This is a genomic window from Lutimonas halocynthiae (genome assembly GCF_030409835.1).
GTDB lineage: Bacteria > Bacteroidota > Bacteroidia > Flavobacteriales > Flavobacteriaceae > Lutimonas > Lutimonas halocynthiae.
Map to the genome: position 1 here is coordinate 115343 of NZ_JAUFQO010000002.1, position 115343 is coordinate 230685.

General features: G+C 35.7%; 101 protein-coding genes and 2 pseudogenes (2 of these 103 running past the window's edge). 55 read left to right on the top strand and 48 right to left on the bottom strand.

The annotated features are described in order from the left end of the window. On the bottom strand, positions 1-279 hold the 5' portion of the coding sequence (locus QWY87_RS03460) for a BrxA/BrxB family bacilliredoxin (protein WP_290288244.1). The gene continues 132 nt to the left of window position 1, outside the view; 279 of the gene's 411 nt are visible here — the first part of the coding sequence; the start codon lies at positions 277-279; the stop codon falls past the left edge of the window. A 294-nt stretch (positions 280-573) separates the two neighbouring features. Between QWY87_RS03460 and QWY87_RS03465 the strand changes: the two genes are divergently transcribed. Next, on the top strand, positions 574-1314 hold the full coding sequence (locus QWY87_RS03465; protein WP_290288246.1) for a TerB family tellurite resistance protein: 741 nt from the start codon (positions 574-576) through the stop codon (positions 1312-1314). 8 nt (positions 1315-1322) lie between these two features. Here the strand turns inward: QWY87_RS03465 and QWY87_RS03470 are convergent, their stop codons facing one another. Together QWY87_RS03470 and QWY87_RS03475 are read right to left on the bottom strand one after the other, a co-directional pair. Then, on the bottom strand, positions 1323-2216 hold the full coding sequence (locus tag QWY87_RS03470) for a hypothetical protein (RefSeq protein ID WP_290288248.1): 894 nt from the start codon (positions 2214-2216) through the stop codon (positions 1323-1325). Between the two features lie 10 nt (positions 2217-2226). Then, the gene (locus QWY87_RS03475) at positions 2227-4461 is read right to left on the bottom strand and encodes a cation:dicarboxylate symporter family transporter (RefSeq protein WP_290288250.1); all 2235 of its coding nucleotides are present in this window, start codon (positions 4459-4461) and stop codon (positions 2227-2229) included. 193 nt (positions 4462-4654) lie between these two features. Here QWY87_RS03475 and thiL point away from each other — a divergent pair, with 193 nt between their 5' ends. After that, a complete protein-coding gene (thiL, locus tag QWY87_RS03480; RefSeq protein WP_290288252.1) occupies positions 4655-5698 on the top strand; it encodes a thiamine-phosphate kinase in 1044 nt (347 codons plus the stop codon). Position 5699: 1 nt separating this feature from the next. Here the strand turns inward: thiL and QWY87_RS03485 are convergent, their stop codons facing one another. The 3 genes from QWY87_RS03485 to QWY87_RS03495 are packed head-to-tail and all read right to left on the bottom strand — an operon-like array spanning position 5700 to position 7702. Continuing rightward, entirely contained in the window at positions 5700-6218 is a 519-nt protein-coding gene (locus QWY87_RS03485; protein WP_290288255.1) for a DUF4251 domain-containing protein, read from the bottom strand. Between the two features lie 40 nt (positions 6219-6258). After that, positions 6259-6894, bottom strand: coding sequence for a class I SAM-dependent methyltransferase (locus tag QWY87_RS03490; RefSeq protein WP_290288257.1), 636 nt, complete (start codon positions 6892-6894; stop codon positions 6259-6261). Between the two features lie 10 nt (positions 6895-6904). Then, entirely contained in the window at positions 6905-7702 is a 798-nt protein-coding gene (locus tag QWY87_RS03495; protein ID WP_290288260.1) for an alpha/beta fold hydrolase, read from the bottom strand. Positions 7703-7752: 50 nt separating this feature from the next. Between QWY87_RS03495 and brnQ the strand changes: the two genes are divergently transcribed. Further along, the gene (gene brnQ / locus QWY87_RS03500) at positions 7753-9036 is read left to right on the top strand and encodes a branched-chain amino acid transport system II carrier protein (protein WP_290288262.1); all 1284 of its coding nucleotides are present in this window, start codon (positions 7753-7755) and stop codon (positions 9034-9036) included. 23 nt (positions 9037-9059) lie between these two features. Here brnQ and QWY87_RS03505 read toward each other — a convergent pair whose 3' ends face one another. Then, positions 9060-10352 (bottom strand): aminopeptidase P family protein, encoded by a 1293-nt coding sequence (locus QWY87_RS03505; RefSeq protein ID WP_290288265.1) that lies wholly within the window; start codon positions 10350-10352, stop codon positions 9060-9062. A gap of 104 nt (positions 10353-10456) precedes the next feature. Between QWY87_RS03505 and QWY87_RS03510 the strand changes: the two genes are divergently transcribed. Beyond that, positions 10457-11077, top strand: a complete 621-nt coding sequence (locus tag QWY87_RS03510; RefSeq protein ID WP_290288268.1) for a DUF6973 domain-containing protein — start codon at positions 10457-10459, stop codon at positions 11075-11077. 11 nt (positions 11078-11088) lie between these two features. On the opposite strand, the gene QWY87_RS03515 is transcribed toward QWY87_RS03510, so the two are convergent. Further along, positions 11089-14277, bottom strand: a complete 3189-nt coding sequence (locus tag QWY87_RS03515; protein WP_290288270.1) for a WD40/YVTN/BNR-like repeat-containing protein — start codon at positions 14275-14277, stop codon at positions 11089-11091. An 85-nt stretch (positions 14278-14362) separates the two neighbouring features. Between QWY87_RS03515 and QWY87_RS03520 the strand changes: the two genes are divergently transcribed. Further along, on the top strand, positions 14363-15175 hold the full coding sequence (locus QWY87_RS03520) for a TPM domain-containing protein (RefSeq protein WP_290288272.1): 813 nt from the start codon (positions 14363-14365) through the stop codon (positions 15173-15175). Positions 15176-15180: 5 nt separating this feature from the next. Here QWY87_RS03520 and QWY87_RS03525 read toward each other — a convergent pair whose 3' ends face one another. From QWY87_RS03525 to der, 3 genes are all read right to left on the bottom strand, one after another. Continuing rightward, positions 15181-15732 (bottom strand): GNAT family N-acetyltransferase, encoded by a 552-nt coding sequence (locus QWY87_RS03525; RefSeq protein ID WP_290288273.1) that lies wholly within the window; start codon positions 15730-15732, stop codon positions 15181-15183. A gap of 6 nt (positions 15733-15738) precedes the next feature. Further along, positions 15739-16257 (bottom strand): YciI family protein, encoded by a 519-nt coding sequence (locus QWY87_RS03530; RefSeq protein WP_290288277.1) that lies wholly within the window; start codon positions 16255-16257, stop codon positions 15739-15741. 144 nt (positions 16258-16401) lie between these two features. Further along, entirely contained in the window at positions 16402-17706 is a 1305-nt protein-coding gene (der, locus tag QWY87_RS03535; protein ID WP_290288280.1) for a ribosome biogenesis GTPase Der, read from the bottom strand. A 134-nt stretch (positions 17707-17840) separates the two neighbouring features. Between der and QWY87_RS03540 the strand changes: the two genes are divergently transcribed. Next, positions 17841-18371 (top strand): GTP-binding protein, encoded by a 531-nt coding sequence (locus QWY87_RS03540; protein WP_290288283.1) that lies wholly within the window; start codon positions 17841-17843, stop codon positions 18369-18371. Here the strand turns inward: QWY87_RS03540 and pyrF are convergent. After that, on the bottom strand, positions 18368-19195 hold the full coding sequence (gene pyrF, locus QWY87_RS03545; protein ID WP_290288285.1) for an orotidine-5'-phosphate decarboxylase: 828 nt from the start codon (positions 19193-19195) through the stop codon (positions 18368-18370). The two genes, QWY87_RS03540 and pyrF, sit on opposite strands and share 4 nt — an antisense overlap. Before the next feature lie 93 nt (positions 19196-19288). Here pyrF and tpiA point away from each other — a divergent pair, with 93 nt between their 5' ends. From tpiA to QWY87_RS03560, 3 genes are all read left to right on the top strand, one after another. Continuing rightward, the gene (gene tpiA, locus QWY87_RS03550) at positions 19289-20047 is read left to right on the top strand and encodes a triose-phosphate isomerase (RefSeq protein ID WP_290288289.1); all 759 of its coding nucleotides are present in this window, start codon (positions 19289-19291) and stop codon (positions 20045-20047) included. 86 nt (positions 20048-20133) lie between these two features. After that, positions 20134-20973, top strand: coding sequence for a 50S ribosomal protein L11 methyltransferase (gene prmA / locus QWY87_RS03555; protein ID WP_290288290.1), 840 nt, complete (start codon positions 20134-20136; stop codon positions 20971-20973). Positions 20974-20997: 24 nt separating this feature from the next. Next, positions 20998-21279, top strand: coding sequence for an ATP-dependent Clp protease adaptor ClpS (locus QWY87_RS03560; RefSeq protein WP_290288292.1), 282 nt, complete (start codon positions 20998-21000; stop codon positions 21277-21279). Between the two features lie 16 nt (positions 21280-21295). Here the strand turns inward: QWY87_RS03560 and QWY87_RS03565 are convergent, their stop codons facing one another. The 3 genes from QWY87_RS03565 to QWY87_RS03575 all read right to left on the bottom strand — a co-directional run bounded on the left by QWY87_RS03565 (position 21296) and on the right by QWY87_RS03575 (position 24853). Continuing rightward, positions 21296-22837, bottom strand: a complete 1542-nt coding sequence (locus tag QWY87_RS03565; protein ID WP_290288295.1) for an acyl-CoA carboxylase subunit beta — start codon at positions 22835-22837, stop codon at positions 21296-21298. 70 nt (positions 22838-22907) lie between these two features. Beyond that, positions 22908-24347: an acetyl-CoA carboxylase biotin carboxylase subunit gene (locus QWY87_RS03570; RefSeq protein WP_290288297.1), complete on the bottom strand. Its 1440-nt coding sequence runs from the start codon at positions 24345-24347 to the stop codon at positions 22908-22910. 20 nt (positions 24348-24367) lie between these two features. Beyond that, positions 24368-24853: an acyl-CoA carboxylase biotin carboxyl carrier protein subunit gene (locus QWY87_RS03575; RefSeq protein WP_290288299.1), complete on the bottom strand. Its 486-nt coding sequence runs from the start codon at positions 24851-24853 to the stop codon at positions 24368-24370. 250 nt (positions 24854-25103) lie between these two features. On the opposite strand from QWY87_RS03575, the gene QWY87_RS03580 reads away from it, so the two are divergent. Next, positions 25104-25415 (top strand): isoamylase early set domain-containing protein, encoded by a 312-nt coding sequence (locus tag QWY87_RS03580; protein ID WP_290288300.1) that lies wholly within the window; start codon positions 25104-25106, stop codon positions 25413-25415. A gap of 325 nt (positions 25416-25740) precedes the next feature. Here QWY87_RS03580 and QWY87_RS03585 read toward each other — a convergent pair whose 3' ends face one another. Further along, positions 25741-26028 carry a hypothetical protein gene (locus tag QWY87_RS03585; protein ID WP_290288303.1) on the bottom strand — a complete coding sequence of 96 codons (288 nt, stop codon included), beginning with the start codon at positions 26026-26028 and terminating at the stop codon, positions 25741-25743. Positions 26029-26096: 68 nt separating this feature from the next. Here QWY87_RS03585 and QWY87_RS03590 point away from each other — a divergent pair, with 68 nt between their 5' ends. After that, positions 26097-26975 carry a helix-turn-helix domain-containing protein gene (locus QWY87_RS03590; protein ID WP_290288304.1) on the top strand — a complete coding sequence of 293 codons (879 nt, stop codon included), beginning with the start codon at positions 26097-26099 and terminating at the stop codon, positions 26973-26975. A 446-nt stretch (positions 26976-27421) separates the two neighbouring features. Then, a complete protein-coding gene (locus QWY87_RS03595; RefSeq protein ID WP_290288305.1) occupies positions 27422-28570 on the top strand; it encodes an AGE family epimerase/isomerase in 1149 nt (382 codons plus the stop codon). On the opposite strand, the gene QWY87_RS03600 is transcribed toward QWY87_RS03595, so the two are convergent. The 9 genes from QWY87_RS03600 to QWY87_RS03640 all read right to left on the bottom strand — a co-directional run bounded on the left by QWY87_RS03600 (position 28567) and on the right by QWY87_RS03640 (position 39359). After that, a complete protein-coding gene (locus QWY87_RS03600) occupies positions 28567-29106 on the bottom strand; it encodes an SRPBCC family protein (RefSeq protein WP_290288308.1) in 540 nt (179 codons plus the stop codon). The genes QWY87_RS03595 and QWY87_RS03600 overlap by 4 nt on opposite strands. A 1080-nt stretch (positions 29107-30186) precedes the next feature. Next, positions 30187-32127, bottom strand: a complete 1941-nt coding sequence (locus tag QWY87_RS03605) for an outer membrane protein assembly factor BamB family protein (protein ID WP_290288309.1) — start codon at positions 32125-32127, stop codon at positions 30187-30189. Positions 32128-32197: 70 nt separating this feature from the next. Next, the gene (locus QWY87_RS03610; RefSeq protein WP_290288310.1) at positions 32198-33166 is read right to left on the bottom strand and encodes a zinc-binding alcohol dehydrogenase family protein; all 969 of its coding nucleotides are present in this window, start codon (positions 33164-33166) and stop codon (positions 32198-32200) included. Positions 33167-33347: 181 nt separating this feature from the next. After that, entirely contained in the window at positions 33348-34085 is a 738-nt protein-coding gene (locus QWY87_RS03615; protein ID WP_290288311.1) for a hypothetical protein, read from the bottom strand. Between the two features lie 166 nt (positions 34086-34251). Continuing rightward, positions 34252-34830 carry a YceI family protein gene (locus tag QWY87_RS03620; RefSeq protein WP_290288313.1) on the bottom strand — a complete coding sequence of 193 codons (579 nt, stop codon included), beginning with the start codon at positions 34828-34830 and terminating at the stop codon, positions 34252-34254. A 340-nt stretch (positions 34831-35170) separates the two neighbouring features. After that, a complete protein-coding gene (locus QWY87_RS03625) occupies positions 35171-35530 on the bottom strand; it encodes a hypothetical protein (RefSeq protein WP_290288315.1) in 360 nt (119 codons plus the stop codon). Between the two features lie 93 nt (positions 35531-35623). Then, positions 35624-36211 carry a Crp/Fnr family transcriptional regulator gene (locus tag QWY87_RS03630; RefSeq protein WP_290288317.1) on the bottom strand — a complete coding sequence of 196 codons (588 nt, stop codon included), beginning with the start codon at positions 36209-36211 and terminating at the stop codon, positions 35624-35626. A gap of 52 nt (positions 36212-36263) precedes the next feature. Next, positions 36264-37961, bottom strand: coding sequence for a glycoside hydrolase family 9 protein (locus QWY87_RS03635; protein ID WP_290288320.1), 1698 nt, complete (start codon positions 37959-37961; stop codon positions 36264-36266). A 153-nt stretch (positions 37962-38114) separates the two neighbouring features. Next, positions 38115-39359 carry a DUF418 domain-containing protein gene (locus QWY87_RS03640; RefSeq protein WP_290288321.1) on the bottom strand — a complete coding sequence of 415 codons (1245 nt, stop codon included), beginning with the start codon at positions 39357-39359 and terminating at the stop codon, positions 38115-38117. Positions 39360-39566: 207 nt separating this feature from the next. On the opposite strand from QWY87_RS03640, the gene QWY87_RS03645 reads away from it, so the two are divergent. From QWY87_RS03645 to QWY87_RS03720, 16 genes are all read left to right on the top strand, one after another. Further along, positions 39567-41912 carry a polysaccharide lyase 6 family protein gene (locus QWY87_RS03645; RefSeq protein WP_290288322.1) on the top strand — a complete coding sequence of 782 codons (2346 nt, stop codon included), beginning with the start codon at positions 39567-39569 and terminating at the stop codon, positions 41910-41912. Positions 41913-41920: 8 nt separating this feature from the next. Beyond that, the gene (locus tag QWY87_RS03650) at positions 41921-44188 is read left to right on the top strand and encodes an alginate lyase family protein (protein ID WP_290288323.1); all 2268 of its coding nucleotides are present in this window, start codon (positions 41921-41923) and stop codon (positions 44186-44188) included. Positions 44189-44198: 10 nt separating this feature from the next. Then, positions 44199-44576, top strand: a complete 378-nt coding sequence (locus QWY87_RS03655; protein WP_290288325.1) for a cupin domain-containing protein — start codon at positions 44199-44201, stop codon at positions 44574-44576. Between the two features lie 430 nt (positions 44577-45006). Next, positions 45007-48138: a SusC/RagA family TonB-linked outer membrane protein gene (locus tag QWY87_RS03660; protein WP_290288328.1), complete on the top strand. Its 3132-nt coding sequence runs from the start codon at positions 45007-45009 to the stop codon at positions 48136-48138. Between the two features lie 23 nt (positions 48139-48161). Further along, positions 48162-49577: a RagB/SusD family nutrient uptake outer membrane protein gene (locus QWY87_RS03665; protein ID WP_290288331.1), complete on the top strand. Its 1416-nt coding sequence runs from the start codon at positions 48162-48164 to the stop codon at positions 49575-49577. A gap of 37 nt (positions 49578-49614) precedes the next feature. Then, positions 49615-50466, top strand: coding sequence for a PKD domain-containing protein (locus QWY87_RS03670; RefSeq protein WP_290288333.1), 852 nt, complete (start codon positions 49615-49617; stop codon positions 50464-50466). A gap of 21 nt (positions 50467-50487) precedes the next feature. Then, a complete protein-coding gene (locus tag QWY87_RS03675; RefSeq protein ID WP_290288335.1) occupies positions 50488-51372 on the top strand; it encodes a polysaccharide lyase family 7 protein in 885 nt (294 codons plus the stop codon). 21 nt (positions 51373-51393) lie between these two features. Beyond that, positions 51394-52314, top strand: coding sequence for a polysaccharide lyase family 7 protein (locus tag QWY87_RS03680; protein WP_290288336.1), 921 nt, complete (start codon positions 51394-51396; stop codon positions 52312-52314). Positions 52315-52538: 224 nt separating this feature from the next. Beyond that, a complete protein-coding gene (locus tag QWY87_RS03685) occupies positions 52539-53252 on the top strand; it encodes a FadR/GntR family transcriptional regulator (RefSeq protein WP_290288337.1) in 714 nt (237 codons plus the stop codon). 238 nt (positions 53253-53490) lie between these two features. Beyond that, complete coding sequence (locus QWY87_RS03690) at positions 53491-54792, top strand: MFS transporter (RefSeq protein WP_290288338.1); 1302 nt, start codon at positions 53491-53493, stop codon at positions 54790-54792. Positions 54793-54853: 61 nt separating this feature from the next. Continuing rightward, positions 54854-55615, top strand: a complete 762-nt coding sequence (locus QWY87_RS03695) for an SDR family NAD(P)-dependent oxidoreductase (protein WP_290288339.1) — start codon at positions 54854-54856, stop codon at positions 55613-55615. Between the two features lie 182 nt (positions 55616-55797). Further along, positions 55798-56838 (top strand): sugar kinase, encoded by a 1041-nt coding sequence (locus QWY87_RS03700; RefSeq protein WP_290288343.1) that lies wholly within the window; start codon positions 55798-55800, stop codon positions 56836-56838. A 44-nt stretch (positions 56839-56882) separates the two neighbouring features. After that, the gene (locus QWY87_RS03705; protein ID WP_290288346.1) at positions 56883-58100 is read left to right on the top strand and encodes a 6-phosphofructokinase; all 1218 of its coding nucleotides are present in this window, start codon (positions 56883-56885) and stop codon (positions 58098-58100) included. 18 nt (positions 58101-58118) lie between these two features. After that, positions 58119-58796: a bifunctional 4-hydroxy-2-oxoglutarate aldolase/2-dehydro-3-deoxy-phosphogluconate aldolase gene (locus QWY87_RS03710; RefSeq protein ID WP_290288348.1), complete on the top strand. Its 678-nt coding sequence runs from the start codon at positions 58119-58121 to the stop codon at positions 58794-58796. 4 nt (positions 58797-58800) lie between these two features. Continuing rightward, complete coding sequence (locus tag QWY87_RS03715) at positions 58801-60084, top strand: Nramp family divalent metal transporter (RefSeq protein ID WP_290288351.1); 1284 nt, start codon at positions 58801-58803, stop codon at positions 60082-60084. A 27-nt stretch (positions 60085-60111) separates the two neighbouring features. Beyond that, on the top strand, positions 60112-62433 hold the full coding sequence (locus tag QWY87_RS03720; protein ID WP_290288353.1) for a chondroitinase-B domain-containing protein: 2322 nt from the start codon (positions 60112-60114) through the stop codon (positions 62431-62433). Here the strand turns inward: QWY87_RS03720 and QWY87_RS03725 are convergent. The 3 genes from QWY87_RS03725 to QWY87_RS03735 form a co-directional block, all read right to left on the bottom strand. After that, positions 62416-62835, bottom strand: a complete 420-nt coding sequence (locus QWY87_RS03725) for a type II toxin-antitoxin system VapC family toxin (RefSeq protein WP_290288356.1) — start codon at positions 62833-62835, stop codon at positions 62416-62418. The two genes, QWY87_RS03720 and QWY87_RS03725, sit on opposite strands and share 18 nt — an antisense overlap. Beyond that, on the bottom strand, positions 62835-63077 hold the full coding sequence (locus QWY87_RS03730; RefSeq protein ID WP_290288359.1) for a DUF6364 family protein: 243 nt from the start codon (positions 63075-63077) through the stop codon (positions 62835-62837). The genes QWY87_RS03725 and QWY87_RS03730 overlap by 1 nt, the downstream gene beginning before the upstream one ends. Before the next feature lie 191 nt (positions 63078-63268). Next, positions 63269-63817: an HD domain-containing protein gene (locus tag QWY87_RS03735; RefSeq protein WP_290288362.1), complete on the bottom strand. Its 549-nt coding sequence runs from the start codon at positions 63815-63817 to the stop codon at positions 63269-63271. 117 nt (positions 63818-63934) lie between these two features. Between QWY87_RS03735 and mscL the strand changes: the two genes are divergently transcribed. Continuing rightward, positions 63935-64378, top strand: coding sequence for a large conductance mechanosensitive channel protein MscL (gene mscL, locus QWY87_RS03740; protein WP_290288365.1), 444 nt, complete (start codon positions 63935-63937; stop codon positions 64376-64378). Between the two features lie 143 nt (positions 64379-64521). Here the strand turns inward: mscL and QWY87_RS03745 are convergent, their stop codons facing one another. The 3 genes from QWY87_RS03745 to QWY87_RS03755 form a co-directional block, all read right to left on the bottom strand. Next, positions 64522-65196: a hypothetical protein gene (locus QWY87_RS03745; protein WP_290288368.1), complete on the bottom strand. Its 675-nt coding sequence runs from the start codon at positions 65194-65196 to the stop codon at positions 64522-64524. A gap of 180 nt (positions 65197-65376) precedes the next feature. Beyond that, positions 65377-65826: a Na(+)-translocating NADH-quinone reductase subunit F gene (locus QWY87_RS03750; RefSeq protein ID WP_290288371.1), complete on the bottom strand. Its 450-nt coding sequence runs from the start codon at positions 65824-65826 to the stop codon at positions 65377-65379. A gap of 75 nt (positions 65827-65901) precedes the next feature. Next, the gene (locus QWY87_RS03755; RefSeq protein ID WP_290288375.1) at positions 65902-67257 is read right to left on the bottom strand and encodes a hypothetical protein; all 1356 of its coding nucleotides are present in this window, start codon (positions 67255-67257) and stop codon (positions 65902-65904) included. A 69-nt stretch (positions 67258-67326) separates the two neighbouring features. Here QWY87_RS03755 and QWY87_RS03760 point away from each other — a divergent pair, with 69 nt between their 5' ends. The 19 genes and pseudogenes from QWY87_RS03760 to QWY87_RS03845 all read left to right on the top strand — a co-directional run bounded on the left by QWY87_RS03760 (position 67327) and on the right by QWY87_RS03845 (position 88755). Continuing rightward, complete coding sequence (locus tag QWY87_RS03760; protein ID WP_290288378.1) at positions 67327-68109, top strand: LuxR C-terminal-related transcriptional regulator; 783 nt, start codon at positions 67327-67329, stop codon at positions 68107-68109. 1103 nt (positions 68110-69212) lie between these two features. Further along, positions 69213-69860 carry a hypothetical protein gene (locus tag QWY87_RS03765; RefSeq protein WP_290288380.1) on the top strand — a complete coding sequence of 216 codons (648 nt, stop codon included), beginning with the start codon at positions 69213-69215 and terminating at the stop codon, positions 69858-69860. Positions 69861-70128: 268 nt separating this feature from the next. Next, positions 70129-71256 carry a GDP-mannose 4,6-dehydratase gene (gmd, locus tag QWY87_RS03770; RefSeq protein ID WP_290288383.1) on the top strand — a complete coding sequence of 376 codons (1128 nt, stop codon included), beginning with the start codon at positions 70129-70131 and terminating at the stop codon, positions 71254-71256. Positions 71257-71275: 19 nt separating this feature from the next. Beyond that, positions 71276-71665, top strand: coding sequence for a GxxExxY protein (locus QWY87_RS03775; protein WP_290288388.1), 390 nt, complete (start codon positions 71276-71278; stop codon positions 71663-71665). Between the two features lie 51 nt (positions 71666-71716). Further along, on the top strand, positions 71717-72652 hold the full coding sequence (locus QWY87_RS03780) for a GDP-L-fucose synthase family protein (RefSeq protein WP_290288390.1): 936 nt from the start codon (positions 71717-71719) through the stop codon (positions 72650-72652). A 56-nt stretch (positions 72653-72708) separates the two neighbouring features. After that, positions 72709-74064: a lipopolysaccharide biosynthesis protein gene (locus QWY87_RS03785; RefSeq protein WP_290288392.1), complete on the top strand. Its 1356-nt coding sequence runs from the start codon at positions 72709-72711 to the stop codon at positions 74062-74064. Next, positions 74045-75340: a glycosyltransferase family 4 protein gene (locus QWY87_RS03790; RefSeq protein ID WP_290288395.1), complete on the top strand. Its 1296-nt coding sequence runs from the start codon at positions 74045-74047 to the stop codon at positions 75338-75340. The genes QWY87_RS03785 and QWY87_RS03790 overlap by 20 nt, the downstream gene beginning before the upstream one ends. Before the next feature lies 1 nt (position 75341). After that, positions 75342-76856: a hypothetical protein gene (locus QWY87_RS03795; RefSeq protein WP_290288396.1), complete on the top strand. Its 1515-nt coding sequence runs from the start codon at positions 75342-75344 to the stop codon at positions 76854-76856. After that, positions 76846-77436: an acyltransferase gene (locus QWY87_RS03800; RefSeq protein WP_290288399.1), complete on the top strand. Its 591-nt coding sequence runs from the start codon at positions 76846-76848 to the stop codon at positions 77434-77436. Before QWY87_RS03795 ends, QWY87_RS03800 begins: the two co-directional genes overlap by 11 nt. Then, positions 77433-78563 (top strand): glycosyltransferase family 4 protein, encoded by a 1131-nt coding sequence (locus QWY87_RS03805; protein ID WP_290288402.1) that lies wholly within the window; start codon positions 77433-77435, stop codon positions 78561-78563. The genes QWY87_RS03800 and QWY87_RS03805 overlap by 4 nt, the downstream gene beginning before the upstream one ends. A 494-nt stretch (positions 78564-79057) precedes the next feature. After that, positions 79058-80101, top strand: a complete 1044-nt coding sequence (locus QWY87_RS03810) for a glycosyltransferase (protein WP_290288404.1) — start codon at positions 79058-79060, stop codon at positions 80099-80101. Further along, a complete protein-coding gene (locus tag QWY87_RS03815) occupies positions 80088-81260 on the top strand; it encodes a prenyltransferase/squalene oxidase repeat-containing protein (protein ID WP_290288408.1) in 1173 nt (390 codons plus the stop codon). The genes QWY87_RS03810 and QWY87_RS03815 overlap by 14 nt, the downstream gene beginning before the upstream one ends. 157 nt (positions 81261-81417) lie before the next feature. Continuing rightward, positions 81418-81510 (top strand): annotated as a pseudogene (locus tag QWY87_RS17890) (acyltransferase); the annotation flags it as partial. An 87-nt stretch (positions 81511-81597) separates the two neighbouring features. After that, positions 81598-81753 (top strand): annotated as a pseudogene (locus tag QWY87_RS17895) (DapH/DapD/GlmU-related protein); the annotation flags it as partial. A gap of 4 nt (positions 81754-81757) precedes the next feature. Then, positions 81758-82297: an acyltransferase gene (locus tag QWY87_RS03825; protein WP_290288413.1), complete on the top strand. Its 540-nt coding sequence runs from the start codon at positions 81758-81760 to the stop codon at positions 82295-82297. Positions 82298-82327: 30 nt separating this feature from the next. Beyond that, positions 82328-83695 (top strand): nucleotide sugar dehydrogenase, encoded by a 1368-nt coding sequence (locus QWY87_RS03830; RefSeq protein WP_290288415.1) that lies wholly within the window; start codon positions 82328-82330, stop codon positions 83693-83695. Positions 83696-83705: 10 nt separating this feature from the next. Further along, positions 83706-84887: a glycosyltransferase family 4 protein gene (locus QWY87_RS03835; protein WP_290288417.1), complete on the top strand. Its 1182-nt coding sequence runs from the start codon at positions 83706-83708 to the stop codon at positions 84885-84887. A 78-nt stretch (positions 84888-84965) separates the two neighbouring features. Further along, on the top strand, positions 84966-86357 hold the full coding sequence (locus tag QWY87_RS03840; protein ID WP_290288420.1) for an undecaprenyl-phosphate glucose phosphotransferase: 1392 nt from the start codon (positions 84966-84968) through the stop codon (positions 86355-86357). A gap of 40 nt (positions 86358-86397) precedes the next feature. Then, positions 86398-88755 (top strand): GumC family protein, encoded by a 2358-nt coding sequence (locus QWY87_RS03845; RefSeq protein WP_290288424.1) that lies wholly within the window; start codon positions 86398-86400, stop codon positions 88753-88755. A 408-nt stretch (positions 88756-89163) separates the two neighbouring features. On the opposite strand, the gene QWY87_RS03850 is transcribed toward QWY87_RS03845, so the two are convergent. Then, positions 89164-89523, bottom strand: coding sequence for a hypothetical protein (locus tag QWY87_RS03850; RefSeq protein ID WP_290288425.1), 360 nt, complete (start codon positions 89521-89523; stop codon positions 89164-89166). Between the two features lie 259 nt (positions 89524-89782). Here QWY87_RS03850 and QWY87_RS03855 point away from each other — a divergent pair, with 259 nt between their 5' ends. The 4 genes from QWY87_RS03855 to QWY87_RS03870 all read left to right on the top strand — a co-directional run bounded on the left by QWY87_RS03855 (position 89783) and on the right by QWY87_RS03870 (position 95268). Then, complete coding sequence (locus QWY87_RS03855) at positions 89783-90289, top strand: hypothetical protein (RefSeq protein ID WP_290288427.1); 507 nt, start codon at positions 89783-89785, stop codon at positions 90287-90289. Positions 90290-90429: 140 nt separating this feature from the next. Continuing rightward, on the top strand, positions 90430-92583 hold the full coding sequence (locus QWY87_RS03860; protein WP_290288429.1) for a DUF5916 domain-containing protein: 2154 nt from the start codon (positions 90430-90432) through the stop codon (positions 92581-92583). A gap of 391 nt (positions 92584-92974) precedes the next feature. Continuing rightward, complete coding sequence (locus tag QWY87_RS03865) at positions 92975-94267, top strand: S28 family serine protease (RefSeq protein ID WP_290288431.1); 1293 nt, start codon at positions 92975-92977, stop codon at positions 94265-94267. Positions 94268-94320: 53 nt separating this feature from the next. Next, positions 94321-95268, top strand: a complete 948-nt coding sequence (locus tag QWY87_RS03870) for an alpha/beta fold hydrolase (RefSeq protein ID WP_290288432.1) — start codon at positions 94321-94323, stop codon at positions 95266-95268. A 55-nt stretch (positions 95269-95323) separates the two neighbouring features. Here QWY87_RS03870 and QWY87_RS03875 read toward each other — a convergent pair whose 3' ends face one another. From QWY87_RS03875 to QWY87_RS03915, 9 genes are all read right to left on the bottom strand, one after another. Beyond that, a complete protein-coding gene (locus QWY87_RS03875; RefSeq protein WP_290288435.1) occupies positions 95324-96508 on the bottom strand; it encodes a Gfo/Idh/MocA family protein in 1185 nt (394 codons plus the stop codon). A gap of 10 nt (positions 96509-96518) precedes the next feature. Next, entirely contained in the window at positions 96519-97862 is a 1344-nt protein-coding gene (locus QWY87_RS03880) for a Gfo/Idh/MocA family protein (protein WP_290288440.1), read from the bottom strand. Between the two features lie 7 nt (positions 97863-97869). Continuing rightward, the gene (locus tag QWY87_RS03885; RefSeq protein WP_290288444.1) at positions 97870-99252 is read right to left on the bottom strand and encodes a 3-keto-disaccharide hydrolase; all 1383 of its coding nucleotides are present in this window, start codon (positions 99250-99252) and stop codon (positions 97870-97872) included. 62 nt (positions 99253-99314) lie between these two features. Then, on the bottom strand, positions 99315-100619 hold the full coding sequence (locus tag QWY87_RS03890) for a TRAP transporter large permease (RefSeq protein WP_290288762.1): 1305 nt from the start codon (positions 100617-100619) through the stop codon (positions 99315-99317). Next, positions 100619-101113, bottom strand: a complete 495-nt coding sequence (locus tag QWY87_RS03895; protein ID WP_290288449.1) for a TRAP transporter small permease — start codon at positions 101111-101113, stop codon at positions 100619-100621. Before QWY87_RS03895 ends, QWY87_RS03890 begins: the two co-directional genes overlap by 1 nt. Positions 101114-101115: 2 nt before the next feature. Next, positions 101116-102090 carry a TRAP transporter substrate-binding protein gene (locus QWY87_RS03900; RefSeq protein WP_290288451.1) on the bottom strand — a complete coding sequence of 325 codons (975 nt, stop codon included), beginning with the start codon at positions 102088-102090 and terminating at the stop codon, positions 101116-101118. Beyond that, the gene (uxaC, locus tag QWY87_RS03905; RefSeq protein ID WP_290288454.1) at positions 102087-103502 is read right to left on the bottom strand and encodes a glucuronate isomerase; all 1416 of its coding nucleotides are present in this window, start codon (positions 103500-103502) and stop codon (positions 102087-102089) included. The genes QWY87_RS03900 and uxaC overlap by 4 nt, the downstream gene beginning before the upstream one ends. Then, complete coding sequence (uxuA, locus tag QWY87_RS03910; protein ID WP_290288459.1) at positions 103502-104692, bottom strand: mannonate dehydratase; 1191 nt, start codon at positions 104690-104692, stop codon at positions 103502-103504. Before uxuA ends, uxaC begins: the two co-directional genes overlap by 1 nt. A gap of 15 nt (positions 104693-104707) precedes the next feature. Further along, positions 104708-105535, bottom strand: coding sequence for an SDR family oxidoreductase (locus tag QWY87_RS03915; RefSeq protein WP_290288461.1), 828 nt, complete (start codon positions 105533-105535; stop codon positions 104708-104710). A gap of 233 nt (positions 105536-105768) precedes the next feature. On the opposite strand from QWY87_RS03915, the gene QWY87_RS03920 reads away from it, so the two are divergent. After that, positions 105769-106845, top strand: coding sequence for a LacI family DNA-binding transcriptional regulator (locus QWY87_RS03920; RefSeq protein WP_290288463.1), 1077 nt, complete (start codon positions 105769-105771; stop codon positions 106843-106845). Positions 106846-107074: 229 nt separating this feature from the next. Here the strand turns inward: QWY87_RS03920 and QWY87_RS03925 are convergent, their stop codons facing one another. The 3 genes from QWY87_RS03925 to QWY87_RS03935 all read right to left on the bottom strand — a co-directional run bounded on the left by QWY87_RS03925 (position 107075) and on the right by QWY87_RS03935 (position 109064). Then, positions 107075-107806 carry an oxygen-binding di-iron domain-containing protein gene (locus tag QWY87_RS03925; RefSeq protein WP_290288465.1) on the bottom strand — a complete coding sequence of 244 codons (732 nt, stop codon included), beginning with the start codon at positions 107804-107806 and terminating at the stop codon, positions 107075-107077. A gap of 313 nt (positions 107807-108119) precedes the next feature. Next, entirely contained in the window at positions 108120-108548 is a 429-nt protein-coding gene (locus QWY87_RS03930) for a hypothetical protein (RefSeq protein WP_290288468.1), read from the bottom strand. A 174-nt stretch (positions 108549-108722) separates the two neighbouring features. Next, on the bottom strand, positions 108723-109064 hold the full coding sequence (locus tag QWY87_RS03935; RefSeq protein WP_290288471.1) for a hypothetical protein: 342 nt from the start codon (positions 109062-109064) through the stop codon (positions 108723-108725). A 217-nt stretch (positions 109065-109281) separates the two neighbouring features. Between QWY87_RS03935 and QWY87_RS03940 the strand changes: the two genes are divergently transcribed. Then, positions 109282-109704: a hypothetical protein gene (locus QWY87_RS03940; RefSeq protein WP_290288474.1), complete on the top strand. Its 423-nt coding sequence runs from the start codon at positions 109282-109284 to the stop codon at positions 109702-109704. A gap of 760 nt (positions 109705-110464) precedes the next feature. Here QWY87_RS03940 and QWY87_RS03945 read toward each other — a convergent pair. Further along, a complete protein-coding gene (locus QWY87_RS03945) occupies positions 110465-111451 on the bottom strand; it encodes a DUF6090 family protein (RefSeq protein ID WP_290288475.1) in 987 nt (328 codons plus the stop codon). Positions 111452-111530: 79 nt separating this feature from the next. Between QWY87_RS03945 and QWY87_RS03950 the strand changes: the two genes are divergently transcribed. Then, a complete protein-coding gene (locus tag QWY87_RS03950) occupies positions 111531-111692 on the top strand; it encodes a hypothetical protein (RefSeq protein WP_290288478.1) in 162 nt (53 codons plus the stop codon). Between the two features lie 24 nt (positions 111693-111716). Here QWY87_RS03950 and QWY87_RS03955 read toward each other — a convergent pair whose 3' ends face one another. From QWY87_RS03955 to QWY87_RS03965, 3 genes are all read right to left on the bottom strand, one after another. After that, positions 111717-111857, bottom strand: coding sequence for a hypothetical protein (locus QWY87_RS03955; protein ID WP_290288482.1), 141 nt, complete (start codon positions 111855-111857; stop codon positions 111717-111719). A 182-nt stretch (positions 111858-112039) separates the two neighbouring features. Further along, positions 112040-112414, bottom strand: a complete 375-nt coding sequence (locus QWY87_RS03960) for a hypothetical protein (protein ID WP_290288485.1) — start codon at positions 112412-112414, stop codon at positions 112040-112042. Between the two features lie 106 nt (positions 112415-112520). Next, positions 112521-115343, bottom strand: partial view of a thrombospondin type 3 repeat-containing protein gene (locus QWY87_RS03965; protein WP_290288489.1) — the 3' portion only. The gene runs 624 nt beyond the window's last position; only the last 2823 of its 3447 coding nucleotides appear in the window; its start codon lies off the right edge, out of view; it ends in the stop codon at positions 112521-112523.

A 115343-nucleotide genomic window follows, 5' to 3' on the forward strand; every position in this document is an offset into this window, starting at 1 on the left:
AGGAAAAGGGATCATCATTTCTCTTGCCTTATTAGTTGAATCAACATCAACACCTGCAAATACAGTAGTTAAATGATCAGGGCTTTTGTCTAGTTGCAAGGAAGCGATGGCGCCTGGTCTTGCTGTTCCTGCTGCACAACCACAAACAGAATTCACCATAACCAAGGTTGTTCCTTTTTGATCCAATGCATCTTGAACATCTTTTGCCGTATATAATTCTTCGAAACCTGCGCTAACTAATTCCTGACGCATAGGTTTTACCAATTCTTCTGGATACATAATTTATTTTTTTTAGTTAAATAATTGAGTCTGCAAAGATAAGCAATGAAAAGATATTAATCAATGCAGTGTTGACAATAGTAAAATCCTGGCAATAGAATCATACTTAGAAAGATTGATTATATGCAGACACCAATGAAAATCAAATATTTAATTCAAACTAAACGTATTAACATTGAGGATAATTAAAATAGTCAGATCAGATGTGCTTGTGCCCATTTTCACAAAATATTAAGGCTTCAATGAAGTTAAAATCTACCTATAACTGTATATTTGTGCTTCTAAAATTGAAATATGGCAAATTTTTCGAAATGGCTTGGAGCCGGACTGGGTTGGACCTTTGCAGGACCGATTGGTGGTATTCTGGGTTTTGTTGTTGGTAGTTTTGTTGATGGCTTTTCTGAGACAGAACTCATGGATTTTAACAATAAAACGAATGATAAGAAATCAACTCAATCTGGAGATTTCGAGATTAGTTTGTTGGTATTGGCTGCGATAGTGATCAAATCTGATGGCAATGTTGATAAACGTGAGCTGGATTTTGTAAGATCTTCCTTTGTAAGCATGTATGGCCAGGAACGAGCCAATCACGCATTTAAATTATTCAAGGGAATCATTCAAAACAACAAAATTTCTACAAGACAGGTCTGTTTACAGATCAACAGGCATATGAATCATGCATCCAGATTACAATTACTTCATTTTTTATTCGGTGTGGCTAAATCTGATGGAATAGTAACTGAGAAAGAGCTTCATAAGATCAATACTATTGCAGGCTATATGAACATTAATCCGAATGATTTTAGTTCGATTAAGGCTATGTTCTATAACCAAGTAGACAGTTCCTATAAAATTTTAGAGATTGACAAGTCTGCTTCAGATACAGAATTGAAAAATGCCTATAGAAAAATGGTAAAAAAATACCACCCTGATAAATTAAGAAATTTAGGGCCTGAGCATGTAGCAGGTGCAGAAGATAAATTTAGGCAAGTGCAAAGCGCCTATGAGCATATTCAGAAAGAAAGAGGGCTTTAAATACTCCATTACCATTTATAGTAGGTAGTTTCAATCGTTCGATTTAAAAACAATGCAAGTAAGGATATTTTTGTCCAATAAGTAGATTCCCAAATTGAATTTTCAGGGTTTAAAAGGAGGTGGTAGTTTTTCCCAAAGCTATTACGAGTAATTGACGTCTGCACAATTGCCTTTGTGGTTTGGTCTTGAAATACCCAATATTTCTGTTTTCTCATATTTGTAACGACCTTGAAATCTACACCGTATAACTTACCAATAATTGCAAAATCATTACTTGTCGGATGGCCTATGTTTTGAGATGCTGTGCCTTCATCGAGATTTTTCTTTTTGAGTTCATCCAAAAATTCGATAGGACCTTTAGAGGATCCTTCAGTTTTTTTGGGATATTTTATTAGTACAAATTCTCCAATCTGTGCCTTATCCTTCAAAATTTTTCCAGTGGCACCTTGATCCCAATCAACATAAGCAAAATGATCAACGGATAAAGAAACACCGCCTTCGTCAGTTCTGTAACGGTCGATCTCTTTTCCAATGTCACCTTTACAATATAAATCAAGTTCCCAGCCTGATTTACTTTCTTTAGATTCGATCTTGGCATCGAATCTTAAGTCTTCATTGTCTTTCGTATTCTCCAGGCCAAATCCTGATATCAAGGTGAGCATTCCCTGGCCTACGTCTCCTAAAATATGTTTGGTTTTTATTTTTGATTTCTTTGGATGAGAAAGTGGGAAGCTCACTTCTTTCAATAGAGAATCATTCAATTTAAACTTTAATATTTTATGATCGAAGCTTTCAACTGATATACTGTCAAATAAAACCTCATTGTTTTGTGCAGCTATGTTGCCTGCAAATAGAGAAACGAAGAGGAAGGAAAAAACGCTATATCTCGAACTTCTCCACATATTAAAATTGCTAGTTTTTAAGTTTTAAAGTATCGGTTTTATTAGTTTTTGATTTTGCCAACCTGGGTTTTATTACATTCTCCAGAACACTCCATTTTTTTTCTTTTTCCAAATGAGGATTCCCTAAAATCCATTGCTCATAAAGTTTGTCAAATGTTCCGTCCTGCTTTCTAAAATCTATCCATTTGTCAACATAGGCTCTCCATACATTGTCACGCGCTACAGGAAAGACAAGAGAATTGTTAACGTGATATGGCAGTGGGTTAACCACCTTGTAACCTGATTTGAGAACCGTTAAAGAAGCAGCTCTTTCGGCGCTGGTGAGATGCGCGTCAATTACAATTGAATCGGTGAAAGAACTATCCTTTTCTTTTAGAATATTTTCGTTATAATCAAAGTAATCTCCGATTTCTCTGACAGGATATGAACCGCCTTCTGGGAAAAAAGACAAAAAATCTTTAGCAATTTCTTTACGATCTATATAAGAAATTGTGAAGGTGTCTAGTTTGGCTGTAATGTCAAAATTGTCAAACATTTTATTATCCTTTCTTGTCAGTAGCGCTAAGGATACATCCAAATAGGGTTTTGATAATTCTAATTCTTCAGCGTAGCGGCCTGATAAAAAGATATCTGACATAATAATATCATAGTGATCTTTGTTCATTTCTACTATTAAGTTACCCGGTACTATGGGCACAAATTCGAGGCTTACTTCAAGATCAGTGGCCAGTTGATGCGCTAGGTCAATACCGTAGCCTACTAGCATACTGTCTTTATTGCGAAATGAAAAAGGAGCTGCATGTTCGAAATACCCCACTCTAAGTTTACTTCTTCTTTTAATGCGACTCAATGTGTTTTCTCCTCTCCACTTAGGATTAGGGTTTCTTTTTGAGTTTTCTAAAACTATAAAATCTTGCTGAGGACTTATCAGCTTAAAATTATTTACAATTTCAAGGTTTGTAGGGATATTCTTCATACTGGATTCTAACAACGATCGAAGGCCAATAATCGATATTACAGATGTAATGGTAATAACTATCAAAGCCTGAATAAATTTACCTTTTTTGAAATTTAAATAACCGCCACATGCGGTAATTGTTAGAAGTGTTAATGCGATTAAATGAAAAGCACCCAACACAACTCGAATACGATCAGTAATCACAGTTGACACCACAAATAATTGAAACGTTTCTTTAGGAATTTTCAATAGATCAAGACTAAAAGGAAGTCCTGTTATAGGAGCCACAAAGCTACTGAGGAAGGTGGAGCTTAAAAATATAGGGTAATCCATAAATTCCATTGCTTCTCCTGTAAACCAGGCGGCAAAAGGAACAAAAATAAATATCATAAAAGTCCCAAGATTTGGAAATGGGTAGGCCAGTGGCATGATAATGTCTACTCTGTCTTGACTTTCCTCTGTGCTATTTTCTTCTGATTTAATAATCTCTTTTATATTCTCAATTAATTGAGGATAGACCACAATTATTTTACCTGTAGCGAATATGGTGATCAAGGTTGACCTGGTAATCTTAAAAATAGTTTTAGATGAATAAGGCGTAAAAATTGAAATCAGATATGGCAGTACCAAAAAAGTAATGAGGATTACAGCTAATAGATATACCAGAAGATAGCCTTGCAATCTACTTAGATCAGACCAGCTTAAGGTACTCACCACTCCTGCTGCAATGCTAAAAACACCAATAGGTGTTATTTTTACAATCATTTTGTTGACCTGATTTAAGCCATCTGTAAGCACATCCAAAGGTTTTAGCAGCGCTTCTTTGTTGGGTAATTTCATAACGCCAAGTCCTATGAAAATACTGAACAATACCACTGCGGGAACAACATTGTCACTCATTGATTCAAAAGGATTTGCAGGAATATAAAGCTTGACAAAATCGAAGGGCACATTAGGTTGTACAAAATCAGTACTATAAAAATTACCACTGGTCCAGGCAGGAAAACTTAAGGGGAGCACAATAAGGTATATCAAACCGATATTTAGCAGCAAGAAAAGAAAAATCAAGCCATAACGAATTATTTTCTTTCCATTATCCATAGAAAGTCTGCCGATGTTAACGATTAGAGAAAACATGATATATGGCAAAACCGTCATTTGTAATAATCCAATAAATACATCACCTATTATGCCCATCCAGGCCACCTCTTCACCAAAAAATAGTCCTGTGAGGATACCTAAAAGAACACCGAGAAGGACTTGAGATGAAAGAGATAAGTTTTTCATGAAAACAGCAATTGATTAATTTGGATCCTTATTGAGAAATTGATTCTAAATGTAGGGAATTTAAAATAATCAAAAAACAGGAATGAGGCCCTATTTTTTTACACTGCACTATATGTCTTTCTAACGAAGAATGAATAGCTAATAATGTCAAAACTTATGTAAATACTTTTTTATTATCAATTATCTTTGCAGCATGATAGAAGATAAGAACCAATCGAGAACATCCCTTTCATCCCTAGGGGAGTTTAAATTAATAGAACACCTTACTGGAGGAACAGTGATCCATCATGAAGATACTTTTAAGGGAATTGGAGATGATTGTGCGGTGCTGGGAACAGGAGATATTCAAACCCTCGTAACTACTGATCTCTTAGTTGAAGGGGTTCATTTTGATCTTAGTTATATGCCCTTGAAGCATTTAGGGTATAAGGCGGTAATGGTAAATTTATCTGATATCTATGCGATGAATGGAATTGCCAAACAAATTACAGTGTCATTGGCCGTTTCTAACAGATTTCCGCTTGAAGCGCTTGAAGAATTATATGCAGGGATTCATCTGGCCTGTAAGGCATATAACGTTGATCTTGTAGGAGGAGATACAACTTCTTCAACAAAAGGATTGTTGCTTAGTATTACCGCAATTGGTGAAGCAAATAAGAATGATGTGGTTTTTAGAAACGGAGCCAAATCTAATGACCTTTTGGTAGTGACCGGAGATCTGGGAGCAGCTTATTTAGGCCTTCAGGTATTAGAAAGAGAAAAACAAGTATTTCAGGTAGATCCTAACACAGAGCATGAGCTTGATAAATACACCTATTTGGTAGAACGTCAATTAAAACCTGAAGCCAGAAAGGATGTGGTCAAATTATTGTCTGATCTTGAAGTGAAGCCAACTTCAATGATCGATATTTCTGACGGTCTTTCATCAGAGATTCTACATTTGTGTAAACAATCAAAAACTGGTTGTCAGGTTTATGAAGAGAAGATTCCTCTGGATCAGGAAGTCATTTCGACTTGCGAAGAATTCAATATGGATAGTACAACTATAGCATTGAGCGGAGGAGAAGATTACGAACTTCTATTTACAGTTAAACAGGAAGACTTCCCTAAAATTAAGGCCAATCCTAATTTTAGTATCATAGGCCACATGACCGAAGATGCTGGTATTGTGCAATTGGTAACAAGAGGAGGTCAAATGGTTGATATTGAAGCCCAAGGTTGGAATGCGCTTGAATAGTTTATTTTTTTGTTTTAATCTCTCTGGTGATACCATCGTATTTTATGGCTGATCTAAAATTGCTATTGAGATTGGTTAAAGTATTTCCACCTCTGAAAATTGTCAAATAGAAATTGAACGTGTCGTTTTTTGTTGTAGCATTAAATTTTACAGATATTTTCTGCTTTTTATCATCAACCGTCATTTCATAGTTTTCAATAAGGCCAGAGAATTCTACACCTCCGTCATTAGTCATGGCGGCTACTCCAGAAGTCAAGGTTCCAAAATAAGGCAGATAAATCTGGGCACTATCATTCTTTATTCTAAGGAAATTGGAGTTAGAGATTAAATTGACCCTTCTACCACTTTGACTCGTGGCCCAGTCAGCTTCAAATTCAAAGTTTTGACTTTCTATCAACGCCGCTATTTTCTGATATTCTTTTTGCTCTTGTTCTTTTTTTAATTCTTTCTTTGATTGGGCGAAAACAATAGTATTGATCAACATACAAACAAAAACAATTAGGGTCGTTTTTTTCATCATAAAACTCTTAAATTAAGATTCATTATTCCTTTAAAGTTACTCAATATTTGGAAAAAGTAATGGTTCGATCGTTGATTTTAACATTCTTGAATCCGAAGAAATCCTGAATCCATTCAAATGTTTTTCTTTGATAAATGAAAACGTGTGAAGGGTCATTTTTGTAATACCAGGATGCAAAATCTATTTCTTTTTCAAAAGGATGGGTCTTGCAGATAAGCCTCCCTTCAGGCTTTAGAAGGTCATATAATCTTTTGAATTCGTCGAAGGGATTGTAAAAATGTTCCACAACCTCACAAGTCACTATAAAATTATACTTAGCCTTTAAAGCAGGCTTGTCATCAAAAAATATTGGATCATATTCAACCATATTGAAGCCTTCATTGCTTAAATGTCTGGATAAAACTGGCGTATGTCCACATCCGAAATCAAGACCCAGACTACCAATGGGGAATAAGCTAGTTACTTCATTTATAATCGGGCTGACGAATTGATAATAGCCAGTATCTTCCATGCTGCTTATATGATGGAGATACCTTTTTTTTTCTTCTGTTTTAGATAGAAACTGATCCCTGTCTCTGAATATTCCTTCACATTGATCACACACAAAAAAATGATGTAATGGGTCCTGAAAAAATGTGTTTGATTCTTGGCCACAAAGAGGGCAATTCTTATTCATATAATTGATTTCAAGGCGACACGTTTTTTAGAATAGGATACCAGTTAGACAGGGTCATTTTCAGTGCTGATATATTCTCAATATGACTCATGTGTCCATCATCAAATATAACATGATTAAGGGCATATTTATTGACCTGATCGATCAAGCTATCATAATCTAGTGCAGGGTCTTTTCTTCCGATGATCATCAATATTGGAAACTCTTTTTTACCTAATAAATGACTTTGGTCTTTTCTTACTTTCATTCCTTCAAGAGCAGCAATAATACCTTGCTGGCTCATTTTTAGAGCGGATTGAGTGATACTTTTTATTTCACTCGTAAATACACTGCGATTCTCTTCTGAAAATAAATTAGGGATGGCCAGCCGAATAAAAATTTTATGGTTCTGTTTAACAGCATTAATACCGCGGTCTCTGTTGTGTTTTTTCTCTTCCGTATCGGCAAGAGCCGTAGAATTCATAAGGCAAATACCTTGAACCATTTCTGGGAATAACTCGGTGAAAGCTAAAGCGATATAGCCTCCCATGCTATGACCAACAATGCTGCATTGTGATATGTCGAGATGATCTAATAAAAAATGTATCAGTTGGGCTTGAGCTTCCATGGTATGGATGTAACCTAGATTCTCAGTTTTTCCATGACCGAGAAGATCAAGGCAAATGACACGATGGGTTTGTTTAAAAGAATTGACAATATCGTCCCACATGCTAAGGTCCTCAAGAAATCCATGTAAAAGCAATAAAACGGGTCCGTTTCCTTGATCAGAATAATGAAAGGAGGCGTTTTTATAAAGTAGATTTGGCATAAAGAAGGATTTGCTTTGCTAATTTACTATATTTATCACATTCTGAATCTATGAATAGAACCAAACAAATCTTCGTATTAGGCTTTGCCATTTTTGCCTCATTTTTTGGTGCAGGCAATTTGATTCTTCCTCCACTTTTAGGTTTTAATGCTGGATCCGATTGGTGGTTAGTGGCCATTGGTTTTCTTGTCTCAGCAACGGTTATCCCTTTACTTGCGCTTCTTGGTCATGCAAAATTACAAGGTACCATGATTGATTTTGGCAAAAAAGTATCCAGAAATTTTGCTGTAGTATTTAGCATTTTGGTTTATATAATTGCCATTGTATTAGCCTGTCCAAGAACGGCAGCAGTGACTCATGAAATGGCAATTCAACCCTATTTTGAAATTAATTCTTTGATAACCAGTACTGTTTATTTTTCAGCAGTATTTGTTTTTGCCATTAACCGTGGAAAAGTAATGGACTTTCTCGGTAAATATTTAACACCCATTATAGTGCTTATTTTATTAGTCATTATTGGGATTGGTATTTTTGATTCTTCAGAAACTATGCTAGTCAGTCAGTATAAAACCCCTTTAATAAGTGGCTTTTTAGAAGGATACCAAACCTATGACGCAATTGCGGGTCTGTTAGTTGGCGGTATCATTGTGGTTAACGTTAATAATTTAAATTGGGATATTGGGGTTGCTGACAAAAAAAGTATCATTATTCGTTCGAGCCTGATTGCCCTTACAGGCTTATTTATAATCTATGTCGGGTTGATTTTTCTTGGTGCAAAATACAATATGGAGTTTCCTTCAGATATTAGCAGACCGCAGCTTCTTGCTGCTTTGGCTACGATGACTTTAGGAAAATTCGGATCTGCATTCCTTGCGGTATTAGTCTCTGCTGCTTGTTTTACCACAGCGGTAAGTATCGTGGTAGGCACAGCTGATTTTTTTAAGGGCCTGTTTAATAATTCTAAATCAAGCTACGTCATCACCGTAGGAGTTTCCTGTCTTTTTGGGATTTTAATGGGGCAGTTTGAAGTGAAATTCATTATTGATTTAGCTGTATATGCCTTGATGTTTATTTATCCGATGGGTATATCGTTAATAATGTTGAATTTACTTTCAGAAAAATATGCCAGCCCAGTTGTTTTCAAAACCGTAGTGAGCCTTGCAATTTTATTTAGTATTCCAGATTTTTTGAAGTTTTTGATCCCAGTCGAAAACCTGGAATTTTTATACCAAATAGTTCCCTTCTCAAGAGATGGCTTAGGTTGGATAATACCTTCTTTACTTGGGTTTGTTCTGGCAAATGTGTACTGCACAATTAAAAATAACAAAGCCTAGTATATTTTAATCAAAAAAGCCGCTTATTTGGCCATCCATTTTTCAATATCCTCTATTTCAATAGGAATATTTTTCATCAAATTGATTGGCTCACCAGTTTCTTGAATCACATAATCATCTTCGAGTCGGATACCCAGGTTTTCATCCGGGATATAGATACCTGGTTCAACTGTAAAAACCATCCCGGCCACCATTGGTTCCGTCAGGATTCCATAATCATGCGTATCAAGACCCATATGATGAGACGTACCGTGCATAAAATACTTTTTATAAGCTGGCCAGTTTGGATCTTCTTTGTCCACATCTTCTTTGGTGATAAGCCCAAGCCCAATTAGCTCCTCGGTCATTAGTTTGCCAACTTCTACATGATAGTCAGCCCATATAGTACCAGGAACAAGTAGCTTAGCTGCAGCCTTTTTTACGCTGAGGACTGCATTATAAACCTGTTTTTGTCTCTCGGAAAATTTTCCGGATACAGGCACACAACGCGTCATGTCACTGGCATAATTAGCATACTCAGCCCCTACATCCATTAAGACAACCTCACCTGCGTTACAAGCCTGGTTATTTTCTATATAATGCAGCACACAGGCGTTATAGCCGGAACCAATAATTGGTGTATACGCAAACCCGGCAGATCGGTTTCTTATAAATTCATGGATAAACTCGGCTTCAACTTCATATTCCATTACACCAGGTTTCATAAACCCTAAGACTCTTTTAAATCCTTTTTCTGTTATGTCACATGCTTTTTGGATCATTTCAATTTCCTGAGGCTCTTTGATAGATCTCAATCTTTGTATAATGGGTTGGCATCTTTTATAAGTATGAGCCGGATATTTTTCTTGCAGCCATTTAATAAATCGCGCGTCTCTGGTTTCAGTCTCTATACTGGCTCTATAGTGTTCATTTGTATTGATATAAACTACCTCGGCCTGAGTCATCAGTTCGAACAATACTTTCTGCATATCCTGAAGCCAATAGACCGTAGCAATACCAGATGTTTCAAGCGCCTTAGGTTTGTCTAGTTTTTCACCTTCCCAAACGGCAATATGTTCATTGGTTTCTTTTAGAAATAAAATTTCTCGATTTTCCTTTTTTGGACAATCAGGAAAAATGACCAAGACACTTTCTTCCTGGTCTACACCAGAGAGGTAAAATATATCTCTTTGTTGAGCAAATGGCAAAGTGGAGTCAGCGCTTATAGGATAGATATCATTCGAATTAAAAACAGCCATTGAATTGGGCACCATTTTTTCTGCGAACTTAGCTCTGTTTTGAATGAATAATTGTTTGCCTATTGGAAGATATTTCATGAGAAAGTGTATTTATTCTTAGTTTAACAAAACTATGAATTTTAAGCAGAATTCAAGGGTAAAAGAGAAAAATTACGAGCAGAATGTTTTAGTATATTTAAGCCATGAAAAAAATTGTTCTATTGAGTATAATAATGATTGCTGTGCAATTTCAAGGCAAATGCCAACAGATCGATTCAGGGTTTTCGGCGCTGAGTAGTCCTGAAAAATGGTGGGTTGTATGGCATCCATTTAAAGCTAAAAAGGCATTAGATGTGTCAATAAAGACATTGGCGATCACCGATTCTATAAAAAAAGAAGGCTTGATAGGTACTGATTTAAATGGAGGACGATTAGATGCTTTTAAGCATACTTATTGGATGGTGGTTTTGAGTAAACATATTGGTCCTAAAGCCGCAAATAGCCTGGGGAATGCTCATGAAAAAGGTAATTATAAGACATTCAAGAACGGGGGTAAAGAAGATGGATTTTTGCCAGATAAAGCTGCTTCTGATATGGATTTACATAATAATAAAGCAGGCATAGACATTTATAATCAAAACGCTCAAGAATCTGAGTATGCCATGATCGATCTGGTTATAAACGCGCTCTATAAAGGCAGGTTAAGAATGATCAAAAAAGAAGGGTCTAATTTTTTAAACTGTGAAGGATATGTCATTGAGCCTTCAGATTTGATCGGAACATGGGAAAACGAAAAATGCCTTATACCTACCAGTGATTTATAAATGGAACCTACTTATTTCAATGTTTCATAATCTTTGAATACGCTGAGATTTGATTTCTCTACTTCTTTTCTATAGTCCAGCCAGTCGGTTGAATAAAAATCGTTAATGGATTTTATAACCGGATCAAGTTTTGAATTTGCATTTTCAATGAGTTGATTTTCTGTTTTTCCAGGCAGCGTTTGCAATTGACTTGTGTAATTATTGGCATTATTCAAATAGGAGATAACGGTTGGCTCTTTATTTGAGGTGATACCTTGTCTTTTATCTTCTGGACCCAATAACTGGTCAATAAGCAAATCGATAGATTTCTGAATACTGTCGCTTGATGCGATCAGATCTTTATGAAGGACTTCATCTATACTTTTGGCCTGATTCTTAATTTTAGTAATGGTGGTTTTTGATGTTTTAAGTCGTTCAACAGATCTAAATGCCAGGTCTTTCTTTCCTTCAAGGCTCTTTAGCATGTCATGTTTCGTTTTTAAAACTTCCTGTGAAATATCAAATCTTGGATCATAAACCACTTTAACACGGGTTGAATCTTTTAGACCTTGATAGTGTAAAACAAGTTTGTATTCTCCTGGAATTACCTTAAGGCCTGAGGGTTCTTTTTTGGTGCTTACTGCTTTTCTGGAAGGAGAAAAGACGCCTTTTTCATCTAGTTGCCAATACATACGATGCAGTCCTTTTTCCTTAGGAGCTTTCAATTGTAAAGTTCTAATCAGCGTATCTTTTTGGTTGTATATGTTTAGAATAAGAGAATCACTTTTACTTTTTGTTATGGAGTCAATCTTAGTTTCCTGAACTGGCTTTTTATTGTTTAAGACATACGTAATCATGGCTCCATATTTTCTGTTCTCGCCATTGAAAATTGCGTTGCCTCCAAACCTGGTGCCAGTTGGTTGTTGATATTGGGCCAGATAGGCTGTAGGAGGTTGAAAAATACCGAGTTCTTTGTCAATTTCGGATATTCCGGATGCTGCTATTTCGCGCAATGGCCTGATGTCATCCAATACATAAAATGAACGCCCAAATGTAGCAATCGCAAGGTCATGTTCTTTTGGATGAATAATCATATCCATGGTAGGAACACTTGGATAATTCTTAGTCCATTTTGTCCAGGTATTTGCTTCATCCAAACTGATATATAAGCCATTTTCTGTACCTAGAAAAAGTAATTTTTTTTCGATCGGGTCTTGAACCATAGAAAGGCTATATCCAAAAGTTTCATTCTGATCAGTTAAAAGAGATTCCCATGTCTTTCCATAATCTCTGGTTCTGAACAAGTAGGGTTTAAAATCAAAATTTCTATAATTATTAACCACAGCATAGGCTTCTCCTTTTGTAAAAGATGAGGTTTTAATTTGAGCCACCCAGCCATCTTTGGGGTATCCCTTTAAACTGGGTGTTATATTTGACCAATTCTGCCCTCCATCTTTGCTGAGTTGGATCCTACCATCATCAGTGCCGACCCATAAAACATCTTTTTCAAGCGTACCTGGGCTAATAACCAGTATGGTGCAATAATTTTCAGCCCCTGTTGCGTCCATGGTAAGGCCACCACTGTCATATTGTTTTTGTTTTTCTGGATCGTTGGTTGTTAAGTCAGGAGAGATAATCTCCCATTCGTGTCCTTGATTAATGGATTTATGGACAAATTGACTGCCAAAATAAATACGCTCTTCATCAAATGGATCCATTGCAATCGCGGCGTTCCAATTGAATCGAAGTTTGGTATCAGGGTCAGGATGGGTTGGTCTGATCAATTTTGAAGCACCCGTTTTTCGATCATAGCGACTCACATAGCCTTGTTGTGACATGCCATAACCAAATCGATAATCTTTAGGGTCGGGAATAACATCAAAGCCATCTCCAAACATAATTTCCTGCCAATAGGCATTTCTGATGCCCTGGGTCTTGAATGTATAGGCAGGACCCACCCAGGATCCATTATCTTGCATCCCACCATAAAGATTATAAGGAAATTCATTGTCAACATTAATATGGTAAAATTGTCCAACCGGAAGGTTTTCAACAAACCTCCATGATTTGCCTTTATCTTGAGTGATGTTTAGACCTCCGTCATTACCATCTATCATAAAATCGGGGTTCTCAGGATGAATCCACCAGGCGTGATGATCAGGGTGTATCCCGGCATCAGAATTATAGGCAGGCATTAATTGCTTAAAACTTTTTCCTCCGTCAATGCTATAATTTACATAAGTAAATACCGTATACAATCTATGTTCGTTAAGAGGATCAACAAATATATCTGAATAGTAAAATGGTCGGTTACCAATTCCTGTACTTCCTCTTCCTGAAGAATTACTATTGATCAATTTCCATTTAAAACCACCATCATCAGATCTGTATAATCCGTTTTTTTTGGCTTCAATCAGCGCATAAACAACTTTTGGATTGCTCCTGGATATGGCTAGTCCAATTCTACCCAAGTCGCCTTCAGGAAGTCCGTCATCTTTGGTTTTTCTTGTCCAGTTTTCCCCTCCATCATACGTGATATATAAGCCAGACCCTTCACCTCCTGATCGGAAAGTATATGGCTTACGTCTGTGTTGCCACATGGCAGCGATTAATTTATTTGGATTGTTTTCATCAACAACTAAATCTGCAGCGCCTGTTTTGTTATTGACAAACAAAATATTTTTCCAGGTTTTACCTCCGTCTATAGTTTTGAAAACACCTCTTTCGGGATGTTCTCCCCATGGCGAACCTATAGCTGCAACATATACGATATCAGGATTATCTCTATCGATAATTATTCTGTGAATGTTTCTGGTTTTTTCTAATCCCATCAAAGTCCAGTTTTCACCTCCATCAAGACTTTTGTATATACCATAACCACCGTTCAAACTATTTCTAGGGTTTCCTTCACCTGTTCCTACCCAAATAACATCCGGATTACTCTGTTGAATTTTGATCGCACCAATTCCCTGTATATTTTCTTTATCAAAAATGGGTTTCCATGAAATACCTTGGCTTTCTGATTTCCAAACTCCTCCAGAGGCGGCTCCAACATAGATTACATTAGGTTTATCATTCACAACGTCTACAGCAGTTATTCTTCCGCTCATTCCGGCTGGCCCAACTGCTCTGACTTTCATTCCCGTTAACTTTTCAATATCAAATTGCTGGGCATGGGTCAAAACGCTTGTCATGACCAATAGAAGTAGTATTTTTTTCATTTTAGAATTGTTGTGGTGATAATTAGGTATTGCTGGTTTTTTGGTATATTGCATATCAATAATACAAAGAAATTTTGTGATACTAATGCACAGTAAATTTAGTAAGATTTCCGGTTTTTTACTTTTGTTTCTTTTGACGGTAACATTGCCGTTAAATGCCCAAGATTACTTGCCTGCGAAGCCTAAAAAACAGACTAGCGTTTATGATCAGGCTGGAATGATGCGTGGTGATGAAGCGAAACAACTTGAACAGAAACTGGTCAGTTATAGCGATACAACTTCTACCCAGATTGTGGTGGTAACAATTAATTCGCTTCAGGGAAATGATATTGCATTATATGGTACTGAACTTGCCCATAAATGGGGCATAGGTCAAAAAGATAAGGATAATGGTATTCTCCTTCTGGTTTCAAAGGAAGATAGACGCATGACCATTAGAACAGGCTATGGCATGGAACACCTCTTGACTGATGCTTTGTCAAGAAGAATCATTGAAAACATTATAACTCCAGCTTTTAAACAAGGTAATTATTATCAGGGCCTTGATCAGGGAACCTCGGCGATTATGCAGGTTATGAGTGGTGAATATCAAGGTGAAAGAGCTTATGAAGGCCCGGAAGGTAAGATTCCGGCATTATTCATAGTCATTGTTTTTATTGTGATTATAATGATACTTTCGAGGAGGAAAAAAGGCGGAGGTAAAAATGGAGGTAGAAAATCAGGAGGATTCTCCTTACTTGACGCCATAATCCTGAGTAATGCAGGCAGAGGTGGTTTTGGCGGCAGCAGAGGCGGCTTTGGTAGTAGTTCAGGCGGCGGTTTTGGCAGCGGTGGCGGCTTTGGCGGTGGTTTCGGTGGCGGCGGTTTTGGCGGCGGCGGAGCTAGTGGCGGGTGGTAGCCAAGCTAAGATACTTTGTCAACTGAAAGAATTACATTGTTTTCATTTCCAGGATCTTTTATTTCCTTTTGTAATTTGAACCCGTTTTTTTCTAGTAATTTCAAAGAATTTTGATTGGCATAATGGGTATAAGCAACAATATGCTCAAAGTTTAAAGTACTGAATCCGAATTCAATTACTTTACTTAAGGCCTCATTCATAATGCCTTGATTTTGATAATCAGGGTGCAAAGAATAGCCTGCCTCTGCAGTCTTCAGATCTTCTGAGAAACTCCAAAGGCAAACAGATCCTATCATTTTTTCATCTTCTTTTCTGCATATTGCCCAATTGATATTGTCTCCGTCTTCGAAGCCTTTTTGAATCATATTCATGAAATCAATGGCATCTTCTATTTTTTTGGCGCCTTCCCTTTTTATAAAGGCATTGACAGTTTTGTCAGACCTAAGGAAAAACATCATTTCCTGATCATTGCTATTCAAATTTCTCAATAACAGACGAGAAGTTGTCAGTTCTGGGAACGATTGAAACGGAAAATCCAGTGTGTGCATAGTACTCATATAATTTTATTCAGATTCAATTACATCATTTTTAGATACCGAATAATGTATATCGTTTAAAGCCATTAAGGCAGCAGACCCATACCATTCTTTTAATTCCATACTTAGAACTCCTGCCTGAATAGAAGGGTCAGAATTTGTCAAGGCCTCAGCCTCTTCTATATTATCTACATCGAAAATGTAAATACCTCTAAGCTCTCCGTCACCGAAGAATGGCCCGGCTAACACTAACTTGCCTTCATTGGCTAAACGGCCTATGTTTTGCATATGGGCTCTTTGTAATTCACCTTTTTTGATGGAATCAACACTTTTGTTTGGGCCTCTTTTTAAAAATGCCATGACATATTTCTTCATCCCGTAATCATCGGCTCCATATGAGGCTGCTTTTACAGAATCAAATTTACGGGGGTCTATTTCGTTTATAACCAGATCAGTATTCTCTGTGATTTTGCTTTTCTCTTCGCACGCTGTAATGAGCATTAAGCTAAATAGTATTGTAATTAAACTCGAGATTGTTGTTTTCATGCCAAGGGATTTGAGTTGATAATACGGTTCAATATGCAGGAATAAACCTTCCTGCAAAGGCCTAACTATTCCAAGCAAATGATTTAGCTGATTTAAAAGCTCGTTGCTAAATCAGTTAATCAATAAAGATACAATATAGGAAACTTATTTTTTTCTAAAATAGATTACAATAGGCACTCCTTTGAAGTCGTATATTTCTCTCATCTTATTCTCAATATAGCGCTTGTAAGGATCCTTCACATATTGGGGAAGATTTGCAAAAAACACAAACTGTGGTGTTGGTGATGGCAGTTGCATACAGTATTTGATCTTAATATATTTGCCCTTGTAAGCAGGTGGTGGATTTTGTTTCATAATATCCAACATCGTCTCATTTAGTTTACTCGTGGCAATCTTCTGTTTTCTATTTTCAAAAACTTCTACGGCAGTTTCAATGGCCTTAAAGATTCTTTGTTTTGTTAATGCAGAAATGAATACGATTGGTACGTCAGTGAAAGGCGCAGTTTCCCTTCTGATCATGGCCTCAAACTCCTTTGTGGTGTGGGTGTCTTTTTCAACCAAATCCCATTTATTTACCAATATGACAATACCTTTTTTATTCTTTTCAGCCAGCCAAAATATATTTTGATCTTGTCCTTCAAACCCTCTGGTAGCGTCAATGACTAAAATACAAACATCACTGTATTCTATTGCACGAACTGATCTCATCACCGAATAAAATTCAAGGTCATCTCTAACCTTTGATTTTTTTCTTATTCCAGCAGTATCAACTAGGTTGAAATCAAAACCAAACCTGTTGTATTTTGTATGATTAGAATCTCTTGTTGTTCCGGCTATATCAGTAACGATGTAGCGGTCTTCACCAATCAATGCATTTATAAACGAAGATTTACCGGCATTAGGTCTTCCAACAACAGCAAACCTGGGTAACTCATCTGCAACAACTTCCTCTTTTAAGGGAAGGGCTTCAACAATGGCATCTAATAATTCGCCTGTTCCACTTCCATTTGTACTGGCAATAGTATAATAATCACCCATCCCTAAGGCGTAGAACTCAACGGCATCAGCTGCTCTTTTGGAATTATCCACTTTGTTGACCGCTAAAAAAACTGGTTTTTTTGCTTGTCTCAGCAATTGAGCAACTTCTTCATCCATCCCGGTAATACCACTTTCAACATCAACCATAAAAATGATGGCGTCTGATTCTTCAATGGCTAATTCGACCTGTTTGTCAATTTCAGCCTCAAATATATCATCACTACCAACTACATAACCTCCGGTGTCGATTAAAGAAAACTCTCTCCCGTTCCAATCTGTCTTTCCGTAATGTCTATCTCTTGTTACGCCACTAACAGCATCAACAATGGCTTCTCTTCTCTGAACCAAACGATTGAAAAGCGTTGATTTCCCTACATTTGGCCGACCTACGATAGCTACAATATTTCCCATGTTTTTTTTCTAAAATCGGTGCAAAGATACGCTTATAAAGTTGAACTTGAAAACAGCTATATAGGATTAAAAAAAAACCTATATTTAACCCTTATAACTTGAAAAATAAAGCCTTAAGTCATATACTATAAGCCATGAATGATCCTATACATGACGATGAATTAAATCGCATTCTGTTAAAACCCAGATTCAAATTAAAGTTTGAAGCTTCGAAGGAGGAAATTCTGCAGCAATTCAAAGAAAGTTTGGAGCGTAAGGATTGTATTTATAATAGTCAAATTATTGATCATCATATCGTGATTGACGTACCGGAATTAGAGGAACATTTTTGGTCTCCTCAGTTACACGTCGAAATTGAAAAAGAGGATGGTATAACAGTGGTAAAGGGGATTCTTGGTCCGAGGCCTAAAATCTGGACTTTCTTTATGTTTCTTCATTTCATTGTGGCTATTGCTTTTTTTGTTTTTTTCGTGATCTTTTATTCCAGGTGGAGCTTAGACCAGGAATACAAACTAGCAATGATGATGTGTTTTCTTATGCCCTTTGTCTGGATAGCACTTTATTTTATCGGACAATTAGGTAAGAAATTTGGTTATAAACAAATGTTGGGATTACACGATCTCCTGACTAAAGCATTGAAGAATTTTAAAACGGTTAAAGGTTAAAAGCCTTTTTTTTCTAATATGCCTAACATTTCCTGTTGTAATTCAACGGCTTTAAGCCTTGCTTTTTGAGCGAAATCTTGTTCAGATGAAGCATATATAATTCCTCTGGACGAATTCACGAGAAGACCAATATCACTATTTAAGCCATACTGACAAACCCCTTGCAGATCTCCGCCTTGAGCTCCGACTCCCGGAACTAGTAAAAAATGATCAGGAACAATATTTCTGATTTTTTGAAAATACTCAGGCCGTGTTGCGCCAACAACATACATCAGGTTCTCGTTGTTTTTCCATTCTAAGGATGTTTTTAAGACATTTTCATAAAGTGTTACGCCGTCTTGATCCTTGAGGAGTTGAAAATCAAGGCCTCCTTTGTTGGAGGTCAAGGCAAGCATAATCGTAAATTTATTTTCAAAAGCTAAAAAAGGTTCTACCGAATCACTTCCCATATAAGGAGCAACGGTCACAGAGTCAAATTTAATATCATTAAAAAAAGCCGCTGCATATCGCGTCGATGTGTTGCCAATATCTCCTCTTTTGGCATCCGCTATAGTAAAGATTTCAGGGTAATTTTCATTGAGATAGTCAATAGTTCTTACAAGGCTTTTCCATCCTTTTAAACCATAGGCTTCATAAAAAGCAGTATTAGGCTTATAGGCTACTGTTACATCATGGGTGGCATCTATGATTGCCTTGTTAAACTCGAAAATAGGATCTTCAGTTTCTAAGAGATGAGCCGGTATTTTATCCAGGTCAACATCTAAGCCAACGCATAAAAATGATTTTTTAGCTTTGATCTGACTAATTAGCTGTTCTTTCGTCATTTTTTTTGAAAATTGATTGCAGCAAAAGTAATCAATTTATCAGTTTAGGTTATCTTTGTATTTCATTTTAATTTCAACCAAAAAACCAATTTAATGAGAACTAAAATTGTAGCAGGAAACTGGAAAATGAACAAGACTTATAAAGAAACTAAGGCCTTGGTCAAAGAATTAAAAAATGCTGTAAAAGACCTTTCTTTAGACAATACGCGTGTAATTATCTCACCGACTTTTGTCAATTTACATAAAGCGTCAAAAATGACTAAAAGTTCAGCTATTGAAGTTGCAGCTCAAAATATGCATCAGGAAGCAAGTGGAGCTTATACAGGTGAAATTTCAGCTCAAATGCTAAAGGGAATATATGTTGATACTGTTATTTTAGGACACTCAGAAAGGAGAGAGTATTTTGGTGAAGGAGATGCCTTACTTGCGAAAAAAGTCGATGCTGCTTTAGAGAATGATCTTGAAGTAATCTTCTGTTTTGGTGAGGTTCTTGAAGATAGAAAAAGTGGAAATCATTTTAAAGTTGTGGAGGGTCAAATAAAGAACGCGCTTTTCCATTTAGATTCAGATGCATGGTCAAAAATAGTTTTGGCATATGAACCAGTCTGGGCCATTGGAACAGGAGAAACAGCTTCCGCGGATCAAGCACAAGAAATGCATGCCTTTATTAGAGAATTGGTAGCTGAAAGATATCTAAGTGATGTTTCTGAAGAAGTGTCTATACTTTACGGAGGTAGTGTTAAGCCAGGTAATGCAGGAGAGATTTTTTCAAAAAATGATGTAGACGGTGGATTGATTGGTGGCGCAGCCTTAAACGTGGCTGATTTCAAAGCCATTATAGAAGCTATATAACAAATTTAAAGAAATTTGATAATCTATAAATCTGTGATGTCTTTTAGCTAACAAAAGATATCACAGATTTTTAATTTTAGGACAATATGAATTACGTTGGATGTTTTTTTAAGATAAGCTCAGGATCATTAGAAATACAAACTGCTATCGATATACTTGTAGCAGAATTAGGAGAGGCTGGATTCGAAAGTTTCACTGAGAATCCGGATGGCGTTATCGCTTATATTCAAAAAGCGGATTGGAATGCTTCCTTGCTCGATGATATCCAAATCCTGCAATCTGAGGAAGTCAGTTTTTCTTATGACGTAAAGGAAATCGAACAAGTCAATTGGAACCTTGAGTGGGAAAAGAATTTTGAACCCATAGTGGTTGATAATGAAGTAAGTATTAGAGCTCCGTTTCATAAGAACCCAGGTTTGGCTTACGATATTGTAATCGAGCCAAAAATGAGTTTTGGGACAGGCCATCATGAGACGACACATTTGATGGTTCAGCATTTAAGAGGATTGGATCTCCAAGGAAAGCATGTATTAGATATGGGCTGTGGAACCGGAATATTGGCAATTTTTGCTGAAATGAAAGGAGCCAGTTCTATAGATGCAATTGACATAGATAGTTGGTGTTATGAAAATTCAATCGAGAATGTTGCGCGTAATCAATGTAAATCAATCTCAGTATTTGAAGGGGATTCAAGTTTATTAAAGCCTAAAACCTATGACTTGATTATTGCGAATATTAACCGCAATATATTGTTAGCTGATATGAAAATTTACGCCGGTAGTTTAAAGGACCAAGGCATTTTATTGCTCAGTGGTTTTTATACTGAAGACATTCAAATAATCAATTCTTCGGCTGAGGAAAACGGACTTCTTTTAAATAAGAAATTAGAAAGAAATAATTGGGTTGGATTAAAATATGTAAATTAGCATGCAGAATTGAATAGAAATGTTATGATATATTCAACAAAAGAAAAAACTCAGGAGTCTTTTGAAGTTGCTGAACAAGAAGTCAAATTGTTTGAGATCTTGTTGTTCAATGATGAGGTCAATACATTTGATTTTGTGATTGATTCGCTCATAGAGGTTTGTGAACATACGCTCGAGCAGGCTGAACAATGTACTTATCTTGTGCATTACAAGGGTAAATGCGCGGTTAAAACCGGTGAGTTTGAAGAGCTAAAGCCCAGATGTACTCAATTACTTGAAAGAGGACTCAGCGCAGAAATCGTATAATATCTTTATTACTTATTTATAATGGAATGTTTCCATGTTTCCTTTTAGGGGATTCTACCTGCTTGTTTTCCAACATTGAAAAAGCTTTTATTAATTTTCTTCTGGTCTCCTTAGGGAGTATCACTTCATCAATAAAACCTCTTCGAGCTGCGCGATAAGGATCAGAAAATTTAGTGGCGTATTCTGCTTCTTTTTCTTTCCATTTGGCTTCCGGGTCTTTTGCTTCTGAAATTTCTTTCTTAAAAATAATTTCACTGGCGCCTTTGGCACCCATAACGGCAATTTCTGCGGTAGGCCATGCAAAATTCATGTCGGCTCCAATGTGTTTTGAATTCATCACGTCATAAGCACCGCCATAGGCTTTTCTTGTGATGACGGTTACTCGGGGTACAGTTGCTTCGCTTAGAGCATATAAAAGTTTTGCTCCATGAACAATGATCCCTCTCCATTCTTGATCTGTGCCTGGTAAGAACCCAGGAACATCAACCAAAACCAATAAAGGGATATTAAAACTGTCACAAAATCGAGTAAAACGAGCTGCTTTTTTAGAGCTATTTACATCGAGAACACCTGCCAAACTCAAGGGTTGGTTGGCTATGATTCCAATGCTCCTGCCGGCTAGTCTGCTGAATCCAACTACGATATTTTCAGCATAGTCTTTATGTATTTCAAAGAAAGAATCTTGGTCACTAATGCCATTAATGACCAATTTCATGTCATAAGGTTTGTGGGTGTCATCCGGAATGATATGTTCGAGTTCTTCCCGCAATTCATCTCCTAGCTGATAGGGGATTTTTGGGGCTGTTATTTGGTTGTTCTGCGGTATATAGCCAAGTAATTTTTTAATGCTTTCTAAACAGGCAATATCATTAGCAGCAGTAATATGCGTAACGCCAGACTTGGTAGAATGAGTTGACGCCCCACCTAATTCCTCTGAGCTGACTGTTTCATTTGTCACAGTTTTTACAACGTTTGGACCGGTTACGAACATATAACTGGTTTCTTCAACCATGATTGTGAAATCAGTCATGGCAGGTGAATAAACAGCACCTCCGGCACAAGGACCCATTATAGCTGATATTTGAGGGATTACTCCAGAAGATTGAACATTTCTATAAAAAATGTCGGCATACCCTCCTAAAGATCGAACTCCTTCTTGAATTCGCGCGCCTCCAGAGTCATTTAAACCTATTATTGGAGCCCCCATTTTTACCGCAAGATCCATGACTTTGCATATTTTTTCGGCATGTGTCTCTGATAAGGCACCGCCGAAAACAGTAAAATCCTGAGCAAAAACATAGATCATTCGACCGTTAATTGTGCCATAACCCGTTACGACGCCATCACCAAAGAACTGTTGATTTTCCATTCCAAAATCAGTACTTCTATGGGTTACCAACATGCCGACTTCCTCGAAAGAGCCGTCATCCAAAAGGTATTCAATTCTTTCTCTGGCAGTAAGTTTTTTCTTGCTGTGTTGTTTCTCAATTCTTTTTTCTCCACCACCCAATCTGGCTTCTGCCATTTTCTGCAATAGTTGTTTTTGTTTTTCTTTCATGAGAATCGCTTTGTTTTGGGATGACAATAAATAATTTCGCTATAGTAAATACAGGTAACAGAATTAATTTTTAATTCGGCGTTCGCAATACAGATTGTTCCTTTTGATATAGTTTTAATGCGATAAGCGCTGCCAGTTGGGCCTCTTTCTTTCGGATGTTTTTTAAGACTTCTGTGTCATAAAATGAATTGACAAAATGCGTGTCAAAATCACCTTCTTTAAAGGCCGGATGCTCACAAACAAATTTGCCAAATGCCAAGGTTGTCTCAACGCCTTCGATGAGGTAGTTGTCAATTGCATGAATCATTAGCTGAATGGCTTCGTCTCGGTCTTTTCCGTAGGTGATCAATTTCGATATCATCGGGTCATAATAAATAGGAATTTCCATGCCTTCTTCATAACCATCGTCGAGCCTGATATTTTTTCCTTTGGGAATACGATACCTTTCAAGTCTGCCTACATTAGGAAGAAAATCATTTAGAGAATCCTCTGCATAGACCCTAAGTTCTAGCGCATGACCCTTGAACTTGACATCCTTTTGAGAGAACCGGAGTTTTTCTTCTCTGGCTACTTTAATCTGTTCTTCAACGAGGTCTAAGCCCGTTATGAATTCTGTTACAGGATGTTCAACCTGCAAGCGCGTGTTCATTTCTAAAAAATAAAAGTTTAAGTCAGCATCCATCAAGAACTCGACAGTCCCTGCGCCTCGATAGTCACATGCCTTGGCCACTTTAACAGCCGCTTCTCCCATTGTTTTACGGAGGCTTTCAGTTAGTAATGAGGATGGCGCTTCTTCCACCACTTTTTGATGTCGTCTTTGAATACTGCATTCTCTTTCAAACAAATGAACTGTATTACCATGATTATCCGCTAAGATTTGGAATTCAATATGTCTGGGAGATGTCACATATTTTTCGATAAAGACTGAGCCATCTCCAAAAGCGGATAGTGCTTCGCTTATAGCTCGTTCCATTTGAGATGCGATGTCTTTTTTTGAATTGACAATTCTCATGCCCTTTCCACCACCACCAGCGGCGGCTTTAATTAAAACAGGGTAGCCTATTTGACTTGCTACCTCTTCTGCTTTTTTAACATCTGTTACAGCCTCATCAATTCCTGGGACCATTGGAATATCAAATTTTTTCACAGCTTCTTTGGCGGCTAGTTTGTCACCCATAATTCTAATCGCTTTATGTCCAGGCCCAATAAAAACCATGTTATGATCTTCTACGGCCTTAGCGAAGTGTTCGTTTTCACTCAAAAACCCATATCCTGGATGGATGGCATCTACATGTAATTCAAGGGCTTTTTCTATAATTTTATCTCCTAAGAGATAACTTTGATTTGAAGGGTTGTCTCCTATGTGTATGGCTTCGTCAGCAAAAATAACATGAGGAGCATTTCTATCAATTGTTGAATAGATAGCTACAGTTTTTATTCCCATCCGCTTGATTGTTTTCATGACACGTAGGGCTATTTCTCCTCTATTGGCGATCAAGATTTTTTTCATGAATGTATTTTTAGGAAGGCTTATTCAAAGTCAATTAAAAGTTTGTTTTTATCAACAGTTTCACCCACTGTGGTGTAAACCTCTTTGATGGTAGTGTCTTTTGGGCTAACAATGGCATTCTCCATTTTCATAGCCTCAAGTATGAGAAGCGTATCACCTTTTTTAATCTTTTGGCCTTTTTCAACCTTTAAATCTATAATTATTCCAGGCATTGGAGCTTTAATAGAATCTACAGTTTTCGCTGATCTGAGTGCATAACCCATTTTTTGAACTGCATCATCAATGGGTCTTTGAATTTTTACGTTATAAATGTTTGAATTTACTCTAATTGAATAGGTGCGATTTAAGAAATCTGAATCTATTAGGTCAGCGTGATGAGAATTGTTTTCATGGATCAAATGGAATATATTTCCTTGCTGTTTGAAAAGGTCTAGCTCATCTATGCTTTTTTGGTTAAAACTAAATTCCTGAAGCTTGTTAACCAGAGCTTTAGAGGGTTTTTTCATAGAGAGTATGGTTGAAATGGTACTTAAAGGTAGTAAATTATTAGCTCAAAAAGAGCGCTAATCAAAAGATTTTTAGGCTGTTGAAGTACCAAAGCACCATAAATCTTCAATATATATTTTATGTAAAATTAACCTACAATTATCATTTTGTTAAGGCTTGGGTTAATTTAGTACACAAATAGGCTAAAAAAGTTGTTCTTTATGACGAGCGATTACCTTTATTTTGTAGCAAAATTTTAAAACGAATGTCATGAGTATTAAAAAACAATTTTTAAAGAGCAAACCAGTTTGTAAAGTAACTTTTTCTTTGACTAAAGAAGAAGCTTTTGATGCAGCGAAAGTTCAATTATTGGGAGATTTTAATGATTGGAATGTTGAAGAGGCGATAGATTTGAAAAAATTCAAAAATGGAAGCTATAAAGCTACATTAGACCTTGAAACTTCTAAAAGTTACCAGTTTAAGTATTTAATTGATGAGACTGTATGGGAGAATGACCAAGCAGCTGACAGTTATGTAAATAACGGTATTGATGCACAAGATAATTTCGTTGTAGCATTATAAATTCCTTTTTAAAAAAGCATTACTTAAAGAATTGCTTAATATTTGCACAAGCGGGCACTTGAATTTTCGAGTACCCGCTTTCTTTTTATATATTTACTGATGCTGTTTATTAATGTACGGGCATAAAAAAAGGCCTCCTAAAAAGAGACCTTTATAACATCACATTCGATTCTTGTTTTCTTTCACCATCATCAATTCGCAGTAGTTCTTCTTCCTAATAACCCCTCACTGGAATACTTTTCTGCTCTTTACATTTAAGTTGCCAAATGTGTGTTTCCGACGCTTACAATCAATAATCAATCGGGAACTTTTCCTTTTTCACTATTTAGTTCTTGATGATCCTCTCAACCATTCGATATTCAATATCACTCAGGGCTTGACCTTTTAACGAAACCAACAACGTGGATAATTTTTCTTTATCCTCTAAAGGTACAACCTCAACATCATGATCGATTTGATTGAGAAGTTCTTTCAAGTTCTTTACCGCTAACAAATTCTTCTGCTCTGTATAAATTTTATACTTTACGTCCACTTCTATATCGGTAAGTAATTCTTGGATCATATCTAATTTTTTAACAAAGATATAGGCATCCAGTCTATTGGATGCCGACATGCGATGTCTTGAGCTAAAAATTATTATACAGGTGTTTTTTTCCCTATTTTTACAATATGCCAGATAGGATGAAGAAATATAATAGCATTGGAGAGCTTCTTGTTGATTACAGGAAAATGAAACAGAGTTCCCAAGCCGAATTTGCTGCCCGACTAAATGTGGATATTCGTACGGTTCAACGTTGGGAAAATGGATCCACGATCATCAAACCCGATAAGGAAGAAGATATTGTTATGGAGACTTTACTTCCATACCAGTTGTTGCGAAATTTGAATGCAAGTGTTCCTATTCCAACCTATTATGACTTTAGTTTACGAAAGTATTCATTGTCGAGACTGGCAAATACTTTGCCGGAAGCTCAATGGTTCAAAAGTAACCTGGAGATTGCAACAAAGAGAATTCGCACTTTAGACTATGAGACTGATATTGATTATATAGTCAGGTATATGCATTACCATAAGAAAATAACAAAATCATTAAAAGAAGTTATTAAAGAGGCTGTGAGGTTGTTGCCTGAAATGAATTTGATTATTACTGATGATTCGGGTTTTTATTCTGGTCATTCCCTTATTTTTCCTTTAAAAACGGAAACATATGAAAAATTGAGATCTCAGCAAATGAATGAGCAGGACCTCACGGTAAATGATTTAATACATCATAAAAAACTAGAGCGCCCTATCTTTTTTGGCTTTGATATCACAGCAGATAATAATGACAACAACTTTTATCTAACGAGTCAGTTATTTCGATATGTGCGAGACAAACCCAATCAGAAATATTTGTTTTGTTCCATACCAATTCGATATGATAATGTAGAATTAAGCGATCAGATTGGTCTTAATATAATTTGGGAAGGTGAAAGAGGAAAAAACGAATATGGGCTCGACGTATTTCCACGTTTTCAGGAAGGTAATTTTCGCAATTTTTTATCTGAAGAAAGTTCATAAGGCAGGATCATCATAATCGTACATTGCTCCGTTTCATCAACATGATTTTGAAGAATTTCAATTGCTAAATGCTCATTTGTATATATCATAGTAGCTTGGAAGGGTTTATTTTAAAATATCCCAACCAAACGAAAATCAAATGCACTTAACCTAATATTAGTAAACCTTGTTTCCCCCTGATTTACTATTGAGCACGATTCTCGATATGATTGGGACTTCCTTGATTGAATAATCTAATTGGTGTCTAATCCATTTTATTTTGGCAAATAAATACTAAATCATATGTCAATCTTCAGAATATTAATAAAAACTATTAACCTCGTACAAAGATAAATCAGATCACTGTCTAAGCGCCCGACATCGTATGTCAGTTAACATATTTTGTGATTTTAATAACATTTTATTGGGTTCTTGAGTAATTGAAACTTGTTTATTAACTTGGCAGTATGAAGCAAAAAAAACAGAATCAGCTGAAAACAGAATTTGAAAGTTATATGGGTTTTTGGATAAACAATATGCTGAGCCAGGATCAGAAGATCATATTTCCAGAAATGTCTCAGGATACAGTTCCAAATAAATTAGCTGACATGGGATCAATGTATTTAAGCCGCATTATCTATGGCGCTTCAAGAGCCTTTCAATCAATGCATAACGATAGGTATAGAATCTTGGCGGATACAGCCTTTGACTTACTTTCTGATTTTAAGAATCCATCAGGAGGATATTTTTGGGGGAGAAAATATAATATGGAATGGAAACACGATGCCGATAATGTGAATATGGCTCAGGCATTTGTCATGTATGGTTTGGCAGAGTATTCAAAAATTAATTCATCACCAGCTGTTTCTGAACTATTAGAAGAACAATTGGCTTTTATTCAAGCAAATATAAAGGATGTCTCCAGCCAATGTTATCTTGATGGCTTTGATGAAAAATGGGCAAGAGGGGTAAATATGACAAGATCGTTTGGATCACATTTTCATATTATGGAGGCTTTGGTTTTGTTGTATGAACAGAAAAAAACAGATTCTTTAAGGGATTCAATTCGAGATCTAATCAATATAATTATTGACCGTTTTATAGACAAGAAGAATTATTCATGTCTACATCGTTTTACAGAAAATTGGGAATTACTACCTGATGAGGTATGGGCCGGTCATAATGCAGAATGCAGTTGGGTGATTTGCGAAGCAGCGAAAGCTATAAATGATGCAGCGCTGATAAAAAAAGCAGAAGATTTAGCGGTTAAGATGATGAATCAGGTTATTGAGACAGCAAGTGATAACGAACATGGAGGATATTTTAATGCGCTTGACGGCAGTAAACCCTTAGAAGAAGTCAAATCATGGTGGCCTCAAGCTGAAGTAGTTTTAGGACTTCTCAATGTTTTTAGCATAACCGGAGAAGAGAAGTATAAAAAATTAGCTCTTGAGCAATCCCAATACATAAGCAAGAAATTCATAACCGGAAAAGGGGAGTGGTATACAGAAATACATAAAACAGGTGCACCTGTTAAGGGTACACCTGTGGTTTTTTTCTGGAAATCATTGTACCATACGGTAAGGTATTATGACTATGTTTTAAGCTATTCTTAAGCCGCAATTTCGCTGTTCGAGAATGTGTCATGAGGGTTCATCATTTTATAGGTTTTCATTATATCTTTTATGTTTTCTTTTGTTACTTCTGCATCTGTCTCCAGGTAAAATTTTAAACCAACCAGAGTTTTGAAGAACATTTTAGCAATCATCCCTTTTAAAAAGCTTCCCATAAAAGCTGGTGAAGTATTAAAATGAATCGTTGCAGTTACCAAGGTTTGATTCGACAGTATTTCTTTTAGGTCGATTGTGCCTTTCATCTTATCTATCATGGGAAGTCCTCCTTGAATGATTTCAATATCAAAACTACTGTCTCCTCTTACCGCAACAATTTTTTCATGGATGGAATTTTTACTATCCAGATCGCATTGTCGTTCACAACCCAATTCTCCAATATTGCCTTTTGTAAAATGAGACCCCTCGATAAGTGGGTTAAAGGCATTGACTTCTCCAAACCGATTAAATAATACATCCCAGGCTTTAGCCTTAGTGCTGTTGACCATTATGTCAACGCTTACAGTTCTTAATTTTTTCATGGTTTCATCTTTATTTTGTTCAATACAAAGATCAGCTGAACCAAGAACTATTCGTTATTTGTTTGGCCCAATAAATTGCATAATTGGCCCAACGGGCTATTGTCGCGAAAAATTTTAAATTTTGGAGGTAATTAAAGGAGTGTGTTGTTAAAAGCAGAAAACCCTAGGTTTAATTAGGGTTGCTGGTACATGTTGAAGTCGTACCTAGAAATTTATGTGGAAATAATGTTTTGCTTGTTAACATGCTTAAAACGGAGTTTGATTGAAAAGTGTTTTTTAATAATCGTAGTTTCTTTTTTCTGACCAACTTACTCTTTTGCTTTTTTTGAATATTGTAGTTCTCATAATATTAATTTTAATAGTTGATAATTAGGTTTTGTTGGATTAAGATTTGATAGCGTAATTTCTGTGTGCTGACCATCTTACTCTTTTACTGTTGTTAAATATTGTAGTTCTCATGATATTATTTTTGATAATTGATAATTAGGTTTTGTTGGATTAAGATTTGATAGCATAATTTCTATGTGCTGACCATCTTACTCTTTTGCTATTGTTAAATATTGTAGTTCTCATGATATTATTTTTGATAATTGATAATTAGGTTTTGTTGGATTAAGATTTGATAGCATAATTTCTGTGTGCTGACCATCTTACTCTTTTGCTGTTGTTAAATATTGTAGTTCTCATGATATTTTTTTTGATAATTGATAATTAGGTTTTGTTTTGATTAAGATTTGATAGCATAATTTCTGTGTGCTGACCATCTTACTCTTTTACTGTTGTTAAATATTGTAGTTCTCATAATTATTGTTTTGTTGGTTACACTTATAAGACGACACATCTTCAAACATGTTACAGTACTATGTAAAACAAAGTACTATTTTAACAAATATTTCACACTAAATTATGTTAATTCATTGTTAGTCAGAACAATAAAAATATGTTAAAAAATCAAAAATATTTTTATTAACGTATTATTGGCACGATTTACTTCGAGTTTTCTCGAAATAATTATCGAATTGACATAAAAAAAGCCTTCTGTATATCACAGAAGGCCCAATTCTTATTCTTTTTATGTTTTTAAAGAAGGTATTGTTTAATAAAGTTCTTGTCAATCTCTAAATACACAATTCCTTCAATCAGATCAATTGCATAATTAGGTTTTCTATTCTTACCCAGTGAAATTGAGTTTTCACTTTCACCAGTGTCTTTATTTATTTTGACTAATGCTATACCTTCATCAGTTTTAGTGAGTACCATAATATAGTCACGAGATTCTTTTGTAGCTTTAAATCGCTTATTGGCAGCACTAAAAGCCATAGAGGCTGCACCTCCGGCTGCCTTGCTCATTTCATTATATGCCATTCCAACTTCAGCATAAGCCTGACCTTCTGCTGATTGATTTCCAGCCTGATTACTCGCCTGACTCAATGCTCCAGAAGCCAAGCCTGAAACTGCTGATACATAACCTGAGTAAATTGTACCTGCATATAAAAGTGCTCTTTTCCAGCCTTCTTCTTTGGGTGATTTATAATATGACTGATAGCTGAGTTTACCATCAAAATCGTACATGGCAAAGTTTTGATCTGAACTTATAATAATTCCTGAGCTTCTAACTTCAATTTGCTTGGGGCCTTCACCTTCTTTAAAGTCGATTTCAGTTTGTCCTGACATACTTATTTGTCCGGAGTTCAAGTCTATTGCATTTATTGAACTTGTTTTGTAGTTAAACAAGTATAATTGGTCATTGTTTTGTTCAACCAGATTATAACTGGTTTTTATATCTTTTTCCCACAATAGATCTCCAGTCGATGTATTGACAATATTCATTTCTTCTTCAGTAGCATATAAAATACCATTGTCAGTAGTTAAGGTATAACCTACGTATCCTTTCACTTTTATCGTTTTATCAAATGTGAATGTGCCAGATTGAGTATCTAAATAATTCAAAAAGTTCTTATCATTTCTTGTGGTGATTACAAGCATACCCTTTTCTGTAGGAGTGTAACTATAAATACCTCCTTTAATAGAGATACCTCTTCCTTTTTTACCCCAAAGTCCTTGACCGGTTTTAATATCAATCAGATTTACTTTTGAATTGTTTCTGCCAAACGGCATAATCAATAAATTATCAGCTATCCAGGTACTATGCCCCAGCTGTCCTTTTACAGTAACCGGTTTTTTCCAAATAAGATCGCCACTTTCAACACTATAAGCACGATAGGTTGAGCTGTAAGTGACTATTTGGTTTTGACTAGAACTTGTAATCGTTGCGTCATTTTCTTGCTCCGTACCAATCACAAAATATTCGAGTGAAGGATGAATGGCAAAATCTAATTTAATGTCTTCAGTATCTATTGTGGTTTCAGCAAATTTCTGTAGCAGATTACCCATACCGCCCATTGCACCAATTTGCTGAGATTCTTTTGTATTTGCAGCACTCCATACGACCTCTCCAGATAATGAATTAATACGTATATTTTTAAATAAAGTAACCCCAAGAAGTTCTTGGTCAGAGAGTTCAACTATATCAACGATTTTTCCAAAATCTTCCTTAGATTTCCAAAGGACCTGACCTGTTTCAATATCAACTGAAACAGCAATATTTTCTTTACCTTCAGATATTCCTGAAACAACTATTGAATTTGAGCGATATAACACGAAGTGATCTTTAACCTTTTTGATACCATTATCAAAGGAGTTAAAAACGGTGGATCCATCAAACATATTAATGAAAAATAAACCATGAGTGGTTTGAATTTTCGCAAATGGAGAGTTATTTAATTCAGTAAACTCTGTTTCACTTAAACCAGTGAATTTGCTATCATGCCAAATTACCTCCCCTGTATTATTTTCAATTCCAAACAAGCCTGAATCTGTTTGAACAATATAATTTCCTAATGAAGTAACAGTTTGCCAGTTTACTTCCTTTTCAAAAGAAGATGACCATGTTTCTTTAAGTTGTGCGTTAAGTGACATTGTCACAAACAACAAAATGAACATCGCAGTTTTATGAATCATAATAAATGCTTTTTTAGTTAAGTTTTAATCAATAGACATAACGTGGTTGAAGCATTTATAGTATAATAGCTCATAAAATGACGACTAATTTGCCTTTGGCCAAATTGTCTTCCATATAGGTATGGGCTTTAACAATTTCATCTAATGTGAAGACTCGGTCAACATTGAGGTTGATCATTCCTTTATCCACAAGGTCAATAAATTCCTGCAAACGCTTATGGTTAAGGTTGGCGGCTTCTCCCATATATACCGTGAGTCTTCCAAGGGATGGGATATCGCCCATAGGCGTAAATTCTTTCATCGACCATTCATTTCCAAGAATTCCGGTCATACATACCATTCCTTTAGGCTTGATGCATTGTAAAGAATCTTTTAAGGTTCGGGTGCCTATTAATTCCAATACCTTATCAATTCCATGAGGGAAAAGTTCTCTCACGGCATCTTTGACTGACCCTTGGTCTATAACAACATGATCAGCTCCGTTTTTTAGTAAGGATTCTGTTTTGTTTGCATTTCGAGTCGTTGCAATAACGGTTGCTCCAATATTTTTAGCCAATTGACAACTCAACATGCCGATAGAAGAAGTGCCTCCTCTAATAAGTAATATGTCTTTGGATGAAACTTCCAAAGCTTCTTGTAATGACCCAGACACTGTTTGAAACATTTCTGGGATAGCGCCGAGTATTTGCCAGGGCAAGGAGCTTTTAAAAGGAAAAATGATTTCTTCCGGGACGATTACATATTCAGCATAGCCGCCATCATAATTTCTTCCCATACCTCCCATAATGGCAGCCACTTGCTGCCCTTTTATGAGTTTGCCGGAAGGGTCATTTTCTACCACCCCAACACATTCAATTCCTTGTATCCTGGGGAAAAGCACATTAGGAGAATGGCCTTGTCTTGTAAACAGCTCTGATCGATTTAGCCCAAAAGCCTTCACTTTGATTAAAACCCAACCTTTTTCTGGCACAGGAATTGACCTTTCTTGAATTTCTATGACATTAGGGTTTCCTTTTCTGGTGGTAACTGCAGCTCTCATTGTTTTTATTTAAAACTAATAATAATGATATTATGACAATTACTAGTAGCCAAACAAAAAGACCTTGCTTTTTGTCTAATGACTGTCAGCAAGGTCTTTCTTTTCAATGTAATAACTAATTAGTTCAAAAATAGAATTACGTTAATACATAGATAATGACAATTGTCATCGTTTTTACTTTTTAGCGATTTATTTTAAAATTATTCAACTTAATATCATCTAATCCCTCATCGTCAAATGGATACTCTAACTGGTTCTGTATGTTATAGAGTGATACCAGGATAAACTGACTAAAAATAACAACAAAATAAGATATCCAGACATTGTGTTCCGCTCCAATTCTATTAATGATGGCAGGGGCATAAATTAATGGAAAGATATAAATAAAGATAAGACAGTATGCTTTTAGACTAATTGGCGTCCTGTGAATGTTTATAGCATGAACGTTTTCAATAGTTTCATGCAAGTCTTGCATGTACTTAAATATTTTTTCTGTTTTTTTTCCTGAAATCGCCTCTTTATGATTTTGCAAAAAATCAAAAAGCTGGTCTATATTTCCATCAAGCTCTGCAGTTTGAGTACTATTAGCTTTTAATTGTTTCATTAAATGATCACTAATAATTATAAGTAGTTTATGTGCTTCAATTTTTTCTTCTTCAGAAAGCTTGTCGTTACTAGCGAAAAAATAATCTAGTGTTTTTATAGTACCACGAAATTCGCTCAAATGTTCCAGCGCTTTTTCTCTTCTTCTAAAAGATCCTCTTATCGTAAATACAAGAGGGAATATAATCGCTATGCTTATAAGCGTTAGATCAATGTCAAAACTGACATGATAAGTAAAGCAGACATAAGTTGCAAGAATTGAAATGAGCAGTGCGACCCAGGTTCTATGATTGATAATAACAAGGTATGGTTTCACGTAATAACGTTTAGGCTTAATTAGCTAAAGGTAGGCAAAAAACTATAAATATCAAATGCAAGTCAATATAGTTGCAGTTCAGTCTTCTAGCTCGTATAAGTAAAAAGTTTAAAACAAAAAAAGACCGCTGGGGGAGAGCGGTCTTTCTAATAAAAAAATAATTAGTTTAGAATTCAAGATCAGAAATCAAATCGAATTCATCATAAATTGCTTTGTCTTGTAAGTCATCAAAGAAACTTGTTGACCCATATCTCACATCAAATTTTGTTCTGTCAATTTTAACATTAGCCGTAGCTTTGTTTCCGTAGATTGACATATCAAAAGTCACAGCATTTGTCTTGTCTTTAATTGTTAGATCAGCTGTTACTTCGTAAGAATTTTTACCAGTACTTTTCACATTTGTGAAAACCAATGAAGCAGTCGGGAATTTTTCAACACCAAAGAAATCATCTGATTTTAAATGTCCTTCTAATTTGGCTTTGTATTCACCTTCCATATCAGTATTTTCAATAGTTGACATGTCAATAACAAAGTCACCTCCAACTAATTTGTCATCTTTAAAAGTAAGTTGTCCTTCTTTTAGCCCAATGCTTCCTTTGTGAGATCCAGTTACTTTATATCCTTTCCAGGTTACTGAACTCGTTTCAATTTTAATTTCCTTTTTTCCGTCTTCAATAGTTGTAAATGCAAAAGTCACTGTCGCAATGATTAATGCTGCTATTATTGTTTGTGCTCTGTTTTTCATGTGTGTAATATTATTATGGTTATAGTTAAAAATATTCCTATTGCTTTTTTATACTGCTGCAATAAGGTTTTTTCTAGTTTTAGACTCGATGCCGTAATTTCTGAACTCTGACCATCGCACCTTTTTATTATTATTAAATATTTCAGTTTTCATAAGAATTGATTTAATTCTAGGTTGTTTTTAATTTATGATTTGAGGGCATAGTTTCTATGCGCAGACCATCTCACTCTTCTTGTATTATTAAATATTGTAGTTTTCATAATTTTAATTTTTAAATCTGTTATTATTTGAAGGCGATTTGACGGATTTTTTTTGATTACATTACAGCCCAATCGTTTTTCTAATTTTTACCTCCGCAATACAATTTTTCTTTTATGATCTTTCCGTCACTCCAATCTTGAACGGCAACCTGGGTAAAGCATTTTTCACCAAGTAATTTATCTACATAATTGATGTGCCATTCAACCATAGTACTTTGTTCACCAACGGTTACTTTTAATGGTTTAGCGCTTTTAAAATCAATGATGTTGTCGATTTGATTTTTCTTTGAGATCCGATTAAGTTCTTTCCCAATAACGGGTCTATCATCATTCACCTGGATCACAATATCTTCATCATAAAATGCTTCGAAAGCTTCCAAAAATGCTCCTTGCATCATCATGTCATTAAGGTCACTTATTTTTTCAATCAACAAATTCATTTTTCTTGTTTAAAAGAACATGACAAAGATGCGTTGACTTTGCATATCAGAAAATAAGACAGTTTATCAAATGATGTTAATCTAGATTAACATTTACTGCTCTAAGATCAATTGGCTTTTAATTTTGCTTAGAAATTCTTTGGTAATACCGAGGTAGGAAGCTATAAGGTATTGAGGAATGCGCTGTTCAATCTTTGGATATACGTTTCTGAAATGCAGATACCGGTCTTTGGCACTCATGCTTAAATTTCTAACGATTCTTTTTTGCGAAGAAACGAAAGCCCTTTCAATGATGAGTCTGAAGAATCTTTCTAATTTTGGAATTTGACGCAGCAATTCTTGCTGATCTTCATAAGAGATTTGAATAAGCGTCGTGTTTTCAAGACATTGAACATTGAAATCAGCGGGCTTTTGAGAAATATAACTACCCATATCTGAAGTCCACCAGTCTTCAATAGCAAACATGACCACGTGCTCTTGTCCATCCTCGTCTACAAAAAAGGTCTTGGTACAGCCTGACACAACAAAACCACTAAATTTACAAATGTCTCCTTGTTGCAGAAAATACTGCCCTTTAAGTAATTTTCTATAGGAGATCAAGTCGCAGAGTTTTTTCTCTTCGTTCTCGTCTAGTTGCACCAAACGATTTATATAATCCAGTAAGGGTTGAAAATCATCCATAAAAAAACAGCAGTTATTATAACTGCTGTCAAAAATAAGGATTTTAAGTCATCTATTTTCTAACCTGTTGCAGGTATCCTAAGACGTATACTGCGGGAGCGTTCCAGTTAATGCAAACTTCGTTTGAAGCAAAACTAGGTTCCACATCCATAAAGGCCTTTGCAGCAAATTCTGAACTATAGGTCACTTCATGTGCATCTTGTCGGTCATTATTTGGTCCGCCCAGGATAAAGCCAGGAACCGGATCAGCTATGCCATCTGCACCACTTGGTCTATGATGAGGAAAGATTACTTTTTTAGTGCCAAAACCAGTCATAAAAGAATAACCAGTTGCATTCTTACCAAATATATAATCAGTTATCTGTTCAGCCCCGATTAAGTATTTTTCTTCTCCTGAAATTCTATGCGCCACACATAAGATTAAAGCCTGATTCAAAATGTCACTGTTAGATCCCCAAACAAAATTGTCTAAGGCAATGTGATAAGGATGATCACTAATTTTTTGTAATATTTCATCAGCTAAGGTCAAATGCCCTGTTGTTAATGATTCAGCCATTTCAGGATCTAAGTCATCTTTATTCTCTAAAAGTGAATGGAAGCCTACATTGCGAACAAAATGCATCCAGCTATCAGCTAATTGATGTTGATATGTTTGATTGAATTCTGTCATGGCGCTTTTATAGGTGTCATTTTTAGTAGCCAAAAACAATTCTGATGCCGCCCAGAAAAAGTCATCTGAAAATTCAGCATCTCCATATTGTCCGGTACTCACATCTTCCGGGTTTTTAAAAGCAATATTGTTGTTATTCTGTGCCCAGTTCCAGGCTTTGACAGATGCATCAAGTGCTTTGGCTGACCATTCAGGATCAATTTCTTTATACAATCTTGAGGCTTGAGCTAGCACTGCCGCAAAGTCTAATGTTGAGGCTGTTGCTTTTCCAATGATATAGCGATCGAGGTCATAGGCTTCGGGCATAATAAAGCCACCAAACCCAAGAGCCGTCAATTTAAAATATACGCCACCATCATCATCTTGCATGGTTAAGATCCAATCCAATTCATATTTAAGCTCATCCCATAAGTCACTAATACCATTACCACTTTCAGGGATATTTAAATCGCCATCTGAAATGCCATCAGGAAATTGCTCAAGTAATAATAGCATTTCACCTACAGAAAGTGAGGCGTTTACGATGTATTTTCCATAATCACCAGCATCGTACCATCCGCCTGGTGCGTTCAATGTGCCTTCTGATTTACCCGAAGAAGGGTGGTAGATACAGGCATCATCAGGATGTCCGGCAGCTCTTTTATAAATGCCCCCGTAAGTTTCTTCAATAGCCATTGAGGCTCTCTGAAAATAATAACTTTTTATAGCAGCATGTAATACGGGTTCGTAAATATTATTTTTAATTTCAAATGGATAAGAACTAGTCTTTCCATCAACTATTATATGATAAGTACCAGGCGTATTAAACTCAGTAAAATCTCCAAACATTACTTTTTCTCCTGAAGTTTTCCAGGTTCCCTGATCAACAAGTACTCCACTGAAAACAACTTTTTCATCATTATCAGCAAGATCAAAACTAGTTCCTGATAGATCTGCAAGTATGAATTCTTTGACTGAAGAAGGATAATAGCCTACTTGGTTTAACCGGATCTGGTCACTTACTTTTATTGGTTCGTTTACTTTGGTTTGACAAGAAATTATGAGCGCAGCGAAGAGAAAAGCAGAGAATAGTTTTTTCATGATGAAAGAATTTGTAAGAATCAAAATATTAATCCTTCAAATTTATAAATTTGATCATCAAGATCTTAATATTAAATTGTCACATACAAAATCTAATCTGTCATTTTTAGATGAAAACATCGAGAACTCATGTTTTGAACCAAAATTCCATGCTTATGATAAATCCATCTTTTTGGCATTCAATTCTGTATTCTTAAGCATAGGTTGCCATTTTAAATAGGTAGCAGAGCGCCATAACCATTCAAGTGGCCCGTATTTAAAAGTTTGAAGCCAATACTTACTGGCTAATGTTTGGACAATGATTAATAATATGGCCATTGCAAGTAAAAAGATGGTTCTTATCTGTCCGAGATAACCCAATCCCCAGCCAAAGAATATAAAGGTTCCAATTACTGATTGTAGTATGTAATTCGTTAGGGCCATTTTTCCATAAGGTGCAAAGAATAGCAATCTTTTTTCCCATTTTTCTCTTTGAAATAAGAGCAGGAATCCGCAAAGTATAATGGTAGACATTGAGATATTGAACCAATCCATAAAGTTAATACCAAATGTAAAATGTAAAGAAGTATTATCTATTGGTTGGTCAATGGTGGCAAAAGTAGCAAAGGTGATAACAACCGATACCAGCATTCCCGCTACGGCCCAAAGCATAACCGTTTTTATTTTTTTTGAAAAGGCTTCTATATTATTGAACAGCTCAATTCTACCTAACCACAAGCCTATAAGGAAATAGCCGAAAGTATAGTAGAACCTACCAAATAAAGACAGTTGAAAATCTATTTTGGTAAGCATCCCGTAGGTGGCATTGGCTTTGAATACCTCAAGCAAACTGCCATTTTGTATGGTATCAAAATAGGCGAGAACCTGTGGGTGATTAACATCCATCATGGAGTGAATTCCGGTAGGGCTTTCGCCTCCAAAAATAAAGAACGCGATAATTCTGGGAATCCCAAGGAAAATAAACCCAGCCGTGATCAACAACCATTTTGTTGGAATTCTGTAATAGGGTATTAAAAATGGAGCCAGTACAGCGTAAATAGTGAGAATATCACCTCGGTAAAATAATTGATGTACATAGCCTATTCCAAATAGTAATATTGCTCTCCATAAAAACCTTTTTCCAAATTTTATATTTTTTTTCTCAGCTGATTGCATCTGTATAGCAAAGCTTAATCCAAACAGAATAGAAAATAATGCGAAGAATTTACCCGTAAAAAAAATTGGCATGAGTCCTTGAACAATTTGATCGGGTAATGAATTGACTCCTTCCATAAACCCTTCGGAAGACGGACCGGCAATATATTGTTCTAGCATATGCACCAAGGCTACTCCTGCCAAGGCAAATCCTCTTAAAGCGTCAACACTGTGAATTCTTTTAGATTGGATAGTTGTGCTCATGGTTATCTCTTATTCAGGTGAATGAATACATTAAATTGACGCAGTTAGCTGCAAAACGTTACGAGAATAAAAGATTATTCCAGAAATTTTTAAGCGCAATCACCTGATTTACATTAATTATTTTTTTGTCCTGTAAAGATTTGCATAGTTGAGAACTATTCATATATTTGGTCAACCAATTTGGTCAACCAATTTTTTAAGCAAAGTATGAGACAATTATTATTGATTTTTTTTACAGCGTTTTACCTTCATGCAGGATTGTATTCATGCACTGAAAAAGAAGATAAAGGTCAGCTTGTACATAATGTGACCGAATTTGATGAGGCCGTAAGAAACGCAAAACCTGGCTCGAAGATAATTTTGGCTAATGGGGAGTGGAGCAACACAGAATTGCTATTTGAAGGAAACGGAACCGAGACAGACTCTATAGTTTTGTCGGTAGAGACGAAAGGGAAAGTGATTTTAACTGGTAGTTCCAATTTAAGCATAGCCGGTTCTTTTTTAAAAGTAGAAGGCTTGGTTTTTAAAAATGGTTATACACCTACAAATTCAGTGATTTCATTTCGCAAGAACCGAGATGAGATGGCAACTAACTCTCGTTTAACAGAATGTGTTATTGATAATTTCAACAATCCAGAACGTCATGTTCAAGACTATTGGATTACCATTTACGGTAAAAATAATAGAATTGATCACAACCATATTGAAGGAAAAAAGAATTTGGGCGTTACGATGATTGTTGGTTTAGATACAAAAGGAAGTATAGAAAACAATCATAAAATAGATCATAATTATTTTGGTCCTCGCCCGACTTTTGGAAATAACGGGGGTGAAACACTCAGAATAGGAACAAGTCACAATGCTTTAGAGAATTCTAATACTCTGGTGGAATCTAATTATTTTGACAGATGTAATGGTGAGCATGAGATTATTTCAAATAAGTCTTGTCAAAACACCTTTAAATACAATACATTTTATGAATGTACGGGTACCTTAACTATGCGTCATGGAAACGAAACTTTAGTAGATGGAAATGTGTTTATCGGAAATGGTAAGCCGAGTACAGGTGGAGTCAGAGTCATAAATGAAACGCAAACTGTTATCAATAATTACCATATCGGTTTAACCGGATATCGTTTTAGAGGCGCATTTGTAATGATGAATGGCGTGCCAAATTCACCACCAAACAGATATGTTCCGGTTATTGATTCAAAAGTAAATAATAACACATTTATCAATTGTGATCATATTCAATTATGCGCAGGTAGTGATGCAGAAAGAAGTAAAGCACCATTAAATTCAGAAATTTCAGGAAACATATTTTATCATGAAGATAAAACTGATTTGTTTACAATTTATGATGATATAAGCGGAGTCAGTTTTAAAGATAATATTTTAGGAAACAATTTAAAAACAACAATTTCTAGTGGTTTTGAAAATGCGGATATAACTTTAGAGAAGAATGCGCAAGGATATTTGATTCCTAAGTCTGATAAGATAAAAAATGAAGTGGTCATAAACGCAGCTATTGCCACAAAAGAAAGTACAGGAACAAACTGGTATGCTAAAGCTGATAAAAGTGTAGCCTTAAATTCAGGTAAAACCATAAAAGTAGCCGCAGGTATTAACACTTTGTTTGAAATAGTCAAAGAATCACAAGCAGGAGATATTATAGAATTAGAAGAAGGAGGTACTTATTTGTTAACCAAAGCAGTGAAAGTAAAGCATCCGCTCACTTTTAAAACTTCAGGAAACACTAAGGCTACAATTTTGTTTGAAAGAATGATGGCTTTCGAAATTCAAAATGGAGGGAGTTTATCGCTGGAAAATATAATTTTTGATGGTGCAAAATCTCCAGATTACGCAGGTAATGCAGTTATTAGTACAAGTAAAAACTCAATGAATGATAACTATAAATTATTTATTGAAAACTGCGAGTTTGTAGATTTAGTTGTCAATCATTCTTTTGATGTGTTAAGAGTTTCTAAGGGGACGTTTGCAGACACCATAAGTATTTCAAATTCAAAATTTAAAAATATCACGGGGCATATAGCTGCCTTAGACAAAGAAACAGACGATATTGGTGCCTATAATGTAGAATATCTGTTGATGAAAAACAATACCATTACTGATGTACAAGGAGCTGCATTGCGTTTGTATAGAGGAGGAAAGGATGAAAGCACATTTGGGCCTTTTTTAGAATTTGATCATAATGTGTTGGATCATGTTGGTTATGGTAAGAAGAATAAATACAAACGGGCTATGTCATTATATGGTGTTCAGGTAAATGATATTGAGAACAATATTTTTAATAACTCTAAAGCAATGGAAATGCACCTGGTTGTTGGAGAGCCTATTGTAAATATTCTAAACAATAATTTTTACAACTCAGATGAGTTAGTCATTACGGGTGACCAAAAATACAATTTAAAGAATGTTTGGAATTTGAATCCAGACTTTATTGATGGCACCTATCAATTGTCTGAGAAATCGGCACTGATTAATAAAGGAACAGATAATTTAAATCTTGGGTTAACTTCTCAAATGCAATAAAATAAATAATGAATAAAATACATATTTTAGTTTTTTCAATTGCCTTCGTACTCGTTTCATGTAATAAGACTGCAGAGTTTAAAACAGTAGATAAAACCGGTGAGCAGTCTCATCCCAGTTTAGTGCTAACTAAAAAAGGGGTTAAAGACATTAGAGCTAATTTAGGGCAAATACCGATTTTTGATAAGACCTTAGCTGCCGCTCAAAAAGAGATTGATGCGGAAATCATAAAGGGTTTTGACGTTCCAGTTCCAAAAGATTATTCTGGAGGCTATACGCACGAAACGCATAAAAAGAATTATATCCTAATGCAAAAAGCTGGGGTATTATATCAAATCTTGGATGATGATAAGTATGCCAAATATGTAAAAGACATGTTGTTTGAGTATGCAAGGCAATATCCAACATGGCCTATTCATCCTAAACCACGGTCATACGCCAGAGGTAAGTTATTTTGGCAATGTTTAAACGATTCTAATTGGTTGGTGTATACAAGTCAAGCTTATGATTGTATATATGAATATTTATCTGAAGAAGAACGCAACACATTAGAGACAGATTTATTTAAACCTTTTGCTGATTATATTTCTAAAGAAAATCCTCAGTTTTTTAACAGAGTTCACAATCATGCCACATGGGGTAATGCGGCTGTTGGTATGATTGCTTTGGCTATGGATGATGATGCGCTTTTAGATAGGGCTTTGAATGGTGTTAACGATGATAAATTTGATCCAGATGAAAAGGATAATGATGGTGGTTATATTAGAAAAGATGGCCAAAAAATAGGCTTTTTTGCCAATGTAAATGAGCCTTTTTCACCAGATGGGTATTTTACAGAAGGTCCTTATTATCAGCGTTACGCTTCGTATCCATTTTTAATTTTTGCACAAGCGCTTCAAAATAAAAAGCCCGAACAAAAAGTGTTTGAGTATAAAGATGGTGTGCTTTTAAAAAGTGTAAATGCCTTATTAAACTTATCAAATGCTGATGGCGAGTTCTTTTTGTTGAACGATGCTCAAAAAGGAATGTCTTATTTTAATTCATCTTTAATATCTACTGTTGATATAGGCTATCATTTTGGAGGAAATAACCCAGAATTATTGAGTATAGCAGAAATGCAGGATGAAGTTACGCTTGATGACGCAGGTTTAGCAGTTGCTCTTGGTATTGCAGCAGCTAGGGAAAAGCCTTTTGTAAAAAAATCTATTGAATTATCAGATGGTGCAAATGGGGATGAAGGTGCAGTTGGCATTTTACGTAGCGGCGATATGGAGTTGGTTTTTAAATATACAGCTCACGGATTAAGTCATGGACATTACGATAAATTATCTTTTGCTTTATTTGATGGCGGTACTGAGGTTGTTCAAGATTACGGCATGAGTCGTTTTGTTAATATTGAGCAAAAAGGTGGCGGTAACTATTTAAAGGAGAATACCACTTGGGCTAAACAGAGTATTGCACATAATACATTGGTACAAAATGAAAAATCTCAATTTAATGGAAAGTATGATATTGGAAGCAAGTATCATTCTAATAAATATATATTCAGTGTTGAAGATGAAAATATTCAAGTTGCGAGTGCCAAAGAGGAGAATGCTTATCCGGGAACTAAGATTCACAGAACTATGGTAACTATTAAGGATAAAGATTACCAAAATCCTTATGTGTTAGATATAATGCGTGTATCATCTGAATCCTCAAACCAATATGATTTACCATTTTTCTTTTTAGGGCAAATTATGCAAACCAATTTTGATTATAAGAAATTAGATGCGCCTGAAATTTTAGGGAATTCTGCTGGTTACCAGCATTTATATAAAGAAGCTGGAGCATTGGTTAATGGAGAAAACATAAAATTAAACTGGTTACAAAATGATAAGTTTTATACTTATTCTGCTATAACTTTTAATAATGATGAAGTTATTTTTGGTAGGATTGGTGCAAATGACCCAGACTTTAATCTGCGAAATGAGCAAACACTAATTTTAAGAAAAAACAATGCAAAGGATGCATTGTTTGTTTCGACAATAGAATCTCATGGAACATATTCTCCTGTGTCTGAGTTAGCTGTTAATGCATATAGTAATATAGATGATGTGTCTGTTTTATTAGATTCAAAAGAATATACAGCAATTCAAATTAATACAAAAAACGATACATCAAAAGTCTTTATCATTTCAAACGAAAACAATGATAAGGAATCGGAGCATAAATTGACAATAGACAATAAAGAGTATACCTGGAGAGGTTCGTATATATTAACAGAGAACAAATAAATTAAAAATTATGAAGCGATTTAGTGAAAAGTATGTCATAACAAAAGAAATGGAATGGGAAGAGCTTGGCGGAGGAGTATCAAGAAAGTTCTTAGGTTACGATAACCAGATCATGATGGTAAAAGTGAAATTTGAGAATGGAGCATTAGGTGCCCCACATCAGCATTTTCACACGCAAGCTACCTATTGTGTTTCTGGTAAATTTGAATTTGAAATTGATGGACAAAAGAAAATTGTAGAAGCAGGAGATGGCGTGTATATCGAGCCTAATTTATTGCATAGTGCAATTTGTTTGGAAGAAGGGATCTTAATTGACACATTTAGCCCGGTAAGAGAAGATTTCTTAAGTGGTGATGGGGTGTCTTATTTTGGAGATAAGCAGTCATAAAAAAAATCTACTTGCCCAATCCGAGAAGGTTTTATGGAATAAAAGCCACATTGAGTCAAAAAAATATCAAAATAGTTTGTTAAAAAGGTAAAATAGTATATATTTGGTGAACCAAAGTGGTAAACCAGTTTGGAAAACCAAAAAAATAATAACTATTTACAACTCAAAAAAAATCAAAGAATATGAAAAATTGACTTCACAAAAAAAGGACGGGTGCACACCCATCCTTTCGCAAAACATTTACTTCGTGTCGAGGGAAGTAAAATTAAACATGTAATTACGTATAATTACACACTTCTGCAAAATTACAAAATCTTTTCGATTTATCAGAGTGTCTGTTTTTATTCAGTAATAGGTTAGAGATGATACCGAAGCCCATATATGGTAAGGTATCTAATTGAATTTTATATAAGAACATAACAAAATAATTATGAATTTAAAAGCTAAATTAATATTAGTCGTAGTCTTACTTCTTAATATTCCTTTGTTTGCTCAGGACACTTATTCATTATCAGGTACGATAACTGCAGAGACAGACGGAACTGCGCTTCCTGGTGTTAGTGTATTGATCGTTAATACATCTGATGGTGTAGTAACAGATTTTGACGGGAATTTTGAGGTAGACGTAAAAACTGGTGATCAACTTAAGATTTCTTATCTAGGCTATGTATCACAAACTATCGATATTCAAAGTCAAACAACTTTAAATATTGCATTGGTTGAAGACCTTAATCAATTAGATGAAGTAATTCTGATTGGATATGGAACACAGAAAAAATCACATTTAACTGGAGCAATTTCCAAGGTTACAAATGAAAACCTCGATCAAATTGCCGTACCAAGGGTTGATGATGCTCTTGTAGGACAAGTATCTGGGGTTAATGTGCAACAAACAAGTGGTGAGGCTGGTGCCGCACCAACAATCCGTATTAGGGGTAATGGTTCTGTTACAGGTATCCAGGGGCCGCTAATTGTTGTTGATGGAGCTATTGTTGACAATGACTTCCTTACCAACATGGATATGAATGATATCGAATCTTTTGAGGTTTTAAAGGATGCTGCATCTGCAGCCATTTTTGGAGCTAGAGCTGGTAATGGTGTTATTCAAATTACTACAAAACAAGGAAAAGAAGGAAGAACTCGATTCAGTTTAAACCATTATACTGGTGTTAAATCGGCTCATAAGAGTGATGCTTATAATTTTTCAGTGGCAGACTGGGCAGCTCAAGAGTTAGCCGCTACTGGTGAATTGTCAGATCAAACATTGGTTAAGCAACAATTAGGTGTTGACCAAGATTGGCAAGACATTATTTTCGATGGTGGAATTATCACAAATACAGCTTTAAGTGTTAGAGGTGGTAGTGCAAAAACAAAATTTAGTACTGCTTTAAGTTACTTGCATGATGAAGGTGTTTTATTGACAGATGATTTCAAAAAATATAACTTGAAGTTAAGAGTTGATACTCAATTCAATGATAAGTTTTCTGCAGGTGTAAGCCTTACCCCTTCTTATTCAGACACAAGAAGAATGGATGGTTCTACTCATGATATCACAAGACAGCCACCATGGTTGCCTTTATATTTGGATGAAAACACTATTCAATTTGTAAACAGAGTTAGAGACGGTGGAAAATATGCAGATGCACAAATTGGTGATTATGCTATTCAAAGAATGTTTGATGACTGGGATTTAGAGACAGGTCAGGCAGTGGCTTCTGGAGGAACTGATATCAGTAATACATCAAATACCAATCCAGGTGCGAAGGTATTGGAAAGAGAACGTACAGATAAAAAATTCAAATTGAACGGTAGTATGTACGGTCAATGGAATATTATAGATGGTTTGAGTTTTAGAACTGCACTTTCAGGTGATTTCCAAAATACCAGAAGACAAAGATGGCAAGGTGTTTTATCAAATAGAAATGGTGCTTCTGCTGCTTCAAATCAAGAGACAAATGAAGAACGTATCCACTTGATTTGGGATAATGTTTTATCTTATAACAAAACTTTTAATGAAGTACACGATTTTAGTGCTATTGCTGGTGTTTCTATAGAGAGTTATGATTCTTATTTTTCAAGAATTGATGCTACTGGATATGAATCTGATGATGTTAAAACAATTAGTGGTGCAGCGGTTATTTCCGGTGCTACTTCAATGACTTGGCAAAAAAGACAGCAGGCTTATTTTTTCAGAGCCAATTATGCTTATAAAGACAAGTATTTAGTTTCAGCTAGTTTTAGACAAGAAGGAAGTTCTATATTCGGTCCAGATAATAAATATGGTAGTTTCCCGGCAATTTCTGCTGGTTGGAATATCAGTAATGAAGACTTCTTACAAGATAGTAAAGCCGTTAGTTACCTAAAATTAAGAATTAGTTATGGTATAACTGGTAATGATAGGTTAAACACGGGAAATCAAAATCCAAATGTTTCGAGTGGTAATTTTAATCTTTCAACAGGTGATCTGTTGGTTGATAATTATCCATCATATGCTTTGCTAACTACTGGTACTTCTATTGTGAATGGAACTAAGGTTACTGGTATTACTGCACAAAACATAGCAAATGCTCAGTTACAGTGGGAACAATCAGTTGAGATTAACCCTGGTATTGATTTTGGTTTCATAAATAACAGAATTACGGGTTCGTTTGAATACTACAATAGAACAAGTAGTCAATTATTATTGAATAACGATATATCTAGTACTACTGGGTTTACACAAGCCTTAGTAAATATTGGAGAAGTTGAAAATCAAGGTGTTGAATTTGAATTGAGAACAAAGAATATCATGAAAGAAAATTTCTCATGGTCTTCTATGGTAATCATGTCTCATAATGAGAATACATTAAAAGATTTTGCTGATTCAAACGGGAATATTACAAATGTTGATTCTAAAAGAGCATCCGAATGGATCAATTTAGAAGGAAACCCTATCTCTTCATTTTATGGTTGGGTAGTTGACAGAGATATTCCTCTAGAATATATCAACAATCCTTGGCATCCAATTGGTGCAGAGGCTCAAGATGTTTATGTAAGAGATTTAAATGGTGATGGTTTAATTGATGATGATGATAAGACCATTCTTGGAGATCCTTATCCAGATTTTATTTGGAGTTTCACCAATACGTTTAAACTGAACAATTTTGATCTTAGTTTTATGTTCCAAGGAAGTCACGGTGCAAAAATTAGAAATATGGGTGATCAATACATTTTCAATCACTTTAATTCTAGACAGGATTTCAATCCTGCAACGACTCCTGATCAAGGATTTATTAAGCAGAAGATCTTTACTGATGATATCATTCAAGATGCTTCTTACGTGTCTTTAAGAAATGTAAATCTTGGATATAATTTCCCAGACGAATGGACTACTCAAAGTGGTATTTTCTCTGGAGGAAGATTATACATATCTGGTCAAAACTTACTGTATTGGAGAGCAGATGATTATACAGGTTACAACCCAGAGTCAGTAGACAATACAAGTTCTACGACATATGGTTATCAAAGAGCAGGTGCTCCAGTTTACAGCACGGTATCATTAGGTTTTAACCTGCAGTTTTAATTTAACCAATAATAAATAATATTATGAAACTAATAAAAAATTTAACATTATTGTTATTAGCGGTTAGTATGTCCTCTTGTGAGGATTATCTATCGCCTGAACCAACAAGTGCTGTTGATGCGGGTTCGTATTATACGAATGATCAAGAAATACAAGCGGCTGTGAATAATATGTATTCCGGACTTCAAGGTATCAATGATACGAGATCTGAAAGTAACCATGCAACTCAAGTTGAGTATCAGGTAACCGAAATGAGAAGTGATAATACAAGAACTAAAAGTAGCGAAGGGGAACCAGCGCAATTTGAAAGTTTTGCTATAGAATCTACAAATGGAATTGTATATGACTATTATAGAAGTTCTTACGATGTAATTTTTAGAGCGAATACTGTTTTAGAAAATTTAGAAGCGGCAAGTGCTGAAGCTATAGGTAAGTTTGAAGGAGAAGCTAAATTTGTTCGCGCTTACACATATTTTAACTTGGTTAGATTATGGGGGCCAGTTCCATTAATTGATAGGGTAATTGAGATTTCTGATGAAGAGTCACAATATACTAGAGTTGATGTTGCTACAGTTTATAGTTTAATTATTTCTGATTTACAAACTGCGGTTTCGAAGCTTGATAATTCAAATTATGGTAGGGCTTCAAAAGCAGCAGCAGAAGCTTTATTAGCTAAGGTGTATTTAACAAGAGGAAATTATTCTGAAGCAAGAACATTATGTGAATCAGTAATGTCAAGTGGATTTTCTCTAGAAGATAATTTAAAGGATGTATTCTTTAATGAAAGAAATGACGAGATCATTTTTGCCATAGAATATGTTGCTGATGATACTCAGGATAGTCAAAATTTTTCAGCAGAATGGTTGAATGGAGTAGGACGATCTTCAGGATTGAACTATGTAACTGATGAAGCCATAGAAGCTTTAGACATGTATGGTGGTGAGAGAGCACAGTATTCTTATAGAGTAGATGCTGGTCAACCTACACAGACTCAGGTTGTAAAATACCTTCCAAATGGAGATTCAAGTCTTGGCATTGAGCCAACATCAGGTGATCCTACTTTGGCAGGAAACGATTGGGTTGTTTTACGTTATGCAGATGTATTGTTAATGCACGTTGAGGCTATATTGGCCGGTGGTGAGAGTACTTCTGATAGTAACGCTTTGAATTCATTTCAACAAATTAGAGATAGAGCAGGTTTAACTGATGCAGTAGCAAGTATTTCCAAAGAGGAGTTACTAATTGAAAGAAGGGTAGAATTAGCTTTTGAAAACCAGAGATGGTATGATCTTTTACGATTTGATGTTGGTTATGGCATTTTAGAGCAATTTGCAGCAGATAACGGATACGGATTCAGTGCAACAGACTTATTATTACCGTTTCCTCAAAGAGAAATCAATTTGGGTGATGGTTTGTTAGAGCAAAATCCTGGTTATTAATATCAGTATTAATTATAAAAATAAAATTATGAATTATATGATAAACATAAATAAATTAATCAATACTAAGGTATTGCTTGGTTTAGCAGTAGCGATGACACTTTCATTGTCTTCATGCTCTGATTTTGAACTACCGGAAGCAGGTTCAATACCTGACCTTACGCCGCCATCAGCAGCTTTTGGTGCAGTGACCAGTCCGGATAATTTCTTGCAAGTCAATTTTGCGAATCTATCGGGAAGTGCCACAGATTATAGTTGGGATTTTGGTGATGGAAATGGATCAACGGATAAAGAACCATCCAATGTATATGCAACCGTGGGTCAATATACAGTAACCTTAACAGCTTCTGATAAACTTGGAGCAGTAAGTACGACTTCTGCAATTGTGATAGTTGAAGAGCCTTCTGCTATTACTCCTATTATCAATGAAGCAGGTTTTGAAGATGGAAGTACGGCTTGCGGTACTGCAGCTGATGGACGTGATTGTTGGAGAATTTCAGGGGGTAAAATTCATGGAATTTCAGGAGATGAATATTCTGGTGAGCAATCAGCTAAATATGATGCTGGAGATCCTAGAGTTTCATATCAGGCACTTACAGTAACGCCTAATACGAAATATACAGTTTCTTTATATTATTCAATGAAAGAAACTACTGATCAAGGAATTTTGAGATTATCAATTCTGGGTAAAGGTATTTCGGATGCGAGTGAAGCTGCAGATGCTATTATAGCATCAGCAGACGGAACTACACAAGAAGGTTCTAAGACCTGGAATAAGCTGACACTTACTTTTGATACTGGTGACACGAATACTATTGCACTTTGGATTGATAGTAATAATGTCGCTGAAGCTAGAGCTGATGAAGTGAAAATAGAATTGGCAGAATAGGAATAAATAAAAGGTAACTATATGAGTTCAGTATCCAAAATTTTGTTGCTTTCATTGATTTTATTGATTTCTGCTCCTGAAATTCAGGCACAGGAACAAAAGGAAACCAAGGAGACAAAACAAAAGAAGGGAAAAAAGAAGAAGAAGTATAAATTACCTGATATAGATTTAAGTCATTGGAAGGTAACCATTCCCGCAGGAGACCCTGCGGAAGTGGCCCCTCCTGACATATTGGATTATGCCAATAATGAAGTCTTAAAACCATACATGTACAATGATTCGGTAAGAGGCGCACTTGTTTTTTATGCTGTACCTAATGCCACTACTGCCAATACCAAGTATTCGCGTTCTGAATTAAGAGAACAAATGGAACCTGGAGAAAACAATGTGAATTGGACCTTCAAACAAGGAGGAAAGATGAAGGGCAGGTTAGCAATGGGTGAAGTATCGAAAGATAAAAACGGTAAATACCATAAAGTCATTATCATGCAAATTCACGGGCGTTTATCTAATGAACAACGTGATTTGATTGGGCAGAAAGATAATAATGCACCACCAGTATTGAAAATATACTGGCAAAATGGAAAGGTGAGAGTCAAAACCAAAGTGCTTAAAGATCTTTCAATGTCTGATACCGAAATTTTAAGAACAGATTCTTGGACAGATGATAAAGGACATACTTTTAAAGAGGAAGTAGGATTTAAACCTTTCGAATTAGAAGTTAAAGTTTCTGAAGGAAAATTGGTCGTGTCTCTAAATAAAACAGAATTTGCTGTTTATGATGATATCCACATGGAAAAATGGGGTGTATTTGAAAATTATTTTAAGGCAGGGAATTATTTACAATCTAAAGACAAAGAAGCTCACGCAGAAGTGAAGTATTTTGACTTAGAAGTGACACATTAAATTAAAAGAGTTAATTCAATTTTGAAAAAAGGAGTTTTAAATAAGGTTAAGTTAACAAGTCTATCGGTGATAGGTTTCTTGTGCATGGCTTGTCAGAGTAATGATGACATGCCGCCTGTTCCTGTATACGAGCAGTTGCCTGAAGAAACTATGCCTCCAGAGGTAATCGAAGAAGAGATTAACTATAAGCTACCTGAAATTGATTTAAGTCATTGGAAAGTTACATTGCCCATAGGAAGGCCAACGGAGGTTTATCCGCCAGAGATCCTTAACTATGGAAGTGATGAAAGTTTAAAGCCATTTATGTATAATGATTCAGTTGATGGTTCATTAGTATTTTATACTTACCCTGCATCTTCAACGGCTAATTCGTCTTATTCAAGAACTGAATTAAGAGAACTGATGGATCCAAATGATCTGACAAAGAATTGGTCATTCGATGAGGGAGGAAGAATGAAAGGAACTTTAGCATTAGCTGAAATTTCAAAAGAAAGTGATGGTGATTTTCACAGAACCATTATGATGCAAATTCACGGTAGGCTGTCAGATGAACAGCGTGAATTGATTGGAGCAAAAGATAATAATGCCCCACCAATATTGAAAATTTATTGGCATAAAGGATACGTAAGGGTAAAAAGCAAATACCTAAAAAATAAAAACGCAACAGTTGAAGAATCACTTCACACTGACGCCTGGGGTGACGATGAAGGTTTTAATTTTGATGAGTATGTTGGTTTTGAGCCGTTCACTCTAGAGATTATAGCTTCTTCAGGTAAAATGGAGATCATATTAAATGAAAAAGACACCTATACTATAGAAAACGAAGACATGAAAAGATGGAGTGTTTTTGAGAATTACTTTAAGGCAGGAAATTATTTGTCTTCAAAAGACGAAGGTGCATTTGCCATCGTAAAATATTATGAATTAGAAGTTTGGCATTAAGAAGGAGTAAAATGGTTCTAAAAGAGTATGGAAATAATCCAGAATCTTGAGAAATTGAGAATAGAATAAAATTAGATTAATTATTTGAGTAAATTGAGAACGAGTCTATATGAATTTACTGGTTTCCCATTAACCAGTAAGTTCAAGGCTTAACAAAGAAATCTAATTAATTTGCTTAATTTTACTAAATAGGTCTATCAACCATTGTTAATAAATAAGAAGGAATGAATTTACAACTTATCAAAAAATCTGAGAACACAGATGTACAGAATAAGATCATTTATAAGATCAAGGAATTGATCAATTATAAAAATCTTGAACCTGGAGATAAATTACCTTCAGAACGAATGATGTCAGAAAAGTTTGGAGTGACTCGGAGTAATATACGAGAAGCCATACAGAAATTAGAATTTTATGGACTTTTGAAGTCAATTCCTCAAAGCGGAACTTTTGTGGCAAACATTGGTGTGATTGCTATGAATGGAATGATTGATGATATTTTACAATTAAAAGAAGCTGATTTTAAATCGTTAGTGGAGACGAGAATTTTATTAGAATTGAAAACGGTGCGTTTGGCTGCTTTGAGAAGAAGTGAAGATGAGTTAAAGCAAATCAAATTAGCGCTTAAGGCCTTTGCTGATAAAGTGTTGAAAGGAGAGGATGCTGTACAAGAAGATTTATTGTTTCATTTGGCCATTGCAAATGCCTCAGGGAATAGTACTTTAAACACATTCATGTTAAAGATAACCCCTGAAATTATTACCAATTTTGAAAGGTACCATGTTTGTGATGAGGATCAGGCACAAAAGGGTATCAGGGAGCATCAGAATATTTTCGAAGCCATTGAGAAGCAAGATCCAAAAATGGCCAAGGAAACCATGAAGAAACATTTTAAAGCTTTATATCAGTATTGTTATCATTCTGATGAAAAAAAGTAAAAATAATTAGATAGAAGTGCACAATTCTATTGCAATAAGTTATTAAACAGAGGGAAGTATTGCTTTCGCAAATAAAGAAATTTTTTTAATTTCTTCCTTATCAGTTGTGATCCGAATCAAAATCGGACACCTGATTCATTATCGAAGTAATATTGAATTTAGAAATTTGGTGAAGGGGTTTTAACCTTATTCAGTGAAGAATTATGCACCTGTTGCATCTTTCATTAAAAATAAAAAGATGAAAATAAAAGGTTTAAGATGGTGGGTTATTGCTTTAATTGCTTTGGCTACTGTAATTAATTATATTGATAGACAAGCTTTAGTTGTACTATGGCCAAGTATATCAGAAGATTTATATCCCGATAAATCAATGACCGAAAGAAAAGAAATTTATGCACTGATTTCAGTGGTTTTTATGTTTTCGTATGCATTCGGACAATCTATATTCGGAAAAATATTTGATAAGGTAGGTACACGAATAGGTTTTGTTTTATCAATTGGTTTTTGGTCAATTTCCACTGCCCTTCATGCATTTGCAAGAGGTGTAGTGAGTTTTTCTATTTTCAGGTCTTTATTAGGAATATCTGAGGCAGGAAACTGGCCAGGAGCAGCAAAAGGAAATGCAGAATGGTTTCCTTCGAAGGAAAGAGCTTTTGCTCAAGGTATATTTAACTCCGGTGCTGCAATAGGTGGTATTGTTGCGATACCAACTATAGCTTTTCTAACGATTTATTTTAGTTGGCAAATGATATTTGTGATTATAGGTCTTATTGGTTTGCTATGGTTAGTTCCTTGGTTAATAGTAGTAAAATCACCACCAAAAACGCATCCTTGGTTAACAGAAGAGGAAAGAAAATATATACTTGGGGGACAAAAAGAAGATGAAGAAGCATCACTTGAAAAAGTAGACGAATACAATCCTAAAGTAGCAGAATTGCTTTCACGTAAACAAAGTTGGGGGGTTATTATTGCTTCTGCAGCAATAGATCCAATATGGTGGTTATTCGTTTTTTGGATTCCTATCTATCTTTCTGAAGTTTACGGTATGGATGTTAAAGCTATTGGTATTTACGGATGGGTACCCTATGTAGGTGCAATGCTTGGTGCCTGGTTTGGTGGATTATTGGCTCAGAATAGATTAACAGCTGGATGGAGTGTAAATAAAACGCGTAAGGCAGTAATTTCCCTGGGATGTGTTATTATGCTTCCAGCCTTATTGGCCTTGTCTAATCCTGGATCACCAATTGCCGCAGTATTAATTATGGCAGCCGTTCTTTTTGGGTTTCAAACAGCAATTGGAAATGTTCAAACATTACCAAGTGACTTGTATGGAAAAAAGACGGTGGGAACACTTTCTGGTTTTTCAGGTACCGCAGCCAAATTAACTGGTGCCGGATTGGTATCCTTGGTGCCGATGTTAACGATAGGTGGTAATTATACTCCTGCTTTTGTACTTGGTGCGGCTCTAGCATTTATAGTAATGGCGAGTGTATGGATATTGATTCCTAAGATTGAGCCATTAAAATCACTAAGAAAATAGATATTTTAAAAAAGAATAAAGTAAGTTTTAAACAGAATAAATAAAATTAAATTATAAAAAAATGAGTTCAGAAAATAAGGTTGCAATCATTACAGGAGCCACTGGTGGAATTGGATTTGCAGTAGCTAAAAGATTAGGTCAAGACGGATATACTGTTGTTTTAAACGGTATTGAAGATGAAGCCGGAGCTAAAAGAGTAGCAGAACTTACTGCAGAAGGTATTACTGCAGAATATGTTGGGTTTGACGTAACAGACGATGAGGCTGTAACGTCTAACATAACAGCAATTGGTGAGAAGTATGGTAAGATTGATCTTCTTGTAAATAATGCAGGTGGATTAGGTGGAAGATCACGGTTTGAAGACATGACAACTGAATTTTATAGATTCGTAATGGCATTGAATCTTGATTCAGCATTTTTTGCTTCAAGAGCTGCGATTCCTTTCCTTAAAAAAGGTAAGAATGCTTCTATTATAAACTACACTTCAAACGCTGGTTGGAATGCTGGTGGACCTGGAGCTGGTATTTATGGTACATCTAAAGCAGGTGTTCATGCAATTACTAGAGCTTTAGCAAAAGATTTAGCTGAATATGGAATTAGAGTCAATGCGGTATCTCCTGGTACTATTGATACACCATTCCATGCTATAACAAGAGAAACTAAGCCAGAAGTTTTTGCTACATTTAAAAACAGCATTTTATTAGGAAGATTAGGAGAGGCAGAGGAAGTTGCTTCAGTTGTATCTTTCTTAGCAAGTAAGGATGCATCATTCATAACAGCTGAAACGATCCAAATTGGTGGTGGACAAGCTTTAGGAATCTAAAAATAAAGTAATAAGTTTAAAGATGATTTGCCCTGGTAAAAAGGGGCAAATTCATCGATATCCCGCAGAGGAGTTTATGCTGTAGATTTGGTCATTTACTGAATTTCAGATGTAAGGGGTAATAATGTAGATAATTAAGGAGGTATAGCCTTCAGTTAAAACAACAGATAAGATATTCAGCAATGAAGAAAGTAGTAACATTTGGAGAGATTATGCTAAGATTAGCACCTCCTGGGTTTTTAAGATTTTCACAAGCAAATCAATTTGATGCCATTTATGGTGGTGGAGAATCTAACGTAGCAGTGTCATTGGCAAATTATGGCGTACCTGTTGATTTTGTAACACGTTTACCAAAAAATGATATTGGCGAATGTGCCATGATGGAAATGCGTAAAAGAGGCGTAGGCGTTGACAAGATTCTTTACGGAGGTGATCGTTTAGGTATTTACTTCTTAGAAACTGGTGCAGTATCAAGAGGTTCTAAAGTGGTTTATGACAGAGCTCATTCAGCGATGAGTGAAATCACTGCAGGGATGATCGATTGGAAAGAAGCCTTCAAAGACGTGGCTTGGTTCCATTGGACAGGTATTACACCTGCGATTTCTCAAGGCGCGGCAGATGCTTGTTTAGAAGCAGTGAAAGTAGCTAGTGAAATGGGTATTACGATTTCTACTGATTTAAATTACAGGGCAAAGCTTTGGAATTATGGTGGAGACCGAGAAGCGATTATGTCAGAGCTAACGGCACATTGTGATATTATTTTAGGAAATGAAGAAGATGCTGAAAAGCATTTTGGTATCAAACCTGAAGGTTTAGACATCACAACCCAAGGGCATGATGTAAAAGCAGAAGCATTTTTATCAGTTTGCGAGCAAATGATGGAAAGGTTTCCAAAAGCCAAAAAAGTGATTACGACTTTAAGAGGATCAATTTCTGCTTCTCATAATACATGGGCTGGTGTTCTATATGATGGAAAAACTTTATTCGCCTCACCTCAATATCAGATTACAGATATTGTTGACAGAGTAGGTGGAGGTGATTCATTTATGGGTGGATTGATTTATGGATTATTGACCTACCCGGATGACGATCAAAACGCTTTGGACTTTGCCGTAGCCGCTTCTTGTTTAAAACACACCATCAAAGGTGATGCTAACCTAGTAACGGTAGCTGAAGTTGAAAAATTAATGGGTGGAGACGCCTCCGGAAGGGTCGCAAGATAACACTGAAATAAAAAATTTCGTACTAAGAGGTCATCTTTAAATACATGAAAAAGTCAGTAGCTATAATTTGTGGAGGAGGACCGGCTCCGGGAATAAATACGGTTATTAGCACCATCGCTAAAACTTTTATCAAAGAAGGATATGATGTTATTGGTGTTCATCGCGGTTACAAAGGTTTATTTTCCGATAAACCAGATGTTCAAAAATTTAATTTTGCCTTAGCTGATAAGATTTTTAGCCGTGGTGGTTCTACTCTTGTCATGAGTAGATTCAAACCAAAGGATAGTGATTTCAGATCTGATTTTTTCAAATCATACAATGTCAAATTATTGGTCACCATAGGTGGAGATGATACGGCATCAACTGCAAGCAGGTTAACCAAGTATCTGGTGTCAAAAAAATTGGATGTAGCACATATTCATGTGCCGAAGACCATTGATAATGATCTGCCGCTCCCGGATAGAAATCCAACTTTTGGCTTTCATACCGCCAAAGACGAAGGCGTTCGTATCGGGACTACCGTATATGAAGATGCCCGGACAAGTGAAAATTGGTTTGTCGTAGCCGCAATGGGCCGTTCTGCGGGCCATTTGGCATTTGGTATTGCTTCGGCCTGTCATTTTCCAATGATGATTATTCCTGAAATGTTCAACAAAACGAACATTACTTTTGAGAAATTAATCAATATGATTATTTCCTCAATCATCAAAAGTAAAATACGAGGTATTGAGTATGGCGTAGCGATGGTCAGTGAAGGCGTGTTTCATTTTATGGACGAGGATGAAATTAAAAACTCAGGTATAAATTTCACTTACGATGATCATGGCCATCCGGAACTTGGAAATGTGAGCAAGTCGCATATTTTTAATTACCTTTTACAACTCAAGTTAAAGGAATTGGGCTTGGATATCAAGTCAAGACCGGTTGAAATGGGCTATGAATTGCGATGTTGTGATCCGATAGCCTTTGATTTGACTTTATGCACGCTCCTTGGTATTGGCGTTAAGAAATTATTTGATGAAGGTGCTACCGGGTGTATAGTCAGTGCGAATTCAAATGGAGACATTGTACCTTTGTTCTTAAAAGATTTTGAAGATGAAAATGGCAAAGTGCAACCACGATTGGTAGATATTGAATCAGATATGGCCCAGCTTTTTATCGACCATATGATTTTCATAAGACCTAAGGATTATGACGAGGCAAAAAAATACGTCGCCAATCCTGAAGACTATGATGTCAAGAAAATTTTAAATTGGAATTAAACTCATAAAATAAATAAAATGTCACAATTTTCAAGGCTAGAAGTAGCTCAAGTAATGAAAGAAACGGGTCTGGTACCTTTGTTTTATCATCCAGATTTAGAAATAAGCAAACAAGTTGTAAAAGCTTGTTATGATGGAGGCGCACGGTTATTAGAATTTACGGCTCGAGGAGATTTTGCCCATGAGGTATTTGGCGAACTTGTAAAATATGTGGTCAAAGAATTACCAGGAATGGTGATGGGAGTCGGCTCTGTTACAGATGCAGCAGCGGCGTCAAGATATATGTCTTTGGGCGCAAATTTTATCGTAACGCCTGTACTTAGAGAAGATATTGCTATTGTTTGTAATAGAAGAAAAGTTTTATGGTCTCCAGGTTGTGGAACATTGACTGAAATTACAAGAGCTGAAGAGCTGGGTTGTGAAGTTGTTAAATTATTTCCAGGTGACATTTATGGACCCAATTTCGTAAAAGGAATTAAAGGACCTCAACCTTGGACAAGTATCATGCCAACAGGTGGCGTTTCTCCAGATAAAGAGAATTTGCAAGGCTGGTTCGACGCAGGGGTAACCTGCGTAGGAATGGGATCAAAATTGATCAAAAAGGATGCTGAGGGCAATTTTGATCTCGAAAAGATCCAAAGCGTTGTACAAAATTCAATTGACCTTATTCAAGGGATAAAAGCTTCATCGAAGTAATATTATGAGTACCGAACTCGCAGACAGTAAAGGGAACAATTTCTTAAAGAAAGCTTTAGCAATCTTATTGAGTTTTGGACCTGGCATATTTGCGATCGGTTATACAATTGGCACCGGAAGTGTAACCTCTATGATTGTTGCGGGTAGTACCTATGGTATGCAATTGTTATGGGTTTTAATGCTTAGCTGCTTGTTTTCGGGGCTTTTGATGTTTGTATATGGCAATTACGCCCTCCTTACGGGAGAGACAGCACTTTACAGTTTTAAAAAACACATCAAAGGTGGTAAGGTCATCGCTATTCTGATCATCATTGGAATTACGTTTGGTCAATGGAATAGCCTCATGGGGATTCTTGGGATATCAGCTAATATTATTTTTGAACTGGCTAATGTCTATTTCCCAGAAATAGGCCCCTATCAGTATAAAATGGTATTGGGCATAGCAGTTGTTATTATCGCTGTGTTTTACGCGCTACTGCTTGTTGGTAAGTATACTTTCTTTGAAAAGATCCTGGTGATCTTTGTGACCATTATGGGTCTGTCATTTTTAATTTCCCTCTTTTTTGTATATCCTCAACCTATAGAAGTCATTGAAGGTTTGGTTCCAAGTATTCCAGATGTTAAAGGAGGTAAATTAATGGTAGCTGCTTTTGTTGGAACTACTATGGCGGCCGCCACTTTTTTATCCCGCCCACTTTTTGTGCAAGGAAAAGGCTGGACCATCAAGAACCTTGTCCAACAAAAAAAGGATGCTATTATTGCTGCTATTCTGGTATTTATGATTAGTGGTTCTGTGATGGCCGTGGCCAGTGGCGCCTTATTTCATCAGAATATGCCAGTTAAGCAGGTCTTAGACATGGCGAATACCTTAGAGCCAGTAGCAGGAAAATTTGCGACGACACTTTTCTTTTTCGGGACCTTAAGCGCCGGACTATCATCTATATTTCCATGTCTTTTAATCGCGCCACTTCTTTTGGCTGATTACCAGTCAGGAAAGTTGGATACAAATTCAAAACAATTTAGAATTGTTACGGCCATCGCTTGTTTAGTGGCTTTAATTGGCCCTGTTTTTGGCGCCAACCCCATTGAGATTCAAATCATATCACAGGTATTCAACGTGTTTGTTTTACCAGTCGTAATCCTCGGGATTATTTTATTAATCAATAACAAAAAATTAATGGGAACTTATAAAACAGGCATTTTGGTCAATTCAGGTCTTATTTTGGCTTTTATATTTTCCTGTTTGGTATCCTATAGTGGAATTCTTGGCTTACAAGCCTATTTCTAACATCATCTATTTAAAAAACATATCATCATGACTCATAAATCAATACTTTTCTGCTCTTTCATACTCCTGTTTCTTTCTTCTAATTTGGCGGTAAAGGCCCAAGGTACTTTGGTGTCAGATAATGAAGCGCTGACGGCTGCTTTAAATAATGCAAAACCAGGTGATGAGATTGTCATGGCTGATGGTATTTGGAAAGACGTTCAAATAAAATTTACGAGTCACGGTACCGAAGAAAACCCTATTACATTGAGAGCTGAAACGCCTGGTAAGGTTTTTATTGAAGGAAAGTCTGATTTAAAATTCGGGGGAGAATACCTGATTGCCAGCGGCTTGTTTTTTAGAAACGGTCAAACCCCTTCAGATGTGGTGGTTGAATTTAGAATACATAAAGATACCGTTGCCAATCATTGCAGTTTGGTTAATTCGGTAATACTGGGATACAATCAATTAAAACGAGACAGGGTAGATCGTTGGGTTGAGTTTCACGGAAGACATAATACTATGGATCATTGTTATATCGCCGGAAAATCAAATCGCGGACCAACCGTAAGGGTAAGTATAAAAGGAAATAGAAGTATCCGAAATTACCACCAGATTACCAATAATCATTTTGGGCCAAGACCTCCAAAAGGTGGGCCGAGTGGCGAAACCATACAATTAGGTGACAGTTATTCTTCAATGTCACCAAGTAATACTTTAGTTGCCAATAACTTATTTGAAAGATGTAATGGCGAGGTCGAGGTGATATCGAGTAAAACGAATTTTAATGAATTCAGAAATAATGTTTTTTATAAATCGGAAGGTTCTTTGGTGATGCGACACGGTAATTACTGTATGATTGATGGAAACTATTTTATAGGAGACGATGCTTCAGATCAAATAGGTGGCATCAGGGTTATCAATACAGGGCATTGGGTGGTTAATAATTATTTTTATAATTTAAAAGGAAGCAGTTTTCGTAGCCCACTTGCTGTGATGAACGGTATTCCAAAATCTCCATTAAATCGATATAATCAGGTAACTGATGTGGTTGTGGCTTTTAATACCTATGTCAATTGTGCGTCTCCATGGCAATTTGGTGTAGGAACCAATATTAGCCAAAAAGATGTATTACCTGCTTCAGAAATCAGATCAGCCAGGGCTATTAGAACGGTGGTGGCAAATAACTTGATTTATAATGAGAAGGGAGATGCACATCCTATCGTAGCACATGATTCTATTGACGGGGTATTATTTAAAAATAACCTGATCAATAATCAAGGCGTGGCTTATAAAGAGAACCAAGGTTTGGTATCTGATGATTTTAAAATCAAGGGAATCAGCGATATTATTTTCGTTCCTGATGCTGATTTAAAAGAAACTGAATTGTATCCTGGGTTTGAATTTGATAAAATCACAAAAGACATATTTGGCAATTCCAGAGCTGGTTCAAATGGCCCGGGGGCTATTATAGCTTCAGATGGTGTAAATCCAGAAATTCTTGATAAGTCAAAATACGGAACAACATTTTATTCTAATGTGCAAGTTGAAAAGGAAGGGAAAGTTATTAATGTAAAGCCAAAAAAAGGCGCTCTAGCTGCCGCTATAGCTAAAGCGAAAGATGGTGATGTTTTAAGTCTAAGTTCAGGAAATTATAAAATTCCTGCTTCTTTGAAAATTGATAAAAAACTGACCATCAAGTCGAGTGAAGCAGGTGCTAAACCAGTTCTGAAATTTGAAGGAAATGAAGATACAGCCCTGTTTGAAATGCATCCAAAAGGAGACCTTGTATTGGAGGGCATAAGTCTGAAAGGATCAGGCACTCAAATGGCATTTGCATCCTTAAAGGATAATATGTCGAGCTTATATAATATCCATACAAGTGATGTTGAGGTAGACGGTTTTAAATACATTCTTAAGGCATACAAGGAATCTTTCTCTGAACACATCAGCTTTGTAAATACCCGTTTTACAAATTGTGCCTTCGGGATCGAGCTGTCTGAAGAAATCAATGACAAAGGTGATTATAATGTAGAAAATCTGCTTATAGACGGCTGTACATTTGATCAAATCAATGGAAGCCCGATCGATTATTATCGTGGAGGTTATGATGAATCTACCATAGGAGGGTCTTTATCTGTTCAGAACAGCACGTTTACCAACTCTGGTAAAGAAGCTAAAGCAGGTATCCTCATCAATTCTTATGGTATTGTAAACGTAGATATCTCAAAAAATACCTTTGAAAATAATCCTGTAAAAATGGTTGCACTTTTATGGGGAGCCAAAAACAATACGCATTCAGACAACACCCTGGAAAATTCAGGAGAGATTAAGGTAGAGGAGAATTTAAAATTAAGGTTGTTGTATTAGTCCCATATAGCTTTTGGCTGTCAATACGGGTATTTTTGAGGTTTTGAAATCTTTAAGATTTCTTGTGATAATTATTTTTATATCATTTTCAATTGCGGTATGATATTGAATAGCATCTTCGAAGTCTTTAAAATCTGATTCAAGCGATAAATCTATAATCTTATCATCCATTGGTAATACTTCAACGAGAACCTTAAATTTCCTTAATATTTTTCGCGCATCACTCAACTTCAAATTTTGAGATAGAATATAAAATGTATTTGCAAAAGTTAGCGAAGAAACATAGAGTTTTACTTCTTTTTTATCAGATAAGGTGAATAATTCCTGAGCTTCTATTAAAAACTCTTTTCGTTCAGCTAATAAGTCTAAAACGATATTTGTATCTACTAGTAATGCATCCATTAGGAGTATTTTTCAGATAAAAAGTCAGTATAATCTTTTTTATAGTCCTTGTCTATATGCTCAATTACTCCTGTTAGGCTCTCAACTAGAGGGCTTATTTTCATTTTTTTTCTTTTGTCAATAGTGATTGCTTGTAGATAGTTTTCTATCATTCTGGAAAGGCTAATATTGTTTTCTTTTGCGTATTTTTTAGCGCTTTCAATTACGTTTTCATTAAGTTTAAGTGTGAGTTTTGAATCCATAATTTTATTATTATACGTGCAAATATAGTAAATAACTACGTATAAATAAAAAATTATCTTTTCGAGACCTAAAAGGTGCTTGTGGAGTGGCTATAACGATAGGTATAGCCAGTGCATATATTTAAACTCCGCATATATACTGAGATTAAAAACATTATTCTCTGCACTCGATATTTGGTTATTGACTATAACTAAGAACCATCAACAGGTATATATGCCTGATAATCAATTATTTTCTGCTCCAATCTTTTCTCAAGATAGGCATTGCCACCTTTTAATTCAAAAAGAATGATACCCGCCATTTTAAGGTAGGTCATTCGTTTATTTTTATCCCAATGCTCAGGAGGCTCTTGCATATTAGAGATTCTGTCTGCCAGTTTTACGGCCCAGACTTCTTTGGGTTGCTTTTTGATACGTGAAAGACTATCAGGTATTCGCGCTTCAGCTTTGAGTGTTTCATCCTTCGAAAGGGCCAACACGCCATCAGCAATTTTTTTTCCAAATACCGATTGCAGTTCATCATATGTTGTTGAAGTATCTTCCAGCACATCATGCAGTAAAGCTACTTGAACAGCAAAAACCTGATCAAAGTTATCTGTATGCTGGGCAGCAACCATGATTTCCATGGCCACATTTGACAGGTGGGCCAAATAACTTGACTGGCTCCCTGGTACCTTTTGATTGTCGTGTTTTTCTCCTGCAAATTTGATGGCTTTTTGATATGGTGTCTGTAGGTCCATAGGCATAGGGTTGTGATGAATTAAAGATAGCAATTTTAGAAATATTTTAGAATTTTTTACGGTGGTTTTGCACTATACACATTAACAGATATCTTTGACGGCTTAAAATAAGAAACAATGAAGCTTTTTAAAGAATTTAAAGATTTTGCAGTCAAAGGGAATATGATGGATATGGCTGTAGGTATTATTATTGGAGCAGCGTTTAACAAGGTGATCGATGTGTTGGTCAAAAAGGTCTTGTTACCGCCCTTATCTTTGCTTTCAGGTAATACGAACATGGTAGACAAGAGAATCGTTTTAAAAGATCCTATAATTGCTGCAGATGGTACTGTGTCAAAAGCAGAGGTAGCGATTGGTTATGGGGCTTTATTCGAGGCTGCCATCGATTTTTTCATTATTGGCTTTACCATTTTTGTGGTGGTCAAATTTATGAACCGACTCATGAAGAAAGCAGAAGACACCAAAGACGTTACAGTGGTTACGCCTAAAAATATAGAGTTACTTAGTAAACTGACTGATTTGATGGAAGAGCAGAATGCTTTGTTAAAGAGCAAAGGGTAGATTTTGAGATTGGAGATTTAAGATTGGAGATTGGAGATTTGAGATTGGACCTGTCTGCCGGCAGGCAGGGATTAGCGATTTAAGATTTTTAAAGTTTTAGAACTCACTTCTCAGGGGGTTAAATTTAATTGCTAGATTTTTACTTATCGGTTTCCGAGGCCTACTGGTCCGGGAGCCTTATAGTCAACACCGTTAGTCCCCTGACACGGATCATTCCAGATTACCTGGACATTGGCAAAATCTTCAAATCCTTCAGCGTTTACAACCTTACCAATCACTTCGCCATTTGCATCGTAGTGAAATTCTTCATCTGAAGTAGCATCAAGAGGTACGGCAACGAATTTTGTAAACTGAGATACCTGGCATTGATTCCCTTCTTGATCTGTATAGGTTGAGGTCCACTTTGTTGTGGTCCAGGCGCCTGTGCCTCGATAAGTAAGCTCACCATTGGAAGTAAGCTCACCATTGGCAATATCTAAATACCCGTCACCATCGCAATCCTGCGTTGATAAAAAAGCATCATTCCATTTCCAGTTTAAATGCCATCCTGGATATTTGTCAGGTAGCATTTCCCCTGAATACGTTTTGGCCTGGTAGTTATAGCCTGATTGATTAAAACCAGGTTGAATTGTCATACCATCCTCATCTACGATGGTTCCATCTGGAATTGTGGCACATTTTTCTTTTGCTTTAGCTGATTTTTTAGCCTGATCATTTTTCATTTGATCTGCTTCAATCATGCTTTCTGAATTATCACATGAAAAAATGGATAAAGTAAAAATAAATAGAAGGATTCTGAAGAAAAAAAAAGTTTTCATAGCGGTATTTTTTTATTTCGTGGACCAATAATACAATTAATTATCATAAACAGAAAGGGTTAAATAGAATTTACCCTTATGAGGGTATATGATTTGAGATTGGAGATTTGAGATTGAAGATTGGAGATTTGAGAATGAAACTTCAAAGATCAACAATCAACATTCGTCAATCTAAAATCACTAGACTACAACGCTTCCTTTCCTCTTAGCTGTGAGATCAAACCGTTTATAAAGTTCCATGACATTTTCAACGTTGTCAAGGGCACAGAGATAATCAATAGCAGCGCAGAGCCCCTTAAACATCATTTCATGATCAATAATTTTTGCAGGCTTAATTAACCTGTTTCTTGAAGACAGTCTATAGCCACAAGCTTTTAAAAAAACGGCTTCTATGCTTAAAAGTTCAAGTGGTGAATAACCATTGATTTTTTTACCCATAGTTTGATTTAGCCTACCCAGATAATTTAATGTAATTGAACCGTGAATATCAGTTAAATGTTTCCAGGCGTCAACATTATCACAAATATTCCCCACCGCGCAATGACAACAATTCTCTGGATCTAGTTCATCATTATAAAACGCCTTATACAGTTTTTCAAGGGCCATTTCTAGTCTGTAAGGTAGCTGCATCTTGTTGATTTTTGATAAGCTATAAGGTACAAAAAAAATAAGAAATGGTTTTTGAGCTTTAAAAATAGTAGCGAATTACTTGGAAAATCCTTTAAGATTAAAATATTCTTTAGACATTTTATACAGGCGTATCCTGCGGTCTTTCGAAGATTTAAAACTTGTGATCAACGCTTCTTGTATACCAAGTAAAGTGGCAATTTTTATGTTGATATCACTGATCTTTTGAACCTTGATACGTTCATTATGGGCAGGGCTGTATTGTTCTTTTTCAACAATTTGAAGTATGCTGCTTGAAGGAACCTCATTTTCAGACAACAGCAGTTTAATGATCTTCATTGATTCCTGGTCAAATTCAGTAAATTTAAGATGGTAACGAAGCCCGTTATCAAGCAGTTTGATCTTATTTCTATCGACAAACTTCTTTTTGAGAAACCATAAGATCAAAATAATTGCTGACATGATCAATAAGAGTAAACCTCCTTTTTTGAACCAGTAACCCTGATTTTTGAAAAAACGGGCCTCTTTAATTTTTTTTCCAAAAAAATCTTCCTTTTCAACAATATTTAAATAGGCGCCCGTGGTATTCGTAATAATCACGTAGAATTTACCATTGGCATATACAGCATGTCGAATGCCGTTAGTCTGAGCTGAAATAGGACTATTGTTGTAGATAGTTTTGCTGTTGCCTTGAACATCAATCAAGGTCATGCGGTTCTTTTTGATCAAGATCAGTTTATTATCGAAAGAAATATTAATTTCCGGCTCATCGATCGGATCGTGTTTTCCGCGGTATTCCCATGTAGAATTCTTGAAGTCAAAGGTCCAGACTTCATCATTATTTAATTGTTGCCTGCGATTATCAGGGTTTACAATTCTTCCTCCAAAAACATGAAAGAGATTTTTGTTTTTGATAGAATAATAAAAGGCGCTTCCTGTTGGTATAATTTCTGAATTTATGGGATGGTAAACTTCCCACTCATCCTGTTTCTTATCATAATAGGTGAAAAAATCACGATTCGACCAAAATCCATAGCCTCCGTATTTAAAAGCCGTATCATCATGCTCAAAAACTTGTGCTCCATATTGCATGCCATGGTCAAATGATTTATCTATTCTTTTGATCGTATCATTCTTGATCGTATAAACCATACCACCCGCCGAAGAGACAAAATAAATACTGTCTTGTATACGAATAGGAAGAAAACTTAAATATCCATTGCCAGGCGAAAGCCCTGCTTCATATGTCAATGGAGTGATGTGTTTTTTAAAATTATTCAGGTTGACCGTTAGCATACGATCTTCCATATATACATAAAATTCTTGTTTGAGAGTATCTAGAGATGAATTTTGGAAACCTCTTAGATCACCAAGGTTTATTTTCTGTGAAAATGCGTTAATCCCTATAAATACTATTAAAAATAATAATCTCATTAATATGCGAGTATATAATTATGCCAAATATACGCTTTAATTTTGCTGTAGTTAAAAGTAAAAGCCGCAATGATGAAAGATAGTGCTAAAATGAAGCAGAAATCAAAACTTGAAAAAGTAGATCCATTTGAGATGAAGTCATTTTTTGATCAGATTACTACTTTATTGGCCGATGGTCAGCAAGATGGTCTAAAAGAGAAAACTTTGCCGAATATAGCATCCTTGAATGGTGAATGCAGCTATATCACTGATTATAAAAAAAAGAAGGTTTTATTGAAGTCAGGTTTTAAATCATTGTTGGGCTTTGAAGATGACGAAGTTGATTTTGACTTTGTATTTAAAGGATACCATCATGAAGATGCTATCATGATCAAGCAGATCATAAAAAGCGTTGTTTCCATTGCGATCAATTCATATAGCAGTGATCCTGATCTGCAACTCAGTATGACTTATCGAAGAAAGCGGAAAGACGGCAGCTATATTCATTTATTGAGTCTGTCAACGGTTTATGAATTAGACAAAAACGGCAATCTTTTAAAATCACTGACCAGGTTAATGGACATTTCATATCTCAACCTTGCCACAGCAGTTAGCTGGTCAATACGATCAAAGAATATCGATGAAGAGGAGATCCGCAATGGCATCAATTCTTTATTCGAAAATCCATTTACCAAGCGAGAGATCGATGTGATCAAAGAAATTCACAAAGGAGGCTCAAATCATGAGATTGCCGATAGGTTATGTGTAAGCCATCATACCATTGCTACACATCGCAAGAACATCTTTAGAAAATCTAGTTGTAATACTGTTTTAGATCTTTTGCTTTATTGTAAAAGACTTGATATTCTCTAAATTAAAATATTTTTAGAACTTTTTCCTCAATTGAAATATAGTCTCCTAGCAATAGGAGACTATGTTATGATATTTTCTGTTCATTTTTTTGCTCCTCCAAAAAAAGAACCAAAAAAAGGAGTCACTGCACGAGGCAATTACTTCGTACCATTCACTCCCACAACTTCATGCTTGTTCTCCCTTTCAGTTCGAACGCACTTCCGTTGTTCCGTTCATTATTGCTGGCGCGCAGCGGTTCCATCCAAACAAACTTCTAACTTAAATACAACTTCCGACTTCAATCAGGTGGGGTTTTTTGAAATATTCTCCGGAACTAAAATCATTCTTTGGACCGAATCTTTTACGTCAGTGTAGTTTTAAAAGTGCGTAAATAATTTTTGAAACCCTGTCTGCCGACAGGCAGGCTTGGAGAAAATTTAGCACTTTGAAAACGGTTTTTAGGCGTTCGATAGAAAAGCCTGAAAAACACCTCGTAAAAGGCTCCTTTTTTTTGATTCGTTTTTTTTGGAGAAGCAAAAAAAATGAATAAAGAATATTATTAAGTTCATTATTTGAATAAAGACAAATGAAGCTACAGAGAATTAAAATCAGCCTTGATCTTTTCGTTCTTTTGCATCAAGGCAAAAGGACAAAAAGAAAATCATCTATGATGATATTATAGAAACCTTCCACTGCATCAAAAGGATAAAAAATAGCACAGCTCTTTAAATGCCCTAGAACAGCCAATATAATATGACAAAAGTCATGAAATAATCTTGAAAAATACCCTCAGAGGGTATTGCACAGCAACCCCCTCTAATTTACATTTACCCCTTCTAAGCATCTCAATTGAAATGTTACAATTCACCATTTCAAAACTTCTTTTAAGAGATGCACTATCCGCGACATTTCCCCTAAATAGGGCGCTTGTCATCATGCACTCCAATTTTAAGATAAAACACTGATTATATGATATTTATCATGTAAAAAAGTGGCAATATACCCTGAGAGGGTATTGTTTTTAAAAAAGACTCAAAGTAGTTTTACACTCTTAAATAGCTATGTCTTGTCAAGGTCAAAATCGGCTATTTTTTTGACTGATGAGACAAAATAAATCAAACAAAATGAAAATTATCAAATCGATTAGCCTGTTACTTTTTTTAAGTTTTTGGGCAGTAGGTGTCAATGCGCAAAAAGTAGGTGCCCAATTCAATGAAAACTATGAAAAGAACTGGAGCTTCGGAGCTGGTTTTAATGTGGTAGATGATTCGGGGGAAGTAATTGGAGGAATCTCAAATCCTTCTGAGAACTGGAACTTCAGTATGCCCTTCTATCTATCTGCAGAGTATTACCTAAACAATGAATTTAGTTTTATAGCGATGATCTCAACTAATAAATACCAAGAAGGTAAGGTCTATAATAAGGCATACATCGTTGACGGTGATGCGAGTTATTTTTCAGCCGATCTGAATGCGAAATTCTCATTTCGAGACATCATGAGGAGCTATAAGTTTGACCCTTACGTGTTTTTGGGTTTTGGTTATAACAGTATAGGAGAATTTAAAGCAGTTAAAAAGGATTTTCCTTATGACATATATGAATCACCTGCTATAGGCAGATTAACTATTAATACAGGTCTTGGATTTAATTATTGGTTTTCACAAACCTGGGGTATGAATTTGAATCTAGCGGCAAAATTAGGGGCTAATGGAAACGAAGAACATAATAATCATAAGCAATTCAGCCTTGGAGCTGTTTACTTCCTGAACTAAGGAGTTAGAAGAGATTTCAGTTAAAAACAATTGGATCGAACAACGTGAAGCTCTTACACGGATAAAAAAGAGATAGTTAAAATAACAAAGCCTACCAGACGTCATGATAAGATGTGACTCAGGAGGGCGAAGCCGTAAAAGAAGTTAAGTTTCATATAAAAATCCTCCAACTTATGAAAAAATATCAAATCGTATTATTAGTAGTACTCATCCTTGTTACCGTAAGCTGGTCATTTGCGATGGTTAGTTTAGTAGAATTTCCTTAGTTATGAATGTAGAGAAAAAGAAAGTTGCCTTTGTTACAGGGGTTACAGGTCAGGATGGTGCTTATTTAAGTGAATTCTTACTCCATAAAGGCTATATCGTACACGGATTGAAAAGAAGGTCATCTTCTTTTAATACAGACCGTATTGACCATTTGTATCAGGACCCACATATAGAGAACAGAAATTTTGTGTTGCACTATGGTGATATGACTGACAGTACCAACCTGATCAGGATCATACAAGAAGTACAACCAGATGAGATCTATAACCTGGCGGCCATGAGCCACGTGCACGTGTCATTTGAGATGCCAGAATATACGGCCAATGCCGATGGTATTGGTACGCTTCGTTTATTGGAAGCCATCCGTATCCTTAAGATGGAAAAAAAGGTACGTATTTATCAGGCCTCGACTTCCGAACTTTTTGGAAAGGTACAGGAAGTACCCCAATCAGAAACCACACCATTTTACCCACGTTCACCTTATGGAGTGGCTAAAATGTATGCCTATTGGATTACGGTAAACTACAGAGAAGCCTATGGTATTTATGCCTGTAATGGTATACTTTTTAACCATGAATCTCCAATAAGAGGAGAAACTTTTGTAACCAGAAAGATCACAAGAGCCGCGGCAAGAATTGCTTTGGGTTTGCAGGATAAGTTTTATCTCGGGAATCTAAATGCCCGTCGTGACTGGGGTCATGCCAAAGATTATGTACGTATGATGTGGATGATCTTACAGGCAGACGAAGCTGAAGATTGGGTTATCGCAACGGGTAAGACTACTTCAGTGCGTGATATGGTACGCATGAGTTTTAATGAATTGGGTATTACACTTGATTTTGTAGGTGAAGGAGCTGAAGAAAAGGCTTATGTCAAGGCTTGTTCTCATCCTGATCATCAACTAGAAATCGGGAAAGAAGTTTTGTCAGTTGACCCTAGCTATTACAGACCTACAGAAGTAGATTTACTTATAGGTGATACCACCAAGGCCCGAACCAAATTGGGCTGGGTGCCAGAATATGATTTAGAAGCATTGGTCAAAGAAATGGTAGCCAGTGACCTGGATCTAATGAAAAAAGACCAGTATTTAAATCAAAACGGATATCAAACCTTAAACTATTACGAATAGCATTTGACAATTAGGCTTGATGGAAAGTAAACTCATATTTGAAGAAGAAAGTTATAAGATTCTAGGCGTGTGTATCGCCGTCCATAAAAAGATGGGCTCGGGTTTTGAACAGGAAGTATATGAAGAGGTCTTGCAAAAAGAGTTTGTAAAACATGACATCCCCTTTGAAAAAAAGAAAAAGTTATCCCTTTATTATGAGGGAGATCCTTTACAAAAATATTTTATAGCTGATTTTGTGTGTTATGATGCGATCATCCTTGACGTCAGGTCAATGAATTTTATTCATAACAATAGCAAACAGCAGGTGGTTAATTATTTAAAGGCCACTAATTTTCAGCTGGGTTTCCTCATCAATTTTGGAGAACCGAGTTTAAAGTGGAAGCGGGTTATTCATACCGTTGAAGCTTGATCTGAAAGCCTATCCGTGTTATCTGCTTATTATTAGCGAAATTTAAAAAGAATGAAAAAAGGCTTAAAAATTTATGTCGCCGGCCATAATGGTATGGTAGGCTCAGCAGTATGGTGCGCTTTAGAAAAAGCCGGCTATACCAACCTGATCGGAAAAATAAGTACTGAACTTGACCTCCGTGACCAAAAAGCCGTACAGGCTTTTGTCGCCAAAGAAAAACCCCAAGCCATTATTGATGCAGCGGCCAAGGTTGGCGGTATCCTGGCAAACAGCCAGGACCAATACGGTTTTTTACTTCAAAACCTACAGATACAGAACAACCTGATCCAGGCAGCTCATGAGCATGAGATTGCCAAATTCATCTTCCTGGGCAGTTCTTGCATTTATCCCAAATTAGCTCCACAACCCCTTAAAGAAGAATACCTGTTGACTGGCCCTTTAGAGCCTACCAATGAGGGCTATGCTTTGGCCAAAATTGCAGGCATCAAACTATGCCAGGCTATCAGGGAACAGCATCACAAAGACTTTGTCAGCCTGATGCCTACCAATTTATATGGTCCTAATGATAATTTTGACCTGCAATCATCGCATGTATTACCGGCGATGATCAGAAAGTTTCATGAGGCCAAATTAAACAAACAGGCTCCTGTAAACCTTTGGGGCTCCGGCACACCAATGCGTGAATTTTTGCACGTAGATGATATGGCTAAGGCCGTACTTTTTGCCTTGGAAAATAAATTACCCGAGCATTTGTATAATGTAGGTACAGGTACTGATGTAACCATCAAACGACTGGCTGAGACCATTCAAAAAATTGTTGGTCATGAGGGTAAAATTCAGTGGGATAGTACAAAACCTGACGGAACGCCAAGGAAATTGTTGGATGTTACTAAGTTGAATGAGTTAGGCTGGAAGGCTGAAATTGGGTTGGAAGAAGGCGTCCTAATGACTTATAACTGGTTCCCTAAGAATAATCTAGGAATCTAAATAATTGAAAGACATCAGAATGTCAATACTAAATTTAAATTAGACAAAAATCACCTTTGGCAGATGTAAAAATATATATACAAAACTTTTTTAAAGGGAACGAACGTTCTGTAAAAGCAAAAAAAAATATTATTTATTCTTTATTTATTAAAGGAATAAGTATAGCTGTTGGGCTCGCCTTTGTACCGTTAATTCTTGACTATTTAGACCCGGAAAGATATGGTATATGGTTAACATTAAGTTCAATAATTGCATGGTTTTCTTTTTTTGACATTGGTCTAGGTAACGGTTTACGAAATAATCTTACCGAAGCTATTGCTAATAATGATCATAAACTTGCAAAAACATACGTAAGTACAACTTATGCAATTTTAGGTGCAGTCCTTTTTGTTATTATTATATTATTTTTAATAGTAAACCCTTTATTAAATTGGCAAAATATACTAAATACTACAGTTGTTGAAACAAATGAACTAGCTATTGTGGCATTAATAGTTTTTGTATTCTTTATATTGAAATTTTTCTTTAGTTTAATTGGTACAATATTAAATGCAGACCAACGCCCTGCTATTAGTAATCTTTTTGGACCTTTGAGTAATTTGTTATCTCTAATAATTATCTATATCCTTACAAAAATAACAAAAGGGTCATTAATTAATCTAGCTACTGTTTTAAGTGTTGTACCAGTAATAGTTCTTGTCATAGCAACTTTTGCCTTTTTTATAAAAGATTATAGAATTTATGCACCTTCCATTAAAAATGTTGATATATCTAAATCTAAAGATTTATTGGGCTTAGGGTTTAAATTTTTTTATTTTCAAATTTCTTCGGTAATTTTTTTTTCTACTACTAATTTTTTAATTGCTCAATTTTCTAATCAGGAAACTGTTGCCGCATATAATATTGCTTTTAAATATTTATTTATGGTAAATATGATCTTTGGAATTATTCTAACTCCGTTTTGGTCTGCAGTAACCGACGCTTATGTAAGAGAAGATTTTATTTGGCTTAAAAACAGTTTAAGAAAATTAAATATATTATCTGGTGTAATGGTTATTGGTTTAGTTTTAGCCCTTATAATTAGCCCTTATATTTATCAATTATGGATTGGTGAAAAACTAATAATTCCATTTTCATTAAGTTTAATAATTACATTATATTTAATTCAACAACTTATAATTGCTCCATTCTCAACCTTTATAAATGGTTTAGGCAAGCTTAAACTTGGATTATTTCTAATTTCAATTAAGCTATTTTTATTCTTTCCATTGGCATATTTTTTAGGCACTTATTATGGTGAGATTGGAATTGTCATGTCTATGCTCCTAATTCAAATACCATCACTAATTCAGGAACCTATTCAAGTTTTTAAAATTATTAATAATAGCGCATATGGTATATGGAACAAATAATGAAAAATCAAAAATGAAAATACTTTGGTTTGCAAATACACCTTGCTCTGCATCTGAAAAACTAACACCTGGTCTTAACAGGGGCGGTTGGCTTTCTGCGTTAGAGCATGAATTGTCAAAAAAAGACAATTTAGAATTACATGTAGCTTTCTATTATTCAGAAAGCACAGAACCCTTTTTACATAATAATGTTTGGTTTTATCCAATTTTTCTAAAGAATAGTGGTTCGAAAATTCAACGTTACAAAGCACGTCTTTTAAAAAAGGATCATAACAATAATGCTGAAATTTCTCAATTAATGGCAATTGTTGAACAAATAAATCCTGATGTTATTCATGTTCATGGAACAGAGAATAATTTTGGATTAGTTCAATATCATTCTACTATTCCAGTTGTGATTTCAATGCAAGGAATATTAAGCCCATATGTCGAGAAGTTCTATTCAGGAATACCATTTTATATTACTAGAAAATTAAATAGTCTAAGGAGCAAAATTTTATTGCAATCAGCAAATTATGAATTTCAGAAGCTTAGAAAAAACTCTATCCGTGAACGTGAAATTTTAAGAATTTGTAAGAACATTATTGGGAGAACTGATTGGGATGAAAGAGTAACCAGAATATTAGCTCAAAACAGTAATTATTTTGTTGGTCAGGAAATGCTCAGGCCCTCATTCTATGAGAAGATATGGCAAAAAACACAGTTTGAAAAAAAAATTCGTATTGTTACTGTTTCTAGCAATTCAGTTTACAAAGGTTTTGAAACCATAGTCAAAACCGCTAACATTCTCTCCAAGTATCGCGATTTTGACTTTGAATGGCAAGTGATTGGTTTAAATGAAAAAAGTGAGATAGTATTACTTACTCAAAAATGGTTAAAAATAAAACCCGAAAATATTTGCATCAAATTATTTGGTGAAAAAAATGAAACTGAGATCGTAGATTTGCTTTTATCTGCAGATATCTATTGCCAAGTGAGCCACATTGAAAATAGTCCAAATAGCCTTTGCGAAGCTATGATTCTCGGATTGCCTTCGATTGCATCATTTGCTGGAGGAACCAATTCAATATTAGAAAATGGTAGAGAAGGAATTTTGGTTCAAGATGGTGATCCTTATTCTTTTGCAGGGGCAATTCAAGAGCTTTCAGCAGATTTTGAAAAATCAAGTCGCTATTCAAAAAATTCTCGAAACCGTGCGTATGAAAGGCATGATAAACAAAGAATTGTTATGGAATTAATAGACACCTATCAAACTATAATAAATCAGAAAATTTAGAATGCTGAAAATTGACTTCCTAAGTTATAAAGCTATTGCCAAGTATTTAATTGTTTTTACAATGATTCTACTGGCGGGCACAGTTTTAAAAGATATAGTTGCCATATTATTTGTAAGTTTTATTATTTTTTTTGGAGTTACAAAAAATTTATATAAAGCACTTGAAGTATTTCTAATTTGGTTTTTTATTTATAATTTTTATTTAGGACAAGGTTTCTTATCTATTGGGATTATTTCAAAATATATTGCGAAACCTCCATTTTTACTATTTGTTATATTCATTTTTTTTTATAATAGAATTCCGTTGAAAGTATTAAAATCACAATATCTTAAAACATGGATAGTTTTTTTATTTATTACATTATTAAGCGCCATACTTCATTCTCAATCACCCTTTGTAGTTGTTTCTCTAAGCTCATTTTTCTTTTTATATTTGTTATTGAGGTCCAGTTTATTAAGTATCCGTCAATATCAAAATATTCTGAATCTATTCGTTGCAGCAGCTATTCTTCAGACAATGGTATCATTTCTTCAGGTATCAGAATTAATTTCTCCTCCGTCAAAGATGATGGATGATGGTGGCGGCGGGCAGTATGAGTGGTTGGCCGGGTTAGATGATGCCGCTAGTGGTACATTTGGCCCAGGAGCAGGCCATATTGTTTCATGGTATGCTGCATTAATGTCATTATTTCTTCTGATCACCTGGTCGATTACAAAAAATAAATCCTACCTAATATTAACAGCTATTATTTTCCTTCAGTTTGCAATGATCGATTCAAAAACAATAATGGGAGTAACTATTTTAATGTTAGGCTATTTATTTTTATTTCTATATAGAAAAAAAAACGTATTCAAATTGAATATCCAACGTTATTTCTTTTTTATACTAATTATAGCATTAAGTGGAATGGTTTTTTTTAAGGCTTGGAATACATATTATGAATACTATGGTGCTAAAACGGGAGGTTCAAGAACAAATCTTTCTGCAGTTTATGAAAATGAAGCTAAAGCATCAAAAGATTTGATCATAGCTAATATTGGAGATTGGGGTAAAATCCAAGGCTTCACTTATATTACTGAAGACTTCATCGCTACCGACCCTACGCAATTAATTTGGGGATATGGCATTCAGGGTTACACATTTAACGGAAAAATGGGATTTATTGAGAGTAAAGACACCCCTTTAATGCAGTTAAATAATTTAACTAGAAGTAGATCAGGGTTGATAGGACAGTTTGCAATGAGTGGATTGTTAGGATTTATTCTATTAATCACTGCTATTATTCAATGGTTCAGGTTAAACAACAAAAAAAATAGGAACAAATTTGATTTGCTGAAATCAAGTATGTTAAATATATATGTATCTTTTTCCATACTAGCAGCATTTCTATACCAAATTGATATAACTACTATTCCCATTATTTCTTTTTTTGCAATCATTGCTATATACACAAAACTATCAGATTATAGTAATATGCAGCAATTTCTAATAATACATGAAAAAAATGCGCTATAGAAATCTACAACATTCCATAAACATTGTAAGCAGAAGATTACATTTTTTCTGGGGTAAACGCAACTACATTTCTGCACTTTGGTGGGGTATAAAACTGGGAAAAGATTCAAAGTTTGATGGAAAATGTCATTTTGAAAAATTTCCGGATACCATAATAGAAATAGGAGATAATTGTGAGTTCAGATCCAGAAAAAATTCAAATTTAATCGGTATAAATAGACCGTGCTCCATAAGTACTATGAATTCAAAATATCAGGCATCAGTTGAAATCGGGAATAATTGTGGTTTTAGCGGTACTGTGATAGGAGCTTTTAAAAGTATTAAGATAGGAGCTAATGTAAAATGCGGGGCTAATACATTGATTACAGATGCCGATTGGCATCTTGATGATATTCGCAGTGGTGCACCTAAAGATGTAATTATTGGAGATAACGTATGGCTAGGAGAGGGGGCCAAAGTTTTAAAAGGAGTTACGATTGGCGAGAATAGTCTAATAGGAGCAGGTAGCGTTGTGACGAAGAGTATAGCCGCAAATGTAATAGCGGCAGGGAATCCATGTAAAGAATTAAGATCGCTGTGAAAAATATTATATACATTGGTAAATACACTTTGAATGAAAATTTTCTATCTGCAGGATCTAAAAGGGTTTTAAATCAGGTAAAGTATTTGCAAAATAAACACAACGTTTTTGTAATAACATTCTCTTCTTGGGGCTCAAGTTATAGTTTTAATTTAAATTTTCAGACGAATGAGCAGAAGAGCCTTTTTGATCTATTTCGTTACCCTATTTATTGGATCTCATTTTTTTGGAATTTGATAAAAAGAAAGAAAAGTGAAAACTATTTACTTCTTGAGTCGAATGTTGAAATATATGCTGTATTTCCAGTTTTTTTTGCAAAACTGTTAGGGTATAAAATAATTCACGATGTTGTTGAAGATTTCTCCCACCAGTCCGATTTGTCCAGGAATCAAAAATTAAGTTTAACGATTGATAAATGGTTTAAAAAAAATATATCAAAATATTGCTCGGGAGTTATAGTTATTTCTGAAAATTTAGATAGAAAATATAAGCGATTTGACTTGCCTATTATAAAAATATATAATTCTGTTGAGAAGCAAGATTATAATCATTTTATTTATCCAATTGAAACTTTTAATTTTTTCTATTCAGGAAGTTTTGGTCCAAAGGATGGGGTTTTAGATCTTATAGAAGCTTTTAATTTACTTTCTAAAAAGACAGATAATATTCATCTTTATTTAACAGGCAAGGGGCATGGTCAATGTTTCAATGAATGTTTGGATAAAATGGAAAATAATAAAAAAATTACATATATGGGGTTTCTTCCTGAAAATGAAATGATTTCATGTTTAAAAAAGTCGCATGTGTTATGCATTACTCGTTCAAATAGTGCTTTTGCAAATAATGGATTCCCATTTAAGCTTGCGGAATATTTGTCATTTGGTATTCCTGTATTAACAACAACAGTAAGTGATATACCTTTTCTTTTGAAAAACAATGAAAATGCCTTTTTTGCAGTACCTGAAAGTGTTAATTCAATTGCAGAAACTATGGAAAAGATCATTTTTAATTATGCAAAAGCTATTGAAATTGGCAAGAGAGGAAGATTATTTTGTTTAGAAAATTTTTCAATTGAAAAAATTGGTTTAGAATTAGAGGGCTTTATGGAAAGAATTATTAGAAAATAATAGGTTATTTAAGAGTCGAATTATTTGAAAAATCATCTAAGAAATTCTCTATTGAGCAAGTGATTGATGAGTATAAAAAGCACTTTGTTATTGTTTAATCTGAATGGTCGATCAAATATTATAAGTTTTAACCAATGGTGTCAGTTTAGTGAAGGTGGAAATTTTTCTATTGTAATAATTGCTTTATTTGAAATGGGTGTAATTAGTAAAGGGAAGTTACTTTATACGGATAAAACAACATTTCTTATATCATAATTTCATCGATAAGGAATTAATTGCCTGATGGAGAAAGACTTTTACTCGTAGAAAAAGGAAATTCAGGAAGTATCTATTTATAGGTGAACACACAATTATTACAAAGCCAATAACAAATGTTGAATATTCTATAATTGCAGGAGTTTTAGTTGAAATAAAAGATATCCCTAAATGTGAAATTTAGGAGTGGCTACCAGAAAACTTTATCAAAAGAAAGAAATTTATCCCTAATTGTTTACATGAAAAAAGTACTAATTATTGTTCCAGAACTAAAAAAACCTGGAGGTGTTGCAGCATTATTTAACATTTTAAAAATTGAACAAAATTATTCAAATATTTCATTGTTTATTTTAAGTAATAAGCTTCCTTTATTTTTGAGACTTCCAATGAAATATATCGAATTTATTATAAAAATTCAATCAGTTGGTTTAGTTCATTTAAATCCTTCTTTAAACAGAAAATCCTTCTTACGAGATTCTCTTTTTGCTTGGTTAACTTTATTATTCTCTAAAAAACTGGTTGTTTATTGGCATGGTTGGGATGAAACCTATGAAAAAAAAATTATTAATAATGCATTTTTAAAATGGGTATTGAAAAGAACATTTCTAAAAGCTCAAGTGACTATTGTATTGGGAAAGTTATTTAAAAGCAAACTTTGTAAATTTGGTTACAATAATAGAATTGTAATTGAAACAAATAGTGCAGAAAATAAATATATTATAAATCAACATCCAAAAAATATAAATAAATCTGAACTTATTAATCTACTTTTTTTATCAAGGCTTGAAAAGGTAAAAGGGGTTTATATTGCTATTGAGACTTTACGAATTTTAAATAGGAACAAACAAAAATACAGGTTGTTAATAGCTGGAAGTGGAAAAGAAGAAGAAAAGATTAAGGTAATTATTGCAGACGACAAGTCTATTGAATGGGTAGGTTATGTTACTGAAATTTCTAAGCATAATCTATTAGAAAGGTCAAATTTAATGTTTTTCCCTTCAGAACATCCAGAAGGGTTACCTCTAACTCTATTAGAAGGTATGATGTATGGTTTACCAATTTTATCTAGACCAGTTGGTGGCATTCCAGATATCATAATAAATGGTGAAAATGGTTACCTTCTTGAAAGTTTAGAGCCTAAAGATTATGCTTCTAAAATTAAAGAACTAGTTGATTCCAATTATGAATACAATCGAATATCTGAAAATAATATTGAAAAAAGTAAAATATTTCACCCTGAAAATGTTAGGCTGAGACTAAATGCGATTTATGATCAAATATAAGCTACATTGTGAATTGGTTGATATAATTTCTTCATGTATTGCTCACATTGAGAAAAAGAGATATAAATCTTTCGATTTATTTGATGCATTAACTAGTTCTTGGATAAGTAATTTGACAAAAAAATATTCATTATTAAGAAGGATTGCTATTCAAATTAACGCAAAGTCTCCTATAAATTTACATTGGCTTGGGATGAAAAAAATGGTTCATACTAAGCTAGTATCAGATTTATTGTGGTATTTCTCCCTAAATAGAGATAAGGACAAGAGCAGAAACTCATACAAACAGGTTCTTGAACTAAAAAATAAGGGAAATAATATGGTATGGGGTTTAAATTTTCCCTACACTTCACGTTTCATTAGTGCTGATTCAAATACGCCTAATATATATAATACAACTACAACAGGAATTTCCATCTGTGAATATATTAGTCAAAGTAATGACAAATTAGCAGGAAGTGTAGTACAAGAAATAATTGAATCACTTTTCACTGTATTTAAGTTTAAGGATGAAGGACATAAAGGATGGTTCTCCTATTACCCGGGTCAGAAAGCACCAACATATAATGTCAATGCCTTAACAGCCTATTTTCTGTGTAAAGCTCATTATACTTTAAAATTTAAACTAGTTGATATTAAGATAATTAAACAGCTTATACAACTATTAATTGAAGAACAAAATGAAGATGGAAGCTGGTATTACTCGCGTCTCTCGAAAGGAAAATGGATTGACAGTTTTCATAGTGGATTTATTATTGAATCTTTAGCTTATGTTTATTCGCATGGTTATAAATCAGATGAACTTTATACTTGTTTAAAAAAAGCATGGAAGTTTTACATAATAAATATGTTTACCAAAGATGGCTTTCCAAAATACTTTATAGAAAGCGATAAATATCCGGTAGAAGCTCAGAATTGTGCCCAAGCCATTCAAACAATTGCAACTGTGGGCTTATGGTTAAAATGGAATGAAAAAGAATTGCTTGAAAAGGTTATTGAAAACACCATAAATGTTCTTTATGATAAAAAAGGATTTTTTTACTATAAGAAGGAAAGGAGCTTCCTATATAAACAATCATATCTTCGCTGGTCAACAAGCCCAATGTTAGTTGCGTTAAAATATTCAGAACTTTATCTATATCAAAATGATAATTCGTAAAATACTTTATTTTTTATACATCAGCTTATTCCGTTTTACGCCAGAGATATATCGACCTTATGCAATTATTACTCCACGATTAAGAAAGCTATTAGTTGAAGGATTCTTAAATAAATGTGGTAATGATGTGAGAGTAAAACGCAATGCAGACGTTTCAATGTTTATTGAATTAGGGAATAATTCAGAACTTGGGACAAACTGCATTATTCAGTCCAATACAAAAATTGGTGATTATGTAATTATGGGCCCTGGCGTCCAGATATATACTAAAAATCATGGTTATCAAGATTTGGATATTCCTATTGCCCTCCAAGAAATTATTGACGAAAATGTAATTATTGGTGATGATGTTTGGATTGGTGCTAATGTTGTAATTACACCTGGTGTAAAAATTGGCAATCATGTTATAATCGCAGCAGGCGGTGTAGTGACAAAAAACATACCTGATTTTGCTATAGTAGGCGGTGTACCAGCGAAAGTTATTAAATACAGAACAGATGCAAAGAATTAAGCTTCAGGTTTTCTATTTTCTAATAAAAGGATTTAATATTCTCCATTTTATCTTTTTACCTCTCTCTATCAGACACATTCTCTATGCGTTTGCAGGTTACAAAATTAGCTGGAAAACATCGGTGCAAAACGTTCGATTTTTTTCATTTGGAAAATTAAGAATAGGAACAAATTCAATCATTAATTCAGGTGTCTATCTTGATAATCGCCGGGGAATTGAGATTGGGAATCACGTAGTTGTTGCGCACAATAGCAAAATATATACTTTGGGGCACGATATCAACGATAGCCATTTTGTAACAAAAGGAAATTCCGTTAAACTTGAGGACTTCGTAATTGTATTTGCGAATGCCCTTATAATGCCTGGGGTAACAATCCATAAAGGAGCTGTTGTTCTTCCCGGCGCTGTTGTAACTAAGGATGTGCCAGCAATGACTGTAGTCGGGGGCAATCCGGCCAAAAAAGTTAAAGACAGAGCAAATCTTCATACAGAAAGAAAGGTTAAGCATTATTGGTTTTCAATTTAGGTTTTAGCATTAATAAAAAAATTATTAGCAATGAATATTAGTATTTTCGGCTTAGGCTATGTAGGATGCGTTAGTTTAGGATGTTTAGCCCAAAATGGGCACACCGTTATAGGTGTAGATGTTAATCAAAATAAAGTTGATTTGATCAATAGGGGCAAGCCTACTATTATTGAAAAAGACATTGATAAAATTATTGCCGAACAACATCAAAAAGGCAGTATTATGGCGACAACAGTTGCTGCCGAAGCAGTTGAAAAAACTGACATAAGTATTATTGCAGTAGGCACACCCTCTACCCCGCAAGGGCATTTAAATCTCAAATATATATTTAACGTAGCAGAGAATATAGGGAAGGCAATGAGACACAAAGATGGAATGCACATTGTGGCTTTGCGCTCTACAGTTTTACCGGGTACTTGTGATCAAGTGGCTACAATTATTGCCGATGCTTCCGGGAAAAAACGAAATGAAGGTTTTGCTATTGTTGATAATCCAGAGTTTTTGAGAGAAGGTAGCGCGGTTCAGGACTACTTTAATCCTCCATTAACCTTGATAGGTTCTGACAATAATGCTGCAGCTGAAAAGGTTGCCAAATTGTATAAAGCCTTACCCGGAGAACTCATAATCACTGATCTAAAGGTAGCTGAGATCATGAAATATGTAAATAATACCTTCCATGCACTTAAAATATCTTTTGCCAACGAGGTAGGAAATGTTTGCTCAGAGTTAGGAATAGATTCTCACGAAGTAATGGACATCTTTTGTAAGGATAAACAATTGAATATTTCAAATTATTATTTTAAACCAGGTTTTGCATATGGTGGATCATGTTTACCTAAAGATTTAAATGGATTTCAGACTTTGGCACATGATTTATATGTAAAAACACCGGTAGTGGATGGAATTGGTTTAACCAATGAGATCCAAATTGATCGTGCCGTTAAAATTATCCAGCAGTTTCCAAACAAAAAACTGGGCTTTTTAGGTTTAAGTTTTAAGGCTGGAACGGATGATTTAAGAAATAGCCCGGCCGTAAGGGTAGTTGAGGCACTTTTAGGGAAAGGCGCGGATATAAGTATTTATGATAAAAACATTAACCTGACTATGTTGACTGGAACAAATAAGGATTATATCGATTCACGTATTCCGCATTTATCGAAATTATTGGTTGCTGACATTAAACAATTAGTAATGGAATCAGATGTTTTGATAGTAAACACGAATGAGGCAGAATTTAAAAGCATATTGGAAAATGTTAATGATGATAAAACGATTATTGACTTTGTTCGAATAAATGATGACTTATTAGAGCAAAGCAATTACATAGGAATTAATTGGGGAACGACAAATATTGACAGTAATAATTATGTGTCAAGTGAAGACACTGTTTTAAACTAAATAAGCTAGAATGAAGCATCTTAAGGGTAAGCATATTTTATTTATTGTAGAAAATTTACCTGTCCCCTTTGATAGAAGGGTATGGCAAGAAGCAACCACTTTAAAAGAAAGTGGGATGGAAGTTAGCATCATCTGCCCTCAGATGAAAGGATATACAAAGTCTTTTGAAATATTAGAAGGCATAGAAATTTATCGTCACCCATTACCATTAGAAGCAAGAGGCGCTTTGGGTTATTTAGTTGAATATGGGGCAGCTATTTATTGGGAAATGAAACTTGCAAAAAAAATCTATAAAAAGAAACCCTTTGATGTTATTCATGGTTGTAATCCTCCTGATTTAATTTATTTGACAGCCAAAAGGTTTAAGAAATATGGTGTGAAATATGTTTTCGATCATCATGACATTAACCCTGAATTATACATCGCTAAATATGACAAGAAAGATTTTTTTTATAAGTTGATGATCTATTTTGAACGGCAAACATTTAAACACGCCATTTCAAGCATCGCTACCAATGAATCGTATAAAAAAATTGCGATTGAACGAGGTGGCATGAAACCCGATAAAGTTCAAGTAATTCGAAGTGGACCAAAGTTAGAAAGACTCAAATTACAGGAACCAAAAAATGAATTTAAAAAAGGACGTAAATATCTGTTGGGCTATCTAGGGGTTATAGGTGAGCAGGAGGGTATTGATCTTTTGCTTGAAAGTATGAAGATGATTGTTCAAAAAAGACAAGATGTTCAACTAGCAATAGTTGGAGGTGGTTCTGATCTGGAATTGCTGAAGACAATGTCTGCTGAGAAAGGCTTGTCTGATTATGTAGATTTTTATGGAAGGGTCCCTGATAAGGTTTTGTTAGACGTGCTCAACACAGCAGATGTTTGCGTGAATCCTGATAAGCCGACGGAGATGAATAATCTGAGTACCATGAATAAAATTATGGAATACATGGCACTTAAAAAACCTATAGTGCAATTTGATCTAAAGGAAGGTAAATATTCGGCACAAGATGCTTCTTTGTACGCTATTAATACGACAGATTTTGCCGAAAAAGTACTTCTTCTTCTTGATGATGTGCAATTGCGAAAAAAAATGGGAGAAGTAGGTTATTCAAGGGTCCTAAGCGAATTGTCATGGGAATATGAATCCAAAAAGTTAATAGATTTTTACAATGGAATATTATCATGAGTTACCTTAACTCCTTCATAAATGGACAGTATTTTTTAATATTTCAATTAGTTAAAATTCAACATACAGTTTTTATACATGCCTAAAGGCAAAGCCAAATACTTACCCATCCCTGCCATTTTTATTGATGTGGTACTGTTGTTCAATGCTTTTTTGACAGCTGATTACCTTGTTTTTGGAGGGACCTTTCCAGATCCAGTCTTTTATTATTGGTTGTTTTTGGGTTGGGTGGTCCTTTGGATTAGTATTGCATTGTTTTATAAATTATTTGACCTGCCACGCATCTTATACCTAGACAAGATTGTAGCTAAAACCGTTTTTACAGTCGGTGTTTTTGCCATGGTGAGTGCCTCCTTGATCTATCTGGTCACTGATTATAAATTTTCAAAGTCCTTTTTTGTAACCGCTATCTTGCTCTTCGGGTCCATGCTCGTAATGTGGCATAGTATGTTGGCAGTGATGTTTAAGGCCTATAGAAAAAGCGGCCATAATTTTAAAAATGTGGCCATTGTGGGTTTTAAACAACCAGTAGAAAGGCTGATCAACGAGGTATTGCTTAAGCCTGAAAACGGATTTCTAATTTCCGGTATCTATACAGATGAAAAACTACCATCTTCAATGCATGATTTTCATAAAGGAACAGAAGATAGCTTGATTAAAAGTGACTTAACATCGGAACTGGATGAATTGTTTATTGCCTTACCAGGAGAACAATCTGAGCTGATCAATGCGTATATGCGTTTTGCTGATAAGCATATGATCAGGGTACATATTCTGCCCAATTTTTCCAGCTATCTGAATCAGAATTTTGCTATGGATTACGTGTATAATGTGCCCCTCCTTAAATTGCGAAAAGAACCTTTAGAAAGCCTTTCCAACAGAATAGCTAAACGCCTGTTTGACTTGCTTTTTGCAATCATAGTACTTCTACTGATTGCCAGTTGGTTATTTCCTTTACTCGCCATATTGATCAAAGCTGGGAGTAAAGGCCCTGTGTTTTTTAAGCAATTGCGCTCGGGCAGAGATGACAAGGCGTTTTATTGTTATAAGTTCAGGACCATGGCAGTCAATCAGGATGCGGATAGCAGGATGGCTACCCAAGGGGATGCTAGGGTGACTAAATTAGGTAGTTTTTTAAGACGAAGCAGCCTGGATGAATTGCCCCAGTTTATCAATGTGCTGTTTGATGAAATGTCAGTAGTAGGCCCCAGACCGCATATGCTGCAGCATACCGATAAATACCAGGAAAGCGTGGATAAGTATATGGTGAGGCATTATGCCAAACCGGGTATCACAGGGATGGCCCAGATCAATGGTTATCGGGGTGAGATCAAGAAAAAAGAAGATATAGAAAACAGGGCCAAAGCAGATGTCTGGTATATCGAGAACTGGTCTGTGTTTTTAGATATCAAGATTATATTCAGAACAGTATGGCAGGTATTTTTCACCAAAGAAGAGAATGCTTTTTAAAAGTATAACATTAAGTATTAAAAAATAATAAGCAGAAAAGATGCAAAAAGAAAACCCTTTAAACTATTTATTTTTAGAAGATGAGCCGGTAAATTACCGCGCCAGTATGGAGAAGTACCTGTTTCTTTGGAAATGGTTTGTGCTCGGGGTCATCATGGCCCTATTGGTAGCCTATGTTTACCTACGCTATACCCCGAATCAATACGAAGTCAATGCAGCCATTTTAATAGATGACGAAGATAAGGGTGGTGGTATCGCCTCTGAACTAGAAGCCTTTAAAGATTTAGGTTTGATGGGAGATTCCAAGACCTCTATCGATACTGAAATTGATGTTTTGACAACGCGTACCCTGATGCAACGGGTTGTTAAAGAACTAGGCATTAATGTTACCTACCATACCATTGCAAAGGTGAGGGCAAGGGAAAAATACAAAGTTGGTAATCCATTTGTGATCAATTTTCTAGAAAAAGACACCGTTTTTTATAATCTGGATACCTCCTTTACCATAGTGGCCAAATCAGCCGAAGCCTATGAATTGCTTAGCGCAGAGAATGAATTTGTCAAAGAAGGATTGTTTGGTGAATTGATGGCGAGTGATTTTGGAGAAATCATCATTACCCCGTTGCATGTTGAAAACATCATTCCGGGAGAGGGTTCTATGATCAAAATAAGCCCGCTTAAGGCAGTGGCCAATGATTATTTGGAAAGGATCAACATTGAAACCAAAAGTAAAAAATCAAGTGTGCTGGTATTGACTTTGCAGGATGAGGTCAAGGTAAAGGCACAGGATATTTTAAACAACCTGGTATTTCAGTATAATAAAGATGCCATTGATGATAAAAAGCTCATTGCTCAGAATACCGAAGATTTTATCAATAACAGGATAGAAGATATTTCAACTGAATTGACCTCTGTTGACCTAGGGGTGGAAACTTATAAAACAGACAATAAGTTGACAGATATTGAGTATGAAGCAGGTTTGACGCTGCAGTCTAACTCTGAACTCGAGAAAAAGATTGTTGACTTGACCTCCCAGCTCAAACTCATTGATTATGTACAAGATTATATGTCTAACAATCAAAATGAATTAATCCCCGCGAATCTGGGTTTAAAAGACGAAACCACCAGCCAAAGCACGTTGAATTACAACCAGTTGTTATTAGAACGCAACCGTATCTTAACAGGGTCAAGTCAAATGAACCCTACAGTGATTAATTTAGAGGCCCAGATCAACAACTTAAAAAGAAGTATTGACCAAAGTCTGGTCAATTTGCGTTCTTCATTAGCCTTTGAACTCAACGAGGCCCGCATCCAGGAAAATCGTTTAAATGCCAAAAGAGCAGAGGCGCCAAAACAGGAACGTGAGTTTCAGGATATAAAACGAAAACAACAGATCATTGAAACCCTGTATTTATATCTTTTGGAGAAACGTGAAGAGAATGCCATCAGCCTGGCAGTGACCTCCCCGAATGCCAAACTCATTGACATTGCTGATGGTAGCAGCAAACCCGTTGGGCCAAAGAAAAAAATGGTATTGGCGATTGCCATCATATTAGGCTTGGCGATTCCTTTTGTTATCATCTATATCAGGTCATTATTAGACAATAAAATCCATACGGTAGAAGAGGTTGAAAAGGAAGTGCCTGCACCAATTTTGGGTGATATCCCAGCCACGGGCTCTGAGAAAAAGATCATCATTACCGAGAAAGAAAACAATAACGTGGCAGAGGCCTTTAGGCTGCTTAGAACCAATGTAGGTTTTATGTTGCCTGTTAACAAAGATGGTGGAAAGAGCATTTTTGTGACATCGACTATTGGTGGTGAAGGAAAAACCTTTGTAGCACTGAACCTGGCACATGCTTTGACCCTGATCAATAAAAAAGTATTGATCATTGGCGCAGATATCCGTAAACCAAAGATCTCAAAGTATTTGAATATCAACCCTAGCTCAGGGCTTACTAATTTCTTGATAGATCATGACATGCAAGTAGCTGATGTGATTACCAATGCAAATGACAGCAAATTGGATGTGATCGCTTCAGGGCCCATTCCGCCCAACCCATCTGAACTATTGACCAACGGTCGTTTTGAAGAAGTACTTGAATATGGAAAGGCCAATTATGACTATGTGATCGTTGATACGGCACCAGTAAATATCGTTACAGACACCCTTTTAATTGGATCTCAGGCTGATTTGTTTGTCTATGTGGTTCGTGCCAATTATCTGGATAAACGCTTACTTTCTGTGCCTAAGAAAATGTTTGAAAGCAAACGATTACCGAACATGGCTGTATTGATCAATGATACCAACTACGAGAAAAAGGGTTATGGTTATGGTTATAGTTATGGGTATGGGTATACTGAAACTAAAAAACCCTGGTGGAAGAAAGCGGGGTAGGATGGTTGGAGATTGGAGATTGGAGATTGAAGATTGTCGAAGTCATCTCTCATTCCCTCATTCTCGCATTGATGAGATTGAATATCGAATATCGAACAAGGAATTTCGAATGTTGAAGTACTCTACTAAACAACGATTTTTGTTTGTATCCTAAGCGGCCTATTTGAATTCTCGTCTTAGCTTCTGACTTATTTTAGGATGGAAGAGGAGCAGCCGTCAAGTGAAACGACTCAGGCTGCGGCGGAGAAAATAAGGAGGTAAAGCTACAGAGAATTGAAATCAGCCTTGAATTTTTCGTTCTTTTGTTTCAAGACAAAAGGACAAAAAACAATATCTATATGTTAATATAGAAATCTGATCACTTCAAGTTGAAAAAGAAAACTCACAAATTACTACGCAAGAAAAAAATTATCCCTTAAACCCGACCCCTACTAAAGTAACTTCAATACCTCTTTTATTAAACCGCTTATCCTTTGAAGCTTCTTCATCAATATAGATCACAGAATAGCCCTGATCGGCGGCTTTCTTTTGTAGTTCTTTCAAACAATTTCTTTTCACTTTAGACTTGGTACCAAAATTGAGGCTGGTTTTGATGGTCTCGGTCATCCTTTTGCCCATGGTCATATCTGCTACTTCACTCAGGTCATACACTACCTGCACTTCTTCCCACGATACTGTACTATTTTGATCTTTGGATGTTTGCGCCATGCCAGCGCCAAACGTCAATAAAAATATGATCAATACAGCGATTTTCTTTGTTATACCCATGATCTTAAATTTAATAGTTGAATTGATTCTTATAAAATTAATAAAAAAAAGAATAATAAAAAAGAATATCATATTATGTTAACATGAATTTGAGAATATGGTAAAAATGTGTTTAACGATAATAAGTGTTTGCGTGATGTATATCACAATAAGGGATCATGTGAAGTGATCCTTTTTTTTGCATTAATTCTATATATAATTAAACCTATCTACTTATTTTTGGTCTTATAATTTTGACACATCAATACGCGCATTGACAATGGGAAACACACAAAAAAATATGAGGATCTACCACCGTTATCTTGGGTTTTTCCTGGCTGGAATTATGGCAGTTTATGCCTTGAGCGGTACCGTTTTAATTTTTAGGAATACTGACTTTCTAAAGAAAGACATTGCTAAAGAAAGACAGTTTGAGCCTGGGACAACTATTCAGGAAGTTGGAAAGGCTTTGAGAATAAAGAATTTTACGCCTACCAAAACAGAGGGTGACCTGGTTTATTTTAAAGAGGGTTCTTATAATTCTCAAACGGGTATGGCCAATTATACTAAAAAAGAATTGCCTTTTATTCTAGACAAAATGACCGCTATGCATAAGGCTACAACAGACAAACCTTTGTTTTTTCTGAACATCTTTTTTGGGGCATCCTTATTGTTTTTTGTCATCTCTTCTTTTTGGATGTTTCTGCCCAAAACAAGTATTTTTAAAAAAGGAATGTATTTTACATTAGCAGGTCTTATCTTAGCCTTGCTAATGATTTTTATATGATTAATTCTTTCGGGAGCCGAAGTATAAAACACCTTATTCAAGCCAATAAAACTGACAGTTTTAGATGCTATAAGCCTTTTTATTTGCGAACTAATTTCGCTGTCATTAAAGGCATTTCCTTATTATGCCTGGTGCTTCTAATGCAAACTTCATTTGCACAACAAAAAGAGGTTCATGTAAAATGGGTCGAAGAGGAAATCATCCTGGATGGCGCTTTGAATGAAACGGCCTGGCAATCAACTGATGCAGCGACTGATTTTTGGCAATATTTTCCTACTGACACACTCTTAAGTACTGCTCAAACCGAGATCAAAATGCTTTTTGACAAGAAGTATTTGTATGTAGGGATCAAGGTATATTCACAAGGAGACGATTATGTAGTGCCTTCCCTAAAAAGGGATTTTTCGGCCCGAGCCAATGATAATATCAGCATGATGTTCGATACCTATCGTGACGGAAACAATGCCTTTATGTTTGGCACCAATCCAGAAGGAGTTCAACGAGAAGCATTGATATCTGGGGGTGGGGCAGAGCGAAAAGATTTCAGGTCAACCTGGGACGTAAAATGGCAAAATGTTTCAAAGAAATACAAGGGTTATTATATCGCAGAAATCAAGATCCCTTTGGCCTCGTTTAAATTTAGGGATCAGGAAACACGGTGGCGCTTTACTGCCTACAGATTTGACACCCAATCAAATGAATGGAGTACCTGGGGCAACACCCCTCAAAACCAATCGTTGATGAGTCTGGCCTTTATGGGAAACATGATTTTTGAAAGGCCTTTGGATAAAGTTAAAACCCAATTTGCTTTGATTCCGTATGTTTCAGGCAACGTTTCGAGAGATTTTGATGTGGGCGAAACCAGTACCGATTTTTCGATAGGGGGTGATGCCAAGATCCCTATTGGGAATAGTTTAAACCTCGACTTGACGGTGAATCCGGATTTTTCACAGGTAGAAGTGGATGAGTTGGTGGTGAACCTGACTCGTTTTGAGGTGTTTTTGCCCGAAAAGCGTCAATTCTTTATTGACAATGCGGATCTGTTTTCAGACTTTGGAAGCCTTGGTGCTGCCAATCCTTTCTTTTCACGTAGAATCGGAATCGCCGAAGACCTTGAAGAAAACACCATTGAGAACAGCATCATTGCAGGGGCCAGATTGAGCGGAAAGATCAATAATAATTTACGGATTGGCGTATTGAATATACAAACGGCTGAGGATGCCGCCAATGAGATACCTACCAATAATAATACTGTGATTGCTGTGCAGCAAAAAGTCTTTAGCCGGTCAAACATTGGATTCGTTTTTGTAAACAGGCAGGTGACTAGCATGTCAGATTTTGTTGAAGAAGCAGAAGAATACAACCGGGTAATCGGTCTGGATTTTAACCTGCGGAGTGAGGACAATAAATGGTCAGGTAAGTATTATTTGCATAAGTCATTTGCACCCGAGGCAGGCGACAAAGACATGTCTTCAGGCGGCTTTGTAGAATACAATACCAGAGACTGGAAATTTAATTTGAGCAGCATTTATGTGGGTGATGATTTTCAGGCTGACCTGGGTTATATCAGACGTAATGATATTGTGACGGTTGACCCCACGGCAACAAGGATTTTTTATCCCACAGGTTCAAAGATCAATACCCATGTGATTGAAGTCAGAGCTTCATCTACGTGGAGCCCTGAACTTGATTTTAAATATACCGATGGTATGGTTGATCTGGAATACCAGATACAATTCAGAAACCAGACAGGTATTGAGATGGCGCTGAATCATCGCTATACCTATCTGCTTGAAGATTTTGACCCTACGGGGTCTGATGAAGGGGAACCCTTACCAGCCTTTAGTGAGTATACGTACAGCAAGTTTGATTTCACCTATGAATCTGACAGAAGAAAGGCCTTTTCTTATACAGCCAGAACAGACCTGGGGCAATTTTTTAATGGCTACCGCTATTCTTTGACCAGTGATTTTCGTTTGAGAATACAACCTTATTTTACGGCTTCTTTTAGGTCGAGTGTGAATTATATTGACCTGCCTGATCCGTATCCCACAGAAACAATTTGGTTTGTTGGGCCCAAGTTTGAATTTACCTTTACCAAAAACCTGTTTTGGTCAACCTTTATCCAGTTCAATAGTCAGGATGAAGATTTTAGTATTAATTCACGCTTGCAATGGCGTTTTAGACCGCTTTCAGATTTATATGTGGTCTATAACGATAATTACAAAACAACGCCTTTTGCACCCGGTACAAGGGCTTTAATCGTTAAGTTTACCTATTGGATTAATATTTGAGAATATTAAAAAAGACAATAAAAAAACCCGGATGATGATCACCCGGGTTTTTCTTAGTTATGCCTTAGTAATTATTTACTCAAAACTTTCAAGCCTTTTTCGTCAACCACATCGATTGTCTTGCTCATCAAGAAAAATGGAAGTGAAATAATGAGAATAAGTCCTACAAACATCGCTAGCATTAATTCTAAAATATTTATCATTGGATTTGTTTGTATTTTGCAAAGATACAATTTTAACCATTAGGTTAAAACGCTAATATTTAGGTGTTTACAATTTGGTCACATAAAAGAGGTTTGCCTAAAAAGTAAAAGAAAGTCTGTATATCAACAGATTATCATGAGTGAATTGTTATATTTATAGGGTATCAATTTGACCAAATCTAATCACTATGAAAAATTACTTTTTTACCCTGCTATTTTTGGCTGCCGGCTTTCAGTTGGCTGTTGCTCAAACCGAAGTATTTGAAGACCAGTTGTTTCTATTACCGGATGTTATCTTTACAAAAATAGAAACCGCTAAGGATTATGAATCTTCTTATGAACTGAAGATCAAACAACCCTTAGATCATTCAGATGTATCAAAAGGATTTTTTTACCAAAGAGCATTTTTGTCTCACAAAGGGGATGACCGGCCAACGGTGATTATTACCCAGGGATACAGCAGAACCGCAAATAGAATTGGTGAACTTGCTGAATTCCTTGGAGCCAATCAAATCGATGTAGAACATCGCTATTTTGGTGAAAGCATGCCTGATTCATTAGATTATAATTACCTGAATTTAAAACAAGCTACAGCTGACCTGCATCATATCAGACAAGTTTTTGGAGAAATCTACACTGGTAAATGGGTAAGCACCGGAATTTCTAAAGGAGGGGCAACTACCATCTTTTACAGATATTATTATCCTGATGATGTGGATGTGAGTGTGCCTTATGTGGCACCTATCAATAGAGAAGTTGAAGATCAACGTCTCTATACCTTTCTTGACACAATAGGTTCTGATGAATGCAGAGAAAAGATCAAATCTTTTCAATTGCAAGTTTTGTCAAATAGAGAAAAAGTGTTGCCACTGCTCAAGTTTTACAGCCTGGGAGCAAAGGTTGATTATACCTATCACACTTTGGAGGAGGCTTTTGAATATACCGTGCTTGAATATCCTTTTTCTTTTTGGCAATATGGCAAAGATTGCGATGCCATTCCTGCTGAAAGCGCCTCAGTTGACGAAATGGTGACCTATCTGTTGTCTATTACTGATATTTCTTTTTTCGGGGATAAGATAATTGAGACCTATGCATCTCATTATTACCAATCTGCTCAAGAAATGGGTTATTATGGCTATGAGACAAAAGAGTTTGAAGGGCATCTGATTGCCCTGCCTAATGATGAGAACCCTCAGGCCACTTTTGTTCCGAACAAAATGGATATAAACTTTGACGGGCAACTTTTAAAGGATGCTAATGACTGGCTCGAAAAAGGAGTTGATAGAATGATCTATATCAATGGAGCGCTGGATACTTGGTCAGCAACTGCCGTTCCTGAAAGTGAAAAAGGAGATGCTGAATGGTTTTTTATGGAAGGGAAGCACCACGGTACTGCCCGGATAAAGAATATGACAGCAGCCGAAAAAGAAAGATTTACAGCTGCAATGGAAAAATGGCTTTCAATGGAGATTGCTGAATAATACTCGAGGAAACGACTTGAATGTCTCAGCCAATAAACAAAAAGCTGCCAACTATGAAGGGCCTAGTCAAGATTTTAAAACGCGTTATTTTATCACTGCTACTAATTGCATTGGTGATAAGTGTCTTATTTGGCTATCGTGATATGCCCTTCGATGAATTAAAATCAAAATACGCTCCTGTTTCCTCTAGGTTTATGCCTTTGGATGGTATGGACGTGCATTTTCGTGATGAGGGAAATAAGACAGATTCAATACCAATTGTATTGATTCATGGAACCGGTTCAAGTTTGCACACTTTTGATGATTGGGCTGCCAATTTAAAGGAGGATTACAGGGTAATACGAATGGATCTTCCGGCTTACGGACTAACGGGTCCGTTTCCGGACAGGAATTATTCAATTGATAATTATGTTATTTTTATAAAGAATTTTTTAGCCTCCTTAGGGATAAAAAAATGCAGGCTGGCAGGAAATTCTTTAGGCGGAAATATAGCCTGGAACTTTACATTGCAATACCCTGATATGGTGGATAAGCTGATCTTAATCGATGCAGCGGGTTACCCGGCAAGTTCGAAGAGTATTCCCATTGCTTTTAAAATTGCCCGAATTCCTGTTTTAAACAATATGTTTACCTACATTTCACCCCGATTTATTGTTGAATCCAGCGTTAAAAATGTGTATGCTGACAAAAGCAAAGTAACAGACATAATCGTTGACAGATACTTCGAGCTTAGCTTAAGAGAAGGAAATCGTCAGGCTTTTGTTGACAGATTATCTTTTTATGATAAAGTAAATGCACATCTTAAGATCAAGAACATTCAACAGCCTACGCTTGTACTTTGGGGCGCCGAAGATTTATTGATTCCTATTGAAAAAGCCAATCTTTTTCACGAAGATTTACCCAATGATACGCTGGTAATCATTAAGAACTCAGGGCATATCCCCATGGAGGAAAGCCCGATGGAAAGTTTAAAAGCATTGCGATCATTCTTAAAAGATTAGGAATCTCATCAGTAGGCATATTTAGCCCTTGATCATAATTAAACAAGGGCTTTAATTAAGCCTGATCCCAGTATACAACCTTATTGGTATCCATGGCATCCAAAGACAGTTGAACCGCTTTGGCGGCATTGGCGCCAGTGTGCACATTTGAAATAGGCATCTTGTTGTTTAAGATATTATCTCGAAAATCGACTAAAGCCTGTTTGCTAGGGTCAATATGCGATACTTTAATAGCACTTCCTTTACCTTGCATTTGAGGATAGGCTGTGGCCCCCGAAACACCATCAACATTAGCTAATTCTTTTGAAGTTCCTTTTTCGTAATAAATCCAGGCCTTGTCATAGTCTAATAAAATAGTGCCTTGATCACCATATACTTTTATCTGATAATCGCCCAAGGCATTTGAGGTAAGACATCTAAATGTGGCTTTTACGCCGCTGGGATATTCGTAAATCAAATGGATATTATCATAGGTTTCTCTGCCGTCTTTCCAGTAATTTACGCCTCCTGTTCCCATAATTTTATTTGGATTTTCTCCTAACACCCAATTGACAAAATCTATTTGATGAGAACTTAATTCTGCCGCTAAGCCACCTGAGTATTCTCTGTACATTCTCCAGTTGATAGCGCGTTCTAAAGCAGGGTCTGGCACTGTGCGTCTCCAATCACCATTTCGGTTCCATTGACATTCAAAAGAAATAACTTTCCCTATTTCTCCATCTTTTATCAGATCAACTACATGAGCATACAACCTTGAACTATGGTATTGATGACCTGTTTGAAATATCATGTCACTTGTAGAAGCTTTTTGAACCAATGCCTCAATTCCGGAAAGCCCTTTGGCCATGGTTTTTTCACAATAAACATGCTTGCCGGCGTCTAAGGCATCGATGGCAATTTTTGAATGGGTATTAAAAGGCGTTGCGATTAAAACCGCATCGATGTCTTTATTGTCGAGTAATTTTTGGTATTCGGTATAGGCATCAACTTGTTTTTCAGATTTTGCGACCCCTTCTGCCAGTCTAAATGGCAATACATCACAACAGGCTGTGATGTCAAGGCCGTCAATTTGGTTTAAAAATGGAATCATTCCGCCGCCTCTTGAACCTGTTCCGATAACACCTATATTGATCTTGTCATTGGCTCCAAAGGCAGTAGATGCAGCCATCAAACCAGATGTTCCGGCTAATAAGCCTGTAGACAACAAGCCACTTTTTACAATAAATCCTCTTCTTTGCATAAGTATCTAATTACAATTTTGGCTCCCAACCTGATTCGTAGGTACGTGACCATAAATTCATTCCCTCTCTATCAAAAATGTGACCCGTCTTAGCATTAATATCAAAAGGCTTCCCGATTCTTGAAGCGATATTGGCATAATGGGTCATGGCCTGACTTGTTGCGCCCTGTTGGATAGGAGAAGTCAAGGTTTCTTTACCTCGAATGGTCTCAAAAAAGTTAACGCTGTGTCTGGTGGTCAGGTCGCCGCCGCCGCCAAGAGCAACGCCTCCTTCTGAGCCGCTTGATTGACTGTTTTTTATTGATTCTCCTTTTAGATTAAAGATTTCATAGCCTCCACGATCAACCATGACAGATCCTTCAGAGCCATAGATTATGGTTCCGCGTCCTTTCCCATATTTATTGTAACCATTTCTGCTTTGACCATCCCATTCGATAACCTGCTTGTCAGCAAATGTGAAGCGTGCTTCCATCGAATCATACATATCCCAGCCATCATTGAGGTATTGGTTTTTTCCTGACCTGACATCTACATGCTCAGGTAATTCAACACCCAATGCCCAGCGCGCCACGTCTAATTCATGAGTGGCATTATTGCCCATTTCAGCTGTTCCAAAGTCCCAGCCATACCAATGCCAGTTATAATCCCAAGTATCATGCATATATGGTTTTCTGGGGGATGGTCCTTGAAAAAGATCCCAATCCAAACCTTCTGGTGAGGCAGCTGCAACTGGCATAGGCACTTCGCCTCTCGAATTGATATAAAAAGCAGTGGCCTTATAGGTTTTCCCTATTATTCCGTTTTGAATTTCTTTGATAATTTCTGTTGTTTCAACAGACGATCTCTGCTGATTTCCCATTTGAACCACTTTCTTGTATTGCTCCTGGGCAGCCATTATCATTTGGTTTTCATGCATGTTATGCGAACAAGGTTTTTCCAAATAAACGTGTTTCCCGGCCTGCATAGCCATAATAGCTCCTGGTGTATGCCAATGATCAGGTGTTGCCATAAAAACGGCGTCTACGTCTTTATCGTTTAAGATGATGCGAATGTCATTTTCTAGAGCAATTTTATAGTTTACATCTTTACCGAAATCGGCAGCTGCCTTATCGCGTTGACTTTTCATTACATCACATAAGTACAACAACTTCACATTATTATCCTTGTTGATGATGGGTGCTTTATAGGCTGGATAACGCCTTCCCAAGCCTTGAATGGCAATATTGATACGTTCATTGGCACCAATGATATTTGAATAGCTTTTGGCTGACATGGCATTGACTGTGCTTCCCAGCGCAACGCCTACAGTTCCTAAGGCTGCTTTTTTAATAAAATCTCTTCTGTCTTTACTCATGATATGTTTATTTTAATGAACGGATCTTAATATTTCTAAAGGATACAAAATCTCCATGATCTTGTAATAGTATTCTTCCCTGGTCTGCTTCTCCAAAGTTTGGCCATTTTTCATATTTACTTTCTTTTACAAGTTGCAAATATTCAGGGCTTTTGCGCTCATATTCCAGTACTTTTCTGCCATTTAACCAATGCTCAACATGGTTATTCTTTGAAACAATTCTGGCTTGATTCCATTCTCCGATAGGGTTTACAACTTTTGCAGGATCTGCCTGAATTAAGTCATATAGTGAGCCTACTGTTCTGCTGCCTTCATGGTTTCCTAATTTGGCATCTGGATGTTTTTCATCATCTAAAATTTGAAACTCTAAGCCGATAGAAGAACCGGCACCTTTATTGATTTCAGTATCGACATAATACTTGATACCACTGTTGGCCACTTCGGTAATTTTAAAATCAAGTTTCAATTCAAAATCGCTATACAAGTCAGTCGTTACAATGTCTCCTCCTGCTTCAGATTCACCGCCACCTGATGCTAAAACAGAAAGTACACCATCATTTATTTCCCATCCAGATGTCGGGAAAGTTTCTAATTTAGCACCTTTCCAACCAGCTGTTGTTTTGCCATCCCAAAGTAATGTCCATCCTTCTTCAGCTTCTTTACCGAACAAATTGTTTTGTGTAATAACCGGATCTAAGTTTATTTTTTGACTGTACTGTTGTACATTTTCTGTAATAATTTTAATATCCTTCCAGATCACTTGAGTCCCTTCTTTTTCTTTGTCATCGCCAATGTCATGTACTTGAAAACCAAAGAATCCGCTTGAATCCATATCATCGATCAAATAAGCAGCGGGCACGCCGTTGATCCAAGTTTTGATCGTATCTCCAATGGCTTCAATTCTATAATTGTTCCAGTCGTTTTGTTTAAATGCTTTTTGAGCGGCTGGGTTATTTGATAAGGTATGCAGCCATTTTCTTCTTTTTTCATCATAAATACCGGCACTCCAGGCTCTATCTGACGGGTCTATTTCAACCTGGTAGCCATGTACAATGCCATCGCGATAGGAAGGAATACTGTGGCTTCTGATTTGAATTCCTGAGTTTAATTTAGAATCTACTTTGTAGTCTAGTTCCAAAATAAAATCTCCATACATTTTATCAGAGATTAAAAAAGTGTTGGGTGTGTTTAGGGTTGAGGTTCCTGTAATGACCCCATCAGCGATGCTATACGTGGCATTCCCGCCTGTAATTGACCATCCATCCAATGAGTTTTCGTCAAATAGTTTTATCCACGGTGTATTGTCTTTCTTGGCTTGGGTACAGGCCGCAAAACTTAGAAGTATGGTGAGAACGAACGATGATAGAATGATATTTTTATATGCTTTCATTTTATATATAATTGATAATTATTAGTCTTATTTTCTAGTTTTCATTGACACAAATCCATTTTTTATAAATTAAATAATCTTGGTAAAAACATTGATATTTCTGGTATATAACTTATCAGCATTAATACGATTACCATGATGGCCAAAAATGGCAACAGAGGTTTGATGACCTGCGTTACTGAAACTTTAGCAACGCCACTTCCTACAAAGAGCAAGGTTCCTACCGGTGGGGTACAAATTCCAATACAAAGATTGAGTACGATAATGATTCCAAAGTGCACCGGATCCATACCTAGTGTTGTCACCACAGGTAAAAAAATCGGTGTAAAGATTAATACAGCCGGCGTCATATCCATAAAAGTTCCAACAATGAGTAAAATAATATTAATGGCTAAAAAGATGGCAAACTTATTATTGAGCTGCTCCAGTAAAAATGTGCTGATCATTTCTGGAATTCCTTCAAAAGAAAACAACCATGACATGGCCATAGACGTACATATTAAGAACATCACTACGGCGGTTGTTTTGGCGCTTGATAACAAGACTTCAGGAAAGTCTTTGGTTTTCATGTCGCCATAGATCAAGGATAATACAGCTGAATATAAAACGGCAATTACGGAGGCTTCTGTAGCAGTAAAAATTCCTGCAACGATACCGCCAACCACAATGACCAGTAATAATAAACTAAAAAATGCCTTTCGAAAATAAGTCCATATTTCAAAGAAAGTGGCCCTTCTTCCTTTGGCATAACCCCTGCTAATGGCAATAAAAGCGATATAGCCCATGATGGCAAGCCCTAATAAGATTCCCGGTAGATAACCAGCAATAAATAGCGCTGCTACAGACGCAGTTCCACCACTAGCCAAAGCATATATGATGAGAATATTGCTCGGTGGAATCAACAAGCCTGTTGTAGAGGAGGTGATGTTTACAGAGGCGCTGAAAGTTCGCGGGTATCCTTCTTCTTCCATACGGTCAGTCATAATAGATCCAATGGCAGAAGCGGCTGCCAGGGCAGAGCCTGAAATAGCACCAAAAAGCATGGATGCCAGCACGTTGACATAGGCCAATCCACCAGGAAGGCTGGCTACCAGAGATTTGGCAAAATTTATTAATCGATTGGCAATGCCTCCTCGTTTCATGATCTCACCTGCCAGAATAAAGAATGGAATGGCCAGTAAAGCGAAACTATCTATTCCAGTTGTCATGCGCTGGGCAATAGTAGTTAAACCAGGCATTTTATCAATATTCAGCAATAAACTTAAGGTAGTGGCAATTCCGATACTGTAAGCAACCGGTACTTTTAGTAATAAAAGCGTAAAGAAACTCACAAACAAAACGATGATACTTAAGACTTCTATACTCATCATACATTATAGATTTTACTTGAGTATATACTTGAAATATGGTAGATCGAATAGCACATGATGAGCAAACCGCTAAAAGGCATTATGGCGTACACATAGCCTAGTGGTATTCGGAGCGTTCCTGATAATTGTTCTAAATGCAAGGTGGTATAGACCAGATTAAAGCCACCAATTACCATCACAAACAGCGCAAAAAGAAAAATAAGCACTTCAATTAATATCGATGCTTTTCTTTTATTGGGTTCAGAGAATTTTTGATATAAAAAATCCATTGAAAGGTGTTCCCTTTTCCCGTTTAAGTAAGCGGCACCTAAAATGGTTAGCCAAATCAATGAAAACCTTGCGAATTCTTCTGTCCATGAAAATGAGCCACCCAATATATATCGTGAGAAGACTTGAAACAGCACATCCAAAACTAAAAGAGCAAATATTGATATCAATAAGAACTCAAGAAATCGATTTACTTTATTAAAAATAAGCTCAGAGGTTTTCATGATTATTGATTTTTAATTTGATTCACAATGGGAGCCATTTCTGGATATTTTATGACAAAATCTTGTACTACAGATTTTGATTTTTCACTAAATAAAGCTTTATCCGGAATAATGATTTCTACGCCTGCTTCTTTTGCAATTCTCATCGATTCATCTACTGACTCATTCCAAAATTTCTTTTGGGCCTGAGCAGAAGCGTCTGCCGCATCCTGCACCCATATTTTTTCTTCCTCAGATAATTTATCCCAATATTTGGTTCCGATTAAAAGAACATCCGGCACAAAGGAATGCTGATCTAAAGTATAGTATTTACTTATTTCATAATGATTGGACGACACAAAAGATGGCGGGTTATTTTCTGCACCGTCTACAACACCTTGTTGCATTGCAGTATACAATTCACTATAAGATAGAGGCGTTGCTGAACCGCCCATAGAATTTACCATATTAATAGCCATTTGGTTATTCATCACCCTGATTTTAAGCCCTTTCAGATCATCAGGTGTTCTAATAGCTTTTTCACTGGTATAAAAACTTCTGCTGCCTGCATCGTAATAACAAAGTCCACGCAACCAGAATTTACTTCCTTTCTCCAGGATGGATTTACCAATTGCTCCTTCTAAAACATCGAAAAGATGCTGCTTTTCTCTAAACAAATACGGAATCCCTAAAATGTTATATTCGGGTACAAAATTCGATAGGGTTGCAGCACTTACCTTCGTTGCGGCCACACTCCCGATTTGCAATAATTCCAAAACCTCTCTCTCCGAACCCAATTGTCCGTCAGGAAAAATTTTAACTTTTAAAGCGCCCTTTGAATTATTTTCCAAAGCCTTTTGGAATTCTAATATTCCTAAATGAACAGGATGGGTTTGGGGTAAATTATGTGCCAAATTCAACACTTTGGTACTTGACTCCTTTTTACAGGATGCCAAGGCAAAAATCAAGCAGAATATGGTAATTAAATTATACTTCATGTCTGTTTAAAATCAAAATACGCCAGCGCATTATTGTAACATATATCCTGGATCATTTTTCCGATAAAAGGAATATCATTTGGGACCAGCCCACTATTTATATCTTCAGCCATCATATTGCATAAGATTCTTCTAAAATACTCATGTCTGGGAAAGGACAAAAAGCTGCGGCTATCTGTTAACATGCCAACAAACCTGCTTAACAAGCCTACATTTGATAGGGTCTCCAGTTGTTTTTCCATGCCGTCTTTTTGGTCTAAAAACCACCAGGCAGAGCCCCATTGCATTTTCCCGGGTATGCCACCTTCGCTATAATTTCCCATCATCGTTGCAAAAACTTCATTCTGAGATGGATTCAAATTATAGGTAATGGTTTTACTAAGACATTCTTCAGCATCAAGTCTGTCAAAGAATTTTGACATCGCTGCTCCATGACCAAAATCTCCAATTGAATCACAACCAGAATCTGCTCCAATTTGCTTGAGCAAACGGCTATTATTGTTTCTTAAGGCTCCTAAATGAAATTGCTGTACCCAACCTTTAGCGTGATACATTTTACATAAATTATATAAAATGCATGAAGCGTATAAACTCGCTTCTTCTGTTGTGATATTCTCACCGCCTAGACGTCTTTTTAAAACGATATCGGCTTCTTCTAAGGTGAAATCATCCGCATAAATACGCTCCAGGCCATAATCTGATAGGCGACACCCATTGTTGTCAAAGTAATCAACCCTGCTTTGAATAGCATTTAATAAATCATCTATGTTTTCAATGGAAGATCCAACACAAGTCTCCATTTTTTTTAAGTAATTCAAGAAAGTATCACTTTCAACTGAAATCAAAGCGTCTGGTCTAAAAGTAGGGTATAACTTCGTGAAAATGTTTTGTTTTGCTATTTGTTGATGGTATTCAAGATTATCTATCGGATCATCTGTAGTACAAACCACCTCAACGTTCATGTCTTTTAAAAGATCAGCAGGCGTTTTTGTAGCCAAAACTTGATTCGCTTTTTTATAAACTTCTTCTGAGGTTGACGATTGAAGAATGGTGTCGATATCAAAATACCTTTTTAACTCTAATTGCGTCCAATGAAACAAGGGGTTTCTTAAAGTATACGGAACGGTCTCCGCCCACTTGTCAAATTTTTCTTTTTTTGTTGCCTTTCCGGTAATGAATTGTTCATCAATACCATTGGCTCTCATGCCGCGCCATTTGTAATGATCTCCACTTAACCAGGCGTCTGTAATATTACCAATGGCTTTGTTTTCTGCTATCTGCTTTGCCGATAAATGGTTGTGATAGTCAATGATAGGCATGTCTTTTGCATACTGGTGATACAAAGTTTCCGCCTCCTTTGAATAGAGTAGAAAATTATCGGTAATGAATGTATTTGAATTTATCTGGCTCATTATTTTAAACTTCTGGCGATTCCGAATTCCAATCCTCTTAATTCTGCTAAACCCCTGAGTCTTCCAATTCCTGAATAGCCGGGGTTGGTTTTTTTATGCAGGTCATCTAACATTTGATGCCCGTGATCAGGTCTCATCGGCATTCTCAGGTCTGTTCTTCCTGAAGCTAGTCGTTTTCTTTGTTCTATGATCAAGGCTTTCATCACGCCAAACATATCGACGTTACCTTCTAAATGATTTGCCTCATAAAAGTTGCCGAAATCATCCCTTTGGGTACTTCTCAAATGGATAAAATGAATTCTATGTCCTAATCGTTCAACCATGCCAGGCAAGTCATTATCAGCTCTGACTCCAAATGAGCCTGTACAGAATGTCAAGCCATTATTAGGGCTGTCAACGGCTTTGTATAATTCTTCAATGTCTTTTTCAGTGCTCACTACTCTCGGTAGCCCTAAGATAGGGAATGGTGGATCGTCAGGATGGATACACATTAAAACACCTGCTTTCTCAGCAACTGGAATAATTTGTTCTAAAAAATAGAATAGGTGTTCCTTTAATTCTTTTGTACCGATAGCATTGTAGGTTGCTAGAATGGTATTGAATTCTTCAAGTGTATAACCTTCTTCTGCCCCAGGTAGTCCGGCAATGATATTTTTGATCAACAATTTCTTGTCGTCTTCGCTCATGGCTTTGTGCATTGTTGTAGCGCTCTCAATTTGCTGCTTCGTATAGCTTTCAGCAGCGCCTGGTCTTTGCAATAGAAAGACTTCAAATACCGTGAATGCTGTCGCATCAAAACGCAAGGCTCTGGAGCCATCTGCTACCTCATAATTCAAACTTGTACGGGTCCAGTCTAGCACGGGCATAAAATTATAACAGATCGTGTCAATCCCGCAATGGCCTAAATTCGAAATAGTTTGTTTGTAATGATTGATATAGCTGTTGAAATCACCAGCTTGTGTTTTGATATCCTCATGAATAGGAACGCTTTCAACCACTGACCATGTCAGGCCTGCGTTTTCAATCGTTTCTTTGCGCTTTTTTATTTCTTCGACAGGCCAAACTTCACCATTAGGAATGTGATGCAAGGCAGAAACGATTCCGGTTGCACCGGCTTGTTTGATATCTGAAAGAGAAACGGGGTCATTCGGACCATACCATCTCCATGTATTTTCTAGACTGATACTCATGCTATTCTGTTTATTTTATACGCCACTAAATGCACTAAATCCACCATCAATTGGGATGACAACCCCTGTTACAAATGAAGCACCTTCGCCACATAACCATAAAGTTGTACCAATTAAATCTTCGGGCTCACCGAATTTACCCATAGGTGTTTGTTCAATGATTGTATTACCTCGTGGCGTTAATTTACCATCTTCAGTAGTTAAAAGCGTTCTGTTTTGGTCGGTTAAAAAGAAACCTGGGGCTAAAGCATTTACACGAATTCCTACTTTTGAAAAATGCACGGCCAACCATTGTGTAAAATTCGAAACCGCAGCTTTCGCACCGCTGTAAGCCGGTATTTTAGTCAAAGGTGTAAAAGCATTCATTGACGAAATGTTTAGAATACTACAGCCTTCTTTACCAACCATATCTTTGGCAAAAACCTGTGTGGGAAGCAAGGTGCCAATAAAGTTCAGGTCAAATACAAATTTGATTCCACCCGGGTCAAGGTCGAAAAAGGTTTTAAAGCCTTCTTCGGTATTTAAGAGATCCTCTTCTTGTAAATGAGGGTTTGATGTAGTCCCTAAAGGATGATTGCCGCCTGCGCCATTGATTAATATATCGCAAGAACCTAAGCGTTCATTCACTTCTTTCTTGGCCTGGATTAAAGAATCCTTTTCCAAGACATTGGCAGCAACAGCGATAGCCGTGCCACCACTAGCATTAATTTCTGACGCAACCTTATTTGCAGCCTCAATTCTTAAATCAAAAATGGCAATTTTATGGCCTTCCGCTGCAAGAGCTTTTGCCAAGGTGCTGCACAAGACACCGCCGGCACCTGTTAAAACGATTACTTTGCTCATAGTTTTATTATTCAAGGTGTTCCATATTTTTTATTTGATTTTCCTGCTCGTACAAGTAAAAATAATGCAATAAAAAACAGGTATAATCCAAATGTAGTAAAATATTCGTGTACGCACACGAAAAATTAAATATTTTCCATAAATTGCTTGCTTAAAATGTTACTTTTTAAGAATCAGTTCTTGTTTACTTACATTTTGAGAATAAATAAAAGCACAAATAAGTCTAAGGATATATGATCACTATCAAAAGTATTGCTAAGGAGGCTAATGTTTCAGAAGGAACGGTGGATAGGGTGCTTCATGATAGGGGAGGTGTTTCTAAAAAGACTGAGGAGCGCGTCAAGAAGATTCTTAAAAAGCATAACTTTAAAGTAAACCCCGTTGCAAGAGCCCTTGCAATGAAGAATAAATTCAATCTTTTAACCTTGATGCCTAATTATGATAGGGATAATTTATTCTGGAAATCTCCTTATTTAGGAATTTTGGAAGCCAGCGCTGAGGTTAAAAATTACGGCGTAACGGTCATTAATTATTTTTTCGATCAGTTTGATTCTGATTCATATCTAAATCAATTTGAAGCCTTAATGGATGCGAAGCCATCGGCCGTTGTGATTGTTCCCACTTTTGCTAAAGAAACGAAGCAGATTGTTGACCGATTGGAAAAACTGGAAATTCCATATCTGTTTTTTAATATTGATTTGGAAGGCTTTGATAATATTTCATTTATTGGCCAGGATTCTTATATGGGTGGTTATGTGGCAGGAAAGTTAATGCATCTGAGTTTAGGCGATCAGACTTCTTCTCTAATTGTCCAATCAAGGCTAAACGTGAATAATTACTATGCGATATCAAAAAGAATCGAAGGGTTTAATGACTATTTTAAAAAGAACAAGATTAAAAATGAGTGCATGACATTAAGTATTGACAACCTTAATGATGCGGCCTATACCAAAGAAAAAATTAATTCCTTTTTGGAGCAACATGATTCCATCAAAGGCATATTCGTGCCATCAAGTAGGATATCGACAATTGTTGAAGCCATTAAAGACAGCTCTCTCAAGAAATGCCAACTTATAGGCTTTGATAATACGGAGCAAAACATCCAGTGTTTGGAAAATGACAGCGTTTCATTTTTAATTTCTCAAAAGCCGTTTGAACAAGGTTATGAATCTATTCGATTAATGACCGACTTTTTAGTGAAGCACAAAAAACCCGCTGATAAAATATATTCACCGATCGATATTCTTACCAAAGAAAATGCCAGATATAACGAGCGAAACGAGAGAGAATTTCAGCATAATGATAATTAAGTCAGAAGATCAGGAAGTTATAAGGTCACTGGATTACTAAGGCATTGGATGATTAGATCATTAGATCAAAAGGCTATTATATCATGGATAAAACGGAGTGAGGGGGTAGTTTCCCATCACCTCACCTCCGATCACCTCACTTGCGATCACCTCGGAGGTGAACCCTTCACCTCCGAAGCCTTCGGAAGTGAACCCTTCGCGTCCGATAAAAAAGGACTACAAATTGTTTTTAATTAGGTTCACCGCCCCAAAGGTCTTTCATTACGATATTGAGGTCTCTAAGGGCCTTGCTGCAGTCTCCGTTAAAAGAAGATCCGTGCATCGTTGCAAGCGTTTTCGGTTTAAGGTCTGCCAAGGAGTAAAGTAATTTGGGTGTTCGGGTAGTATAGGGCGCATATTCCATTAAAGGCCCCTTTTCATAATCAAGCAATGAACTTTTATGCGAACCCAAAATGTCTTTATCAGTAATGTCGTCGGCAGGTCCGTTTTGATGAAATAAATCAGAACAAAGCAAGGTTCCATTGGTTTCTTCAAACATTACCCCGGCATCCCAACCGTGAGGTAAATGCGGCGTTTTGATAAAACGATAGTTATGTTTTCCTGTATTTAAAACAGTATTATCTGCCATTGCATGTGCCGGCCTAATTGCAAAATCTCCCATATTTACCATAGCGCCTACTTCGCTGCAAACTGCTGTAGCATTAGGCGCTACTTGCAGCCATTCATTAAGCGCTCCGCACTCATCTACTTCAAAATGACTAAATCCGATCCACATGAGTTTTGATGGAGAAATTATTTTACTAACTGCTTCGAGCAAAACTGGAAACATTTGTTTCATACCTGCATGGTATAACATTGGTTCATCATCCTTAATTAAAAAGTGATTGAATTGCAGATTAAAATCTGGAACAAATATTGAAATTCGGTAAACATCTGGGGCAATTTCTGATACATTAACCATAATAGTAAGTTTTTCTTAGTGGATGAAAATTATTTCTTTTTACGGATTTCTATTTGGAAGAGGACCATAGTTTTAGTCATTGAATACTAAATATAGTATGAATACCATCATCAGAAAAATGGTATAGGACGAACAGTATTATATTATTTCCGAAAGTGCTTAAATATTTACCGAGTGGTATAAATGCAATGAGAAATAAGTGCTTATTTGTAGAGTGGGGGAGTAAAAAACCCCTTCAAGAATGAATCTCAAAGGGGGTAAATATGGGAAATTGTTTTATTATTTTTATGTATCAAATTCTAAATTTTCCATGTTATATATTTTCAACAACAGGGACTTCAATAGTTAAGAACATATCTTGCCCATCATCATCTTCCCCTTGATAAAATTTAAATATATAAGGTTCTTTCTGCAGCACTTGTACTGGAATTGAGAATGTAGTTTCTGTAATATTTAAAGTACACGGAACACCATCATCTACATGTGCAATAGGGTAAATAAGCCTTGAAGTTCCTTCATAGAAGTAATCGTATTGATTATAGAAAAAATAACAACTATTTGGTAACTCTATGGTAACATTAATTCGATAGGTCTGCCCGTAAATAAATTCATCTGGAACTTCAGCGCTTTTAGTACCTATATATTCTAAATGGTAGTCGTGGTAGTCATCGTCGTCGCTACATGATGCTAGCGTTACCGAAAAGGCAACAATTAAAATTAGTAAATACTTGAAATTTTTCATCTTATCTCTTTTAAGTTTCCACAAATTTATACTTCTGTATTTGATATGTAGACGACTTCACTTGTCGTATCAGGCAGGCTTCAAGAAGAAATACGTACTAATTTATGAGAGTTGAGGTCAAAAGAAAACCCCGAATGATGATTCAAACGGGGTTCTCAGTTAGATAGGGTTTTATTATTCGATATAATATAAAACTTTACTTGATTTCCTTGTTTCTGTATAATATTCGTTTAACTCGATATCAAATGTATTATTTGAATATTTACGTAATTTTAACGTGGTTTCTATTTCACCTTCTTTTTCCGGAATACCGATAATATATGAGTGTATAATGGAATCCCGTGTTTTATTAGTTTGTATAACTACCGAATCTTTTACGGTGAAATAACAATCTTCTATATGTGCTTCCTGTTCAAACGATGGTGTCACTACCATATGTTCAAATGATGTGTAGTTCTTTTGTGAATATGATATCATACCGAATATCATAAACAAGGGTATAACTATTTTTTTCATTTTTGATAATCCTTTGTCAAATCTAAAAAAATTATACTTCAACTATACTGATTAAAATCATGTAGTTAGAATACAAATTTCTAAGGATTAGGATATTGTATTGGGTAGTGGAATGAAAAACCCGAATGATGATTCAAGTCAATCAATCCCCTGACCGAACTCATTGCAGTTAAAATCAGAATCATGGAAATTTATCGATAAGGAGATTCAATTAAAAATGAATAAAAGAAATAAATATTTTCATTTCAGTATTTTGCTCATTACCTTATTGATATGCAGTTCTTGTGGACGTCAATTGGTCATACCATACACCACTGATTCAAATGGAGGCGCTCAAATATTTCTAAAACCCATTAAACCAACCAACAGAACTTTTATCACAATTAACGACAGTCTTATAGTCAATAAAAAATTTATTAAATCAGTCACAATTGACCATCTTCCTCCTGGGATTTATAACATTAATTACGCTTCAGATGTTAATACTATGATTGCCAAATTAGACACAACAATGACTATTGAAGTAGCGGGTCATAAGGAAATATCAAAAATCATCGATGTGCCATCATACAACACCTGGTATTATATATCCAATCTTTTAATTGGTTTACTTTTTATTGTACCATTCTTATTCATATAAATTTTAAAATAATAGATTATATAAGAATATGCTATTAACGATTTTCAGTAATAGTTAGTCTCAGGAAATAAGCAATTTACCCTGTTGAGGGTATGGAGATATGCGTGCTTATGATTGGGAGTGGTGGAAATCAAAAAACCCTTCAAGAATGAATCTCAAAGGGAGTAAATATGGGAAATTGTAGTTGTTCTTGAATAGATTGTGTAAAAAGTTTTACCCGAAAGTTCTCAAAAAGATAAGTGTGAAAGTTATTAGGGTGAATAAGATAAATGTTCCGAATATTCTAATTTTTGTTTTCATTGTGTGTTTATTTAACTTATATAAAGTTAATGCCACTTCAATGATAATCATGCGACATCTGATGTCCTGATCTCATAAGGTTTGTGTTAAGGTGTTAGAGTGGTGGAATGAATAAACCCGAATGATGCTTAAATCCAGAAATAATGGAATGGATGCTGGATAATGTTCATTTGTGGTCATAAAAAAAAGGATACGTTTTGAAGCGCATCCTTTTTTATATCAGCTGATAAAACAGCTTCTTAATCATAGCATCAAACTAAACTGATTTCTGGTTATAATATTGCATCTAAAAGAAAAAAACCTGCGTTCTGAAACGTATCGTCGAAGGATTCAAGAATTAGCAGATCTTTATGAGGCTTCAATTCAAGAAATAAGGAAATTGGTGTATTAAAATTTTTGGGAGTGGTGGAATGAAAAACCCGAATGATGATTCACTCGGGCTAAAGGCATTACGACCCACTTATTCTATTTTTTCAAATTCCAAGATTAATTCATCATGGCTTACGAATTTGTAACCCATAATTTTTTTATTGTGGTCTCTTTTGAAAATAATATATGCATTGGGAGCTTGATCAATACCAAACGTATCTCTGGCAATCTGAAAAACATTGAACGTTTGCTCTTCGTCAATATAAATATTATACTTATCAGTTGTAACATTCCCATAATATGGCGGTTCTGAATTTAATTGTTTATAAATGCCAACGTACTTTTTTAATGTGTCAGTATCATGAATTGAATTCAATATATGATCTGGCAGTTCCATTTTTCTTCCTGTAATTTTAGATAAATCAGCATATATAACACTTGCATCACTTTTATACTCTAAATATTTAAAATTAAACAAAAGCGTCTCAAAAAAGCCAACACTATTTTTATAAAATGGGTCGTTTACGTAATACTCCTTCATTTCTGCTGTCAACCCTTGTCTTGTTTTATAAGCCCATTTTTTATTTTCTCCTAATTCTCTTATATTTTTTAAAACTTCATTTTCAAGTACTTCATTAAACTTTTCAATATTGTTTTTTTTCTCGATATATAAATTCTTTAACTTATCGACTACAGCTTTATGTGAAGGCTTAATATAATCTATGTTGTTCATCAATTTGTTGAAACCATTGGCATGAATATCAAATGGTTCATTGTTATAGGTTAAATAAGATAAATGTTTATTTTTTGAATAATCCTCTATTGTCAGTCTGTCATTGACCACTAAATAAATTATTGAATCCTTTTCTTTATACCATATCAATATTTCATCCAATCTTAATATATCTTTTGAAAGATCCTCTTGAATTTCAATAAATATATTGTTCAATTTCTCCTCATTCTTCTTCCCCTCATTCCAATTATTAATCTGCAATGCAATGAGTATCCCAATAACCACCAGTACAATTTCTCCTATAGCATATCTAGCATACTTTAAAGGTTTGTTATCATCTGCCATTTTTTTACGGATTTTTCTGAAGAAAGGAATCATAAGTTCAGTTGTTGAAGTCTCAATATAGGCTTAATACTATTGGCAAATGAATCTTAAAGGACCAATGATGGTAAATAACTTTCGAAAGCACCTAAATATTTACCAGAGGAAGAACATTAAGAAGAAATACGGGCTAATGTTTGGTAATGGTGGGCAAAAGAAAAACCCGAATGAAACGAATCATTGGGGTTGTGAATTACTAATTTAATCGGAAGATATTAAATGATTGACGCTAACCGAATAAAATTACTAAGGTTGTTGATACAGAAATTAAAACCATTAAGATGTAAAGAAATTTTTCACCTTCTAGTAATTTTACAATTTTAGTCGATTTGTCATTAGTTGATTCATTCTTTGGAACTGATGTTATCATGATAATAAGATTTTAAGAGGATAAAGTTATTCTTCTTCAACAAAACAAATTATGACAAATATCACGGAATGAATAACTTACTCTAAATAGGGTATGTAAAACATGAGAACTTTAAGAGGTTATGTGCTAATGTGTGGGAGTGGTGGGATGAAAAGGATGATGATTCAGATCGGATATGACCATCATTTTTTCTTTTTGCCAATGGCCATGCCAATAAATCCACCGATTATGGATAATGTCCAGATGCCAATAAAAATAATCCATAAATAAGATGTCCAAAAACTTTGTTCACCGGTAATTGGAAATATTCCAGCCGCGTTACAAATAAGTACAGTATATAAAAAGCTTTTGGGATAATGTATAGATATCAAGAAGCTAGCCGTAATTACGAAAACACCGTATAGGCTGTACGCAATATATGAACCCATTTCACCGCCAAACCCAAATCCATCTATCATTAAATGTGCAAAAATGAAAATAAGAAAAAAGGAAATTATCGCGGTTGAAATAGAAAATACCCAAGCGGGTTCTCCGGCAAATTTTGACTTTTTTTTCATAATTCAAATTTTGAATTATTAAATTTTGGGAATAGAATAAAGTTATTGATTAAAAGATTAAGATTCAAGAAAACCTCATATTCCGTTATGGCGAAATCTTGGATTTTTATTTTTTAATTAACCTTCTAACAACCGATCCTTTTTCTGAATATATTTTTATAATGTACATTCCTTTTGTTAAATTATCAGTTTGAACCTGTTCAAAACCTGAATCAATTTCAATAATCTTTATTCCTAAGTAAGAGTATATTTCAACCTTTTCTATTAGAATGCTTTCTGATTGAATAGACAAACTATTTGAAACGGGGTTTGGATAGAATTTAATTGACTTGTCCAATTTCTGATCCTCAATACCTAAAGTTTGTGATTCAGAGCAACCTTCTGGGTTAACTGCAGTATTTGCTAAGGTTCCAGGGCACTGATCCGTATCATTCATCACGCCGTCATTGTCGTCATCCAATTGAGAATCGGAACAACCATTGCCATCTACAGAATTACCATTAGGAGTATTTGCACATTGATCAACATTATTCATCACGCCATCATTGTCGTCATCTAGCTGACTATCTGAACAACCATTAGCGTTAACATTTTCACCAGTAGGAGTATTAGGGCAAGTATCAATATTATCATTGACTCCATCATTATCTGTATCTAATTGTGATGTGCTGCACCCATTAGAATTCACTGATTCGCCATTTGGAGTATTTGCACATTGATCAACATTATTCATCACGCCATCATTGTCGTCATCTAGTTGACTATCTGAACAACCATTAGCATTAACAGTTTCACCAGCAGGAGTATTAGGACAGGTGTCAATATTATCATTGACTCCATCATTATCTGTATCTAATTGTGATATGCTGCACCCATTAGAATTCACCGATTCGCCATTTGGAGTATTTGCACATTGATCAACATTATTCATCACGCCATCATTGTCGTCATCTAGTTGACTATCTGAACAACCATTAGCGTTAACATTTTCACCAGTAGGAGTATTAGGGCAAGTATCAATATTATCATTAACTCCATCATTATCTGTATCTAATTGTGATGTGCTGCACCCATTAGAATTCACTGATTCGCCATTTGGAGTATTTGCACATTGATCAACATTATTCATCACGCCATCATTGTCGTCATCTAGCTGACTATCTGAACAACCATTTGAATTAACAGTTTCACCAGTAGGAGTATTAGGGCAAGTATCAATATTATCATTGACTGCATCATTATCTGAATCTAATTGTGAGCTGCTACACCCATTAGAATTCACTGATTCGCCATTTGGAGTATTTGCACATTGATCAACATTATTCATCACACCATCATTGTCGTCATCTAGTTGACTATCTGAACAACCATTAGCATTAACAATTTCACCACTAGGAGTGTTCTGACACAAGTCATTATTATCATTCACTCCATCAATATCGCTATCCAATTGTGATGTGCTGCATCCACTTGAATTCACTGATTCGCCATTTGGAGTATTTGCACATTGATCAACATTATTCATCATGCCATCATTGTCGTCATCTAGTTGACTATCTGAACAACCATTAGCATTAACAATTTCACCGCTAGGAGTGTTCTGACACAAGTCATTATTATCATTCACTCCATCAATATCGCTATCCAATTGTGATGTGCTGCATCCACTTGAATTCACTGATTCGCCATTTGGAGTATTTGCACATTGATCAACATTATTCATAACGCCATCATTGTCGTCATCTAGTTGACTATCTGAACAACCACTTGAATTAACTGTTTGGTCAGCAGGAGTATTAGGACAGGTGTCAATATTATCATTGACTCCATCATTATCTGTATCTAATTGTGATGTGCTGCATCCATTCGAATTCACTGATTCGCCATTTGGAGTATTTGCACATTGATCAACATTATTCATCACTCCATCATTGTCGTCATCTAGTTGACTATCTGAACAACCGTTTGAATTAACAGTCTCTCCCGCTGGAGTATCAGGGCAGATATCATTATCGTCGTTCACACCATCATTGTCGGTATCGATCGCCAAAGGAGCATCTTCTATGGGAAACTTATTAAAACTAACCAATTCGAGATTTTTTGTATTAGTGATATAATTACCACTATTAACTATGGATTTTGAAAACCCCAAATGACTGATAGATGCATTGGGTCCTGGATAGTCAGAGAGCTTAATGACAATATTATTTCCTGAAACTTGAATATCAGTTATAGTAGAGGAGCCAGCATTTTCTATTTTAAAATTTTCGACTGGATTATTCATTACCAAGCCAGAGGCATCTGTTTCTAATATTAGTGTTTTATCGTCTAACAAATAGCTATTCGTGATCATTGGCGTTTCTATGTCTGACTCATTTAATCCATTATAAAAATCTCTTTTGACAAGTTTGTAAATTCTTTTCGCAAATTCTTCATATCCTCCTGTAAATCCAAAATGACAATCAATATTTCCATTGGGTGGGCTATAAATTAATGCAGCAGTTTGCATGATATGAACCTTTGTATCGTTTACAGCCAGTCTTCGTTGTGCTTCCTTGATTTCCATCAAACTTGAGGTACCACATGCACTTTTAGATTGAAAAATATAATATTCTTTTATACTGGGGTAATCTTCTTGCCAATCTGCCTTTAAACTTAGAAAAGCATTATAATATTCATCAGTAGATTGCGCCCAATCCGCTTCTCCTTGAGACCAAAACAAGGCCCGAACATTATTTTTCAGTCCGGTTTCATTCAAACGTATTAATAAACGGTTGTAATTATTTTTGGTAATTGGCTGGTCTTCAGGGGCATTTTTTAAAAAAAAATTAATAGGTCTAGCTGCTCTGGCTCCATTAAAAATGGCAATTGGAACTTGTTCTGCATCTAATATCATTTTCCCCAATTTCAAGCCCCACTGTCCAACAAA

Excerpts from the sequence above, each read along its gene's own strand:
- QWY87_RS03620 (WP_290288313.1), bottom strand. The coding sequence starts at position 34,830 with ATGAAAAACAGAGCACAAACAATAATAGCAGCATTAATCATTGCGACA.
- QWY87_RS03760 (WP_290288378.1), top strand. The coding sequence starts at position 67,327 with ATGATGAAAGATAGTGCTAAAATGAAGCAGAAATCAAAACTTGAAAAA.
- der (WP_290288280.1), bottom strand. The coding sequence starts at position 17,706 with ATGGGAAATATTGTAGCTATCGTAGGTCGGCCAAATGTAGGGAAATCA.
- QWY87_RS03700 (WP_290288343.1), top strand. The coding sequence starts at position 55,798 with ATGAAGAAAGTAGTAACATTTGGAGAGATTATGCTAAGATTAGCACCT.
- QWY87_RS03935 (WP_290288471.1), bottom strand. The coding sequence starts at position 109,064 with ATGAAAAAAATAGTTATACCCTTGTTTATGATATTCGGTATGATATCA.
- QWY87_RS03670 (WP_290288333.1), top strand. The coding sequence starts at position 49,615 with ATGATAAACATAAATAAATTAATCAATACTAAGGTATTGCTTGGTTTA.
- QWY87_RS03885 (WP_290288444.1), bottom strand. The coding sequence starts at position 99,252 with ATGAAAGCATATAAAAATATCATTCTATCATCGTTCGTTCTCACCATA.
- QWY87_RS03715 (WP_290288351.1), top strand. The coding sequence starts at position 58,801 with ATGAGTACCGAACTCGCAGACAGTAAAGGGAACAATTTCTTAAAGAAA.
- QWY87_RS03655 (WP_290288325.1), top strand. The coding sequence starts at position 44,199 with ATGAAGCGATTTAGTGAAAAGTATGTCATAACAAAAGAAATGGAATGG.
- QWY87_RS03855 (WP_290288427.1), top strand. The coding sequence starts at position 89,783 with ATGGGAAACACACAAAAAAATATGAGGATCTACCACCGTTATCTTGGG.
- QWY87_RS03845 (WP_290288424.1), top strand. The coding sequence starts at position 86,398 with ATGCAAAAAGAAAACCCTTTAAACTATTTATTTTTAGAAGATGAGCCG.
- tpiA (WP_290288289.1), top strand. The coding sequence starts at position 19,289 with ATGAGAACTAAAATTGTAGCAGGAAACTGGAAAATGAACAAGACTTAT.
- prmA (WP_290288290.1), top strand. The coding sequence starts at position 20,134 with ATGAATTACGTTGGATGTTTTTTTAAGATAAGCTCAGGATCATTAGAA.
- QWY87_RS03865 (WP_290288431.1), top strand. The coding sequence starts at position 92,975 with ATGAAAAATTACTTTTTTACCCTGCTATTTTTGGCTGCCGGCTTTCAG.
- QWY87_RS03745 (WP_290288368.1), bottom strand. The coding sequence starts at position 65,196 with ATGAAAACTTTTTTTTTCTTCAGAATCCTTCTATTTATTTTTACTTTA.
- QWY87_RS03915 (WP_290288461.1), bottom strand. The coding sequence starts at position 105,535 with ATGAGCAAAGTAATCGTTTTAACAGGTGCCGGCGGTGTCTTGTGCAGC.
- QWY87_RS03525 (WP_290288273.1), bottom strand. The coding sequence starts at position 15,732 with ATGAGTACTATGCACACACTGGATTTTCCGTTTCAATCGTTCCCAGAA.
- QWY87_RS03630 (WP_290288317.1), bottom strand. The coding sequence starts at position 36,211 with ATGGATGATTTTCAACCCTTACTGGATTATATAAATCGTTTGGTGCAA.
- QWY87_RS03685 (WP_290288337.1), top strand. The coding sequence starts at position 52,539 with ATGAATTTACAACTTATCAAAAAATCTGAGAACACAGATGTACAGAAT.
- QWY87_RS03815 (WP_290288408.1), top strand. The coding sequence starts at position 80,088 with ATGATCAAATATAAGCTACATTGTGAATTGGTTGATATAATTTCTTCA.
- QWY87_RS03840 (WP_290288420.1), top strand. The coding sequence starts at position 84,966 with ATGCCTAAAGGCAAAGCCAAATACTTACCCATCCCTGCCATTTTTATT.
- QWY87_RS03595 (WP_290288305.1), top strand. The coding sequence starts at position 27,422 with ATGAAGCAAAAAAAACAGAATCAGCTGAAAACAGAATTTGAAAGTTAT.
- QWY87_RS03470 (WP_290288248.1), bottom strand. The coding sequence starts at position 2,216 with ATGTGGAGAAGTTCGAGATATAGCGTTTTTTCCTTCCTCTTCGTTTCT.
- gmd (WP_290288383.1), top strand. The coding sequence starts at position 70,129 with ATGAATGTAGAGAAAAAGAAAGTTGCCTTTGTTACAGGGGTTACAGGT.
- QWY87_RS03755 (WP_290288375.1), bottom strand. The coding sequence starts at position 67,257 with ATGAGATTATTATTTTTAATAGTATTTATAGGGATTAACGCATTTTCA.
- QWY87_RS03950 (WP_290288478.1), top strand. The coding sequence starts at position 111,531 with ATGAATCTTAAAGGACCAATGATGGTAAATAACTTTCGAAAGCACCTA.
- QWY87_RS03955 (WP_290288482.1), bottom strand. The coding sequence starts at position 111,857 with ATGATAACATCAGTTCCAAAGAATGAATCAACTAATGACAAATCGACT.
- QWY87_RS03465 (WP_290288246.1), top strand. The coding sequence starts at position 574 with ATGGCAAATTTTTCGAAATGGCTTGGAGCCGGACTGGGTTGGACCTTT.
- QWY87_RS03645 (WP_290288322.1), top strand. The coding sequence starts at position 39,567 with ATGAGACAATTATTATTGATTTTTTTTACAGCGTTTTACCTTCATGCA.
- QWY87_RS03880 (WP_290288440.1), bottom strand. The coding sequence starts at position 97,862 with ATGAGTAAAGACAGAAGAGATTTTATTAAAAAAGCAGCCTTAGGAACT.
- QWY87_RS03570 (WP_290288297.1), bottom strand. The coding sequence starts at position 24,347 with ATGAAAAAAATCTTGATCGCCAATAGAGGAGAAATAGCCCTACGTGTC.
- QWY87_RS03945 (WP_290288475.1), bottom strand. The coding sequence starts at position 111,451 with ATGGCAGATGATAACAAACCTTTAAAGTATGCTAGATATGCTATAGGA.
- QWY87_RS03485 (WP_290288255.1), bottom strand. The coding sequence starts at position 6,218 with ATGATGAAAAAAACGACCCTAATTGTTTTTGTTTGTATGTTGATCAAT.
- uxuA (WP_290288459.1), bottom strand. The coding sequence starts at position 104,692 with ATGAGTATCAGTCTAGAAAATACATGGAGATGGTATGGTCCGAATGAC.
- QWY87_RS03590 (WP_290288304.1), top strand. The coding sequence starts at position 26,097 with ATGAAGAAATATAATAGCATTGGAGAGCTTCTTGTTGATTACAGGAAA.
- QWY87_RS03710 (WP_290288348.1), top strand. The coding sequence starts at position 58,119 with ATGTCACAATTTTCAAGGCTAGAAGTAGCTCAAGTAATGAAAGAAACG.
- uxaC (WP_290288454.1), bottom strand. The coding sequence starts at position 103,502 with ATGAGCCAGATAAATTCAAATACATTCATTACCGATAATTTTCTACTC.
- QWY87_RS03675 (WP_290288335.1), top strand. The coding sequence starts at position 50,488 with ATGAGTTCAGTATCCAAAATTTTGTTGCTTTCATTGATTTTATTGATT.
- QWY87_RS03580 (WP_290288300.1), top strand. The coding sequence starts at position 25,104 with ATGAGTATTAAAAAACAATTTTTAAAGAGCAAACCAGTTTGTAAAGTA.
- QWY87_RS03565 (WP_290288295.1), bottom strand. The coding sequence starts at position 22,837 with ATGAAAGAAAAACAAAAACAACTATTGCAGAAAATGGCAGAAGCCAGA.
- QWY87_RS03790 (WP_290288395.1), top strand. The coding sequence starts at position 74,045 with ATGGTATATGGAACAAATAATGAAAAATCAAAAATGAAAATACTTTGG.
- QWY87_RS03695 (WP_290288339.1), top strand. The coding sequence starts at position 54,854 with ATGAGTTCAGAAAATAAGGTTGCAATCATTACAGGAGCCACTGGTGGA.
- QWY87_RS03605 (WP_290288309.1), bottom strand. The coding sequence starts at position 32,127 with ATGATTCATAAAACTGCGATGTTCATTTTGTTGTTTGTGACAATGTCA.
- QWY87_RS03520 (WP_290288272.1), top strand. The coding sequence starts at position 14,363 with ATGCACAGTAAATTTAGTAAGATTTCCGGTTTTTTACTTTTGTTTCTT.
- QWY87_RS03890 (WP_290288762.1), bottom strand. The coding sequence starts at position 100,619 with ATGAGTATAGAAGTCTTAAGTATCATCGTTTTGTTTGTGAGTTTCTTT.
- QWY87_RS03540 (WP_290288283.1), top strand. The coding sequence starts at position 17,841 with ATGAATGATCCTATACATGACGATGAATTAAATCGCATTCTGTTAAAA.
- QWY87_RS03585 (WP_290288303.1), bottom strand. The coding sequence starts at position 26,028 with ATGTCGGCATCCAATAGACTGGATGCCTATATCTTTGTTAAAAAATTA.
- QWY87_RS03850 (WP_290288425.1), bottom strand. The coding sequence starts at position 89,523 with ATGGGTATAACAAAGAAAATCGCTGTATTGATCATATTTTTATTGACG.
- QWY87_RS03725 (WP_290288356.1), bottom strand. The coding sequence starts at position 62,835 with ATGGATGCATTACTAGTAGATACAAATATCGTTTTAGACTTATTAGCT.
- QWY87_RS03875 (WP_290288435.1), bottom strand. The coding sequence starts at position 96,508 with ATGCAAAGAAGAGGATTTATTGTAAAAAGTGGCTTGTTGTCTACAGGC.
- QWY87_RS03610 (WP_290288310.1), bottom strand. The coding sequence starts at position 33,166 with ATGAGAGCTGCAGTTACCACCAGAAAAGGAAACCCTAATGTCATAGAA.
- QWY87_RS03515 (WP_290288270.1), bottom strand. The coding sequence starts at position 14,277 with ATGAAAAAAATACTACTTCTATTGGTCATGACAAGCGTTTTGACCCAT.
- QWY87_RS03665 (WP_290288331.1), top strand. The coding sequence starts at position 48,162 with ATGAAACTAATAAAAAATTTAACATTATTGTTATTAGCGGTTAGTATG.
- QWY87_RS03930 (WP_290288468.1), bottom strand. The coding sequence starts at position 108,548 with ATGAAAAATTTCAAGTATTTACTAATTTTAATTGTTGCCTTTTCGGTA.
- thiL (WP_290288252.1), top strand. The coding sequence starts at position 4,655 with ATGATAGAAGATAAGAACCAATCGAGAACATCCCTTTCATCCCTAGGG.
- QWY87_RS03800 (WP_290288399.1), top strand. The coding sequence starts at position 76,846 with ATGCGCTATAGAAATCTACAACATTCCATAAACATTGTAAGCAGAAGA.
- QWY87_RS03560 (WP_290288292.1), top strand. The coding sequence starts at position 20,998 with ATGATATATTCAACAAAAGAAAAAACTCAGGAGTCTTTTGAAGTTGCT.
- QWY87_RS03925 (WP_290288465.1), bottom strand. The coding sequence starts at position 107,806 with ATGGTTAATGTATCAGAAATTGCCCCAGATGTTTACCGAATTTCAATA.
- QWY87_RS03895 (WP_290288449.1), bottom strand. The coding sequence starts at position 101,113 with ATGAAAACCTCTGAGCTTATTTTTAATAAAGTAAATCGATTTCTTGAG.
- brnQ (WP_290288262.1), top strand. The coding sequence starts at position 7,753 with ATGAATAGAACCAAACAAATCTTCGTATTAGGCTTTGCCATTTTTGCC.
- QWY87_RS03490 (WP_290288257.1), bottom strand. The coding sequence starts at position 6,894 with ATGAATAAGAATTGCCCTCTTTGTGGCCAAGAATCAAACACATTTTTT.
- QWY87_RS03830 (WP_290288415.1), top strand. The coding sequence starts at position 82,328 with ATGAATATTAGTATTTTCGGCTTAGGCTATGTAGGATGCGTTAGTTTA.
- QWY87_RS03730 (WP_290288359.1), bottom strand. The coding sequence starts at position 63,077 with ATGGATTCAAAACTCACACTTAAACTTAATGAAAACGTAATTGAAAGC.
- QWY87_RS03775 (WP_290288388.1), top strand. The coding sequence starts at position 71,276 with ATGGAAAGTAAACTCATATTTGAAGAAGAAAGTTATAAGATTCTAGGC.
- QWY87_RS03660 (WP_290288328.1), top strand. The coding sequence starts at position 45,007 with ATGAATTTAAAAGCTAAATTAATATTAGTCGTAGTCTTACTTCTTAAT.
- QWY87_RS03825 (WP_290288413.1), top strand. The coding sequence starts at position 81,758 with ATGCAAAGAATTAAGCTTCAGGTTTTCTATTTTCTAATAAAAGGATTT.
- QWY87_RS03510 (WP_290288268.1), top strand. The coding sequence starts at position 10,457 with ATGAAAAAAATTGTTCTATTGAGTATAATAATGATTGCTGTGCAATTT.
- mscL (WP_290288365.1), top strand. The coding sequence starts at position 63,935 with ATGAAGCTTTTTAAAGAATTTAAAGATTTTGCAGTCAAAGGGAATATG.
- QWY87_RS03650 (WP_290288323.1), top strand. The coding sequence starts at position 41,921 with ATGAATAAAATACATATTTTAGTTTTTTCAATTGCCTTCGTACTCGTT.
- QWY87_RS03765 (WP_290288380.1), top strand. The coding sequence starts at position 69,213 with ATGAAAATTATCAAATCGATTAGCCTGTTACTTTTTTTAAGTTTTTGG.
- QWY87_RS03860 (WP_290288429.1), top strand. The coding sequence starts at position 90,430 with ATGCAAACTTCATTTGCACAACAAAAAGAGGTTCATGTAAAATGGGTC.
- QWY87_RS03495 (WP_290288260.1), bottom strand. The coding sequence starts at position 7,702 with ATGCCAAATCTACTTTATAAAAACGCCTCCTTTCATTATTCTGATCAA.
- QWY87_RS03505 (WP_290288265.1), bottom strand. The coding sequence starts at position 10,352 with ATGAAATATCTTCCAATAGGCAAACAATTATTCATTCAAAACAGAGCT.
- QWY87_RS03640 (WP_290288321.1), bottom strand. The coding sequence starts at position 39,359 with ATGAGCACAACTATCCAATCTAAAAGAATTCACAGTGTTGACGCTTTA.
- QWY87_RS03600 (WP_290288308.1), bottom strand. The coding sequence starts at position 29,106 with ATGAAAAAATTAAGAACTGTAAGCGTTGACATAATGGTCAACAGCACT.
- QWY87_RS03690 (WP_290288338.1), top strand. The coding sequence starts at position 53,491 with ATGAAAATAAAAGGTTTAAGATGGTGGGTTATTGCTTTAATTGCTTTG.
- QWY87_RS03475 (WP_290288250.1), bottom strand. The coding sequence starts at position 4,461 with ATGAAAAACTTATCTCTTTCATCTCAAGTCCTTCTCGGTGTTCTTTTA.
- QWY87_RS03705 (WP_290288346.1), top strand. The coding sequence starts at position 56,883 with ATGAAAAAGTCAGTAGCTATAATTTGTGGAGGAGGACCGGCTCCGGGA.
- QWY87_RS03920 (WP_290288463.1), top strand. The coding sequence starts at position 105,769 with ATGATCACTATCAAAAGTATTGCTAAGGAGGCTAATGTTTCAGAAGGA.
- QWY87_RS03530 (WP_290288277.1), bottom strand. The coding sequence starts at position 16,257 with ATGAAAACAACAATCTCGAGTTTAATTACAATACTATTTAGCTTAATG.
- QWY87_RS03795 (WP_290288396.1), top strand. The coding sequence starts at position 75,342 with ATGCTGAAAATTGACTTCCTAAGTTATAAAGCTATTGCCAAGTATTTA.
- QWY87_RS03960 (WP_290288485.1), bottom strand. The coding sequence starts at position 112,414 with ATGAAAAAAAAGTCAAAATTTGCCGGAGAACCCGCTTGGGTATTTTCT.
- QWY87_RS03625 (WP_290288315.1), bottom strand. The coding sequence starts at position 35,530 with ATGAATTTGTTGATTGAAAAAATAAGTGACCTTAATGACATGATGATG.
- QWY87_RS03735 (WP_290288362.1), bottom strand. The coding sequence starts at position 63,817 with ATGGACCTACAGACACCATATCAAAAAGCCATCAAATTTGCAGGAGAA.
- QWY87_RS03635 (WP_290288320.1), bottom strand. The coding sequence starts at position 37,961 with ATGAAAAAACTATTCTCTGCTTTTCTCTTCGCTGCGCTCATAATTTCT.
- QWY87_RS03780 (WP_290288390.1), top strand. The coding sequence starts at position 71,717 with ATGAAAAAAGGCTTAAAAATTTATGTCGCCGGCCATAATGGTATGGTA.
- QWY87_RS03900 (WP_290288451.1), bottom strand. The coding sequence starts at position 102,090 with ATGAAGTATAATTTAATTACCATATTCTGCTTGATTTTTGCCTTGGCA.
- pyrF (WP_290288285.1), bottom strand. The coding sequence starts at position 19,195 with ATGACGAAAGAACAGCTAATTAGTCAGATCAAAGCTAAAAAATCATTT.
- QWY87_RS03575 (WP_290288299.1), bottom strand. The coding sequence starts at position 24,853 with ATGAAAAAACCCTCTAAAGCTCTGGTTAACAAGCTTCAGGAATTTAGT.
- QWY87_RS03835 (WP_290288417.1), top strand. The coding sequence starts at position 83,706 with ATGAAGCATCTTAAGGGTAAGCATATTTTATTTATTGTAGAAAATTTA.
- QWY87_RS03870 (WP_290288432.1), top strand. The coding sequence starts at position 94,321 with ATGAAGGGCCTAGTCAAGATTTTAAAACGCGTTATTTTATCACTGCTA.
- QWY87_RS03940 (WP_290288474.1), top strand. The coding sequence starts at position 109,282 with ATGAATAAAAGAAATAAATATTTTCATTTCAGTATTTTGCTCATTACC.
- QWY87_RS03720 (WP_290288353.1), top strand. The coding sequence starts at position 60,112 with ATGACTCATAAATCAATACTTTTCTGCTCTTTCATACTCCTGTTTCTT.
- QWY87_RS03750 (WP_290288371.1), bottom strand. The coding sequence starts at position 65,826 with ATGCAGCTACCTTACAGACTAGAAATGGCCCTTGAAAAACTGTATAAG.
- QWY87_RS03810 (WP_290288404.1), top strand. The coding sequence starts at position 79,058 with ATGAAAAAAGTACTAATTATTGTTCCAGAACTAAAAAAACCTGGAGGT.